We start from the raw sequence: 114056 nt of genomic DNA on the forward strand, positions 1-114056 counted from the left end.
TAACCGAGCGATCGGGACGTGATGAAATGAAAGTAATTTACGGCAAAGAGTCAACACGCTATGATCTGACTTCCCCGTCCATGGAACTGTCTTGGTCATCCTCACGTGGCCAGATTGCGCAAAACTTAGATATCTGGATCAAGGATGCCCCGCCCCTACAGTCGGCGGGTTTTTTGATGCTCTTTTCTGGCTTCGAGCTGAAAGAATCGCAGCAGTTTTTTCACGGCCCGATTGTGCGCTTTGATCGAGACAATAAAACGGGCGATCTGAATGCAACAGCCTACGAGCTGAGCTGGTACCTCCAAAAGAACTCGGCGCCACGAATAAAAGTGAACGGGGACGCAGGGACAGAGCTGCAGCGCCTGATCAAAGCAACTGGAATCAATTTTTCGTGTCCGGCGTTCGGGTTCACTGTCAAAGAGCGGATTTCGCCCCAGCCCTTTACATCCCTGTTCACATCATTCACGGAGCAGGCTTACGAGAAAACGGGCTTCCGGTACTATGTGCAACACCAGCGAGACAAGTTGTCGGTATTACCTGAAGGGGCAAACAGTGTAGTCCCTATGTTCAGGGCAAACATGCTGGAAAGCAGCTCTACGGGTGAGAGCATCGAAGAGGTTTACACGGTCGTAACCGTTGAGAAATACAAAGACGACAAGATCGCCAGCAGCGTGACAAAAGAGAACGCAAATCTGATCAAGCAGATCGGGCGCATGGAAACTATTATCGATGCTGGAGAAGAGAAAAGCCTTGATTTTTTGGCAACCAAGCAGCTGACGAATCTGTCAAAGATCCCGAAAACGCGCTCAATTACCGTCAAGCATGAGGATGGCAACGCTGCACGGCTGCGTGCGGGCTGGCTGCTCAAGATTTTAGAGAAAGACAACGTGACGGTTACCGATTGGATCGTCACGAGCTGCAATGCACGCTGGAAGGGCGGTCAGTACACGATGGATTTACAGCTGGAAGGGAGGCCATAACCATGCAGACAGCACTCAGTAAAATATTTAAAAATGCGCAGGCTGGTGTGACAGACACGCAGGGCGAGTTTGGGACGCTGCTTTCCTTGTCGCCCCTATCCGTTAAGCTCGACGAGGACCCAACCCCACTGGAACCCGAGGAACTCGTAAAATTAAACCCGACGAGCTGGCGACCAGAGGACGTCGGAAAAAAAGTAGCATTGTTGAGCTGCTCAAACGGTCAGTACCTTTTGCTTGGGGTGGTGGGGTAGATGTTCCCAGAACTGAGCGGTGATGAAACGCGGCTGGTACAGTCGGCAGACGCACCGATCCCATGGACGTATAGACTGGACTGGTCAAGCAAGCAATTCATACAAGGACCAGACGGCAGGTACGTGCGGACCCAGACATACAAAGAGTACCTGGAAGAAACGGCACGCAAGATTTTAAATACCAAGCGGTTCCGGTACGCGATCTACTCCGAAAACTACGGGGTCGATTTTCAATCAGACATAGGAAAGATGAGATCCCTCGTCTCTCTCCCGGTGATTAAAACACTGGCTGAGGAAGCCTTGGAAGCTCACAGCGAAGTCAACCGTGCAGAAGTGCTGGACATCCGGATTGTAGACAATCGGATCAGATTCTTTTTGCAAATGGAAGGAATACGGGGAACGGTAGAGATGGAGGTGGACGCATGGCAACGATCGTAAAACCTGAAATGCCGATCTTGAGGGAGTCACCGGACGCAATCTACCAACGGCTTGCGAATAAGTTGATTGCGATCGCAGAGGCTCGGGGAGAAGCGCCACCTGCAACCGAGGAGGGCGAAATCTTTTATGATTTGCTTTACCCAATCGCGGAAGAGATCAGCGAGCAGCAGCAACTGCTCGAGTACGCTTTTCTACAGGCGTTCCTTCCCTGGGCGGATGGTGTATTTTTGGATGCTCATGGTGCGTTTCTTGGATTGACCCGTAAAGATGGAGAACTGGATGATCCTTACCGTGATCGCTTAATCGAACGCGCTCAGACAGAGGAAGGGAATGGACGGGCGAATGACTACGCGATTTGGGCGAGGGCCGTAAACGGCGTTGGCGGTGCGACAGCTGTCGAGAAAGCGAGAAACGATCTATCGATCGATGTCTACATCACGGATATTAACGGGCAACCTGCTACACAGGCCTTTGCGGAACAAGTGAGGACAGCGCTGGAGAAAAAACGGATCGGCCTGCATGATCTGAAGGTGCTTCCTGCAACTGTGTTCGCTTTGAGCGTATCAGTAAAACTGACGCTGCAGGAAGGGGCAGTCCTGGCAGATATCACTACGCTGTTGACTACAAGGATAAAAGAATACCTGAAAGGGCGCTCGCAGCTGGTTTATCAGCAGATTGCGGCGCTCTTTTTCGTGGATGGCGTTGTGGACTTCACGAATTACACCCTGAATGGAGGCACGGCGAACCTCACGGTGCCAGGTAGCCAGGTGGTCTCTCTTAATCTGGTGGTGACGACATGATATTAGAGAAATACCGTCGCATGCTCCCGCCCTACTGGTACGAGAACCAGGTTGCCGATTACCATTTCGAAGCTGCGGAAAGTGAAATGGTCGAGCAAATCGCCAAGATCGAGCAGCTGCGAAATCAATTCTTTCCCATGACGGCGACGTACTCACTGGATGTCTGGGACTGGATCTATTTCGGGACCAAACAGTTCACGCCCGACGAGCAGCGGCGGCAAGCAATCATGGAGAAATACTGGGCCAGTGTTTCTTTTACGCCTCCTGTACTACGTACGCTTGGGCTGGACGCTTCCACGCTAAAGGTCGTCACGATGGAAGAGGTATTCGCCACAAAGCGTATCCGGTACACCTTCAAGCAAGAGGACACAGTCGATGTAACAAAGCTGGTGAAGTCATTCGAGAAGATTCGGCCAGTACACGCAGTAGGAATCGACCTCTCGTTTACGGGATCGGAGACGATACAGCTGGTTGACACCGTAACCATGGCTACGAAACGGTACAGGAAGGTCCGAGAAATGCGAGTCGGACTTCCGCCGATGATGAGGGGAAGTGAAATCGCGCTATGATCGCAGATGATTATCTCAAGCTGGTTGCTCAGGACATTCAAGCCAGGGCATCCACCGTTCTGATTAATAACACGACATCAGTTCCTGTTCTTTCTGTAACCGTGGCAGGCAAGGTCGTGACGGTTCGAACCGAAACGGTACAGAACGTGACGGCTATTACGAACCTAAAGCTGAAGACTACGGACGGCAAAGTCATCATCGATAAGGCTGTAAACCTGACGATGCCGGCCGCACAGCAGCAGGACTTTACCTTTACCATTGAAGTGAAAGGAGGAACAGCATGACCTACCAAGCAAAAACCAACTGGAAACCGGACGATCCTGTGATGGAGACGGACTATATTCGAATCGAGCAGGGGATTGCTGATGCTCACCAGCTGGTGAAGGACCTAGCTAATGAGTTAGGCGGCAGCTTTGTTTTTTCGGGACTGACATTTACGTATACAGGGCTCACGGCCAACTACGCAGCTGGTACGGCATACGTAAAGGGTCAGCGCTTCTCTGTATCTGCAGGTTCGATCCCGCTGAATGCGAACCAGGGGCAGTACATCTATCTGGATACAGACGGTGTGATCAAGAAAAGCACGTCCCAGGCTGTTGCTGACGGCGTATGCCCTTTGTGGTACTTCTCTACGAATGTGACGACAGTTCTTTCTTACACCGATCGTCGCAACCTGCTTAGCGATTCTATCACCGTGGATCAGACACAGGTGCCGTCCAGCAATACCGCGAAGTGGCCGAAGTTTTTTTCCTTCTTCGCCTACTTGTTTAAGGGTGTAACGGGTGAAGCGGATTGGAAGACCGCCCCTGTAAAAACGATCAAACAGCTGTGGACCGACCTATCGAACCACATTGCCGATATGGTTTCTCACATCACGGCTGCCGAGCGTACTGCATGGAATGCCAAAGAAACGCCAGACGGAGCACAAGCGAAGGTGAATTTGCACGCTAACGAAACGAATGTGCACGGTGCTACGCCATCAGCAACAGCGAATCGAATCGTTCAACGGGATGCGTCGGGTCGTGCAAAAGTATCCGATCCAGCAGCGGTAGATGACATCGCCAACAAGAAAGTTGTGGATGCCGTAGATAGCAAGTTGACCACTCATACCGGAGACAACGCGAAACACATTACTCAGGCAGAACGCGATGCGTGGAATGCCAAGGAAACTCCTTCTGGAGCTCAATCGAAAGTCGATACGCACGCAGCGGACAATGTTAAGCACATCACAGCGGCGGAACGATCATCATGGAATGCTAAAGAAACACCCGCAGGGGCGCAAGCAAAAGCCGACGCAGTGCAAGCAAATCTCAACACGCACTTGAGCGCTCCCGACCCTCATTCGCAATACCAGCTGAAAGGGACAGCGAACGCCGACGTAAACAAAACGAAGGCGGTACAACTGCAAACGGATACCCGTTCCCTGGTCCTTACCTACACAGGGAACCAACTGACGAAGGTCGAGGAAATGGACGGTGCGACAGCTATAAAAACCACGAACCTAACCTACAACGGGGACGGGACTCTGGCGACGACGCAGGAAATCGCAGGAGGGACGACTGTCACAAAGACCCTGACGTACACCAGCGGTAAACTGTCGGGCGTAACGAAGGCGGTGGTCTAATGGACGCGGTAGCGTTTGCCTTGGCGAAGTCCATTAAAGTAAGTGACGATGTCCTAATTAAGAAATCAAACATGCCGTTGGCTTTCAAGAATGGCGGCGCAGGTGGCGTAAATGGAAAGGCTTATGTATTCGCCGGGGAAACAGCCAGCGCAATCGTAGCCAATCATTACGAGTACGACCCCGCGACCGATACCTACGCAGTAAAAGACGGCTCGCCGGGTGGCCTCAAGAGTCGAGGGTCTTGTGCTTCCCTGACAAAAGTCTATTCCATCGGCGGCGCAATCGGCAGTATGAGTGGGGACGAACGTAATCTGATTTACGAATACGACCCAACAACAAACATCTGGACATCGAAAGCGCTCATGCCCATCGCTATGAGGGGGCCGGGGGTGGCCTATAATCCTGCCGACAGGATGATATATGTAGCGGGTGACAGTAAACTACCTATGTATCAATACGACCCATCCAAAAACGTATGGGCTACGAAAGCGCAAATGGCTAAGGCAAGGAGCGGTAATGGTCTAGCTGCTGTAGGCGGCAAGTTACTTGCTACTGGCGGTATCGGTGATAACGACTATACCGCCGAATTGTATAACCCAATCACCAACAGTTGGTCGCCAGCGGCAAACATGCCCCGAAATCGTAGATGGCACACGTCTATGGGTATTGGTGACAATGCTTACCTATTCGGGGGATACGACGATTTTTTCAACACAAACGATATTTTGAATGTGCATATTTACAATGTAGTGGAAAACAAGTGGACATTCGGAACGACTACAATTTCGGATCAGGCCATGGGTATGATGCCCGCGCTGATTGGAGACAAGATTTATACATTCGGGGGTTCGGGTTACAGCAGTTCAACAGTGCAATCTTTATGTTACGAATACACGCCACGAAAAATAGACGGACTGGACGCCTTGTTGGGCTGGCTGGCCGCAAACTAAAGGAGGAAAACGACATGCAATATAAAGGCGTAGAAGTTTCATGCACCCAGGAAACGCTGGACGACTTCCTAGCGAACCTCCCCGTATCCATCGAGGTACGGGACTTTACGGAGAAGTACAATGGCGTCCAGATCGAGAACCCGACGGGCGTCGAAAACGCGAAGTATTATGTCCTACGAGTAGGAGGGGCAGCGTTCCTGCAAAACCATGACCCGTTTGAACCTGGATTCGCACCGATCACGGACACAAACGCGGCAGCACTTATCCAGCGTCACAAGGATGACCTGGTCGACCAGATCATCTTTTCCCAGTTTGCTGTCAAGCCTGCGGACAAAATCAAAGAATTGGAGGACAGGCTGGCGCTAGAGCAGGAGAATAACCTGAACACGATGGAAGCTCTTGCCGATGTTTACGAACAACTCCTTGCTTTGCAGAATCCAAACGGAGGTACTGTCTAATGGCCGCGATTTACTACAACTTGATCAAGGCTGGACGAAGGACGATTGACTCTGTACCAACCAATCTACGCGAGGAAGTGCAGGCGATGCTCGATGCTGACAGCACTTCTGCTTAGACTTGGCACCTGGCTGATCTCCTTGAAAGGAGGTGATACCATGGTAGCGATTTACGTAGCTTTGATCGTCGCAGGCCGCCGTACATATGAAAGTGTACCGGCTAACCTGCAGCCAGCAGTAAAAGCAGATCTGGAGGCTCTAGGCTTGGGCACAGATGGAAAACATCTAGCAGCATAACGCTCTTTCCATATGGGAGAGGGCGTTTTTTCATGGGGAGCTACTGAAGTGGCTCCCTGTTTTCATCCAGACCATGAGCCGCCTCGTTTCTAGCGGGGCTATTTTATTGCCTTTAGGGTGGAAGGAAGATGAGCACATGAAGTTTCTACAGAGTTTAGAGAACGTAGCGACCCCGGCAAATGGATGGGCAGCGACTACAGGGGCATTACTTACTCCGATATTTCAATATTTTTACGGAAGTGACAGACTCGACATCCTTGTCGTGTTACTCTCCATGATCAGCTTGGATTGGGTGACGGGTGTGTATGCTTCCAAGAAGGATAATACCTACTCGTCTGAATATGGGTTAAGTCGTATTCCGCGAACGCTTTTTTTAGTGGCGCTACCCGCAATAGCTAATTTATTGGATCGGGTAATGGGAACCCCTGGTTTTCTTTTCTTTGGTGTAACGTTTGGCCTGATCTATCACACGTGGACAAGCCTGACCGCAAATGCTCATCGAGCAGGCTGGCCTATCCCCAAATCTATCGTTACGCTCGTTGGCTCCGAGATCAAGGCTAAAGCAGAGCGAGCTGCACGTAAGGAGACGAAGTAAACATGAAAATCATCGACATGTTGATCACCAATAAAACTGCACGCCCCGGGACACGGATCACTCCCCGGGGCCTTGTTATTCATTGGACGGCTAACGAAGGAAAGGGAGCAAATGCTGTAGCAAATCGAAACTACTTTAACAAACATACTACTGAAGCCAGTGCTCACTACTGCGTAGACGATAAGCAAACCGTGCGCTGCTTGCCAGAGAATGAAATGGGGTACCACGTCGGGGCGAAGTCGTACAAGCCGGACGCGCTCAAGCGCCTGAGCACTTACCCGAATAACTGTACGATCGGGATTGAAATGTGCGTGAACAAGGACGGAGACTTTCAGAATATGTACAAGAACACTCTGGAGCTGGCTGCAGACATCCTGAAACGTTATGGATGGGGCATCGACCACCTCTGGAGGCATTACGACATCACAGGGAAGAGCTGCCCAGCGTATTTCGTCACAGACAGCTTCGCCAAGCGTTTTACGGGATTGTCAGCTGAGCAAGCCTGGACGAAATTCATGGACGATGTGCAAAAGATACTCACAGGAAATCCACAGAAAATTCAAACTAATGTGGATAAGGTATCGATTGAGATCAACGGTGTGCACTTGCCATCTCAAGGATACTTAAAGGACGGAGTTTCCCATCTCCCTATTCGTGCTGTTGCAGAGGCTGTAGGCGGCAAGGTAGAGTGGTGCGCTGATACCAAACAAGTGAGAGTGAACGGCCACGACCTGACGGAGACAATCGAGTCGGGTATTTCATATGCCCCAGCACGTGAATTGGCTGCAGCATTGGACATGCAAGTGGAGTGGGATGGAGCGTGTAAAACAGTCAGATTCTCGAAAGGATGTGCATGCGAATGATGTTGGATCAGTTGGTTCTGTTCTTCCAGGAATGGTGGCCTTTGATGGCTCTAATTATTGCTGTTCTGCTGGTAATGGCAGCCGACCTCTTTCCTAAATTAGGGCAGTTCATGCGAGAAGTAAAGCAGCGATACCCAAACGCTGTTGACGTACTGTTCTCCAGACAACAGTACGTCATTGACTGCTATGAACGGTTACCACTTCGGATACGGGCGGGTTTTGCATTGATCGGTGGAAAGCAGGCATGGGCCTGGCTGGTGAAGGCTGGGTACTCCTATCTAAGGCGGAATTAAAAAGTGTGGATACTGCCTTCCCTTTAGAGGGGGGCTTACCTTTATTGCTCAGCTTGGATGTATTGAACATCGAGCATAAAGGATAGTAGCCCTTCCAGTTGCCTTCTTTCAACGTGGTTGCTTTCGGGTAACTCTAATAATTGGACATGGTTTGATCAGATCCGAAGCCAGAAAAAAATGACTTGATTCCGATTTTTTGTGCCTATAGAAGTTGAATATTTTCCTGTAAAGAGGAAAATGGACCTGTTAATATAAGGGGGGACTACTTTTCAATGTATTGTGATATGGGAAATCATTCCTAATTCTACCTGGAGATGAAGAAGTGAAACAGACCGCGACCATTTTAGCTTTGACTTCCTTTCTATTTTTTGCCCCACAATTAATTATGGAAAATCGGGCAGATGCAGCCGGTACCACTGCAACCCTCAAAAAAGACGGTACCTGGACTAATGATGGTATTTGGATGGATGAACCAGAGAATTACGTGGGTAAAGCTCCTGCCCCCATGGACTACTATCGTTCTGCGATCCAATTCGAGCTGCCTGACTTGCAAGGGAAAACCGTCACAAAAGCAACGTTGCGAATAAAAATTGCTAACATTCAGAGTTCCTATCCAAGCCTGACACCTTTTCTAACTGTATATGGTTCCTCTGTCGACACATGGGGCGTTGATTTTCCGTTGGCGGTTACTGATGAGGAAATCAAAACCATAGAGGTGGCAGGTACCGACGCAGGAAATTGGCTCGAGTTTGATGTCACTGATTTTGTAGTCAAGCAGACGGATGGGATTGCATCTTTCGCCTTACGTGCAAATGAGCAGTTTGGAGGAGCAGGAGATGAACTGGATATAATCTATTACGCTGATGATTCTCTATATTCCGCGTACCATCCACAACTAATCCTGGAAACCGGAACACCAACTCTCGCATCCAAACCACCGGTAGTGGCAAACGCAACCACTTCGGAAGACACTCCTGTATCAGGTTTGGTGATCAATAAGGACCCGCAAGATGAGACTGCCGTGACTCATTTCAAAATTTCCAACATTACAGGGGGGAGGCTCTATCAGCAAGATGGCATGACCGAAATCACAAACGGTACATTTATCTCTACCAATGAAGGGAGCAACGGTCTTAATTTCGTTCCATCGGCAAATGCCAATTTTCCTGCTGGAGATACGTTTTCATTCCAGGCGCAAGCTGCTCAAAGTGGATCAGGGAATGGATTAAGCACAGTTGCAGAGCCCCTTATCATGGTCACAGAAGTAAACGATCCTCCCGTTGCTGGCGACGATGCGTTAGGCGATATCAAGGAGGATGCATCGCCCCTTATCATTCCGATTGCTGATCTGCTTGCAAACGATTCGCCGGGACCAGCCAACGAAGCCGGACAAGCACTGAAACTGACAATGGAACCGAACAACTCGGTGACAGGCGGAGAACTTTCAATCGACGGAGCTAATCTGGTCTTTACCCCTAAGCCGAACTACTGGGGAAATGCTGGCTTTACCTATACAATAACAGATAACGGAACGACCAATGGCCTCCCTTCCCCTGAGACCGCTGAAGGAACCGTCGCTTTTTATATCCAGCCGGTGGCTGACATCCCGAACGTCACGGATGCAACGACAGCAGAAGACACCCAGACCTCAGATGGACTTCAGATTTCCAAAAACGAAGTGGATGGACCAGAAGTGACCTACTACAAAGTTAGTAACATTCGGGGCGGCACGCTCTTCAAAAATGACGGCGTTACCCCCATCCTCGACGGTGAATTCACTCCCGCAAGCGAAGGAGCAAAAGGACTCAAGTTTACACCAGGCCCGGATTCCAATACACAGGCTGGAGACATCTTTTCGTTTCAGGTCCAAGCAGCACTCGACCTAGGCGGTACTGGGCTAAGCGATTCAGCCACGGCGACGATAACCGTAAACGAAGTAAATGACCGGCCCGTAGCCGAACCCGATACGCTTGAACCTATTGCTGAAAATTCCGGTGAGCGGATGATCCCCATTTCCAAGTTGACCGAAAACGACAAAACAGGTCCAAGCAACGAATCCGATCAGATACCGACCGTTATCGCTGTAGAAGAGATCACGGGCGGAGCAGTACGATTGGATGTCGATACCCAACAGGTGATTTTTACCCCATCATTGAATTTTCGAGGTGAAGCCAGCTTCCGTTATACGGTGCAAGATGACTTTGGATTGACCAGCAGCGCAATCGTCACCTTCCAGATCATGGCTCGTACCGATCCTCCGAACGTGTCACCTGCAGAGACCCCGGAGGATACAATGACCGGGGACGGACTTGTCATCACGAAAACGGATGTCGGCGGGTCAACCACCACGCATTTTAAAATTAGCGGTATTACTGGCGGTAAGCTCTACCACTCTAACGGCAGCACCAAGATTGAAGACGGAGAGTTTATCACGGTTTCCGAAGGTGGTGCAGGATTGAGATTCAAACCTGCCGACGATCAGCATGGAGATAGCGGGTTTGGTTTTGTTGTACAAGCTGCTGCTGATGCCAACGGTTCGCTATTAAGTGATGCGGTAACAGCTACGATAAGGGTTACCGAAGTCAATGACACACCGGTTGGGCTCGATGATGAATTAGGTAATTTTGAAAAGGGATCGACTTTAATAAGCATTCCGTTATCCAAATTGATAGAAAACGACATTCCCGGACCGCCTGATGAACATTGGCAGACCCTAAACGTTATAGATGTCACCCCTATGGTCGGAGACACTGCAACACTTGATCAGGACCATATCACTTATCGCCTAAACCCGAGCCATTCTGAAACAGTGACATTCTCTTACACGGTTATCGATGACGGGATCACGAATAATATTTCCGATCCAAAAACTGTTACTGCTAAAGCAATTTTTCATTTGACAGATTCGACTCCGCCGATCATTACCCTGAATGGCGACCAGACGTTGTATGTATTACAAAATGAGTCATATGCAGAGCCGGGATATTCCGCCAACGATGAAATCGATGGGGATTTGACGGATGAGGTGGTAGCAGAAGGAGAGGTAGATACTCATGTGCTTGGTATCTATACCATCCGGTATAACGTGAAAGACGGAAGTGGCAACGATGCAGCGGAAGTAACGCGAACCGTTCACGTTGTTTCCAACAAGCTGGGGGATTTGTCTGTTTCCTCATACCAATTGACACCCTCGTTTGATCCTGACCAGAATTCTTACTCGCTTGAAAGCAATGATAAAACTGTAACGATTGAAGCGACGACTCTTGATACGACGGCAACACTCACGATTAATGGCTTTGTGAAGGGAAATGGCGGACAACAAGCGGTCAATTTGGAAAACGGAAAAAATGAGATCACGATTGTCGTCACTGCAAAGGGTGGGGCAACTCAACCCTATGAGTTGGAAATCACCTTCCTCCCCCCTGTGACTCCTGATCCAGGGCCAGAGCCAGATCCGCAGCCAAATCCTGATCCAGGGCCAGAGCCCGACCCGCAGCCGAATCCTGATCCAGGGCCAGAGCCAGACCCGCAGCCGAATCCTGATCCAGGGCCAGAGCCAGATCCGCAGCCAAATCCTGATCCAGGGCCAGAGCCAGACCCGCAGCCGAATCCTGATCCAGGACCAGAGCCAGACCCGCAGCCGAATCCTGATCCAGGACCAGAGCCAGATCCGCAGCCAAATCCTGATCCAGGGCCAGAGCCCGACCCGCAGCCGAATCCTGATCCAGGGCCAGAGCCAGACCCGCAGCCGAATCCTGATCCGAAGCCTACACCGACGCCTCGACCTGATCGGGATCGCAACAGAGATTCTAAGAGCGGGAATAATCAAGATACGAAAAAAGAAACCCGACAAGCCAGAGTCATCTCGGACGATCAACGTGACAAAGCTGCTGTCAAAGTGGACATTGAACGGAGCATCGAGAGAAATGGCAAGATTATCGACTCTGTCTCGTTGAGCGGAGCAAAAGTCGAGGAATTGTTATCCGGAAATAAAGCTAATTCTATGAAATTTGCACGAATCGAGGTCGATGAGATCAAGGATCAGCCTGCTGAAGAAGTGCTCATCAACGTATCGGGGTCGGCCCTGCACAAGCTGAACGAAGCTAGGCTTGACCTGATCATCGAGGTTAGCGGTGCAAAAATTACACTGTCCCAAGACACCTTGAACCAATTTAACGATAATCAAAATCTTTACTTCCGGGTTGTCCCGATTCACAAGAATGACGAATCACTGCAAGTGAAAGAAAAGGTGAACGGGGCCCAAGAAGTCCAAGCATTTGCAAATGGCAGGAACGTTCGTGCTGTTGGTCAGCCCATGACGATTGAAACCAACTACACGCATCACAAAACGAAGGTATCGTTCCCTCTTGAAGGGATTGACATCTCAGATGATCCACAGCAGCGACAATCGTTTCTCGATGGATTAGCCGTGTTCATAGAACACAGTGATAGAGATAAAGAAGTCAAAACGGGAAAAATAGAATACGATGAAAGTGGCCATCCCATTGGCATCGAAATTGAGGTACAGATGTTTAGTACATTCACGATCATCTCAACCGAATCTGACTTCAAGTCGTACAAACGATACATCTCTGGCTTTCCTGACGGTGCTTTCCACCCATCCGACAACATCACCCGTGCAGAATTGGCATCGCTCATTGCCCGTCACATGGGGCTTGTCCAAGATAAGGGAGCAAATCCTTATCCAGACTTGCATGCAACCCACTGGGCCGCCAATTCCGTACTGCAATTGTCAGCAGCAGGTATTCTCTCTGGTGATCTAACAGGCTATTTCCGTCCCGAACAAGGAGTAACCCGAGCGGAGATGGCATCTGTTGCTTATAAGGTAAAAGGACTAGAGCCTGCGAAGCTTGAAAACACATTCTCTGATACGCAGGGGCATTGGGCGTCGAATATTATCGAGGCTGTACAAAAGGCTGGTCTAATGCGCGGCTATGAGGATGGAACATTCCGGCCGAACCAGCGTTTGACACGAGCCGAGGCCATCACGATTTTGAATCGTCTGTTTGCCCGTCCGGCACTCTCCATCATGCAGGGGACCCACTGGTCGGATGTAGCACAATCTCATTGGGCAGCAGGCGATATTGAATCGGCCTCTCGTGACCTTCGTCTTTACCAAGATGGGCGAATCGAGTTTGCCGATCTTCACGAATAGGCAAGGCGTACCATGAATAAAACGAGCCCCCTCTTTTACAGGAGCTCGTTTTTTTTGTTTGTTGTCCAGAATCGCGCACACATATTTCCAGCTCACTCTATGCCGTATTAAGCGGGAGCCACTCAATCAGTCAGCTTGCTTCAAAAGACAAGCCCCTACCATCCGGAACTACGATGCAAAGAATTCTCCAGGCGCTCTGGAAGAAAGATAGAACTTGAAGCAGGAAGACTTTGTCCAATGTGATCTGAATTAGGAAAGAGACACCTCCGAATCTTGGAAAGTGCTCCTGTTGCCCCCCATTTGCCCCCATCAAATTGATAATCAGTGAAGGGAAATAAAATGGACCATTTTAAAAACCGCAAAAATCACGGATTCTTGAATAGAACGATACGGCGTGAAATCAAAAATTAATCAAGGTGGAACTGGATGATCACTGCTTTATCATGCAGAAGAAGTTCTGAGCTTTGACGACGGCGATCGCGTCCAAAAGCTCTACGGCCTACCAGAGCGATGGGTACCATATAGGTCCCAGAGAAGGAAACAAACCAATACTCAACTAAACGTGGGGTGTTTTTTATTGCATGTTCTCTTTCTGTTCGCATATACTACAAACGTGTGTTCCTGTTTTTGGCGGTGGTTCAATTGTTATCAGATATTGAAAGAAAAGACCTTCGGGTTATCGCCAACTACTCAGCTGGGCGACGTAGGACCCCAACGGTTGACGAATTGTGCATCAAGACTGGACGCAACAAGGGCGGTATCATGACTGTGCTTGAGGTTCTTGCGAAAGAGGAGTATATCGAGTGGCAAAGATCCAATACGGATCAGATCACAGTGTTAGAAGCCTGGGAACGAAAGGGGAACAACGGATGGCCAGCAAGGTAGAAAACGTCTTTGCAGCAAGTCGTTTCGTACTGCCTGAGCAACGCGAGCTGTACCTGCAGATAAAAGAAGATGAAAAGTATGTGGAGCGGCCGTCGATCGACGAAGATGAGTTCAGCGAAATGTGTTTCCGTATTTACGAAAGTACACAGTATGACTACGCAGTGACAGTCAAGTGGTTAGTACCGAGCAAGTGAAGCCTGGGAATAATCGAGGAGGCGTGGGGAGTCGTTCGGGAAATAGATGCGGCGCGCAAACGGTTCAAACTCGTGAGCGATTGGGATTCGCAATGGATTAACGTCAAGGATATCATGAGTGTGTCGAAATAGATAAAGAGATGGCTTAACCATCTCTTTATCTATATGTTATTTATCTTTTAATTTTATTGACATTCAGCCAGCTTCCTGTCCAATTCCAGGTTGGGTTATCTTGATTAAATTCATTGTATGGAAGAGCATCTTCACCTTCGGCTGGGTTGTTATATATTACATACTGTACATCCACGCCACCAATTTTTTTTGTGTAATAACCATTGATGATATAAGTGTGCCCAAAACCATCTTTCTTTTTTTCTTTAAAGGCAACAATAGGATATCCTTTATCGATTGATGCTTTTATTTGATTCCATGAAGCGGCAGAGTTTAGATTATCTCCATATATGCCCTTTTCATTAAGTTTACTTTTGAATTTGAATGCAGGAATGGTTACGTTATCTGTATGGCCATTTACAAACATAGCATACTCATCTTTAGTCATTTTGATTCCATAATAATCCAATAGCATGACGGAAACTGCATTCCAGCACCAGAGGGACTTACCTTGATATACCCAGTTAATTTTTATCTGTGGTGTTGGGTATTCCGGATCTGATCCGTAACTTGCGAATGCGGAACTTGGTACTAGTAAAAATACTACAGTCATAAGTAAAGCAATTAAACTCTTGAATCTTACCGAAATTGACATTATTAAAGCTCCTCTCATTTTGGTATATTTTTGCAACAAAGCAAATTATACTAAATTAGGTAAATTATTTCAAACATTTATATTAGAAAAATTTTCCTTAATCTATTTGTAAGTAAAATGTTTTCATGGATTTTTATATCGGTGTAAGACTGATACTCAATTCAATAAGGAGGGGCGGCATTGGCAAAGTCAAATATACCTAAACGGCCAACTCGGGATGAGTTTGAACTAGAGGAACTTGGCAATCAACTGGTGGAAGCAAAAGAAGATAAGGACGTTCGAGTTCTAACAGTTTGGGGAGAAGCTGAGAAGGTACGTGGGCGGATCACAGTACTTGATTCAAGGACAAGATTAGTCCATGTTGAAGATAATTGTTCTATAAGGAAAATCCCTTTCTTGGACATTATGAGGGTTAGTTATGCTTAGAAAGATATGAATCTTGTGGTGTGAGTATGATGAATTGTGGAAGGAACAACGTTGGTTGTGAGAGTCGAATTTCTTTCGGACGAGGTACAGGAAAACATAATTCGAATAGCCGAAGAAGCATGTTCATCTATTGAACCGGAGAATCTTTTTAGATATTACGATGAAGAAAACGATGTGGTTTACTGTGCCTCAGGAAGTGATGAGGGTTTCTGCGTTTCGGTAAGTGATTATCGACCTGAACTAAACGCTAGTGCCTTGGATATTCTAACGAATCGATTCGGTGAACCGCACTCGCTCAACGTGAAGGAGAGTTCGCTTGATCCAGGATTAAATATCTTTTATATGACATGGAATAGGCTAATTCAATAGGGACGTACATTTCACGCAGCTCATGAAGTCAGCTATGTAAAGATTAGAGTATGTAATTGTACTCCAAGTGAAACCATAAGGCGTAAATATTCTTGGAGGTAATGTGATGCAACAAATTGATGGGTTTGGGAGTTCATTTCTATCGAAATACATCGTAAAGTCAAAAGAAGAAATTGAAAGAGAGAAAGCCTTGGAAGAAGAGTTAATAACTGAAGCAGTTAAAGAGAAAACTGTACAGCAGCAGAAAGATACATATCTAACTGAGAATCGATAAAGTCGTTGAACTAGATGAGTATATTTGTAGTTGATTGTGAAGAATGATAGAGACGATGAGACAAAACTTCTCCCCCTCCCTCGCTTTTGCGAGGGACTTTTTTATAAAAAAAACCTGGTAGCCTGGACCAGGTGAATAATAAACGAACGTATTTACTATATCGGAAATAAGTACGACGATTTAAATAAAATTTCGCCTGACTAGAGATTTGAATTTCATAGCTTGTTTTGGTTTGGATCTTGTCTTCAAAGGGTATTAGGAAATTACCTAATGTTGTAAAGTGAATGATGAATATGAATAGTATAGGAGTTCATCATGGGAACAAATGAATGGATATTAGTATTAATAGTTGCACTAGGTTTTTTTGCATCAATATTTTGTGGAAAGAAGCAATACCGCAAAACTTCAAAGCAAAAAGGAAAAAAATACCCAAAAAATATGACCCATCGAACATCATTAAAGTGTCGTTCCGATGAAATTATCCTCACATGTAATCTAGATGACCTATCAGGGGCAGAATTCGAACGACTACTTGCATTGTATTTCCGTGATCAAGGGTACACGGTCAAAGAAGTAGGCGTAGGTGGGAATGATGGCGGTGTAGATCTTGTCATCATTGATAAAAGAGGGGAGAAAACAGCCGTACAGGCCAAATGTTACGCCGACGGGAATAATGTTGGGGTGCAGGTAGTTCGAGAATTAGTTGGTGCGAAGAGAAATCACGACTGTATTCTCTCTCTATTAGTGACGACGTCCGATCTTACACAGCAGGCAAAGAAAGAAGCGGAGCAGTTCAAAGTTGATTACTGGCATGGGGCAATTGTGGAGCAAAAACTAAAAACATGGGGAAAATGGAACCCAATAAAGAAACGAAATGCTAAATCGAAGCCTGCGGTTAGTGAAATTCAGCTATCTCGATTAGAAGTAGCTGCTACCGGATCTGTGCATTGCGTTTGTGGTGCTCCAATGATTAAAAGAAAAAACAATAAAACAGGTGAAGGGTTTTGGGGATGTAGCAAATATCCAAGTTGTAAGAAAACAAAACCCGTTTAGAAATAGTACCCCGTCTCCGCATTAAGCAGAGGCGGGTTAGTTGTAGTTTCGAAAAAAACTTGTGCAGGGAATAACTGCATATTGCCGAAAACTATATGGGAGGGAAGGAACTATAACTTAGGAGGAATGATTGTGTTTTTCGGCAAAAAGGAAACACCAGAAGATAAACGAGAAAAAGAAGTTCAAAAGTTCCTTAAAGAAAATTCGCTTGATGAAGTTTCAGAAAATGATTTGCAAATCCTACGGCGAATATCGTCAGATTTAGCTGGGCTTAATTTGTTAAAGGCTGGTTTGGCCCTGTCCTTCGCAAAGGCTGAAGAACAAGCGAAAGTTGCGTACCTGAGTGCATTAGTTGATCAGAATTGGATCATCATTAGAAAATTAGATGAAATTAGTAAAAAGCTGGACAACACTAATAACCCGCCTCAGCTTTAAACGAGACGGGTTATTATCATATTCTAATTTTTTTTACAGGGGAAATTGTTCTGTGTATTCTTGTGTGGAATCCCAGGGTGTTAGCTGCCATTGCGCAGCACACATTAGGCTAATTCTATAATTATGGCTGCGGTACAGTATTTGGTGCTATTCCGAAAATGCGATGGCTTTCGAAAAGGATGAGTGGATTGTCGAATATGGCTCCAGAAACAGATTTAATGAACGCTATTAGATCTTTTTGTCAGCAATTTGAAGATCATATAAAGATATTAAACTGCAACTGTAATTCAAAAAAATTTATGGACTTTGAAGCTGAAATAAAATGGTCAGAGAACGAATGGATTATACTCCGTTGTGAAGCAAAAGTAGCCTCACAAACGGATGGGGGTGAGTACAAGGAAAAATTTAATACCGTACATAAGATTTTTGGCGAAATACTAAAAGGACGTAACTTGAAACAGGATGGATACACGAATAAAGATAATATCGTGTATGGTTTTTTAATTCACAGCAGAGACGTTGGTTTTTATAAAAACCAGTATTGTCGAATGATTAATGATTGGAATATATTCGGAGAGGTTTTTAAGTCTAAATTTGTCATAGTATTTGACAGCACTGCAATGAAACTTGATTTTTACCAATGGAAAAACTTTTGGATAGATGGAGTTCTGGTCCGCAGTTTTTCAAATGCTAAATGATGAAGAGCTACTTTCTGAATAGGTCATAATTGAAAAGCCCTTCCTTAGAAAAAGGGCTTCTCTACATGTATTTGTCCATATAATCAGAGGTGTAAATAAAGTTCTGGCCGTATGCTACCATGTACCGCTTCATTTTTTCACGAAAGAATCTGTCTGCCAAAGCTAGCTCCACTATGAAAGCTTGTGCGCTTCCGAGTGACCTGTTTCGTTTTGCTTTACCGTAAAAAAGTTGGTTCCGAAAGTCCAGATTGTCGGCCACCTGAATCAAGTTTCCATACATAACCCTCGAATGTGTAGATGTCACTCGCGGTAGCTCTTCAAAGGTCTCTCCGAGATCCATATCTTCTACTCCCTTCCCATTCAATTTCTAATCGTCAGAAAACGCCCTCGGTTCAAAACATCATTCAGCACACTGCACACTAAGAGGCCCTGTCCAGAGAGGTGGGGGAGGTGCTGCGTAGCATAACACCATGCTTAGCGATAGATAACATCCCCGCGTTTGATCGATCCGTCCAGTGCAGCTTTGACTAGCTTCTGGTCATCAAAGCTCACTCGCTTCCCTGTTCCCACTTGCTCAGCATGCAGACGCCCATGGCTCACCGAATCAACTCTATATGCTTCGTTCGATGATACCGTAGTTGATGGAGTGTATAGAGAATGTGCAATAGAAAGCAAGACACCAAAGCTTAACACAGCCAGCAGACCCCATGACACTTTAGAGACCGTTTTTTCCAAGTCCTCAGTTTCTTCATCATCATCTTCCCAACCATCTTCATCTACATAACGAGGGCGCCTCCGATCTTCCCGATAGTACCTACGCTTCCGGGACATCCATAGCCGCCGCCCTTCTTACGGGTACTGGAACCCCGGTTCGTTTCTGATCAGGCCTTGCCTGGCGCTCAGCGATCCTGGCCATAGCCATAGGCTTTAGGTGCCCCTTTGCCCAGGCACTGAAATTGAGTGTTTTGGATATCTCCCACATTTCCCTCTCCAACGGGTCATTTACATTGAAGCAGACCGGCTTTCGTTCCGTTGCCACCGTCAACACCTCCTGAATTGAGTGGTGTAACCCTGTGTTGTGAAGAGCAGCGTGCTGTTGTGTTAATAAGTGATGCACAACGGATTGTCCAATATTCGGCTTTCTCCGAATAATTTTTCGATACCTTGTCCAGACTGCTGATGAGGTGATTAAATGTCAGGTTTAAACAAACCACGTACTCCCGCAGGGAAATTCCTTGATGAGCATGGAATTAGTCACTCCTACATCGCAGAAGAAACAGAACTGAGTATGGATACATTGACAAGGATATTTACCATTGGAAAGAAAACGCAAAATCCCACTCGGTCGACACGGAAGTTGATTCTTGAAGCGATAAAAAAGAAAATCCCGCAAGTCAAAATGTCTGACTTATGGGAAGATGAGTAAATGCGTATATTTAAAGTGGAAACAGGGAATAATGAATAATTTGTATATATCCTAAAGAGGTCAATCAGTACAACCGCCACAGCACCCTGATGTCTGCCTATCGGCACATCAAGGAGCCGAAATTCATGCACTGCGTCATTCGGGAAAAGGGCGAAGTCTACAAGGCACTCCGGGCGTTTTTTGGGAAGAAGGAAGCACTGACGTAGATTGGAACAACCGGGCGAGCAATCGTCCGGTTGTTTATTTTTATTGGTCGAAAAAGGGATGTTGTATAAAAATTGGTAAAATCATAAAATATAGGAAAACGATCTGAAGGAGGCTTACGATGTATCCGCAAAAACATCGCAGGCGAAATACACCGGCCTTTACTTTCCTCGCCTATTTCACCTTGGGTGCAGGGATCCTGTTATTTTCCATCGGTCTTTACAATGCATCGAACATGGAGCTGAATGAAAAGGGGTATTATATCGCATGCATGCTGCTTGTGGCGGTCGGGGCGATTTTGACACAAAAAGTGGTGAGGGACAATGATGAGGACAAGGCGATTATAGAAGAGCAGGAACGCGAATTTAATATGAAGGTGTCCAAAGCGGAAAAGGAAACGATAAATAAATAGACGTTCAAATGGCGGATGCTACATAAGAAACGTGCTGCACGATGAAGCTCCACACCTGGCATCCAGATCTTGGGCTTTTCTGATCAGGGCCGCGGGCAAAACGATGACCGAAATCATAACGGTGGAGAGGAAAACATACGAGGGAGACCCGTTGGGGTATCCCTCGTTTTATCTTGTCTGGACTCATTATTGGGTATCAGCAGGAAGCCAGCCTGACAGGAATGCGCCTCCGTCCGGGTGGTTGCTTGCCGTAAGCTCGCCTCCATGCTGCCGGATGATTCTCTGTGATATGGTCAGTCCCAATCCGGCACCTCCCGTATCACGATTTCTCGATTGCTCCCCCCTGTAGAGAGGTTCAAAGATATGCTTCAGCTCTTCTGGCGTAAAGCCCGGCCCCGAATCGTGGACAGTGAACGTCACTCGGGCTTCTTCCCGTCGACATTGAATGAGAATGTTGCCATGCATCGGTGTGTACCGCACGGCATTATCCAGCAAATTGCTCATCGCGCGCTCCAATAAGTGGGCATCACCTCGAGTCACACAGTCATCGGGCTCGAAAAGGACGACCATCGAGATGTGCTTCTGCTGCGCTTGCGGCTCCAGGCTGTCGATCGATGTTTGGATCATTCTTTTCAGGTCTACCCGATTCTCGACTCGCTCCGCCGCCAGGTATTCCATCTTCGTATAGGTGAAGAGATCCTCGACCAATCGGTCCAATTGCGCCGATTTTTCCTTGCAAACGGCAACATACTTTGCGACCTGATCCGGCGTTCTTGCAATTCCCTGCTCGAGTCCGTCCAAATAACCGCGTAAGGCAAATAACGGTGTCCGTAAGTCATGGGCTACGGCAGCGATGACGAATCGTCGTTGCTCCTCCAGCTCCGCTTGCTTTCGGTGGGAGCTTTGAAGTCCATTCACCATGACTTCAAACCCATCTCGAACCTCGGCGATCTCCTTGATGGTCGACTGGGGGAGCTGCACGTCCAAATCACCTGCAGCAATTTGCCGCGCTGACTGGCTCATCGTCTCAAGCGGCGTGAGCAGGAGCCTTCGCATTTGAACGCCTACGATAAAGAAAGCGAGCAGCAGTCCGACGAATGCCGCTGCCATGGGAACCAAGTAGGAATTGTGCCGGTCCGCTCCGATCTCGAGCGATTGGGTCGTGATGAAAAGGGCCGCCACAAAGAATATCCATGGCAGCTGCAAAAGGAGCACCAAGCTGAGCAAGCCATAAGTACGAATACGGAGCTTCTTCATGTTACCCCCTCGAAGCGGTAACCGACGCCCCATACGTTCGTCAAATATTGGGGCTGCTCCGGATTGCTCTCGATCTTGTCGCGGAGGCGGCTCAGATGGACGCGAATCGTATGCTTGTCCCCGACGCCGTCCCAGAACCTGGCGAGCAATTGAGCGTAGGTAAACACCTGTCTCGGATGCTCCGCAAACAATCGCAGCAATTCGTATTCTTTCGGCGTGAGCGAGACACTCGTTCCTTCGACGAATACTTCTCTCGTGGACAAGTCGAGCTTGATGCGGCCATAGTCCAACACTCTGCCCGGATTCTTTTGCTGCCGTCCGGTACGTCGTAAAACAGCCTTTACGCGGGCAACGATCTCGCCTGCCGAAGCGGTTTTGACGATATAATCATCGCCGCCGAGCGTCAGCCCGCGAATCTTGTCCACATCATCGCTGCGGGCACTCAAAAACAGGATGGGAACGCTGCACTCCGTCCGAACACGCCTGCAGAAATCAAACCCGTTTTGTCCCGGCATCATGATGTCGAGGATGATGCAGTGAACCGTGTTCTGTTTGAATGCCGACCATGCTTGCGTCGCGTCATTCGCCGTTACGACCTGAAAATGATCATTTTCCAAGAAGTCTCTCAATAGTTCAACGATGCTCTGGTCATCGTCCACGACCAAGATCGTAGGTCTTTCATTCACGTAGATCCCGCCTTCATTCAGAGGATTTACCCTTACCGACTACATCTTACCATCTCCTCTGCGAACCTTGCGTATTTCACGCATTCTGTGATGGTTTGTTTATCGTTTTGTAACCATTTTGGTGATTCGTTTGAGAGATTTCCTTGCTATCCTTCCTTTTAGTGAAGCGAATAAACGCATAGAAATGGGAGAGGGAAGCATGGATCGACGTCCATTCATCTACAAGCTGCTCGTGTGTGTCAGCTTGATTTACGTGCTCTATGTCTTGATCAACAATGTCGTCATTGATCCTGGCGCAGAGATGTTTCTCAGTCATAAGACGAGCCCAGGTCGTGAACTGAAGCCTCGAATCTGGTTAACGGTCATGTACATACACGTCGGGTTCGCCTGCATCGCGATGGCATCGGGGCTGATCAATTTTTCAACTCGCAGCTATGAGAAGCGCCGCAGTTTTCATCGTGTGAATGGCTACGTTTATGTAACGTCCGTGTTGTTTGCGGTGCTGACTTCTGGTTACATGGCACCCTACGCAACGGGAGGAAAAATGAGCAGCATAGGCTTTAACCTGCTCAATATCCTATGGCTAGTCATGACAGCCACAGCGCTAGTCCACATCCTGAAGAAACGGATTCCTTTGCATCGTCGGTGGATGATTCGGAGCTATGCCTTTTGTTTTACGAATATGCTGATTCATCTCCTCACCTTGGTGTTTCACCAGATGATCGGCCTCGATTACGTGACCAGCTACACGCTGGGACTTTACAGCTCGATCGCGCTTTTGATCATTGCTCCAGAGGTGCTATTTCGGATGGAGGCCAATTACCGTGAACATTGAAAGGCACCTTCCATGCATGCCTGTTCCCTCCATGGTGCAGACTAACGAAAAAGTGACCATCGGAGGCAGTCATGAAGAAAAAAATAGCCGATTCCCTGCTTACCCCCAAGCAACAGCCAGCCCCATTGAAAAGTGAAGAAAGTGAAAAAGAAGAGCTCATGAGTCAGGTATTGCAGACGGTTGCATTGACCGAAGAAACCGTCGAAAAACAGAAGGATCAATATCTGTTAGAGGGAAAATAGCAGGACGTGATACGAGCGGCGTTTGCGTCTTGGGCGTAATCGCCTGCATAAAACGGCTGAAAATGGGCCATACTGATTACTACACTGTTAACAACCTTTTTCAGCCCTCGCGATGTCGAGGTTTTTTTTTGCCCCATGATATTTTCATAGAAGCACTCCATCCGTCATTTTGGAAAATCCAATGACAGAGCGGGGTGCTTTTTTGATAGCAGAATAGGAGATTAGATTAGACGGAAGGATGAAACGATTGCTCGAGTCTCTTCATGAAAGCCTGTGCGGCCCTGCCCATATATTTATCGTTTCGATGGATGATCGCAAGCTCGCGAATCGGTGAGTTCGTGATCGGGATGGCTCGAATTCGCAGGGATTGGAAGCTGTCGATCAAGCGGCTGGGTTGAATGGTGGCACCGACTCCTTCTTTTACGAGCTGCAGCAAAGAAGTGGCGGACCCTGTCTCCATGATCGTTTGGATGGATATTTCTTGCTCCGTGCACCAGGAATCGAGTAACTGACGTCCATAAAAGCCTTTCGGGTACATGACGAATGGAATGCCGACCAAATCCTGCGCTTCCACATATTCCCGATCGGCTAGTGCATGTCCATCATCCACATACAGGCTGTAGGATTCCGTATAAAATGGGATTCGCTGCAGACGGCTGTCTGGTTTTAAGGACAAGCCTACTCCAAGGTCGACTTCATTGTCGAGGACCATTTCCGCAATTTCGATGGAGGAGATCACCTGGACTCTCGTATGGGGAAATTCTTTATGAAAATCGACGAGCAGCGGGGTTAGCCGATAATCCAGATCGGATCCTAATACGGCTACCCGCAGGTGACCAGCATGAAGTTCGGTTAGATCGCTGATGGCGCTCTTGGCATTTTCGAGCTTTTGGAAAATCTCCAGTGCGTAGCGTTCGAGAATCACTCCCGCCTCGGTCTTGACTGTCTTTTTTCCGATCCGATCAAACAAGGGCACGCCTACCGCGTCTTCCAAGACACGGATTTGTTGACTCAATGTGGGCTGGGAGATGCCCAGCTTATAAGCCGCTTCGGAAAAATGAAGCTCGTTACAGAGCGTGATGAAATACTGCAATTGTCGAAGCTCCATGGTATCATCCCCTTTAATGATAGCTGCAAACTATCATTTATATAGAAAAAATAGTATTGAGCTATATTTACAACCATCCTAAACTAAAAAAAGCGCAAATGAAAGGAGGTTGTACAAGTGCGTTTTTTATATCTCGTAGCCATTATTTTCTTTATGTCCCTTAACCTGCGACCGTCTATTACATCTGTAGGACCATTATTGGATGTGATCCAGACAGATTTGGGAATGAGCGGGGTTACAGCCAGTTTGCTTACGACTCTCCCCGTTTTTTGCATGGGGATTTTTTCTCTTCTCTCGATCCAATGGAGCAATCGCCTGGGCATCGAAAAGTCCTTATTCATCGCCATGCTTTTGATCTTCGCAGCCACATTCCTTCGAGGCTTCCTCTCCAGCAGCCTGCTCTTGCTGGCTACTTCTCTCTTTTCGGGAATAGGCATCGGGGTTGCGGGGCCGCTCCTCTCTGGATTCATCAAAAAGTATTTTCCAGACAAGCTGAGTGTCACGAGTGTGTACTCCGTCTCCATGGTCATCGGTGCTGCAGTCGCCACGAGCTTTTCCATCCCGTTGTACACCTGGATGAACGATTCCTGGCAGCAGGCCCTGAGCTTTTGGAGTGTATTGGCCGGTATCGCAGCCTTGCTGGTGCTGCCTCTTCTCGTAACAGGCAAGAGGGAGCCGGTTGCGATGACTGCGCCTATGATGCGGATCACCAATCCGCGTGTCTACGGATTTATGATGTTCTTTGGATGCATGGCCGCTATTTTTTACTCGGTAACGGCCTGGCTGGCGCCTATCGCCAAATCCATGGGGATGAGCGATTCACAATCTGGCATGATTCTCACCTTATTTACCGTGATTCAGATTCCCGTCAGCTTTCTCTTGCCCATTCTCGTCGGAAAAACCGGAAAACGAAAGAAGTGGTTGCTGCTCTGTGGGGTATCGGAGCTCGTAGGAGTGACTTTGCTATTGGGGCATGCTTCTCCTTGGATCGCGACGATTTTTCTAGGGATCGGCGCAGGAGGTCTGTTTCCACTCGCTCTATTGATTCCGTTGGGAGAGGCACGCAGCGCAGAGGAGGCGACTTCGTGGTCGGCACAAATGCAATTCGGCGGTTTTATCATAGGGGCCACTGGACCTCTGCTCGTCGGTCTCACGACAGATGTGTTTGACAGCAGCAGCTACACTCCCGCCCTGCTGGTTATCATGCTGACGATCGTGGCATTGCTTGCAGCTGTATGGAATATGGAAAAGAAACGCGAAGTCGACCGTGCGTGTTAATGTGCTGACCGGTAGCCGCCCGAAAATCCCTTAGGCCATGTCCTAGGGGATTTTTTGATGTCCCAAAGAACATGGCCTTATACGAGTGCTTGGTTAAAAGAGCCAGGAAACCCAGTAAGCCAGGATAACCAGCGTAAACAGAACGGTAATGGGGATGACGATCGTCGTGACTCTCAGGTATTCTCCCCACGTAATCTTCACTTTCCCCTTTTTTAAGATGTGCATCCAAAGAAGGGTTGCCAGTGTTCCCATCGGCAGAAGGAGGGAGCCGATGTCGCTGCCGATGACACTCGCCAGATAAGCGATTTTGAGCGTGAGTGGATCGAGTCCCATGTTCGTCAGAGTAAGCGTTCCCACCATCAGGGCGGGATGGTTGTTGAAGAGATTGGACAGGATGGAAACGAGGAGTCCCATCATGACACTGGCTTGTGTCAAACTTCCGGAAACGATGGGTTGGAAAAATTGAATCAGCCACTGCGTCAATCCGATATTGTGCAAGCCGTAAATGATCACGTACATGCTGAAGGCGAAAATGAGAATATGCCAAGGAGTTTTCTTTAGCATATCAGCCGGTGATATTTTCAGATAGACCCAGCGCCAGCCGAGGAGAAAGAAGGAACCGATCACTGCCATGGCTGGAACGGGAAAATGAATGTAGGAGGCGATGAAAAGGCTCGCACGAACAGCTAACACGAAAAATAACAGGTAGCCCATGAACTTTGTTCGCTTCTCTCTCGGGATGGGAGAAGAGTCACCTTTCAGAGGATGGCTGTACTTCGAAGAGAGGGTGAGTCGATTGGTAGGGAGTTGACGAGGCAGTACGCGGTAAAAGTAGGCGTACAGCAGCAGGGCAAGCAGAACCAGTCCAAGTGTAGCTGGAACAAACATCATGGCCGTGTGCATGTAGAGGTCCATGTTTACAATTTTCAACGCGATCAGATTCACGATATTGCTTACCCCGATCGGTGCGCTGGATGCGGTGGCGATCAAGGCTCCGCTGAGCAAATAAGGGATCTTCTCGTGATTTTTCAACCCTAATTTTTGGAGCAGGAGCAGCAGGATCGGTGTGGTAATGAGGATGCTGCCATCGTTATTCACGAACAGGGTCATCAAAAAGCAAAGCAGGTTGGTGTACCAGAAGAGGCGAATCCCGGATCCTTTTGATTTCGCTGCCAAGTTTTCAGCAGTCCAGTGAAAGAATCCAAAGCTCTCCAATACAATCGCCATGACAATGGTGGCGATGATGGTGATAGCTGCTCCACCGATGGTCTCGGTGATGGTTAACAGATCGCCAAAAGACACGCTGCCACTGATAAAGACAAAAAAGGCTCCCACTGAGGCAGGTATCGCTTCGTTTACGTGAGGCCGCCAAAAGATGAAGAGGATGGTGCACAGGAATGACATAATGGTCAGAGGGACCATGAGCTCAGACATCTTTGGCGTCACTCCTTTGTTTTCGTATAGTAAACATCGCTAATTTACAGTCCTTTCACTTGTCCCTGACGAATCCTACTGTATCAATACGTAATCCTTCATCGAATTGACCTAAACTTGTACCCTTTTTCTAAATCTTCCACGATTATCAGGAGTCGTTCGTCCAGTGGCAGCCTAGGCATCCATGGTTTATTCTCACAGTAATGCGAAAAATGGAGGGCATCGGGAAATGACGGTTGAAGAAGTGCTGAAGAAGCTCGCGGAGATGGGAACGGAGCAGACGAAGAAGACCTTTATGCGGCATGGAGCCAAGGAACCCATTTATGGCGTTCGAATTGGGGACATGAAAAAGCTAGTGAAAGAAGTGAAACGGGACCAGCAGCTGGCACGCGCGTTATATGAGACAGGCAATCACGATGCGATGTACTTAGCGGGGCTGACTGTGGATTCAAAGAGCATGACAAAAGAGGATCTGCAGGCCTGGGTGAAAAAAGCGTACTGGTACATGCTGGCGGAATACACGGTGGCCAGCGTCGCTGCTGAAAGTGATCATGCCCTGGAGCTCGCGCGAGAATGGATACAGTCTAAAGAAGACACGGTAGCTACATGCGGCTGGAACACATACTCCAACTACCTGTCTATTACTCCCGATGAGCGCTTGGATCTGCAAGAAATCAAAGAGCTGCTCACGCTGATCAAGGGTACGATCCACGAGGAAAGAAATCGGGTACGGTACACGATGAATCAATTTGTGATTTCGGTGGGGACTTACGTGCTTGCCCTTCATCAGGAGGCTCAGGATGTGGCAGCGAACATAGGGACGGTACGTGTGGACATGGGGGAGACAGCTTGCAAGGTCCCATCGGCTACGGAATATATCAAGAAAGTAGAAGAACGAGGCAAGGTCGGTCAAAAGAGAAAGACCTGTATTTGCTAGGGTCATCCCCTTGGAATTGATTGTAATGTTTAAATTTGCTAAACTTCCTCGACTCTTTTCAGAGGATGTGCTATCATGAGACCTTGTTAACGTATTACCACTTTACCATAGTAAACAATAGGTCTTAGGGGGATCATCATGAAAAGATTTGCAGCTATTTCTATCTTACTTACCGCCATGCTGTCACTCGTAGTCGGATGCTCCAATACCCATACCGGCGCCAGCAGCAACCAGTTGATCATCGGAATTGATGACAAATTTGCACCAATGGGCTTCCGCGATGAAAAAAATGAAATCGTCGGCTTCGATATTGACTATGCGCGAGCGGCTGGGGAAAAGATGGGGAAAGAAGTCGTTTTCCAAACCATCGACTGGAGCTCCAAGGAATCTGAATTGAACAGTGGCCGGATCGATTTGATCTGGAATGGATATACAATTACGGATGAGCGCAAGCAAAAGGTTTTGTTCACCAAGCCTTATTTGAAGAATGCACAAGTGATCGTGACTGCAGCGAATTCGCCTATTACGAAGCTGGATGATCTGTCCGGTAAAAATGTGGGTCTGCAAAAGCTTTCCTCTGCTGCAGACGCTTTGGACGCGAGTCCTATCAAAAACAATATCAAAACCATCACAGAGTTCCCTGACAATGTACTCGCATTGAGCGACTTGAAAATCGGACGCGTGGACGCAGTGGTCATCGACAAGATCGTAGCCGATTATTACATGGCGAAGGACAAAGGTACGTTCAAGCAGCTGGACGAGTCTCTCGCGCCAGAAGAATACGGGATTGGCGTGAAAAAAGGCAACGAAGCGCTGCGAAATGACCTGCAAAAAGCACTGGACACCATGAACCAGGATGGAACAGCTGCTAAGATCTCGGAAAAATGGTTTGGCGAGAATCGGGTATTGAAGTAAACGGGTAAGCAATCGTTTATCGAGGCTTCGCCGCACATCCGGCGGAGCCGCATTTTTATTTTCGGTTAGACTTTGGACTAGGAGCATACGAGTATGAGCGCAGATTATATCCTCACTATTACCAAGCCGATGCTGGAAGGCGCACAGATGACAGTATTGCTGTTTCTCGTGGCCATCGTGCTGTCCATTCCGCTGGGCTTTCTCATCACACTCATGGCGAAAAGCAGCATCAAAGCGGTGGCATGGATCGCGCACACGTACGTTTATGTCATGCGCGGAACACCGCTGCTTTTGCAATTGCTGTTTATTTGCTTCGGGCTTCCGCTGCTGCCTGTTGTGGGTGAATATCTGGTGTTTGATCGTTTTGTGGCGGCGTGCATCGGATTTGTCCTCAATTATGCCGCGTATTTTGCCGAGATTTTTCGGGGCGGCTTGCTGGCGATCGACAAAGGTCAGTACGAAGCTGCCCAAGTTTTGGGCTTTGGCAAGTGGCAGACCACGACCAAGATTATCTTGCCGCAAATGTTTCGCGTAGCATTGCCAGCGGTCTCCAACGAGTCCATTACGCTGGTAAAGGATACGGCATTGCTGTATGCGGTAGCGGTTCCAGAGCTGCTCCACTACGCACAGACAGCGGTGAACCGCGACTTTACGATCGTTCCGTTTTTCATCGCAGGCGTCATCTATCTGGTCATGACTCTTTTGTTGACGTTGTTCTTTAAGTGGTTGGAAAAACGATTTAAATATGAATAAAAGGATTGGCGCGCTATGGCAATCATTCAAGTAAACCAGATGAAAAAATCATTTGGCACGTTGGAAGTATTGAAAAATGTCAGCTTTGAAGTAAACAAGAACGATGTGGTAGCTGTCATCGGCCCCTCAGGCTCGGGAAAGAGCACGATGCTCAGAAGCCTTGTCTATTTGGAGCAAGTAAACGGAGGCAGCATCCGCGTGCAGGATCAAGATCTCGTGCGCGACGGCGTGTACGCGAGCCCACAGAAGATCAAGGAGATCACCTCCAAGATGGGCATGGTGTTTCAGCATTTCAACCTGTTTCCTCATTTGACCGTAAAAGAAAATTTGGAGCTGGCTCCTCGCGTCGTAAAAGGTGAGTCTGCAGAGGAAGTTCAGCGCAAAAGTGCGGAGCTGCTTGCGAAAGTAGGCTTGTCCGATAAAGCGGATCACTATCCTGCGAGGCTTTCTGGAGGGCAAAAACAGCGCGTGGCCATCGCCAGGGCTTTGATGATGGACCCTGATATTTTGTTGTTTGATGAACCGACATCGGCGCTCGATCCAGAGCTCACAGGGGAAGTCTTGCAGGTCATCAAGCAGCTCGCACAAGAACGGATGACGATGATGGTCGTGACGCATGAAATGGGATTTGCGCGGGAAGTAGCGAACAAGGTCATGTTCATGGATAACGGAGAGTTCATCGAGGCGGGGACGCCGGATCTGATGTTCACCAATCCGCGGTTTGAGCGGACGAAAGCATTTTTGCAGAAAGCGTTGAAATAGACTTCGGCTATGTGTGTAGCCGGAGTTTTTTTTCTAGGAGGCGACTCCTCGGGGGAGCAGGGGAGGAGCCGCGACTAGCCCTACATGACGGGATAGTTGAGGTATCTCATATGGATGAAAGAATAGAAGTGGTCACTGAACGAATCAGCGTTTAAAAAGGCATTGTAGGCATAGGGGGAGACACGGCAATAAACCGTTTCACGTCCGTCCAAAAATCGTATGTACAAGCGCTGGGATCTCAGATCGTATCGAGTGGAACGGATCAGACGAGAATCGAGTTTTTTGTAAGAGGGCTCCTGCTCGTCAGGAGCAGGCCGTGAAACTAGCTGGCGAATGAAAGATCTCACTTCATGCGGACTCCTTTTGCGTATTCTTGGAAGCAGAATTATTTCTTTGAGTTCTTTATTTTACTCAAAAATTTGTATTCAGAATACAAAAAGAACACACCGACAGAAAGATGAGCGAAAAGAACTGCGTTGAGTGCGACATTCGGAATAGTAGAGAACATGCAGAGCCTCCTGTAAAAAAAGACATCTAGGACGTGTTTCTTAGATTCGCTGTCGCTTTAGTTCTTAGGTCCTGGTTTCGTGGTGGAAGCGAGCACGAAATGGTTCGTAGTGCTTGACGACTAATGGGTGATTTTGTCGAAATAAGTCTATATTACCTATTATGATTTTGTCAATAAACCGATAGTGGTAATATTCCGAATTGAATTCGCTCCTTTTTAAACACCTCAACTTTGTAATTCTCACTTGACCTATAGGAATTTCGTTATTAAACTGATTGCATAACAAGCCGATCAGACAGCTGAAGGCTCCCTTACTTGCAGACGCAAACGTGAGGGAGCCTTTTTTGTACAGGTAAGGATGCCTGGATGTCCAATAACAGGAGGAATCATGCAATGGCTACTACCAGACAAGTAAAGCTCGGTGCCTTTATCCATGGAGTCGGCGGTCACATCGCGGGCTGGAGACATCCGCTGGCTCAGACGGATGCCAGTATTGACTTTGGCTTTTACACATCACAGGCGCAGAAGGCAGAAGGAGGCAAGTTTGATTTCGTATTTATCGCTGACGGGTTGTTCATCAATGAGAAATCCATTCCCCATTTCCTGAACCGGTTTGAGCCTCTGACCATCCTGTCGGCGCTCGCTGCGGTGACCTCGCGTGTCGGCCTCGTAGGGACGGTGTCCACCTCGTACAGCGAGCCGTTCACCGTCTCGCGTCAGCTCTCTTCTCTCGATCACATCAGTGGCGGCCGAGCAGGATGGAACGTCGTGACATCACCATTGGAGGGCTCCGCGCTGAATTATAGCAAGTCGATCGAGGAGCATCCGGATCATGCCAAGCGCTACCGCATTGCCACCGAGTATCTGGAGGTTGCAAAAGGGCTGTGGGACTCGTGGGAAGATGATGCCTTTGTGCGGGATAAAGAAACGGGGGTGTTCTTTGATCCCAATAAAATGCACACGCTGAATCACAAAGGCGAGTTTTTCTCAGTGCAAGGTCCCCTCAACATCGGACGCTCCAGGCAAGGACAGCCAGTGATCTTTCAGGCGGGGGCTTCGGAAGCTGGCAAGAGCTTTGCCGCTACGTGGGCGGACGCGATTTTCACCGGACATCTGACCTTGTCTGACGCCAAGCAGTTTTATGAGGACGTAAAAAACAGGGCGGCTGCTGCGGGACGCAATCCGGATGAGGTCATCATCATGCCGGGCATCGCACCGATAATCGGACGGACGGAGGAGGAGGCCGAGCAAAAGTATCAGGAGCTCGCGAATCTGGTATCCATCGACCAAGCCTTGGCTTACCTGGGCAGGTATTACGATCACCACGATTTTTCCGTGTACGAACTCGACGCGCCTTTTCCCGATCTGGGGGATGTGGGCAGGAACAGCTTTCAAAGCACCACAGATCGTATCAAGCGTGATGCCCAAAAGGACAATCTGACCCTTCGTCAGGTAGCGCTCCAGGAGACGACGCCTCGACCCTTGTTCATGGGAACGCCAGAGACGGTAGCGAATCTCGTACAGGAATGGTTCGTAGAGCGTGGTGCCGACGGCTTCATTGTCAGCTCAAGCATTCCCTATGCCTTGAATGACTTTATTGATCTGGTCGTTCCGATTTTGCAGGAGCGAGGTGTTTTCCGGACCGAGTATGAGGCGGATACGCTGCGCGGCAATCTGGGCCTCTCCATCCCGGCTAATCGGTATGCGGCGAAGACGAATCAGGCACTCGTATAGGATGTGCCGCCTGGCATATAGAAAAAGCTGTCCCGGCACGGAGCACGAGGGACAGCTTCTTTTTATGGGGGGCTTTTTACAGGACGGGCGATTCCGAGAACGCCTCGACGAGCAGCTCATACGAATGGACTCGTTTCTGAAAGTCTTTGACGGGCGTCGTGATGATGACTTCATCCACCTGATACGTGCGTTGGATATCGAGCAGCTTCGCGCGCACGGTTTCTTTGGAGCCAAAGATGATGTTGGCTTCCTTCACTTCGATGGTAAAGGCTTCGGCCGAGTGCTTCCCGTATTCTTCTGCCTTTTTCAGACTGTTCACCGTGATCGTCTTTCCGCTCGCCAAGTGAATCTTGACCAGTTCGTTTTCTGACGCCAGCCCTCTGGCATCCTCGTCGGTGTCGGACACGATCACGGAAAGGGCGAGAATCGCCTGGGGCTTCTGCAGCGAGCCGGGGGCGAATTTCTGGCGGTACGTGCTGATTGCCTCCAAGCTGACTGCTTCATCGCTGTTGATAAACTGGGCAAAGACGTAAGGAACGCCCCGTGCAGCGGCCAGCTCCGCACTCGATACACTCGTGCCCAGCAGGTAGAGGTCGGCAGGCTGCGGAGGAATCGGAATCGCCTTTAATCCATGAAGCGCATGCTCGGGCTCCAGGTTGTTGTGCAGGAATTTCTCCAGCTCCACGAGCTTTTCTTCGAGGGAAGGAGCCGATGTTGCGTCCCCCTGCTGCAAGGCCCGTGTAGAGAGGGGAAGCCCCCCTGGAGCCCTGCCGATGCCCAGATCGACCCTACCCGGGGCGAGCGAGGCGAGAACGTGGAAGTTTTCCGCTACTTTATAAGGACTGTAATGCTGGAGCATGACTCCTCCTGAGCCGATCCGGATGCGCTCGGTTTTTGCCAGCAGATGTGAGATGAGCACTTCCGGAGAGGAACCGACCACATGATCCAGGTCGTGGTGCTCGGATACCCAGAAGCGATGGTACCCGAGTCTCTCCGCGATTTTGACCAGCTCAATCGTATGCGAAAAGGCTCGTGCGGCCGACTCCCCGTTTTGTATGGGAGTCTGGTCCAAGATACTAAGTGTTAGCGCCACCGTATATTTCCCCCTAATCGTAAAAATGTACGCAAAAAGCCCCTTAGCAGCTTCTAAGAGGCTTCTGGTATGTCCAGTCAGCAAATTGGGCGATATTAAATTCTTTATTTCTTAGTTGTTTACTAGGATTTTATCGGTCGCACAGACGATTGTCAACGACATTTATCCGATCAAGTCCAAGAAAAAGAAGGTTGACGGATACAAAATCAAGAGATAAAATACCGAGTAATCAGATCAGAATTTAAATATATCGTCGACCAGACCACTGGAGACTTCTGCTTGCCTTCATTCTTTTCGGAATGGGGAAGTGGGGGTCTCTTTGTTTTTTGAAGGCGGGCGTACGGTAGGGAGATGGAGGAGAAGCATATGGCTGTGCAGCAAAAAGTCGTGTTGTGGGGAAGAAATGGGTGCTCGTTTTGTGAGAAGGCAAAAGCCGTCCTGGAGGCGCACAACCACCCGTATGAGTGGATCGATGTGGAGGGCAGAGACGTTCTGCGCGATGTGCTCGAGGTCAAGTATGGAACGCGCCTGATCCCGGTCGTGGAGATCGGTAGAGAAGGCAAGTACGAAGCGCTGCTCCACACAGAGCTGGATCGTCTGGCATCCTTTCTAACCAATAAATGAGAGCCGAGGAGGATACGCAGTGGGAACCCAATCGAGCGTGCTTGCACAGACAGAGAATTCCCTTCGGCAAGAGGACATGGAGCGTGTGCCAAAAGAGAGAATGATCGAGCTTTTGCACGTGGAAAAGACATTTGAGAGTGGCGGAAAGACGATCCATGCGCTCAAAGGCGTGACATTGACCGTAGAAAAAGGAGACATCTTTGGGGTCATCGGCTTCTCCGGAGCGGGAAAGAGCACACTTCTGCGCACAGTGAATCTCCTAGAGCGGCCAACCGCGGGGAAAGTCATCGTAGACGGCAGGGACCTCGCTGCCTTGTCTGTCCGCGAGCTGCGAAGCGTCAAGAAAAGCATCGGGATGATCTTTCAGCAGTTCAACCTGCTCGAGTCAAAGACCGTTTTTGAGAATGTCGCCATGCCGCTCGTGCTGAGCCAGACCCCGAAAAAGGTCGTACAGGAGCGTGTAGCCGAGCTGCTGTCATTCGTAGGTCTCTCTGATAAGGCAAAGAGCTTTCCCGATGAATTATCGGGGGGGCAAAAGCAACGGGTCGGTATCGCCCGCGCTCTGGCGACCAATCCCTCCATTCTGCTCTGCGATGAGGCCACTTCGGCGCTCGACCCGCAGACGACGGATTCGATCCTGCAGCTGCTGAGAAGAGTGAACAAGGAATACAACATCACGATTCTCATGATCACGCATGAAATGAATGTGATCAAGGAGATCTGCAATCGGGTCGCTGTCATGGAGCAGGGGACAGTGGTGGAGCAAGGCAATGTACTTGAGCTGTTCGCCCATCCCCAGACGGAGGTGGCACGCAATTTTGTCAAATCCGTCATCCGGGACGACATTCCACCCAGTGTGTATCAGGCTTTGGATGCCGTGAGAGGGAAATCGCGCCTCTTCCAGATCCATTTCGTGGGCGAAAACACCGGGCAGCAGATCATCTCTCAGCTGGCCAAACGGTTCCAGGCGGAGGTCCGCATTCTGTTTGGAAACATCACGGAGCTGCAGGGCGTGCCCTTTGGGAACTACATCGTGGAGCTGGGGGGCAATGAAGGCGATGTGGTCCGGGCGTACCAGTACCTTCGGCAGCAAAATGTGTCAGTGAAGGAGATTTTGTAGATGGAAGTCAGCTCTGATCAAATGCTGCAAGCTGTTTACCAGACTTTGTACATGGTGGGAGTCTCCCTGATCTTCGCCACGATCATTGGTTTGCCGCTGGGGATCTTGCTGGTCGTCACGCGCAAAGGCCATATCTTGGAGAACCAGGCCATCTTTTCCGTATTGAATCCCATCATCAATGTTTTTCGTTCCGTCCCATTCATCATTTTACTGGTGGCGATCATACCGTTAACGCGTCTGATCGTGGGGACATCCATCGGCACCACCGCTGCGATCGTGCCGCTCGTCATCTACACGGGTCCATACATCGCCCGTCTGGTAGAGAACTCGCTGCTGGAAGTGAATGCTGGCATCATCGAGGCCGCAGAGTCGATGGGGGCGACGCCCGTGCAGATCATCTTCCGCTTTTTGATTCCGGAAACGCTCGGCTCCCTCGTGCTCTCGATCACGACCGCCACGATCGGTCTGATCGGCGCGACTGCGATGGCTGGGGCAGTCGGCGGTGGCGGAATCGGGGACCTGGCGATCACGTACGGCTATCAACGCTTCAGTACGATTACCATCGTCGCGACGGTCATCGTACTGATCGTGTTCGTGCAGGGCATCCAGTCGCTGGGCAACAGGCTGGCGCGAAAAATCCGCAGAAAATAACGCTGAAATCCCCAAGGATAATAGACAGGAGAGACATCCATGAAGAAATTTGCCATTTTTCTATCACTGTTCCTCTTCGCGAGCCTGGCTGCTGGCTGCGCGAAAACAGAGGATTCCAAAGCGCTGAAAGTCGGCATCCGCGGCTCTGAAAGCAGGACGTGGGAATTCGTAAAGGAACAGGCGCAAAAGCAGGGGCTGAATATCGAGCTGGTTCAGTTTAATGCCAATGTGAATCCAAATACGGTGCTGCTCGAAGGCGACATTGATGCCAATGCGTTCCAGCACGTCGCTTTCCTCGATCAATTCAATCAGAAGAACAACTCGGACATCGTGCCGGTGGGCTCGACGATCATCGCACCGCTGGGGATTTACTCGGATAAGTTCAAGAAAATCGAAGAAATACCGGATCACGCCAAAATCGCGGTTCCCAATGACGATTCCAACTGGGGACGCTCCCTGGTGCTCCTGCAGGAAGCGGGTCTGATCAAGGTCGTCGACAATTTCGACGGCTTTGGCGGGGCGGATAAAATCAAGGAGAACCCGAAAAATCTCGAAATCGTTCCCGTGGATGGCGCGACCACACCGCGTGTGATGAAGGACGTGGCTGCTTCCATCATCAATAACGGAGTTGCAGTCGAAGCCGGATTCTTTTTGAAGGACTCCATTTTCCATGAAAGCCAGACAGCGAAGCCGTATATCAACGTCATCGCGACCACCAAGCAAAACGAGAACAAGGAAGACCTGAAGAAGCTGGTCCAAGTCTATCAATCGAAGGAAGTCTCAGACTTTATCACCAAGACCTATCAAGGCAATTACATTCCAACGCAAGTGACGGTAGAGGAGCTAAAGAACTTCAAGAGCGCGTATGCGAGCAAGTAACGATGGGGGGCAAACCCAAGGAGGAAATTTGATGGCGCAAAAGAGACAAATCCATTTTTCCGCCTATCTGGTGGGCACGGGAATCCACGTCGCATCCTGGCGTCTGCCCAGCGCGCAGCGAAATGCCAGCATCGACCTGGAGTTTTACAAAAAGATGGCGCAGACGGCCGAACGGGGAAAGTTTGACATTGCCTTCATCGCTGACAGTCTGGCCGTCAATGAAGACTCCCACCCGAATATTTTGAATCGCTTTGAGCCGACGACCTTGCTGGCTGCACTGGCAGGTGCGACCTCCAAGATCGGGCTCGTGGCGACAGCTTCCACGACCTATCATGAGCCTTACAATTTGGCAAGGCTCTTTGCTTCCGTCGACCACATCAGCAATGGCCGCGCCGGCTGGAATATGGTCACGACTGGCGACGCTACGGGCGAGACGGGTCGCAACTTCAGCCGTCAGTCCCACGTGGAGCACGACGAACGCTACAAGCAGGCCGAAGAGTTCATCGATGTCGTGCAGGGCTTGTGGGACTCCTGGGAGGATGATGCTTTCGTCCAGGATAAGGAATCCGGCGTGTATTTCGATCCGCAAAAACTGCATCGGCTGCATTACAAAGGCCAGTACTACTCGGTGCAAGGCCCTCTCAATATCGGCCGGTCGAGACAGGGTCAGCCCGTCATCGTCCAGGCGGGAGCATCCGAGCCGGGGCAGCGGCTGGCGGCGAGAACGGCAGAAGTCGTCTTCTCGCACGTCAAGGATTTCGAGAAAGCAAAGGCGTTCTACAAAAGCTTGAAAGGAAAGCTGGCAGACTTTGGGCGCACGCCAGACCAGCTGCATATTTTGCAAGGCATTTCCCCGATCGTGGCGGATTCAAAGGAAGAAGCGGAAGCGATCAATCGCCAGCTGCATGACCTGCTGCTGCCGGAGCAAGGCTTGCGGTTCCTGTCCGGCTATCTGGGCAAAGTCGATTTCAGCAAATATACGCTGGACACTCCTGCCGCGGAGGTGGAATTTCCTCCCGACAACGGCATCCAGAGCCACTTTGAACGGATGACGGAGCTGATTCAAAAAGAAAACCCGACCTTGCGCGAGCTGTACGCCCTGCTCGAGGGGGGCGTGAACCGGGAGCTCGTGGGTACGCCAGAGCAGATAGCGGATGTCCTGGAGAAATGGTTTACCGAAGGAGCTGCTGACGGATTTATGTTTGTCGCACCGATTCTTCCGCAAGGGCTGGAGGATTTTGTAGATAAGGTGGTTCCCATTTTGCAGGAGCGGGGCCTGTATCGCCTCGATTATGAAGGCGACACGCTGCGCGATCATCTGGGACTGCGCAAGCCGGTCAATCGCTTTGCTGCAAACAGCCAGGTATTGACCAATGTAGAAGCATGAATACGAGGGCGAAGGAAGGAGAGAGCGACGAATGGGCAACCCGGCATTAGAAGGACTCGCGGCGCAACTTACCCCGCAACTGATCCACATTCGCCGGCATCTGCATCAGTACCCGGAGATCGCCTACGAAGAGGTTCAGACCACTCGTGCCATTCGGGGGTGGCTGGAAGAAGCGGGGATTCGCATCCTCGGCGTTCCACTGCAAACAGGGGTAGTGGCCGAGGTGAGCGGCAGGGAAGATGGCCCCACCATCGCCTTGCGAGCGGATATTGACGCGCTGCCGATTCAGGAAGAGACGGGCCTGCCGTACGCGTCCCGAATTGCCGGAAAGATGCATGCCTGCGGCCATGACTTTCATACAGCGGCAGTTCTTGGTGCTGCTTACCTGCTGAAGTCCCAGGAGGAGCGGCTAAAAGGCACGGTGCGATTTATTTTCCAGCCAGCAGAGGAAAAGGGAACGGGTGCGAGGCAGATCGTGGAGAGCGGTGCGCTGCGAGACGTGCAGGCCATTTTCGGGCTGCACAATAAGCCCGATCTTCCGGTAGGAACGGTTGGCATCCGAGCTGGGGCGCTCATGGCTGCGGTAGATGGCTTTGATATCGAGGTCGAAGGAGTGGGCACACATGCGGCCATACCGGAAGCTGGGATCGATCCGATCGTGGCAGCGGCTCAGATTGTCACCTCCCTGCAGACAATCGTCAGCCGCAACATCAGCCCGCTGCACAATGCCGTCGTAAGCGTGACCAGCATTCACGGGGGAACGGCCTGGAACGTGCTTCCGGACAAAGTCGTACTGGGCGGCACGGTGCGCACCTTCCAGGAAGAGGTGCGAGCCAGCATACCGGGACACTTTCGGCGAATTATCGAAGGCGTCACCGCAGCGTATGGCGCCAAAATCAGCCTGCGGTGGTTCGAGGGTCCGCCACCTGTGAACAATGACGAAGCGTTGACGCAGCTCTCGATTGCCGCTGCAGGCAAGGCAGGCCTGCAGGTCGTCACACCGATGCCATCCCCTGCCGGAGAAGATTTCGCCTACTACCAAAAGAGCATTCCCGGATCATTTGTCTTTATCGGCACTTCCGGCATCAGGGAATGGCATCATCCCGGCTTTACCTTGGACGATTCCGCGTTGCGGCAGAGCGCGTTGTATTTGGCGGAAGCGGCGATCGCTGCATCGGAGAAGGGGTGAGCGGATGGTTGGCATTCACAAGCTGAACAAAACGTACAAGTCGGCAAAGGGCGTCATCACTGTTTTGCAGGACATCGATCTGCACATCGAAAAGGGAGACATTTTCGGCATTATCGGCTTTAGCGGGGCTGGGAAATCCACACTGATCCGCTGCCTCAACAGACTGGAGGAGCCGGACTCGGGCAGAATCGAGATCGGGGGAAAAGTGGTGACGAATCTGAGCGAGAAGGAGCTGCGGCAGGCCCGCCAAAAGATCGGGATGATTTTTCAGCAGTTCAACCTGCTCGACGCCAAGACGGTTTTTCAAAACGTGGCCTTTCCCTTGGAGGTGGCGGGGCTTCCCAAACGCTACATTCAGCAGCGGGTACGAGAGATACTCGATCTCGTCCAGCTGGGCGACAAGGCAAATGTCTATCCGTTTCAGCTGAGCGGCGGACAAAAACAGCGGGTGGGCATCGCCCGGGCATTGGTGAACGAGCCGGAACTTTTGCTCAGCGATGAGGCGACCTCCGCGCTTGATCCGCAGACGACGTACTCCATCCTGGAGCTTCTCAAGGATATCAACCGCCAGCTGAACCTGACGATCGTGCTGATCACCCATGAGCTGGACGTGCTGCAGCACATTTGCAACAACATGGCCGTTCTGGAAAAAGGGAGAATCGTCGAGACCGGTGCCGTGGAAAAGTTTTTCCTGCGGCCGGAGAGCGATACGGCGAGACGCTTTGTCAGCATTATCGATCATTACCGGGATAGGCGGAATGTGATGGAAGGAGTGGGGGCGGGCATATGAGAGACGATCTGCTCGAGCTGCTCTGGGAGGGACTGCTGGAGACGCTCTACATGGTGTTCTGGTCGTCGCTGTTTGCCCTGGCGATCGGAATCATTCTCGGGGTCACGCTCGTGGTCACGGAAAAGGGCGGCATCCTGGAGGCTCCCAGGCTGAACAAGGCGATCGGAACAGTCATCAATGGCGTCCGATCTCTACCGTTAATTATTTTGATCGTCCTGCTGCTGCCGCTGTCACGGCTGATCGTAGGGACTTCATTGGGACCGACTGCGGCCATTGTGTCCCTTTCGATTGGCGCAGCCCCCTTTCTCGGGCGCATCATCGAAAACTCGCTCAAGGAAGTGAGCGCGGGGAAAATCGAAGCGGCAAAAGCAGTAGGAGCGACTCCGGCTACCATCATTTTTCGCGTGCTGATTCCCGAAGCGTTGCCAGCGCTCGTCCGCGGGATCACGATCGGGATCATCGGCATCACGGAATTCACGGCAGTAGCAGGTGCGATCGGTGCGGGAGGTCTCGGCAGCCTGGCGATCCGCTTCGGCTACCAGCGCTTCCGGGAGGATGTCCTGATCGCGACCGTCATTTTGATCATCCTGCTCGTTCAGGTCATTCAATGGACGGGGGATTCCATCGCCAAATCAATCAACAAAAAACGGTACAAGTTTGAGTGAAAAGAGAGAACAAAGATAGAAAAAGAAGAGAAACCAATTGAGGGAGTGGCGTGCATGAGCAAGAAAGGCTTGGGTGTTTTATTCTCCGTACTCGTGGGGGTAAGTGTGCTGGTGGCTGGGTGCGGCTCTGGTAATCAGGCTGCGCAGACCAATCAAGCTGCGCAGACCAATCAAGCTGCGCAGACCAATCAAGCGTCAGCAGCAGAACCCAAAAAAGAGGTCACATTGAAAATCGGAGCGGCTCCCGTGCCGCATGCGGAAATCCTGGAGTTTATCAAACCGAAGCTCAAGGAACAGGGAATCAATCTGGAGGTCGTCATCCTCGACGACGAGGGGCAGCTCAATCCGGCGCTGAAGGATAATCAGATCGACGCGAACTTCTTCCAGCACGTCCCTTACCTCGATTCCGTCAAAACTGAAAAAGGCTTCGATTTTGCTGTCGCTGCCAAGGTTCACGTAGAGCCAATCGGTTTTTACTCGGACAAATGGAAGTCAAAAGATGAACTCAAGGAAGGTGCAAAAATCGGCATTCCCAACAATCCATCCAATGAATTCCGTGCGCTGACCCTTTTGCAGGAGCAAGGCTTGATCAAGCTGAGGGACGGGCTGACCACGTATGAGGCGACGCCAAAGGACATCGTGGAAAATCCCAAGAAGCTGGAGTTTGTCGAAGCTGAGGCAGCGACCCTGCCGAGAGCTTTGCCCGATCTGGATGGAGCGATCATCAACACGAATGTCGTGCTGGAAGCCAAAATCGACCCGAATAGCGCCTTGTTCCGCGAAGGAGGGAATTCTCCGTACGCCAACGTGATCACGGTTCGAAAAGGCGACGAGAATCGTGACGAAATCAAAAAGCTGGACGCTGCCCTGACCACACCGGAAGTGAAGAAATTCATTGAGGACAAATACGGTGTAGCTGTGGTGCCCGCCTTTTAAACGAGCCCAGCAGGGAGGGTCATCATGATGAGGGAAAGCGATCCGATTACGATTCGCGACGCGGTGGCAGGTGATCGCGAACGTCTGGAAAAGCATCTGATCGAAGCGTATCGGCAGTATGAGCAGAAGCTGTCCGCCAAGCGCTGGGAGCTGTACAAAGAAGAGATGAAAAGGTCTGTGGCGGGTGAGCGCACCTTTGCCTTTCTCGTGGCGGGACTAGGGGATGAGATCGTCGGCAGCGTGCAGCTATTTGCTTCATCAGAGGCGGCATATGGCAAGCCGGAGCTGGCAATCCACTCCCCGATCATCCGTTTTCTGGCCGTATCTCCAAACGCGAGAGGGAAGGGGATTGCTGTCCAGCTGATTCGGGAGAGCATCCGGCGTTCCCTGGCGATCGGCGCTTCGACCTTGCATCTGCATACCACGGATATGATGGAAGCGGCAGTAAAGCTATACGAACGGCTCGGTTTTGAGCGGGCAGTCGAGAAGGACTTTTTTAACGGAGAGACGACCGTTAAAAGCTACCGCCTGCCATTGACCGAAGAAAAGGGCTTGCTGTCGTCGCTGAAAGCCTGATAAATCGAGGTTCCCCAGAGCAAAAAACCGCCCTGATTGACGGGCGGTTTATTTGACTTCGCAGGTATTGGAACTGTAGGACGTTCGGTTCGTCGCAATTACTTGGTGATGAGCTGCGGCTCGGTCTGTCCGAGACGGATGGTTTGCTCGGTCGGAATCCACATGCCTGTATTTTCGTCGCGTCCTTGGAGGACGACAGACGGGTTGGTTTTGCCCAGCTGTTCGGCTGCTTTGGCCGCCTGCTGCCCGATTTTGCCGCCTTTGACGCGATTGACCACCAGAGCGAGCTTGACGCTTGCCAGTTCTGTCATCATTTCAAAGTCGCCGTTGCTGTCGCCCGCTATGAAGATGGGGCCATGACCGTATTTTTTCTCCAGCACGGACTGGATCACTTCTGTTTTTCCGTGCCCTACGGTGATCGGGTAATTGGCTTGGTATTTGTTTGTGATCACGCCGTTTAGGGTGGCCAGACGCATCCCGATCACATTTTCCGAAGGCAGGTTGTAGCCGTATTTCGGCAGAGTCGCAAACACCCGCACGACATCCTCCAGAGAAGCGCTCACGACATAGACGTCAAACCCATTGGAACGGAAGGTATTCATCAGGTTTGCCACTTCAGAGGTGAGCCGCAGTCCGGTTGTATGGGAGACGGTTACGACCCCTGCTTTTCCGGCCAGAACTTTCGGACTTGTCCATGTCTCTTTTTGGATCGCCATGCCGAGGGCGGCGTCGTTGGAGGCTTCAGCCAGCTTGTGGATCTCATCGACAGTCATGTTGGTAAAGAGATAGAGCACCCATGGATAGCCGATGCTGGTGCTGTGTGTCTCGTTGATCGCTTCGTACAGGAAAAACAGCTTGGTGCGGAAATCCTCAAACTGCTCAGTCGCCGTCACTTCTTCCAGTGATTTGCTTCCCGAAAGTCCCTGGTAGCTGTCATACAGGTATTGGTAGTCAGCGACCAGGTCAGAAGCGATGGCGTCCAATGTCACTTGCCCGCCGTCTGCGTTTTGGTAACCATCAGCAAAGGGACCCTCCGGAACATTGGTGCGAATGACCTTGCCGAATTCTTCAGGCGTGAGCTTGTAGGCAAGGTGGTTAATCTGGTAGGCGAAGAGTGCTTCTTCGGTGTCGTTCATAATGCTGGTATTATCCCAGTCAAAAACGACGTACGGCTTTTTATTCGGATTGTAAGAAGAGCTTTTTACTCCCTGCTTTTCTATCAGCTCGTTTATGGCCTGATAGGTGGCCGGTGCCCATTTCCCCTTGTCCAGCACCTGAACCGCGGGGGATGCGTCCTTGGCCATAGCTGGCAGTTGCACCGCGAGCAGGGCTGCCATGATGATAAGGGTCACCCACCATTGGCTTCGTTTTGTCAGAACCTGCGACATGTAAATCATCCTCTCTTCTCTCTCTTTTTGAATCCGCTTCCAGCTTGTAATGCCAGTCACCCCCCGGCAAAAAAAATAAGGCCCCTACCCGCGGGCTGGAAGAATCCGCAGGCAAAGACCTCATTGTCGGGTGTATTTACTTGGCTCTTTAAGAATACGGAATTATTAGATAAATGGCAATAAAAAAAGGGAAATCATTCCTTTAGACTAGAGTCCCTTGTACGACGATGTATGGTATGTGCTGCCAAGTTTGGCGGCAATTTGCTATAATCATTCTAAATAACCATTATTTACAGAAAATTGGTGGAGTGCTATGAATCCGACACAGACGGTACGATCAGAGGAGCGCGGGAAGCTGTTTATCGGCAGAAAAAAAGAAAGGGATCTGCTTGAGGAATGGCTGGATGATCCAGAAGCCCCTCTGCGCATTTTTTCTGTCACTGGAATGGGCGGGATCGGAAAAAGCAGCCTGATCGCCGAAATGCTGCACCAGGCAAGAGAAAAAAAGGTGCTCGGTCTTTGGCTGGACGGGCGCTCCTGCGTCCAGACACCAGTCGGATTTTTGGAATACATCCAAGCGGCAGTCTCTTTGGAAGGGGTGGGCAGGGGGCTGACGAATCCGCTAGAACCGCTCGCTAATGCGGGCCCTGAACGACGGGCAGTTCTTTGCATCGATAATGTTGAGAGCTTGTCCTTGCTGGAAGGCTGGCTCCTGGAGGCATTTCTGCCCAAGCTGTCCGATTCGGGTGTCCTCGTGATTCTGGCTTCACGCTCCGCTTTATCTCCAGCTTGGAAGACACATCCGGTATGGGGCAGGCATCTGAAGCAGCTCCCGCTCGTTCATTTTTCACATGAAGAAGCAATGGCGTACATCCGGTCGGCTGGTCCGTTCCCAAAAGAAATGGCAAAGGAGATGGCGATGTCTACGGATGGGCATCCACTCGCATTGGCCTTGATGGTAGAAGCAGCGCTCCGGCAAAATCGCCTTTCTGCAGAGGACAAGCAGATTGTTTCCCAGACGATCAGCGCCCATATCTTGAGAGAGCTCACGCTAGCGGAGCTGCAGCCGATGGTAGACGTCCTGGTCATCCTCCAGTTTGCCAATCAGGAGATGCTGTCTCTCGTTCTCAATCAGACGATCACGCTGCACCAATATCAGCTGCTGAAAGGCCTGTCTTTCATCCGCTCTACTCCAGATGGCCTCTCCTTGCACGATCTGGCCCGAATGCATCTGCTTCGCGACTTCCGGCAGCGGGAGCCGCAGCGGCTGCAAGCCCTGCGAGCCAAGGCGGGGGCGATTCTGCACCATCAACTGAAAGTGGCCAAGCCGGAGAAGAAACGAATGATTACGTCGCAGATGCTGCAGCTCGGCAAAGACTCCCTTCCCCTGCATCGGCTCTATGCCGATCTGTCCGTTGATTCGCATATTTCTCCGCTCGAGCCTATCCAACCGAGCGACATGCCTGTGCTGAGTGACTTGCTCGAGCAGTGGTGCGAATACAGCGTCGACCCGCGGCAGATTCCCATCTACCAGGAATTCCTGAGTGAGCTCGCCATCCGATTTCCGGAAAGCATCAGTGTGCTGCGCGGAGCTGATGGGCTGCCCGTGGGGATGTTTCTGCTCGTGCTCCTGCACAGGGAGACGAGTCTCTTCCTGAAGCGCTTCTTTCCAGCAGAACTGGCCGAATGCTGCGAACCTGAGGAGCTGATGTGCGAATACGATCAGGCGGATACGTATTATCCCGTCCTTGTCGCGGCCACCACCCAGCTCCCGGGCTTCACTCGAGAAGAATTGGTGGGGCTGCTCATGCTGGACCGCTTGTCGCTTTTGGGGGAAGGAATGCGCGCGGTGCTGGTGGCGACCAACGCGGATTTGAAAGTGTTTTTGCAGCAGCTCGGATTCTTGCTTCGACCGACCCGATCCAGAGATTGCGACACCTCCTACGCAAAGGCAGATGTCCTCGAGCTGGATTTGCGAAACGGGCAAGCAGGGGATTGGATCATGTCCTTTTTCCCGGAGATGCCTCGCTCGTCCATGACGCTTCCCACGCCCAAAGACCTCACGAAAAAGGCGGTTCGGAAGCTGCTCGCCTCCTTGCAGGCGCCGGCTGAGCTCCAAGCCTATGTTCCCTGCTTTCCGGAAATCGAGAACGGAGCACAGCTGCATCAGCACATCGTATCGCTTTTATTCGATGAGACGACACCTTTGTCTCACGCAGACCGCAGTCTCCTGCATGCCGCATACCTCCACCATCCGCAAAATGCCATTGCCGCAGCAAAGTCCGTCAATATGAGTCGAGCCACGTTTTACCGTCATGTGGGCAGTGCCGTATCCAACTTTGCGGAAGTCCTGCGAACGTGGGGAGCGTCAGAAAATAAGGAGTAGGATGATCCAGCCTGAGTAGCAAGAAAGGATGGCCTGCAATGGGCGTTTTCATTTCTACTTCGGAAGCTGCTCGTGATTGTTTCGCAGGTCGAATTTCAGACGTTGGGTAAACCCTTTGGAGACCCGGGAGAAATGGCGCTCCTCAGGCTGCACCCACCCTAGGTAGACGGGCTGTTGCTTGGGGATATCAATCTCCAGAGTGACTATGTCCTTGTCCAGCATGTTCGGCTCGTGGATGAAGGAATAGTCCAAGCCGATTGTGACGGCCAATTCTTCTCTGACCGCACTGCGGATCGCGTCCGTGTTGTTCGTCGTGAACAGGACATCAACCGGGCCGTAGGTAGCTGCAAAATCGCCCACGAACCATTTTACGTATTCGTCGTTGTACAGGACAAACGACTGCTGTCGAAGGACTTCAGGGGTTACCGTCTTTAGCAGGGCGAGCGGGGAGTTCCTGCTGACTCCCACCACCATTTTCCCTTCGATCAGCTTCTCGAATATGAGCCCCGGGTTCTTTTTCACGAGACTCTCGTAAACGATGATCAATCCGATATCGATTTTATCATTCCGAATATCCTCCAGAATTTCCTGAGAACCCTTCTCGGCGATTTCCGGCCGAACCTGGGGATAATCCTTTTTGAAACGAGCGACTGCGTTCACCAGCAAATTCATCGGACCGGGAATGGTCGCAAGCCGCAGTTCGCCGGTCATCGTATTGGTATAGCCCTGTGCCTCCTCCTGGATTTCCTGCAGCTTTCGCTGAATTTCAAATGCCTTCTGAATGATGCCGAGTCCTTCTGCGGTAGGAACGGCTCCCATTCGTGAACGGGTAAACAGGGTAATGCCGAGCTCAGCCTCCAGCGCAGAGAGGGACTGGCTGATGGCGGAGAGCGTGACGTGCCTGTTTTGAGAGGCTTTGGTCAGGGACCCGGTTTTGGCGATTTCGATGATCGATTCGAGCTGCTCGAGGTTCATGGTCTCGCGGTCACATCCTTAAGTTTTGCTTAACTATCGGTAAATATCTTTACATATTATTTAACAAAAAGGAAGTTTATAATGAGGGTGTGGAACCCAAAAGCTGCAGCGAACCCAATTTGAATGGAGGCGTTTTCATGGCTAGATTGGAAGGGAAAGTAGCGATTATCACGGGTGGAGGCACGGGAATCGGCAAGAACACCGCCCTTCGATTTGCAAAGGAAGGCGCAAAAGTCGTGGTAACCGATATTAATCTGGACAGTGCTAATGAGACAGCAGCCGAAATCAAGGATGCAGGGGGATCTGCTCTCGCTATCGCACACGATGTGAGCAAAGAGGAAGAGTGGCAGCGAGTGGTAGCGCAAACGGTAGAACACTACGAGAAAGTGGACATCCTGTTTAACAACGCAGGTATTTATATCATCAAACCTCTGGCAGAGATCGCGCTCTCCGACTGGAATCGCCTGATGTCGATCAATGTGACCGGCGTATTTCTGGGAATGAAGCACGTCATGCCAGTCATGGCCAAACAACAAGCGGGCTCGGTCATCAATGCGTCTTCCATCGCAGGTCTGATCGGGGCTCCCGGACACGTCTTGTACGGAGCGAGCAAAGGGGCCGTTCGCATCATGACGAAGGATGCGGCCATCGAATATGCCGCAACCGGCGTGCGTGTGAACTCGATTCACCCGGGATACATCGACACAGGGATGGTTACCTACGCTTCCGAAGCGACCAAGCATTCCAAGGAAGAGCTGGCGCAGGGCGTACCTACCGGACGTCTCGGTACCGTAGAGGACGTGACCAACATGGTTCTGTTCCTCGCTTCGGACGAGGCTGCGCATGTGACGGGCGCAGAATTCGTGATTGACGGCGGCGGTACGGCTCGTTAAGCGATCACAAGTGAGGGACACCAAACTCAAGGAGGGAATCGCGATGAGATTCACCAATAAAGTAGCGATCGTGACAGGGGGAGCGAGCGGAATCGGAGAAACCACAGTCCGCCTGTTTGCAAAAGAAGGAGCGAAAGTCGTTATTGCCGACTTTTCCCCACGCGGTCAGGAGCTTGCGGACAAGCTGAATGAGGAAGGATTTGATGCCTTTTTCGTGAAAACGGACGTGACCAGCGAGGAAGAAGTCCAGCATATGGTCAGAGCTACGGTAGACAAGTACGGCCGCATCGACATTCTTTTTGCCAATGCGGGAATCGCCAAGGACGCTCCTGCCCATCAGCTGAGCATGGATGACTGGCGCCGCACGATCGACATCAATTTGACAGGGGTATTCCTCTGCGACAAATACGTCATCGACCAAATGCTTGCGCAAGGAGGCGGCGGGGCGATCGTGAACTGCGGCTCCATCCACAGCCATGCGGGGAAAGCGGGCGTGACCGCCTATTCCTCTGCAAAAGGCGGTGTGAAGCTCTTGAGTCAAACCTTGGGCATCACCTATGCAAAAGAAGGCATCCGCGTCAATGCGGTGTGTCCTGGCTACATCGATACTCCGCTGATTGCCGGACGCAATGAAGCCATGAATGAGCATCTCATCAGCCTGCATCCAATGGGACGGCTGGGCAAACCGGAGGAAGTCGCCAAAGCAGTGCTTTTCCTCGCAAGCGACGATGCCTCCTTCATTACCGGAACGAGCCTCTTGGTAGATGGCGGCTATACCGCTCAATAATCGCGAATCACATACAAAGCCGGGCAGACGGATTGCCCGGCTTTTTCTTTTTCTGACGAGCAAGTGTTGGAAGTAGGAGGAGGCAAGCCCAAATGGCAAAAGGGCTTTTTTTTTCGTTGACAGACTGGAAAAAAAGAAGTATTTTACAATTGACTGATTTAGTCAATCAAAAACCTGCAACCACCTTTGCCGCTTTTGGATCACGTCTTTTTATGTCTATTGTTGATTGATTAAGTCAATCTAAACAAAGAACACAAATAAAGGAGCGATAACAATGACCAGAACGAAAAAAGCGGGCAAAGCGATTATTATAGGGGGGAGCATCGCCGGCTTGCTGTCGGCGAGAGTGCTGTCCGATTACTATGCAGAAGTGCTGATCATGGATAAAGACGAGCTCCCGACAGTGCTGCAGGACCGCTCAGGTACCCCGCAGGCTTTTCACCCCCATCGCTTTACCACACGTGGTAAGATGATAACAGAAGGCTTCTTTCCGGGTTTTGAGGATGAACTGGTGGCAAACGGTGCCCCATCTTCCTGGAACAAAACGGTTTTTAACAGCAATCAATATGGAAGTATCACGGGTCAATACCAGCGAAACGATATCAAGTTCAGCCGGGCAAATCTGGAGTCGGTCATCCGTCAGCGCGTGCTGAGCATTCCTCATGTCCATGTACTCGCCAAGCACGATGTGATTCGCCTGCTCGCTTCTCCTGATCACACGGCCGTTACGGGTGTTCTCGTACGGGATCGCAGTGCAGCGGGGACTGTGACAGAAGTCAAGGCCGATCTGGTTGTAGATGCGAGCGGCAGATTTTCCAAGCTGCCGGTGTGGCTGGAGGAGCTGGGCTATGAAGTGCCTAGGCCGGATGTGTTGAAAGTGAACATCGGATACAGTACGCAGCGCTATCAGGTTCCGCCCCATATGACCGATCTGATTGAAAAGTGGGATGTCATCAACATCGCAGGGCAGCCTGCGACAGGGACTTTCACCGGCGTGTTTTCCTTTATCGAAAATCAGGTGGCAGAGGTGGTGCTCTACCGACCGGGCGGACATTTCCCACCGACAGATGAGAAAGCCTACAGACAGGCGATCGCCGAGCTGCCCAGCTCCCTGATCAAAGAGACGATGGAAGGGCTCGAACCGATCACGGTCGTGCGTGGATACCGTGTGCCTGAGCTGTACCGGCACCGCTATGAGCAAATGAAGGACTGGCCTTCCGGATTGCTGGTGCTCGGCGATGCCTTTTGCATCTTTGATCCGATCTTCGGTCAAGGAATGACGGTAGCTGCCATCGAGGCAGAAAGGCTGGACGCATGCTTGCGCCAGCATCGGGAAAACCCCATTCCCGACTTTGAAAAGCATGTTCTGGGCCACATCCAGGCTGCCATCGAACCGGCATGGTGGCTGAACTGCGCAGCAGATATACAATGGAAAGGCGTCGAGTACGCAGGCCGTGATCCCTTGGAGGGAATTACGTTTGTAAGCAATGTCATGAATCTTCTGCTCAAAGAGGCAACGACGAAACAAAACTTCCCTTGGTACGGTTTGTATTGGGGAGTCAATACGCTGTCGCAGCCTCCGCGTGCCATCTTCAACGCGCACACCGTGGCAGAGATTCTGGGCGCAAGTGAAGAGGGAAAACCACTGCTGACTGAAATAATGAGCACACACGAGGGAAAGACATTGGAGGAAATCTTGGACGAAATCATCCCGTTTAAGGAGTGAAATAATCTTTGGCGCCATTAAACGAAGAACAATTGCATCAAATCCGCGATGAAAGAAGAGAACAGATCCTGGGGGCGGCTATCAAGGTGTTTGCCCGCCGCGGGATCATCGGGACCAAAATGAGCATGATTGCGGCAGAAGCGGGCATCAGCCATGGCCTCTTGTACCATTACTTCTCATCCAAGGAAGAGCTGTTTACCACGCTCATCGAGGATGCCATGGAGGGAGCAGAAGCAGCCACGCGCGGAGTGTATGAGCTGCCGGGAACGCCGATCGAAAAAATACGGGCGCTGTCCATGGAAATGCTCGACGAAAGCGGCACCCCCTATTTCATGCTGATCCATCATGCCCGGACATCCGACGGTGTGCCAGACAAGGTGAAGGAGCTGATTGACCGCCATGATATGAATGCGTTTATCGAGCGCCTGCTGCCTTTATTCCGAGAGGCGCAGCAAGCGGGAGAGATCGTGGAAGGAAGCCCGGAGGAACTGATTTCCTCCTACCTGTCCGTCCTCTCCGGCCTCATGGTGCTGAATGCCCAGGGCATCGAGGGGTATCGTTTGCCTGACGTCGACATGCTGCTGCGCTTGATTGCACGTCCATGAACAAAACAGATCGCCTTCTTGCCATCGTGCTGGAGCTGCAGCGCAAGGGTGTCGTACGAGCAGAGGATCTGGCCGCCCGCTTTGAAACAAGCGTCCGAACCATTTACAGGGATATGCAGGCGCTCAGTGAAGCGAGTGTTCCGATTGTAGGCGAACCGGGAATTGGCTATTCCTTGATGGAAGGATATTTTTTGCCTCCCGTGAGCTTTACGGTGGAGGAAGCCGTTTCCTTGCTGATGGGTGCGCATTTTGTGGAGCAGAAGTTTGATCCTCGCTATCAGGAAAGGGCGAGAAGCTCCAGGGGCAAAATTGAGGCGGTTCTCCCTGAACAGGTCCGCAGGGAAGCCGCCAACATCTTGTCGACTATGCGGCTTCTCTCTTTCGACAGTAATTCCCCTGGCACAAAAAAGGAGAAGGAACGGGTGGACACGGTGCGGCAGGCATTGCTCGATGCCAAAAAGCTTTCGTTTCACTATCGCAAAAGCATGGCGGACGAGGATGGAACCAGGGATAGTGTCCGCGTCGTCGCACCTTACGGACTGACTCTCGTAGGCGGATCGTGGATGATGATCGGCCATTGCGATCTGCGCGGCGACCTCCGACATTTCCGGCTGTCGCGGATGAGCAAGCTCGCGATAACGGAGGAAGGCTACCAGCGTCCACCCGATTTTCATCTGCATGCGTACAAACCGGTGGATGACCGTAACATGCATGTGCGCCTGCTTGCCCGAAGCGAAATTGCCGAGCAGATAAAAGAATCCCGCTATTTTTATCTCGAAGCGTGCGAGGATCGGCCGGATGGGTTGCTCGTTACGCTGCGCGTTCGTCAAACCGAGGAGGTCATGCATTGGGTGTTAGGCTGGGGAGCCCATATCGAAGTGCTGGAACCGGAATCGTTTCGCAACGAAATTCGTGAGGAAATTGAAAAGATGCGCAAACGCTACTGACATGATGCTGTCAGTAGCGTTTTTGTATGATCAGACTATCAAGGAAAAGGAGTGGAGATGGATGAATACGAAGGAATTGCTGCAACGTTTTGAGGAAAGCACGGCTCGCTACATAGAAGAGCTGAGCCGTTTTACCATGGAGGAGCTTCGCCGGCAGCCGAGCCCAAGCGAGTGGTCGATCGGTCAAATGTACGTTCATTTGTATCAATCAGCCCTGTACATGCAGCTGGCCAATATCGCGAAGTGTCAGAGCGGATCAGACGTGACGACTGGCGAAAAGTCGGAGATCGGCCGCGATGTTTTTGCCAAAGGGGAGCTGCCTCCCATCCGCGTGCAGGTGCCGCCTTCACCTGAGTACACGCCGGCTCAACCAGAGAGCAAGGAGCAGATTCTGGAAGGCTTGAATGCCGTAGTGGCTCGTGTGCAAGAGGTGGAGCCGCAGCTGCAAGCGATCTCTCCTGAGCATAAAATCGCGCATCCTGCCTTTGGGCTGTGCAATGCGCAGGAATGGTTCCAGTTGATCGAAATGCACTATCGTCATCATTTTCGCCAGTTGGATCGACTCAAAGGCGAGCTGGTGCAAAACTAGGCGTCACGATAGAAAAACCAAAAACCACCCGACGGCGAATGGGTGGTTTTTGGTTTTTGGATTAGATCAGCAAAGAAAGCTGACGTATGAGCGGGCGGAGCTGAGGGATCGTCTCCAAATACGTGATAAACACTTGGACGAGCGTGGGATTGGGGGCCTTTTGCTCGAGCTCTTTCTGCAATAGCGAGACGACTTCCAAGAGCTCGCGGCGAACAGGCTCGGGCGCAGTTAGCTCCTGGATCTTGGCAGCGAAGGATTGCAGAAAGTCGCGGACATTTTGCTGCTGGCTAAGCGGGTCGATCGGGTTGAGATCGTTAAAGTAAACATTGGTTTCCCGCAAGATCGGCTTCACAGAGGAGGCGAGCATATCGCCTACGATGGCATCGATTCGCTCGACGATGAACTGTGCGAGCTCCGACATCGGAAGAACGATCACCTTTTGGACGGCATAGGTCAAATACTCACGCAAAATGCCTCTATAAATGGCAACGACGTCCCACACATGCCCCTCGACGCGTTCACCATAGGCCTCCACCATGCAGTCCTTGTGCCAGGTCAAGAGTGTGGCCCGTTTTTTCTTCCAGGCCAGGATGAATTTTTCGTTCTCTTTGATGGGAAGCTCTTTGAATTCAAACATGAAAAAGTAATTTTCCAGCATGTACTGGAGCTGAAACTCTATTTTCCTGCGCAGTCGTTCCTTGGGCAGCAACGCTTCTGTACGAGCAGCCAAGTCCATCTCACGGGCTTGATCGAACATCGTTTGATGGCACGCTACGAAAACGGCGGTGAATAAATCCTCTTTGGAAGGAAAGTATTTGTAGATGCTGCCTTTGGCCATTCCGCAGGCCTCCGCGATTTCTTGCATGGAAGCAGCGGTATAGCCTTTTTCCTGAAAGACCTCCATCGCTGTCTGGAGAATCTGCTGTTTTTTTCCGTCATCCATTGCACTCACCCCTCCGTATTCTGCCATGGGACAAATGCAAGGTCAATATACGGAATTGACAGTGAAAACTCGCGAGTCATATAATGAACTCGTAAGTTTTGGGACGGTGAACAGGAGGGTAAGACGAATGAAAATTGCTGAAAGTATCGATGGAGTAGCGCTCGAGGAAATTTCGGCGTCGGTGAAGTAGCATGAGGGAAAATCGCTTGGTATCGTTTCTGATTACGCTCTTGATGGCTTTGGCGGGCGGCTTCGCTTTTCAAATGCTGCATGTGCCGATTCCGTGGCTGCTCGGTCCGATGATATTCGTCCTGATCGGCACGAAGCTTTGGAAATCATTCACGCCCTACTGGCCAGGAGTGGTTCGCAATTCAGGCATGATCATGATCGGCTATACGATCGGCCTGTCTTTTACCTTGGGGGCGATGAAGCAAATCGGACAGCAGCTTCCCATGATGATATTGTTGACAGCGATGCTCTTGCTCTGTTCTACTGGGATCGCCTTTTTGATATCCAAATTGTCCGGTATCTCTTACGCTACCGCACTGATGGGGAGCATACCCGGCGGGCTGACCCAGATGATTCCTCTCGCGGAGGAGATCAAGGGTGTGGATCTGACGGTCGTCACATTCCTTCAGGTATCGCGCTTGCTGATGATCATTTTCTTCGTGCCCATGCTCGTATTCAGCCCGTTTTTCGGCTTGGAAGGACTTGGGCAGCAAATGGTGGCCATGAAAGCATCGGCGAGCTGGGCAGGTCTGTATCCGCACATTTTTCTATTTGCGGCAGCTTGTACGCTGGGCGCCTTTTTGGGAAAGAAGATCCATCTCCCATCGGCCATCTTCCTTGGACCGATGATCGTGACGATTCTCATCAATTTGAACGGATATGAAGGGCCGGCCCTTCCTTCCACTCTTTTGAATGCATGCCAGCTGATGATCGGCGGGTACATCGGATTGCTGCTAAAGCCCGAACAGCTGAAGAACAAGCTGGGCATGGCGGTGCTGGCGATATCGAGCGGGGCTGTTTTGATAGCCTGTTCTCTGGGCCTGAGCTATCTGCTCACCGAGCTTCATCCGATGTCATTTGTTACCGCCTTTTTGGGGCTCTCCCCGGGAGGCATGGATCAGATGGGGATCATCGCCAAGGAGGTCAACGCGGACTTGTCTGTCGTGATCTGCTATCAGCTGTTTCGGACGTTGTTTATTTTTCTGGTCGTACCATCGCTCATCAAAGCCATTTTCCGCTCAAGGCTCAGGAGCCATGCGGTAGAGACTACCTCTTGATGAATCAACGAACAGCAGGTGCCTATTCGCCTGCTGTTTTTGTTTGCGAGAAAACAGCAGACGGCATTTGCTAGGATTGAGCCTCCACCCTGGGCGGGAATGGTCTATAATTGATCTCGTACACGTCGAATGATGCGTGAAATTGACAAACTAGTCTTGCAAAGGCATGAGGACGTGTTGGAGAGTGAGAAGCCACTTTACTCGTAACAAGAGAAGGGAAGATGCGCGATGACAGAAGCGGAAAAAACAAAGGAGAGCTTGCAGTTTACGCGGGTGAACAAAGAAACGCAAGCGATGCCAATCTCGTTCGAGGATTGGGAAGAAAAGGCACGGGAGCTGCTGCCCGGGGGCCCTTTTGACTATATTGCCGGAGGTTCAGGAGCGGAAGAAACGCTGGCAACCAACCGCTCGGCATTTGCAAAATGGGCGATTGTCCCACGGATGCTCCGGGATGTTTCCCAGCGCAGCTTGGGAATTGAGCTTTTTGGTCAGCAGTTGAAAACGCCCGTGATGCTGGCACCGGTAGGTATGCAGGCCATCGCCCATCCGGAAGGAGAATTGGCGACAGCAAAAGCGGCAGCGGCAGCGGGTGTGCCCATGGTGGTCAGCACGGTTTCCGCTCATACGCTCGAGCAGATTGCGGAAACGATGGGAGACGCGCACAGGTGGTTCCAGCTCTACTGGTCAAACGATCGGGAAGTGTGTGCTAGCATGGTAAAGAGAGCGGAGGCTGCAGGCTATTCCGCGATCGTCCTCACAGTAGACACAGTCATGCTCGGATGGAAACGTCGCGATTTCCGAAACGGCTATTCTCCACTGCGCGAAGGGAGGGGGCTTGCCAACTACATTTCCGATCCGGTTTTCTGCTCCAGACTGCCTGAAGTTTCTGTGGAGAACGCTGTGGAGGAAGTTCTGCGCAACATCTACCATCCGACACTCAGCTGGGCGGATATTGACTATTTGCGCCAGCATACGAGCTTGCCTATTCTCGTAAAGGGAATTCTGCATCCGGACGACGCCAGGATTGCTCTCGAGCGCGGCGTCGACGGCATCATCGTCTCCAATCACGGTGGACGTCAGTTGGATGGGGCTATCTCAACACTTGATGCGCTGCCGGCTATTGTGGAAGCAGTAGACGGACGCATCCCGGTTTTGCTCGACAGTGGCGTGAGAACCGGTTCGGACGTGGTAAAGGCGCTGGCATTGGGAGCAAACGCCGTATTAATCGGCCGACCCTTCATGTTTGGATTGGCAGTCGCGGGGGAACGGGGAGTTGCCAATGTCCTCGAAACGTTGATTCATGAGCTTGACGTTTCTGTAGCGCTATCGGGAAGCAATCGGGTATCCGATTTAAATAGGAGCATTCTCGTACGCTTGTAACCGCAAGCACGCTGGATGAAAAAGAGACCGGCCACCCGAGACAAGGGGCCGGTCTTCCTCATTATTTTGCAGCAGCCGTATGCGCGCAAATCGCCTCGATCATGGCATCCCAGTCCTGCTCATGAAGCTCGTGTCCCGTGCCTGTCAGTGTCAGGAGTGCAGCCCCCGGTACGGTGTTTGCGAGATGGACACCATGCACATAGGGGATGATCGGATCTTCTGTGCCATGAATCACCAATGTCGGCTGCGGAATCTCGTGTGTTCGCACCACGTAAGTCTCGGCGCCGGTGACAAAGGCGTGGTTGTTCATGCTGGCAATATTGCGGGCGCGCTTGAATTCTTCTCTCGTCAGCTTTTCGATCTTTTCACGGTCCCATGAATGCTTGCTTCCTCTCAGAACCTTCCATTTTTCGACTGACGAGGCGACGACTGCTTGCTCATCCGTCCAATCGATGCTTCCGGCATTTGAAAAGAATGCGGCCACCTTTTCCTCCATGGGGGGCAGATGCGGCGCAAAATTGGATGTCATCACAAGCGAAATCGACAGGACGCGGTCCGTGTGGCGAAGCGCAACGATTTGGGTGAGCAGTCCGCCCATCGACATCCCGACGATATGGGCTTGCTTGATTCCAAAGGAGTCGAGTACGCGTACAGCGTCATCCGCCATATCTTCAAACGTGTAGCCGGGAGAGCCCACCTCGTAAGTGGTTGATCGGCCAACGTCCCGATTGTCGTAGCGAATGACGAAGTATCCTTTGTCAGCCAGACGCTGGCAAAACTCCGTTTCCCACCAAATCATCGAGGCGGTCGCCCCCATCACTAGCAGGATGGCCGGATCGTCTTGGCGGCCAAAGCCCTCTACACATAGTTCAATTCCATCGATGGATCGTAATTGTTCGCTCATAAATGGTTTCCCCTCCAGAAAAAAATAAAAAACACAGGCGACATTGCCTGTGCGGACCGTAATCGGAAAGGGGAGAAGAACGAGAGTACACCCAAATAAGAGGTGTCGTCATCTCCTCGCTGAAAAAACAAATACGGGTTGCCGTATAGGCAGACCAATTTCCGATTACTAGGCACAAGGCATAGTTGTATTGCGCATATCGATCCTACGCAAAAAATCATCGGAAATTAATTTGCCACACGTAACCCTCCGTTCGATGTAAAGTGTGTTCAGAATACCATAACGGATTTGAAGGATCAACCAAAATTTCTAGGTACCCCCACGAGAGTGGAACACCCTGCCCTGCTAAGTAAGGTGGGATCGGGCGGGCCAAACGTTTGCAAAAATGTTGCAAAAGCGCTCATCTGGAGCCATTGAATTTTACCATTTCGTGGTACAATGGAGCCAATTTAGGAAAGAAAATCTTGCCTGAATGTAAAATGGATCCAACCCAACTGGGAAAGGGTCTTTTTTTACTGAATCAGAATGCAAAAACATCTGGGCCAATCTGCCTGATTCAGAGTATTTCTTATAAAGATAAAAATATGGGGGATCAGGGGATAGAGAGATGAGAAACGAAGCCGTAGTAGAACTATCACCGCAAGAATGGGAAGACTTGCTGCAGGAAAAAGACGAGAAATTGAAGCTGGCCCTGCTAGAATTGGCTGATGTCAGAAAAGCATTGGACAAATCCTCGATTGTAGCAATTACGGATCATCGGGGGGTGATCCTGAGCGCGAACGATCAGTTTTGCCGGATATCCAAATACACGCGCAGTGAGTTGATCGGGCAAGATCATCGACTGCTCAATTCCGGTTATCATTCCAAGGATTTCTTCAAAAAAATGTGGGCGACGATCGGATCGGGTCAAATCTGGCGAGGAGAGATTCGCAACAAAGCGAAGGACGGCTCTTTGTATTGGGTCGACACGACCATCGTCCCTTTCGTCAATCAGGCGGGGAAGATCTATCAGTACGTGTCTATTCGCAGCGACATCACGGCACGCAAACAGATGGAAGAAGACATGCTGAAAAGTGAAGCGAAATACAGAATCATTGCGGAAAACACATCGGACATCATTTCCATGATCAATGCGGACGGCGATTTTCTCTACCTGTCTCCTTCCCATAAAACGTTGTGGGAGCACGATATTCCGGACGAGCACATTCAAAACCTGCTGGAGTGGATCGCGGAAGAGGACAGAGAAATCATGGGCTATGCGATCGGCTACACGTTTTCTACGGGAAAAGGCTACATGACGGAGTGCCGAATCAATACCAAGCGGGAGACTCCGATCTGGACGGAGACTAAAATCAATCCGATCTTCGATGAGGATGGAAATGTGAGCAGCCTGATTCTCGTCACGCGCGATATTACAGACCGCAAGCAGTCGGAGGAAACAATCCATCATTTGGCGTACCACGATTCGCTGACGGATTTGCCCAACCGACGCATGTACGTCCAGCAGCTGACCAAGGAAATCATGCTGGGCAAACGATTCCAGTCGAATATGGCCGTCCTGTTTCTCGATATGGACAAGTTCAAGGATATCAACGACTCGTTCGGTCATGACGTAGGGGACATGCTGCTCATAGAAGCTGCGAGCCGCTTGCAGGCGTGCGTCCAGCCCGGGGATATCGTCGCACGTCTGGGCGGTGACGAATTCACCATCCTGCTCAGCCAGCTGACAGATACCAAGCAAGCGGAGGCTGTCGCCGAGCAGATCCTGAGCCAGCTGCAAAAGCCTTTCGAGCTGAACGGCCACCTGGTGACGGTCTCCTGCAGTATCGGGATCGCTCTCTTTCCGCAGGATGGAGAGACTGCGGAGGACCTGTTGAAGCGGGCAGATACTGCTTTGTATGCGGTGAAATCACAGGGGCGCAACGGCTATTCCTTGTTCGATCCGACGATGGAGGCCAAGTCGCTGGAGCGGATCTTGATGGAAAACGAGCTGCGCAAAGCAATCGATCAGGAGCAATTCCATGTCTACTACCAGCCCAAAATGGATATTGGCTCCCAGACCCTGACAGGGATGGAAGCGCTCGTGCGATGGGTACACCCGGAGCTGGGCCTCATTTCTCCCGGAAAGTTCATCCCGATCGCGGAGGAATCCGGGCTTATCGTCGAATTGGGAGAATGGATTCTGAAAGAGGCGTGCAAGCAAAACAAAAAATGGCACGAGGAAGGGCATGAGCTAAAGGTGTCCGTGAATTTGTCTGCTCGGCAGATTTTCCAGAAGGACCTCGTGGAGATGATCACGACCACATTGAAAGAGCTGGAGCTGTCGGCTGAGTGGCTGGAGCTGGAAATCACGGAGAGCATTTTTGTCAAAATGGAAGAAGCGACCGTCGTTTTGCAGCAGCTTCGTGCAGCGGGCATTCACATTTCCATTGACGATTTTGGGACGGGCTACAGCTCCTTCAGCTACATCAAGAGCCTGCCAGTGGATACGATCAAAATCGATGCCTCGTTTATTCGGGATATTCACCACAATCAGGAGAGTCAGGCCATTGTCAAAGCGATCGTCACCATCGCGGACAGCCTGCAAATGAATGTGATCGCAGAAGGGATTGAGCTGGATGACCAGGTAGAGGCGCTGCAGCAAAACGGCTGTGTGCACGGTCAAGGCTACCTGTTCAGCAAACCGCTCGCGACACATGAGTTCGATAGCTTTTTACGCAGGCAATAGCGGGAATCGCGGCAGCCAGAACAGGTCAGGATGTTCTGGCTGCCGCTTTTGTTAAGGCTACTTTTGAAATTGGCCACCGGGCATGCTCTGGACGCGGCAATTATGAAAGGCGGTAATCTTCCATTGACCGTCGACTTTCATGACAACATTCGTATTGATGGAGCCTCTGTCGTTTGGATCAGCAGCACCATTGGCCAATGCGGCTTCCCCGGTGGCAAGAATGATCGCGATATCGGGAGAGAGGAAGCGGGGATGCGGCTGTTCTGTCGCACTGGATTCCAAGCGAGAGCCTTTCAGTGGGCCGTTGAATAATTGCTGATGCACTCCGGCGATTTGAGATCGCCCCCGCAGATGGTGTCCCATGAAGGTCACATAGTCGGCATCCTCGGTGAAGCACTGGCCGAATGCGGGACCGTCCCCGTTGTTCCATGCCTCACACATGTCTGCAAATAGCCTGCGGATAGCTTCGATATCGCTTTTACGGTTTTTCATACATAACCCAATCCTTTCCATAGTGGGGATGGCCTTTCCGTGGTGATGATTTCTTGACTGTGCTATACTCAAGAGTGAAAACTTGATTGAATGTAATTCTTAGTGAAATATATATCTTAATCGATTAAGATATATTCATCTTACTCGGGAGGGTTCCTTATGTCAAGCGATAATCGCCAGCATCTTGATGGTGATTTGACGCCGCTGCAGCAAGAGCTATTGCTGGAGCTGCGCAAAAACAGTGCTCGAGCCGTGATGCTGCACCAAACCATATCTGAAAAGCTGGCTCTGAATGCGACGGATCATAAGTGCCTCGACTTCCTTATGAACAGCGGGCCGGTAACAGCAGGGCGATTGGCGGAATTGACTGGACTGACTACAGGAGCGGTCACAAATGTGATTGATCGGCTGGAGAATGCGGGTTACATCGTGCGTGAGAAGGATCCGAGCGATCGCAGGAAGGTCGTCGTCAAGCCGGTCGTCTCCCAAGTCAACTCGATGAATCCGCTGTTTGATTCGCTGATGCGAAGAACGCTGCAGATCATGTCCCAATACGATGAGCGGGAGACAGGCGTCATCCTGAATTTCCTCAGAGAGTGCAATGACATGACGCTCGAAGAAATGAACAAGCTGAAGGAAGATCGGGAGTAAAAGCAATCTGGACAGGGACACTTTGGCGGATCTTCCATCTTGTCTTTTCATGAAGCTTGGGTTTAGACTAGACGAGGCGTAGGCTTCACCAGCACCTGGTGAGGCCTGACTTGATTCGTAGTCCTACCAAAAGCGAATCGCATGAGAGAGAAAATGGGAGGGAGTCCCCTTATGGGAAAAGAGAGAAAAACCATACTCGCCATCATTAGCTTGGTTCTGATCTGGGGTGTCTCATGGTCCATTTACAAGGTCGCACTGCATTACACCCCGCCTCTGTTGTTCGCAGGGATGCGCTCGCTGTTTGGCGGATTGCTTTTGGCAGCCTTTTTGCTGCCTGCTTGGAAAAAAGTGAATTGGCGCCAAAATTGGCCGCGTTACTGTGTGTCGGCTCTGCTCAATGCCGCCCTTTTTTATGGCTTGCAGACCGTGGGACTGATGTATTTGCCGGGAGGGCTGTTCTCTGTCCTGGTGTATTTCCAGCCCGTTCTGGTCGGCCTGTTCGCATGGCTGTGGCTCGGTGAGAATATGTCGCTGCAAAAAATCGTCGGCTTGCTGATCGGCTTTTGCGGCATCCTGGCCGTCAGTGCAGACGGTTTCACGGGACAGGTCTCCATCGTGGGCGTCGTGCTCGCGATTTGCACGGCAATCAGCTGGGCGCTGGGCGTCATTTTCGTCAAAAGAGAGAGCGGCAAGGTCGATTCCTTGTGGATGGTGGCTCTCCAGTTCATCATTGGGGGGGCGCTGCTGACAGGAGCGGGTACGGTGTTTGAGAGCTGGTCAGACATCGTCTGGAATGGCGGCTATATGTTTGGCTTGGGATTTGGAGCGACCTTCGGGGTTCCGATTGCCTTTGTCATCTACTTCCACCTGATGAATGGCGGAGATGCCAGCAAGATTGCTTCCTTTACTTTCCTGGTTCCCCTGATCGCCGTGGCGACAGGTACGCTGTTCTTGCATGAGCCGTTTACGTACACGCTGGTGGCAGGCTTGGGGTTAATTGTCCTCAGTATTTGTCTCGTAAACTACCGCGGCAAGAAGCGGACCGTTCCAGCGACCTATGATGCTTGACAGAATACGGAGAAGACAAGGGCTCGGAGCGGCAAATGCTCCGGGCCCTGTTGACTTCCCGGGAAGTCAACACTACAATGGGTAGTGTGAGGTGACTGCAATGAAACTGCAACACTTTAAGATGAAGGAGAGTGGCTTGAACCGTTTCTTCGGCCCTCTTGAAGCGAAGATCATGGACATTTTGTGGGATGGAAAAGAACACGAGGCTGAGCTCAGCATCAAAGATGTGCAGCAGAAGCTCGAAGCGGACAAGCAGGTCAATTTCAACACGGTGATGACTGTCATGAACCGGCTTGTGGAAAAAGGCTTCCTGGAAAAAAGAGCGGCAGGACGGACATCCTTGTTTCAGCCTGTGCAGTCCAAGCACGATTTTCTAAACAATCAATCCAAAGAATTGACCCACGAGCTCATGGAGGAGTTTGGACCGCTCGCTGTCAGCCATATGCTCGATGAGTTGGAAGATGTGGATTCGGCTCTTTTGGAAAAGCTGGAAGAGAAAATCAATCTGTTGAAAAAAGGAAAATGATCCATGTGGGAAAATCGATCGCGAATCCTCTTTTTGTCGGGGCTTACGTTGGCCGCACTCGTCTATATTCAAATGGGCATGTACCTGTTTTACACCATGATGGGGTGGGATCTGCAATTTAACTTCCTGCAGCTGTGCAAAACGACGATCCACTCGCTTGGCTTTTCCTCTGCTGGTTATTTGCTTGACGCACTGGTCCTGTACACGTTTACCTGGGCCGTATGGATGACGATCAGACAAATTCGGCTCTGCCGTCGTTTTGAGACAACCCTCATGCAGTGTCTGGATGAACGTGAGACTGCACGTGTAAACCAAAGGTATCGAATCGGCAAGGACGATGTGATTGTGGTCAGCAGCCGCGAGCCGCTTGCCTTTACTGTCGGCCTGCTGCGCCGCCGAATCGTGTTGTCTACGGGGCTGCTCTCTTTGCTGGATGAAAAAGAGCTGGCTGCAGTGATTCATCATGAGGCCTACCATGAGGAGCATGCGGATCCGCTGAAGGTGTTCCTGCTTTCCTTGCTGTCGACCGTTTTTTGGTATCTCCCCGTATTGAAGCATATACACACGAATTATAAAGTGGTCAGAGAGGTTTTGGCTGACCGTCACGCGATGGAACAAACGGGAGGGATGGCAGATCTGGGACGTGCCTTGCTGAAGCTGGTCAAGCAAAGACAAACGATGCCTGTCATGCAAGCTGCTCATGTTTCCTTTGCCGATACTGCGATCAATTACCGAATCCAGCGGCTGCTTGACCCGAAGAAAGAGGTACCTTTTCAGCTGCCGACAATCTCAGTTTTTATTTCCGTTAGTGTCATCATCTTGTTAAGTCAGCTATTCTGGGTCTCTATGGCCTGATTTTTTTACGGGTTTACACTACATTGTGTAGTTTAAAACGAATAGACAAGCCCCTTTTGAGGAGGAAGGTAATATGAATACGAAAACGATGCAGGAAGTAGGAGCTTTGCTGGTTCGGGTCATCCTGGGAATTGTCTTTATCAATCACGGTTTGGACAAGTTTCAGGCGCTCGAAGGCACGGCTGGGTTTTTCTCGTCACTCGGCATTCCAGGCTGGATGGCCAATGTCGTGGCTTCCATTGAGCTGTTCGGAGGCATTCTCGTCCTCATCGGCCTCGGAACACGAATCGTTCCTCTGCTGTTCGCATGGATCATGATCGTCGTCATGTTCGTCATGCCGTCGGAAAGAGGCTTCTTCACAGGCAACGAATTGCACCTCTCTCTGCTCGCGATGTCCGTTTATCTGGTTCTGGCAGGCAGTCCGCTTCTGTCAGTCGATAAACTGCTGCCCATCGGACAGAAAAAGGCGGAGAAAGCGTATTAAGAATGTGAGACAAAGAAAAAAGCCGATTGAACAATCGGCAGGGAGCGAGAGAAACCCCGGGTTTTCGGGGTTTCTTTTTTATGCTTTGGGAGGCTAGGATCGGACTGCAATTTCATAAATAAAGAAAAATCAATTGTAACTGAACTGCATTGACATATCCGAGTAAAATGATAAGATAAAAATGAATTTTGTGGATGAAATTTAATTTTATAGAACATTCTTATCGAGAGCGGTGGAGGGACTGGCCCGATGAAACCCGGCAACCTTGGTCTGATTAACCATACGGTGCCAAATCCTGCGGAGTTATTCTGAGAGATGAGAAGGTGGGAATCGTGAAATCGCCCCTCTTCTTTTCGGAGAGGGGCTTTCTATATACCTAATTCATAGTATTCGCATCGTTTTAATTTGTATTGTGCAAAGGAGGAAACAACGTGTTTCATTATGCGGTCAAGCGTGGCTTTCTCATGCTGGTTACGCTGTGGATCATTGTCACGGTGACGTTTGCGATCATGCACCTGATTCCGGGAGACCCGTTCGCGTCTGACGCCAAAATGCTTCCGGAAGAAGTGGTGAAAAACATGCGGGCGGAGTACAACCTGGATCAGCCGATCACGGTACAGTACCTGCTTTATCTGAAAGGATTGCTGCAATTTGACCTGGGACCATCCATCCAGTCCAAGACGAGGGACGTGAACACGCTGATTGCAGAGGGCTTTCCCGCTTCGGCTGTTCTGGGAATCCAGTCGTTTGTTGTCGCGCTGGCTGGTGGAATCACACTCGGAATCATCGCGGCACTCTATCACAATCGGAGCTTGGATTTCCTGTCCATGTTCGCAGCGATCATCGGGATCTCCGTCCCAAGTTTTATTTTGGCGCCGCTATTGATCAAGTACATGGCGGTCAAATGGGAGCTTTTGCCCGTCGCCGCATGGGGGAGCTGGGAGCACTCGATCCTTCCCACGCTTGCGCTCGCCATCGGACCACTTGCCATTATCGCCCGCTTCGTACGAGCCAGCATGCTTGAGGTTTGGCAGCAGGATTACATAAGCACCGCAGAGGCGAAAGGGCTCGGCACCTTTTCCATCGTCGTCAGACACGGGATGCGCAACGCCATGCTGCCTGTGCTTACCTTTATCGGTCCGCTTTTTGCCAATCTGCTGACCGGTACCTTCGTGGTGGAAAAGATTTTCGCCATTCCCGGGCTCGGCAAATACTTCGTGGAAAGCATTTTTAACCGCGATTATCCTGTGATTTTGGGAATGACGGTGTTTTACAGCTTTGTGCTCATTTTTACCTTGTACATCATCGACCTGCTGTATCGGGTGATTGACCCGCGCATCAGATTGACGAGCGGAGGGAAGTAGCTTTATGGCCAATCAGGCAACACAACTGGATTCCCTGTTTCGACCACTCGACCGGAGCCGGATAACCGAAGAACATTCGGAACGTCCCAGTCTTGGGTATTGGCAGGAGGTTTTGCAGCGGGTATGCCGCAACAAGCTGGCGATGCTCGGGTTTATCCTGCTCGCGGCAGTGGTGGCCCTCTCGATCATCGGACCGATGCTCGTTCCCTACAGCCCGCATGACCAGTCGTTGACGCAGGGGAATCTGCAGGTGTCGGGCGAGCACTGGTTTGGAACGGATGACCTGGGCCGTGACATGTGGGCGCGTACCTGGATGGGCGGTCGGATCTCTTTGTTTATCGGTGTGGCTGCTGCTGCCATCGACCTGGTGATCGGAGTATGCATCGGCGGCATTTCCGGATACATGGCAGGAAGGAGCAAGCTGGGCGACCGTGTGGACAATATCCTGATGCGGATGGCTGAAGTTCTCTACAGCATCCCGTATCTGCTGGTGGTGATCCTGCTGATGGTGATTCTGGAGCCCGGACTCGCAACGATCATTATTGCCCTTTCGCTGACCGGCTGGGTGGGCATGGCCCGCTTGGTCAGAGGGCAAATCATGCAGATCAAACGGCAGGAGTTTGTGCTGGCCTCTGAAAAGCTGGGAACCTCGCATGCCAAGATCATCCTCCAGCATCTGCTGCCCAATACAATCGGCGTCATCATCGTCAACCTGACCTTTACGATTCCGCATGCGATCTTCGCCGAGTCGTTTCTCAGCTTCCTCGGGCTGGGCGTGCAAGCGCCGACGGCCAGTTGGGGAACGATGGCCAACGACGCGCTGGCGGTTGTGCTGAGCGGGCAGTGGTGGCGGCTGTTTTTTCCGGGATTCATGATCTCGCTTACCATGTTCGCGTGCAACGCACTCGGGGACGGTCTGCAGGATGCACTGGACCCGCGGATCAGGAAATGAGGGGGAGTACATCGTGAAGCCATTGTTGGAGGTAGACCAGCTGCGCGTCTCCTTTCGCACTTACGGCGGAGAGGTGCAGGCAGTAAGAGGGGTTTCCTTTTCCGTCAGGGAGGGAGAGACGCTGGCAATAGTAGGGGAAAGCGGCTGTGGAAAAAGTGTGACCGCCCGGGCTTTGATGGGGATGATACCCCGATCCGGTCAGGTGAAAAGCGGCAGCATCCGGTATCGCGGGAATGAGCTGACCAGACTGACGAAACAGGAATGGCGGCAGGTTCGCGGCTCGCAGATCGGCATGATCTTTCAGGACCCGATGACCTCGCTGAACCCGACGATGAAAATCGGTCAGCAGATTGCCGAAGGTCTGATCAAGCATCGAAAGCAGGCGAAGGCGCAAGCAAGGGAAGAAGCGCAAAAGCTGCTGGAGAAGGTGGGAATTTCAGAGGCGGCGAGACGGTATGAACAGTATCCGCACGAGCTGAGCGGAGGCATGAGGCAGCGTGTCGGAATCGCGATGGCACTTGCCTGCCATCCGCAGCTGATTATTGCTGACGAACCGACGACGGCGCTCGACGTGACCATTCAGGCGCAGATTCTTCGGCTGATGAAGGAGTTGCAGGAGCAGTTGAACACCTCGATCATACTCATCACCCACGATCTGGGCGTGGTCGCAGAGTTGGCCGACCATGTGGCGGTGATGTACGCAGGCGTAGTGGTGGAGAGCGGCCGTGTGGAAGAGATCTTTGACAACCCGCGACATCCATACACACAAGGGCTGCTGCAGTCTGTGCCGCGACTTCTTGCAGGCAAACAAGAGCGGTTGATCCCCATCGAAGGGACTCCGCCGGATCTGTTTCGTCCGCCTGCCGGTTGCCCGTTCGCTGCTCGCTGCCAGTTTGCCATGGAAATTTGCCTGGAGCATATGCCCCTAGCCGAATCGTTTTCCGAGCGGCATGAGGCGAGCTGCTGGCTGAACGATCCGCGTGCCCAGAGGGCGGGAGCGTGGATTGCAGCAGGGAGGGAGACACATGTTTGACAATATCGTGGAGGTGGAGAAGCTCGCCAAATCGTTTGAGATTGGCGGCGGCCAACGGGTCAGGGCTGTTGAACGCGTTTCTTTTGAAATCAGGCGAGGGGAGACGCTCGGAATCGTAGGAGAAAGCGGCTGCGGCAAATCGACGCTGGGCAGGACGATCGTGGGCCTGTACCCGGCGACTGAGGGGCGCATCCGGTTTCAAGGCAAAGACATCGCCAGGATGGATAGACGCGAGCGGCGGGAAGCAAACCGCCACATGCAGCTGATCTTCCAGGATCCGCAAGCCTCGCTCAATCCGCGGCTCCGAGTGGGCGACATCATCGCCGAAGGAATCGACGCCTATGGATTGGCAAAAGGAAAAGAGCGGGAAGAACGCATCTATCGGCTGCTGGAGCTGGTGGGACTGCACCCAAGCCACGCAAAGCGCTTTCCGCATGAGTTCAGCGGCGGACAGCGGCAGCGCATCGGGATCGCCCGCGCGCTTGCGGTGGAGCCCAGCTTTATCGTGGCTGACGAGTCTATCTCCGCACTGGATGTATCCATCCAGGCGCAAATCGTCAATCTGCTGGCCGATCTGCAGGCCGAGCGGCACATCACCTTTCTGTTTATCGCCCATGATCTGGCGATGGTGAAGCACATCAGCGATAGGATCGGCGTGATGTACCTGGGGCAGATGATGGAGTTGGCACCGAGCGAGGAGTTGTTTGCGAGGCCGCTGCATCCTTACACGCAGGCCTGGATTTCCGCCATTCCGGTTTCCCATCCTGCAAAGCGGAGCGAGCGTGAGCAGATTGTACTGACCGGAGAACCGCCCAGCCCGATTCATCCGCCAAGCGGGTGCCCGTTTCACACCAGATGTCCGGTGGCCCAAGGCGTCTGCGCCAAAACTGCGCCGGACTGGAAGGAGGTGAGGCACGGACACTGGATCGCTTGCCATCTTGCACAGTAGATAGAGGAGAACAAGGAGGAAATCATCGATGAAAAAAGGATTGCTCGCTTTTGCCGCACTGCTGGCGCTCGCCGTGCCCGCACTTTCCGCGTGCGGCAGCGATAAACCGGCTGCGTCTTCCGATCAACAAGCGGGAACAGCCGTCAAACAAGTCATTACCGCCAATCTGCGGGGCGAACCATACACATTGGACCCGGCTTTCGCTTCTGACACCACCTCGTACTGGGTGATCGACCATCTGTACGAAGGATTGTACCGATACGGCCAAAACGGGGACATCAGCGAAGGCTCAGCCGAAAAGGTGGAAGTCTCTACGGACGGCAAAACCTACACGTTTACCCTGCGCCCTGAGATGAAATGGTCGAACGGCGATCCGGTGACGGCGCATGACTACGAATACTCCTGGAAGCGCGTGCTGAATCCGAAGACTGCCGCCTATGAACCATCCGCTCTCTATTACATACAAGGCGCGGAGGCGTACAACACGGGCAAAGGCAGCCTGGATGACGTTCAGATCAAGGCAAAGGATGACCGCACGCTCGTCGTCGGACTGAAAGACCCCATCACCTATTTCCCGAAAATCATGATGAGTAGGGCTTATCTGCCGGTGAACAAGAAAGTCGTGGAAGCCGACAAAAACTGGGCGGCGGAAGCGAAAGGCATCGTGACGAACGGACCGTATACGGTGGAGAGCTGGGAGCACAACAGTCAGCTGACAATCGCCAAAAGCCAGAGCTACTGGGAAAAAGACAAAGTGACGATGGACACGGTCCACTTCAAGATGGTGAACGAAGCGACCACCTACTACCAGATGTTCAAAACGGGGGAGCTTGACCTGATTGACTCCCTGCCGATCGACGTGATTGAGCAGGAAAGAGGAAAAGAAGAGTACAAATCGTTCCCGGACTACAGCATATATACGTACACGTTCAACGTAGAGCAAAAACCATTCACCAACGCGAAAATCCGTCAGGCGTTCTCCTATGCGATCGACCGGGACATCCTGACGAAAAACGTGACCAAGGGAGGCCAGCTCCCGGCGTACGGCTATACGCCATTCGGGGTGAAAACTCCTGCGGGCAAGGACTTCCGGGAAGAAGTGGCGCCGTACTATCAGTTTGATCCAGCCAAGGCGAAGCAGCTCCTGGCGGAAGGCTTGAAAGAAGAAGGCTGGACAGAGCTTCCACCGATCACGCTGAAATACAGCACGGCGGAAAACCACAAAAAGATCGCCGAAGCGCTGCAGGAAATGTTCAAGCAAAACCTGGGCGTGCAGGTGAAGCTGGAAAATCAGGAGTGGAAAACCTACATCGATACGTTCAAGCAGAAAAACTTCCAGATCGCCCGCATGGGTTGGGGAGGCGATTACCTGGATCCTCTCGCGATGCTGGAGCTGTACACGGGGAAAAGCTCCCGCAACTTCACCAACTGGGCCAATCCGAAGTTTGACGAGCTGATTGAAAAAGCGAAGGTCGAACAAAATGAGGAAGCGCGAATGAAGCTTCTGCACGACGCCGAAACCGTTTTGATGAAGGACATGCCGGTCATCCCGGTCTATTTCAACAACGAAAACTACCTCAACAGCAAAAAAATTGAAGGCATCCGCTTCAGTGTAACCGGGACACCGGACCTGCGCTGGGCGAAAAGAGTGGCAGAGTAACCTCCTGTAATAAATTCCCTCCGCAACAGTCATAGTAAGAAGGGTGTTTACCGCAGAACAGGAGGGGCACATGCATGTCCAGACCGAACAACAGAAAGCCGAATGATCAGCAACGGGAATCGCAGGACTTTTTGGCAAAGCAGGGGGATCGAGTGGAGGCTGAAAGCGAGCTGGTGAAGGAAATGTACACGGAAAACGTGGAGCCGGTCGCTTCCGTCCAACGCAACGAGATCGAATAAACGGACCAACGTAGATTCGAATCGAGGTAAAGGGAACAGGGCACCAGAATGCAAAAAACCGGAGCGATTGAGTGCTCCGGTTTTTCCCCGTTTACTGTTCCCGTCAGGCTATCGCCAAATTCGCTACACGACCGCGTCCACATAGATCCCATGCTCATAGATGTATTGCAAGCAGGCATCCGGCAACAGAAAGCTGGGATCGCCCCCTTTGCGAATTTCATCCCGAATATACGTCGAGCTGATGCCCATGTTGATACCTTTGCTCATGATCAAAAAGTTCTCGTCGTTGTTGCGCAGCAAGGGGTCCTCCGCGATCAAGTCAGCGGATGGGTACCCTTCCCTGGACATGACGATGAACTGAAACTCCGTCACGAGCTTTTCTGCATTGCCCCAGTTGGACATGCCCATCAGGAGATCCGAGCCCATAATAAAAAACAGCTCATCGCTTGGATACTTTTTTCGTAAATGAGTCATGGTGTCGTACGTATAGGTCTCTCCTGGCAAGGCGTCCATTTCGACCGTAGAGATTTCAAACAGCGGCTCGCCGAATTGATTTTTTTTGTGCTTGCTCGTCTCGAGTGCCATCTGCAGCATTCGCAAGCGGTGCTTGTCATCTGTCTGCATCTTTTTGTCGTGCCGCAGGGAAGAACAGGGGACAAAAATGACCTTGTCCAGCCGTTTGCGGCGTGCGACTGTCGCGGCAGTAAACAGGTGGCTGTATGTGATGGGGTCAAAGCTGCTGCCGTAAATTCCGATGCGCATCCGGATCGCTCCTTATCATGGAGACTGGCCGCTTGTGGGCGGGGGGCTCCTTGTTGATCGTGATCGAGGCTGGCTGGCCTACTTGAACGTCAGTGCTCTGGATGTCGTGACGGTGATCCCGTATTTCTCCTGCAGCTGAGCGAAGGCATCCTCGGTGCTCTGTTCAAAGCCTGGGATGGGACTCATGCAATCCGAGAGCACCGTGATGCGAGAGGTCATGTCGGCATCGGACTCGTAAAAATCCAGGATCTGCCGCAGTGACTCCAGCACACAGTGAGATTTCGCTTCGCCGACGACGAGTACACGGTCGTAGTTTTTCAGCTCTCGCAATAGCGCCAGATTGCCTGCATCGCCATCGCGGGAAACCTCTGGCTTGATGATGCCGTACATTTCGCTAAGCGGCTCTTTGCCTTTGACAATACGCAAGGGAGTCGATTTTCGGGCCATCGAGTGGAAGAAGACCATATTGCCAAATTGGCTTTCCAAGGCTGCGCCGTACGTCCCTTCGAGGCAATGGTACGGCCAGATGCACAGCTCTTTTTTGCTCTGCTCGCCCAGCTTTGTCACGTATGCGAGGCTCTCCTCTGGATGATAGACGGCACGCCACTTCCCGCTCTGAACATCCTCGACGGTGATGACGGTAAAGGGAGCAGGATGATTCCCTTCCTGATCGACCCACCAGATCGGATGAAAGATTTGCTGGGGCTGATGGGTGTCGAGCGAGACGGCGATCCCGGTGATCTTGTCCAGATGGTTGTACAAAAAGTGAGCGGCATTCCGTGCGTCTTGATGCGAGCCGGGCACGGCGAGCTCCCCTTTTTCCATGAAGTCATTTTGCATATCGATGGCGAGGAAGAGAATTTTCTCGGAATCGTCAGATGCGAAAGGAAGCCCTTCCTGAGCAGCTTTGGCACTCAGCTCGTTCATGCCGATGACAGACGGCAGACCGATACGGTGCTCGTCAAAAATATCGTGAAACGGCGTTTTCATCGCGGAGTTCCCCTTTCCCGAAAGCTTTCGTTTCCTCCATTAAAGCCAAAAAATGCAAATCGCACAACCTGTTGGCGAAGGAAAAAGTCAAAAAGCTGACGCGCGATGGTGAGCGGCGTCAGCTTGGAATGCGAAGGGTCTCTGAGGTTTACTGGAGCAAGGAGGTGATCGGCTTCATCCGGGGCACAGCCAGCTCGAGCTCTCTTTTTTGATTTTGCGAAAAGGCCTCTTCCCAAAAGAAGAGCTGGCTGTTCAGCGGAAGCTCGCACCTGGGTAATACGCGTTCGTATGACCCATCCGGCATGAGCTGATGAGCCTTGGCGTCATCCTGCAGCATGGTCGCAAGCAGCTGCGTGATGCGTCTGCGCAAATCCATCTGGACGACAGGGAACAAAATCTCGACGCGCGCCATCATGTTGCGCGTCATCCAGTCTGCGCTGGAGAGATAGATTTCCGAGTCGCCGCCATTGCAGAAATGGAAAATGCGGCTGTGCTCCAGATTCCGCCCGACGATGCTGATGACGCGGATATTTTCGCTGACCTCTGGAATCCCAGGACGCAGGCAGCAGATTCCGCGGACGATCAGATCGATCCTGACTCCTGCGCAGGAAGCTTGATAGAGTGCCTCGATGATTTCTTTATCCGTCAACGAATTCATCTTGGCGACGATAAAAGCAGGCTTGCCTGCCAGACTGTTTTCCCTCTCTCGCTGGATCAGCGACAAAAACCTCTCCCGCAGACCGGTAGGCGCGGTAGAGATGACCTTCCAAGCAGGAGGATGGGAGTAGCCTGAAAGGTGATTGAAAAAGTGCGTCGCGTCATCCCCAAAGTCCTCCCGCGCCGTGAACATGCCGATGTCCGTGTAGGTGGCGGCTGTCTTGTCGTTGTAATTGCCTGTACTCAGATGCACGTATCTGCGCAGACGATCCCCCTCGGCACGGACGACGAGCGTAATCTTGCTGTGAGTCTTCAGACCGGCCAGCCCGTAAATGACATGGCAGCCTGCATTCTCCAGCTTTTTCGCCCAGACGATGTTGTTTTCTTCATCGAACCGCGCCTTGAGCTCCAAGAGGACGGTCACTTGCTTGCCGTTATCGGCTGCCTTGAGCAGGGCGTTGACGATAGGGGAATCTCCGCTTACGCGATAAAGCGTCTGCTTGACGGCCAGCACCTTGGGATCCTCTGCAGCCTCCTGTACGAAGCGGATGACGGGTTCGAACGACTCGTATGGATGGTGCAGCAGCAGATCCTTTTTATCGATCGCGGAAAACATGTCCCCGTCGCCAAACCAGTCCAGGGGCTGCTGGGGATACAGAGGCTCAAAGCGCAAATGATCATAGCCCTCGAGTGCGTGGAAGCGAAATAAGAAGGTAGGATCGAGCGGGCCGTCAAACCGGTAGATCTCCGCTTCCGCAAGCTCCAGCCAGTCGAGCAGCGTCGCTTGCAAAAAGTCGCTCATGGACGCGTCAACGGCCAGGCGGGAGGGCTCCCCCATCCTTCGCTTTTTCAGCTCCTGCTCGATGGCTTCCAGCAGGTCTTCTGTCTCGTCCTCATCAATGGTCAGGTCAGCATTGCGTGTGATGCGGAAGGGACAAGTCTCCAAAATGTTGTAGCCCTGAAACAGGCTGTCCATATGCTCGGCGATGACGTCTTCGAGCAGGATGAAATGGGCTTCGCCGCCCGGTGACGGCAGCTCCAGAAATCGGGGAACGACCGAAGGAACCTGCACCACTGCAAACAGAGGACCTTCGCTGTCCGCGTCATCATCCTCCAGCAGCACGGCGAGATTCAGACTTTTGTTGAGCAGCATGGGAAATGGATGGCTGGCATCGACTGCCATGGGAGTCAGCACCGGGTACAGATGGTGATGAAAAAACGAATGGACGAACTCATCCTGCTCCCGGCTAAGCTCGTTTGCCTTGAGAAAGCGAATGCCTGCTTTTCGGAGCTCGGGCGTAATTTGCTCCCGCAGGATGGCAAACATGGCTTGCATGGCTTCATGGGTGCGCTCCCATACAGCTCGCAGCTGTTCGAGGGGCGTCATCCCTGATTTGTTATCCGGCTTGGTGAGCCCTGCCTTTACCTGATCCTTGAGGCCGGCTACCCGCACCATGAAAAATTCATCGAAATTGCTGCTGGCGATCGCAATGAACTTCAGGCGTTCAAAGAGGGGATTGCTTTCATTGGCTGCCTCTGCAAGCACGCGTTCATTAAAAGCGATCCAGCTTAATTCACGATTGATGTAATAGTCTGGAATGCTAAAGTCCTTCATCCTGGCCCAACCTTTTTTAAAAAAATGGATAGCATGACCACTGGCAAGGACAAGTATACCAGTCTTGTATTAAGGGATTGTTAAGTTTTGTCAGTGTCAGTGACGGGGCGAAATGTTATCGGCAGCTTCCACGCTTTGGACAGCTTCGCGAGAGGTTCGTCCAGCATAGAATACTCCAAAAGTCCGTCGAGTACCCCCTGACACTCGATTACCCATTGCCCGGCTTCCTCAACCAGCCGGGTAGTGTGAATGGCCTGTGACAGCGAGCGATCGAGCATTCGCGCCACAATCAGCAGGTGGCCAAGCTTTTCCACCACATTCTTGCCCGCCTTCGGTACGATGTCAGCGTGCTGTGTCAGCTGGCATTGCAGGAGCTTGTTGCTCTTGAACGACGCAATCATCGCGATCAGGAGCCGCTCCCGGTGGGTATAGCCAGCCAGCAGCACGTGGGATAGCAAATAAAACGTATGCTCGGCAGATTCGTGAACGTTAATCATGCGTCCGACATCGTGCAAGAGTGACGCCGCTTCCAAAATCCCGCGTTCAGGGGGGCCGTATTTGTGGAGCCCATGGGCCAGCAGCTGATCAAAGAGCGACAGGGCGTGATTTTTTACCTGATAAGAATGAGGCTTGTCGACCTGATAGCGATTCATGAATTGCTGGATGCTTCGCTCGCGGACCTCTCGGATGTCAGCAGGGGCATCGGCTCCCCAGACATGCTCATAGAGAATCCCGTCACGCAGGCCTTTGCTGCTGATAAACAGCTCTTCACTGCCTGCATGCTTCAGCAGGCTGTCAAACACGGCAATTCCTGCGACGATTACATCGGCCCGGTCCTTGGAGATACCCGGAACCTGACGCCGCTCCTCAAGAGGGAGCTGGCTTACGTGATCCAGGATAGACGCTACTTGCCCTGCACTCATCGGATAATGGTGAAAGCTGTCCATGCTGTATTGCACGGAACGCTGGTGAATTTTGGCCAGATTGCGTGCCGTGCCGCCGATTGCAATCACGGGACATTGTTTATTTATCAACCATGGACAACTGGAAAAAGAACGGCTCAAGAAATGGCGAAGCGCGGATTGCCCCGTCTCATCCGGTATCTCGCTGTGAAAAAACATCCGGGTCAGCGTCACGATGCCAAAGGGGAAGCTGACGCTCTTTTGCAGCTGTCGATTTTGAAAATAAGTGATCTCTGTGCTGCCGCCGCCAATGTCGATCGTGATGCCGTCCCCGACATTCATGCTGCTGAGGACGGCCAGATTGCCGTAGCGCGCTTCGTCATCACCACTCAGGATGCGGACCGTGATGCCAGTCTCTTGCTGGATGCGCCGGATCAGCTCATCTCCGTTCTCCGCCTGCCGGACCGCCGCAGTGGCGACAGCGATGACGTCGCTGATGCTCCTCGCATCCAGCAGCTCTTTATACTGACGCATGGCATGGAGGGTTTTGCGAACCCCTTCGTCATCCATCCGGCCATCCCGCAAATGGTTGCTGAGGCGCAGCCCGCGCTTGACGTTGTCTACTTCCGTCACCAGACCTTGTGCGTCCACCTCGTATACGACCAATCGGGCCGTATTGGAGCCGAGATCAATGACACCGAATTTTCGATTCATGCGATTCCCCACTTTACGTTCAACTGTTCGGTTACCTCCCATTATGCCACAGGTAGGAAAGAGATGTCTTATTGCCCGGCTACCACGGATAAGCTTGTCAGAACAGTCGTATCCGAATTTTGTTTGTTGATCAATTAATTTTCTGCGATATACTCCTCCTGTCTTTTTTCTCGCACCGCTGCTGTATTCGCTCGCCGTTCCATAAACTTCTCGGTTGACAACGGCCAAAAACCTTTCTATAATCTGAGACATTCAAGAAAACGAGTCTTGCAAAGAGCATTACCCATACGGATGATTGGCCGTGAAAAGGAAAGTAAAAAAGGGATTTGACGTCCAGAGAGTCGCCTGATTGCTGGGAGGGCGGCCGCGAACTCTTTTTGAAAGCCACCTTGGAGCTCTGCTTTTGAACACGAGTAGAAAGCAGCGAGTAGCCTACGTTACCAGGCGCATGTCAGCTTTGTCTGACGGCACAAGTTTTCCTTTTGTGAAAAAGGAAAAGAAGCTGAGTGGTACCGCGATGCCTTCGCCTCAGCAATCTAGTTCATGGAAACATGGATGAGATTGCTGGGGCTTTTTGCTTTTCAACATACATTCGAGAGAGAAATGGAGTGGTGGGTCATGGATTCGAAAAAGCAGCGGGAACTGTTGCACTTGCTAGAAGAGGATAGCCGGATGTCAGCCGAGCAGATCGGAAAAATGCTGGCGGAGCCGACAGAGGTGATCGAGCGAGCCATCGCCACTTTGGAAGCCGAAAAAGTCATTGTGAAATATCCTGCGCTGATCAACTGGGAACGTGTGGAGGATCATCCGTATGTGAACGCGATGATCGATGTGAAAGTGACCCCGAAGCGTGACGTCGGGTTCGACGAGGTAGCAGAGCGCATCTGTCGTTTTCCGGAAGTAAAAGCGGTATATCTGATGTCTGGTGCCAGCTACGATTTGTCTGTCGTGCTGGAAGGAAAGACGATGCGCGAGGTCGCGACATTCGTATCGCAAAAGTTGGCCACGCTCGATTCCGTCGTCTCGACGGCCACCCACTTTATTTTAAAGCGCTACAAGCACGATGGAATTGAATTGGAAGATCGCGATGAAGATCGCAGAATGGTGGTAACTCCATGAGTATGCAATTGTCCGTGAAAAGCCGTTTGTCCTCTACAGTCGCTTCCCTGAAGCCATCGGGAATTCGCCGCTTTTTCGATTTGGCGGCTTCGATGGAGGGGGTCATTTCTCTCGGGGTCGGTGAGCCTGACTTTGTCACACCATGGCGTATGCGGGAAGCGTCCATTTCGTCCCTGGAGCGCGGCCACACTGCGTATACGTCCAACGCAGGCATGCCACAGCTGCGGGTAGAGATCCAGAAGTATCTGGAGGAGCGTTTCTCCGTCAGCTATCATCCGGAAAACGAGATCCTGGTGACGGTAGGCGCCAGCGAAGCGATCGATATTGCGCTGCGGGCGATTTTGGATCCGGGGGATGAAGTGCTGGTCGTCGAACCATGCTACGTTTCCTACGAGCCGGTCATTCGATTGGCTGGCGGTGTGCCTGTGTTCCTGAAGACCACGATGGAAAACCAATTCAAACTGACGCCTGAAGAGCTGGAGACGCACATCACGCCGCGTACCAAAGCGATCATCTTCTGTTACCCGAACAATCCGACCGGCGGCACGATGACAGCCGATGAGTGGAAGACGCTCTTGCCGATCATTGAAAAGCACGATCTCTTGGTCATCTCCGACGAGATTTACGCGGAGCTCACCTACGGACGCATGCATGACAGCATCGCTGCGCTGCCAGGCATGAAAGACCGGACGATTCTCATCTCCGGATTTTCCAAAGCATTTGCCATGACCGGCTGGCGCCTCGGCTACGTCTGTGCGACTCCCGACCTGTTGGCAGGGATGCTGAAAATCCATCAGTACACGATGCTGTGCGCACCGACGATGGCACAGATGGCCGCTCTGGAAGCGCTGCGTCACGGGCGCTCGGACATGGAGCGAATGATCGAGAGCTACCGTCAGCGCCGCAACTTTGTGGTAGATGGCTTCCGTCAAATCGGCCTTTCCTGCCATGAACCGGATGGCGCATTCTACGCTTTCCCTTCCATCGCATCGACAGGACTCAGCTCTTCTGAATTCGCAGAAAAGCTGTTGATGGAGGAGAAAGTCGCGGTCGTCCCCGGCGATGTGTTCGGTGAGAGCGGAAACGGCCATATCCGCTGCTCCTACGCAACCTCCATGGAACAGCTGAAAAAGGCGCTCGATCGGATGGAGAGCCTGATGGGGAAATTGTCGTAGGTTGTCTCCTATATATAGAAGAAGAGTTCTCGAAAGAAAGGTGGCTTTCTTTTGAGGACTCTTTTTGTTTACTTCCCTTCCATGAACATTCATAATCATTTGTAGAGTAGGTGCTATTCTAACATGTACTTCCTAAAGGAGAGTGTAACGGATGCGCGAAACCTGTGTCCCGACTGGTGTGGAGCTGAAAGATACAGGATTTGGATATACCTTGTCCTTAATCGGCGGCAAATTTAAAATGATCATTTTGTACTGGCTCGCTGAAAAAAAGGTGATGCGCCATAATGAGCTGAAGCGAAGTATCGGCACCATTTCCTTTAAGACCTTGAGCACCATGCTAAAGGAGATGGAGGCTGATGGACTTGTCATGCGCAAGGAATATCCTCAAGTGCCTCCAAAAGTGGAATATTCCTTGACGGAGCGCGGTCTGTCTCTCATTCCGCTGTTACATATGATGTGCGAGTGGGGAGAGAAGAACAGTTTGCCAGATCAATAGGCACCTCATCACATATGATCGATAAAATCCAGATAATCTTTCGCGCTTTTCTCCAATTCGTTTGCAGACGTGACGTAATCGGTTCCTGGCTCATTTTCGGTGCCATGAAACGCAAAGAACGAGCGATAATCTGCCCGGCAGTACAGGAAGGTGATTTCAAAAGGGGATAATAGGTGCTCCAGCGTATAGCGATATTTTCCCCCCGCCGAATAATCTTCCTTTTTTATTCCGGCAGTTACGGCTAAAGCCGCTTTCCGATCCTTTAATTTATCGCCGCCATTTGAGCCATAGGCCCAACCGTAGGCAAAAACATCGTCCAGCCATTTCTTGAGAAGGGGTGGACAATTGAACCAATAGATAGGGAATTGTAAAACAAGATGATGATGCGCTTCAATCAGCTTCTGTTCTTTTTCCACATCGATGTTTCCGTCAGGGTATACCTCATGCAGCTCGTGTACTGTATATTTTTCCGGATATTTGCTGAGTTCTTCCACCCAGCGCTTATTGATGACAGATGTCTCTATGCTTGGATGTGTAACGACGACTAGAGTCTTCACGGACGCAGCCTCCCAAGATTTTATTTACTTCTTGAGTATAGGGGCCGCTCCATGAGGAAGTAAGTACGCACTTTTCCTTCAGGTACTAACAAAAAGGTTAGTGTCATCTAGCAGTCGTCCCATAAAGCCTCATCCCAAATACTGATCGTCCTCTGACTCCCGCTTTATTTGCTCCATATATTCCAAATGCCGAAACCCCCACCCGCACATATCTCCCAAAACTGAGCTCAGCGTCTTTCCATGCTCGGACAGAAAATACTCCACCTTGGGAGGGATCTCTTGATAGGCGCGACGCACGATGAGACCGTCCTGCTCGAGCTCGCGGAGCTGATTCGTCAGCATGCCCTGTGTGATGTTCGGAAGCATGCGGCGGAGCTCTCCAAAGCGCTTGGTGCCATCGTGGAGGAGGATGAACAAAATGAGGGGCTTCCACTTACCACCGATCGCCTGAAGCGTGGCGAGAATTCCCTGTGTCCGTTTGGGATCGCGAAGATCTTCTTGCATGTGCTCCCCTCCTGTGAATGAGTAGTACCTGCTTTCATTGTTACTTTAGCAGAGTATCCCGATTTTCGACAGTACGCTGATTTTTCGTACCTAGTACGTTTTTTCATACTGCCCTCCGCGGCAATTGATGCCATCCATGGTACGTTTTTCATGACGTAGTCTGAAAAAAGAGCGTACTTTTCAAGAGTCCCTCCTTTCCGAATAATGGGGCTGAAGTGATGAAATGAAGAAAGGGTGTTCCTCTTGAAAATCATGGTGATTGCTGCGCATCCCAAGTTGACTGAATCCCGTGCCAATCGGGCGCTGCTGGACGAATTGAAAAAGCATGACGAGGTTGTCATCCGCGATCTGTACCAGGAGTATCCCGGCTACGACATCGATGTCCAAAGGGAGCAAGAGCTGCTTCTGGAATACGACAGGGTGGTCTTTCAGTTCCCGTTTTATTGGTACAGCTGCCCCCCTCTCTTGAAAAAGTGGTTTGATGATGTGCTGACCCACGGCTGGGCTTTTGGGCCAGGGGGAGATCATTTGCTGGGCAAAGAGTTCATGATCGCCACGACAGCAGGGGGCACGGAAAGAGCGTATCGCTCAGGCGGAGACGACTTGTACACAATAAGCGAGCTGCTCCGACCCATTGAACGAACCCTGACGAAATGCAACGGAACATTCCTGCCTGCATTCGTCGTGTACAATGCCGATCGGGCATCAAATGAAGTACTCGCGCTCGAAGCAAAGCGTTATGCGGAGCACGTACGAACATCCCTGCGTGTGCTCGCCCATTAAGCGGAAATGAAGACTGGAGCGGATGTCCTCCGAGTAGATCCAACTGCTCAGGAGGGCATCTTTTTCATTCGGAAAAAATAAGTGGATCAGATCTTTACAAGCGGGTTCCTTCGGGAGTAATATTTGTTTCGTAATTAACGAATGTGATCCTAACTGCTAAACAAAAATCGCTGAATCCATCATCTGGGAGCGGGGAAACCAACCGTGGCTGCTTTGCGCAAACGCCACATGGGGTGAATCTCGAATCGTTCGAGTAGGGTGACTCTTTCATCCGAATCCGTCAGCTAACTCCGTAAGTGTCATAAGAGAGACAGCAATTACCTTGCGTATGATCGACATAGTTTATTTCGCTATGCCCAGAAGCCAAGTGAGTTTCTTCTCGTTCGGCTTCTTTTTTGATTCCATTTTCCGGGGAAGGGAGTGATGGCAAGAAAAATCTGCATGAGGGTTGTCAGTTTTGAGAGGGGAAACTAACGGAAAATGTATGCGAGGAGAATCAACATGATATCGGGATTAAAACGATTTTTAATCGGCAGACCGATGAAGTCAAAAGAGCTAGGGGAAGAAAAATTATCGAAGGTAAAAGCGCTAGCAGTGTTGTCATCAGATGCTTTATCTTCCGTAGCTTATGGAACGGAGCAAATTCTTCTCGTTTTAGTAACGCTGGGTGCAGTAGCACTCTGGTACTCGATTCCCATTTCCATTGCGGTTATCGGTCTTTTGACCATTCTCATCTTGTCTTACCGTCAGACGATCTTTGCCTACACGACGGGCGGCGGGGCGTACATTGTAGCCAAGGACAATTTCGGAACCTCAACCGGTTTGGTCGCAGGGGGATCGCTGCTGGTTGATTACATCTTGACAGTAGCGGTGAGTACTTCGGCTTCCACCGATGCCATTACGTCAGCCTTTCCGGTCCTCCACGAGCATCGGGTGCTGATAGCGCTGGTCATGATCGTGACGGTGACCATCCTGAATCTGAGGGGGATCACGGAGTCGGCAACCATTTTAATGTATCCCGTATACCTGTTTGTCATTGCTATTTTTCTTTTGATCATTGGCGGGGGATATCAATGGCTGGTCGGTAACGTGCATGGGCAAGCGCCAGTCTATGGAGCAGCGGTGCCGGGAATCACGTTATTTTTGCTTTTACGCGCATTCAGTTCGGGCTGTTCGGCGTTGACAGGAGTAGAGGCCGTCTCGAATGCCATCCCCAACTTCAAGAATCCTGCCCCGAAAAATGCCGCCGTCACTTTGATCATGATGGGGCTCATCCTAGGTGCGATGTTTATGGGGATCAGCTTGTTGGCCTATGTTTACGGCATTGGCCCAACTCCCAAAGAAACAGTCGTTTCCCAAATTGCTTCAGCGGTGTTTGGAAGGGGGATCCTTTACTACTTTATCCAAGCGGTTACAGCGTTAATCCTTTTCCTGGCTGCCAATACGGCGTTTGCTGCTTTTCCGTTGCTGGCTTTTATGCTGGCGAAGGATCGCTTCATGCCCAACATGTTCATGGTGCGTGGAGATCGCCTGGGCTTCTCCAACGGAATCATCTTTCTCGGCATTCTTTCTGCGATCCTTGTCATTTCCTTTGGCGGGGAAACGGAAAACTTGATTCCGCTGTATGCCCTTGGCGTCTTTATCCCGTTTACTTTGTCGCAGGCTGGGATGATGAAGCGTTGGATGACAAAAAAGCCGTCCGGATGGGTAACGCCTTTTCTCATCAATACGGTGGGGATGCTCACCACCCTGACCATTTGCCTGATTTTCCTGATCACCAAGTTTTCACAGGTGTGGACGATATTTGTGTTCCTGCCAATCGTCATCTTTATCTTCCGCAAGATCAACGGACATTATAAAGACTTGGCAGATGAGCTGCGCCTGGATATTGCCGTAGAGAAACCGCAGCCAAAGGGCAGTGTCATTGTCATTCCGGTGGCAGGCATTTCGCAGGTCGTGAAAAACACCATCAGCTATGCACAATCGCTGTCAGATGACATCGTGGCGGTCTATGTGGGATTCAATGATGAGGATATGAAAAAGATGGAGGAAAAATGGGATCAGTGGAACCCTGGCGTTCGCTTGATCATCCTCCGCTCGCATTACCGCAGCATAATCAAGCCCCTGTTTAAATTTATCGATACGGTGGAATGGAAAAAGGCTGACACAGACCATGTGACGGTCATGATCCCGCAGTTCATCACGAAGCGCTGGTGGCACAATCTGCTGCATAACCAAACGAGCCTGTTTCTGCGGGCGTACCTCTTTGCAAGGCAGGATGTCAAAATCGCAACCGTGCCGTACCGCCTAAAAAAATAGATGGAAACGAAAAACAGGCATCGCTGGATGCCTGTTTTCTTGCTTATGGCGGTCGATTCTCAGTGAAGAAGTCTTATAAAAAGACGCCAATGATAGTGGCGGACAAGACGGATGCGAGGGTGGAGCCCAGCAGCAATTTCAAGCCGAATTTGGCTACCACATCTCCCTGTCTCTCATGAAGCGCCTTGACGGAACCGGTAATGATGCCGATAGAGCCGAAATTGGCGAAGCTGACGAGAAATACGGATACAATCCCGATCGTTTTCGGGGATAAGCCCCCTGCGATCTCTTTGAAGTTGAGCATGGCAACGAATTCGTTGGTGACGATTTTCGTGGCCATGATGCTGCCAGCCTGGACAATATCCGATTGCGGAACGCCCATCAAAAAGGCCACGGGAGCAAAGATATAGCCGAGTATGGATTGGAAGGAAAGGTGAGTGGCCCATAAAAAAAGCTCGTTCACCAGATTCATCAACGCAATGAAACCGATCAGCATCGCAGCGACAATGATGGCAACTTTTAACCCATCGAGAATGCTTTCGCTGATCATCTGGAAGAAGGAGGGTTTGCCTGCTTCTTCTTCGACGAGGGGCAGATCCTCTTCATCATCCAGGTCGTACGGATTCATGATGTTGGCAACAATCAAGGCAGACAGGATGTTAACGACGATGGCAACCACGACGTATCTCGGCTCCAGCATGGTCATGTAGGCACCGACAATCGCAATGCTTACGGCGCTCATCGCCGAGGTGCACAACGTGTAGAGGCGCTTCCTGGAGATTTGCCCCAATTGCTTTTTGGTAGTCAGGAACACTTCCGATTGCCCGAGAAAGGCAGAAGAAACCGCTATGTAGTTCTCCAGCTTCCCCATTCCGTTCAACTTGCTTAGGATAAGACCTGCATATCGGATGATGAGGGGAAGAATGCGGAAATGATTGAGAATCCCGATTAAAACAGAGATAAAGATGATAGGAAGCAGCACGTCGAGAAAAAAATTGGAAACCCCGTTGTTTTCGAGTCCCCCGAATACGAAATCGACCCCGCTAATCCCCAGCTTCATCAAAACGTCAAAACCTTTTGAGATAAATCGGATCAGATCAATGCCGATGCTCGTGTTCAATAGGAGGAACGCCAATACAAGCTGGGCCGCAATCATTTTAAGGATGGGGGTAAGCCTGATGTCTTTGCGATTGTTGCTGGCCGCGTAGCCTACGCCGGATACGAACAGCAATCCTGTTACAAAAAAAACGATATTCATTTCTTCACTCTGCCTCCTGGTGCGCTGACTTGATGCATGCATGTCGAGCTGGCTGGTATCCCTTACAAGTATTTTGACCGTTCGGGTACGTGTCATTACCGAAAAAAGCTCTAGGGCCGATTCAAGACAATTTCGAATAGTAAGTTACTACCGTAAGAGTAACCTTATATAGGTTACATGGCTCGCTGTGGATTGTCAATTTCAGTTAGGATGGTTGGATTTGTTTCGTATTATCCCTTATGATGAGTAAAAGAACACCAGTGATGCCGATTAGGAGGATACATGTTACAAAAATTCGGTTTTTCGCAGTATGAAAGCAAAGTGTATGAAGCTCTGGTGTCTAGCGAGGAACCGTTGGACGCTACGAAAATAGTCAAATACTCCGGCGTCCCCAAAGCCAAAATCTATGAAGTGATCGCGCGTTTGATCGATAAAGGCATGGTTATGGACTCGGTATCGGAAAAGAAAAAGCTGTACAACGCGCTGCCCCTGCCGCTTGCCATTGAAAAACTCACGGCAGAATTTCAGGACAACGTGAAGCAATTGAAAATACAGGCGAGCAAAAAATCACATTCCGAGGATTTGGTATGGAGTCTGAAGGCGGATACATCGATTCGGGCACAGAGCAAACAGCTGATTCAAGAGGCGAAAAGCTCGATTCGGATCTCGGCGTGGAAAGATGACCTGATTGAATATTTGCCTTTGCTGGAACAGAAAGAGGATGACGGTGTGGACGTGGAGGTGCTCGTGGTCGGGGCACTGAAGCCCAATATTGCAAAAGTGCACTCCCTGATCCCGGCACAGGAGCATCACACTTTGGAACGATTCCGTTTGCTGATCATCGATGAGCGGGAAGTTATTTTTGCTTGTGAGGAAAATCGTTCCTGGCAAGCCATCAAAACGATGTCCAAGCCGTTCGTAAAAGTCTTTACCGAATTCTTTTACCACGATCTCGCGTTAGCGAAAATCAGCAGGAAGCATTACGATTTGATGATGAATGATGAAGAAATCCGAAGTATCCTGATGCAGCTGCGCTATTAGTCCAGCCGCCTGACCCCATGAAAAAAAACGCAGGAGATATTCCTGCGTTTTTCTCATTTTACGACAATCGCCTCCAACGCCATGAGAATCATGTCGTTAAACGTGGTTTGCCGCTCTTCTGCGGTCGTTTCCTCCCCAGTGAAAATATGATCGCTCACGGTCAGGATGGACAACGCATGCACGCCGAATTTGGCGGCTAGCGTGTAGAGCGCAGTGGTTTCCATCTCAACCGCCAGCACCCCGTATTCCCCCAATTTTTTCACCGGGTCCATGCTTTCGCGATAGAAGATATCCGCAGTCAGCACGTTCCCGACCCGCACAGGCAGGCCTTTCGCCATACCGCTGTCATGCGCTTTTTTCAGCAAATCAAAGCTGGCGCAAGGAGCAAAATCAAATCCGGGAAAGGCAAGGCGGTTCATGTTGGAGTCTGTGCATGCCGTCATCGCGATAATCACATCTCGCACATTTACGTCCTTCTGGATTCCACCGCATGTCCCGACGCGTATCAGGTTTTGAACGCCATACTCGCGGATCAGCTCGTTCACATAAATGGAAATGGAAGGCACACCCATGCCCGTACCTTGCACGGATACGCGTTCTCCGCGATACGTCCCAGTGAAGCCCAGCATCCCTCGGACCTGGTTATAGCAGGTCACGTCCTCCAAAAACGTTTCCGCGATATATTTGGCGCGCAGCGGATCGCCAGGCAGCAGGATATTTTCAGCGATTTCGCCTTTTTTTGCTTGAATGTGAGTGCTCATGGTTTCGCCGTTACAAAAGGAAAAAAGTAACGGCGTACACCTCCTTATACGGTTATAGTCGGTTGGGGTTGGACCGCAGATGGTCTGGAAATGGAAAAAACAGCACACATAAATGAGATCAGGACAAAAATTCCGCCCACCCAAGGCGTGGACAGGACAGAAGCATGGGTAATGACCATTCCGCCGACTGCAGAACCCAAGGCAATCCCAAGGTGCAGAGCTGACGTATTCAGGCCTTGCTGTATCTCATAGGATTCCGGAGCGGACTCAATCAGGTAATTTTGCTGTGCAGGCGTAATGGCCCAGCTCAACATGCTCCATAGAACCATCACGATGAGAAACAGATAGAGGGAGGACGTGACAGCCGGGATGAGGAACATGACTGCGGCAAATGCAGCAATGATGGACAAAATGCTTCGAGTCGATCCCCATTTGTCCGCAACCCATCCACCGATGCCTCCGCCGCATACGGCAGAGAGGCCGAATACGAAATAGATGAAGCTGACCCAGACAGATGACACGTTCAGAGCTGTTTTTAAAAACGGAGTGAAATAGGCGTACAGCGTCAAATGTCCTGTCAGCATGAAAACCGATGTGAATTGAGCGCTGATGATTTTCGGTTTTTTCAAGGTGGCCAGCTGCTGTCTTAGCGGAATCGTTGGCCTTGGCGGTATCTTAGGCAAAAAGGCGTAAATGGCGACCATGGAAGCGAGCGTCAAGACAGAGATGAAAATGAAGGGGGCTCGCCATCCGAAGGCGTTGCCGATGACAAGCCCAATGGGAACACCCAAGACGAGAGACCCGCTGACTCCCATGAAAATCGTGCCGATGGCTCTGGCACGGAACTCTTCCTGCGCGATGGAAGAAGCGATCGTGATGGAAAGAACGATGATCAAAGAACCGCTTGAAGCAGATAACATCCGTCCCAGCATCAAGATCCAATAACTCGGACTGAGCGATGATATGGCGTTGCCGACGAAGAAAACAGCCAGTGTCCAGAGCAACAGCTCTTTTCGCTCCACATTTGCTGTCATTGCCTGAAGAACCGGTGCTGATAGGGCAAAAACAACCGAGAACAGCGTGATCAGCCAGCCGGCCGTACTGATCGAAACGTGCAAATCCTCTGCGACGATGTCTAAAATTCCTCCGATGATTAGCTCCACCGTTCCTACGACAAAAGCTGCGATGGCAAGGATGTAAATTTTCATGTTCACGTAGGCTGAATACCTCCTTTTCATAAAGTGGCGCCATTTAGGTTACTACCGATATAGTAACCTATGTGATAGTAAGTAACAACCCTCAACAAGGTTTTCTTTTGCTAAGCAGCTTTTTCCATCGGGATCGAACAGAAGGAAAATGCAAAAAAACCAGTTTCCCGCGCCATTTTCATAGTCGTGGTGGACTGGTTTTTCTTCTTCCCTATTCTTTTCCTATTGCATGACGATAGAAGCGACCAACTGAGTCACCAATGCGGCGAGGATCATCGAGATACTCGAGACCGTCCCTGCCAAGGAACCGATCTCAAAAGCCTTGGAGGTGCCTGCGCCATGTGCGCTCGTGCCAAGCAGGACGCCGCGGGCGATGTCATCCTGAATCTTGAGATACGAGATCACATACGGACCGATAAAAGAGCCGAGCAGCCCGGTGATGAGCACGAGCACGGCGGTAATCGAAGGGACACCGCCGATCATTTCCGAAACATTCATCGCAATCGGCGTTGTGACGGACCGCGGGATCAGGCTGTACATGACTTGCTTATCCACATGCATGAGAAGCGCCAACAAGGCGGAGGATACGACGGCTACAGCCGACCCCGACATGACGCTGACCAAAATTTGGACCGCGTGTTTCTTCAATAAAGGATAGTTCTTGTACAGAGGGACAGCAAAGGCGATCGTTGCAGGCTGGAGCATGTAGGCCAGCCATTTACCGCCTGCATTGTATGATTCGTAAGCCGTATGTGTCAGGATAAGGAGAAGGACGAGCACGACAGGCGTAAACAACAGCGGTGAAAACAGAAGAATCGGTTTGTAGCGATAAAGCCTTTTGGCCACCAGGTAAACCACGATGGTGAACAGGAAGCCCATGATGCCGCTGATCATGATCGCATCTCCTTTCGTTTGGCGATGCGCTGGGCGACCAAGCCGCTGCTGGCCATGACGATGGCTGTACCAATCGCGATGACGAAAAAGATTTGAACGCCTTCATGCAGCATAAGATTTTGATACGAGATTATTCCCACGGATGGGGGAATGAAGAACAAGAGCAGCTCCGCTAAAAGAAAGCTTGCACCGGCTTCCACCCATTCCAGCCGAAGCCATTTTTTCTGCAGCAAAAAAAATACGACAAACATCCCGATGATGCTGCCGGGAATCGTGAGCCCCAGCCAGTCGACGAGCGCATTCATCAGCATGGAAACAATCACGAAAAAAGCAGCTTGCGCGATGATTTTGATCCATTTTTTCAAGATGTTCCTCTCCCTCTAGAAAAAGTGTACATCGTCTGTTTCCATAGGTAAAATGCATATATAGAATCATTCGCATTCACGATATCTATCGTTAACCGGAGGGATGCTTGATGGATATCCGACATTTGCAATACTTTCTGGAAGTGGCTCGTCACAACAGCTTCACCAAGGCAGCGCAGTCGCTGTATATCACTCAGCCTACCATCAGCAAAATGGTGCGGAACCTGGAGGAAGAGATCGGAGTCGAGCTGTTTGAACGGGTGGGCAAGCGCGTCTCGCTCACGGATGCCGGATGGGTATTGTTTTCGCAGGCGGAAGTGATGGTCAAATCGTTCGAGAACATGACTGTCCATATCAATGAATTGATGGAGCTGAAAAGAGGAAGGCTGCGCATCGGACTGCCGCCGATGGTAGGAGCCAGCTTCTTTCCGCGTGTCATCGGCCGATTTTGCGAGCAGTATCCCGGGATCCGGCTGGAGCTGTTCGAGGCGGGCTCCAACAAAGTGGAGGCGGATGTAGGATCCGGTGTGCTGGACTGCGGTGTCATTCTGCTGCCGGCAAAAGAAGACATCTTCGACCATTATTCGTTCGTCAATGAAAACATCATGCTGGTCGTGCATCCATCCCACCCGCTGGCGGAACGCTCCGAAGTGGCCTTCAGCGAACTGGAAGGAGAGCGTTTCCTGCTCTTCCATGAAGACTTTGCGCTGCATAACCGGATCGTAGACGAATGCGTCCGCGCCGGCTTTCATCCTCATGTCGTGTACAAGAGCTCCCAATGGGATTTTCTCAGCGAGATGGTCGCTGCGAATATAGGGATCACGCTCCTGCCCGAAACCATTTGTGCGGAATTGGACGCAGAGCGCTTTCGCATCGTTCCGCTGGTAAGTCCGACACTCAAGTGGCATCTGGGGATGATCTGGAGGAAAAATGCGTACCGGTCGTTCGCGATGCGGGAATGGGTCCGCTTTTCCGAAGAGTGCTTGCCCACACGCCATCCATCCAAATAAGAAAATACGCGGGAAATACACCCGCTTCCTTTTTTCACTAGGTTAGGCTGTAGTGGAGGAGAGGAAAAAGGGGAAAACGCTCCAGCTTCATAGGAACACCTGCTGGGGGTCATCCCTGTCCGACTCCATGTAAAAAACGAAACCGCGTCCAAAGCAGCCGTCTCGGGAAGCTTATCAGAGGTGGACGCTTAAAACCGTGTTTCGTTTTTTCCATTGCGCCTTGGTTAGTGTTCCAAAGATCTTCCGCTTATTTCCCCTTTTTCCTCGGCCAGCTTTGGGTCATCGACGTGTCTTTTCTTGAAAGCCTTCTACGTAGTTACTTTGGGAAAACCCTTCGTGGGAAAAGCTCCCGTGATAAGTCGAAAAGACATACTTGATGCTAGTTCTTCCCTTGATTCATCCAGGTCCTTCGAAGTTGAAGCGATAGACGAAGTAGGCACATTGCTCACCCGAACCTCTGCATACCAAGTAACTAGAAACCACAACTGCTTCTCCCCACCTCCGTTCTGTTGATAAGCTATCTGTACAAAAAAGCTCCTGGTTTGGCCAGGAGCTTGAGAATTAATGCGTATTTTCATCCATGCTGAAGTCTACCTTGTCGAGGGGAACCAGCTTGGTTTTCTTGGAGAATTTATAGCCCAGCCAGACCACGATGAACAGTGGCAGACCGATGTAGGATACCATTGCGCCGTTCCAGTCGATGGCATCACCTGTGAAAGCCGTGTAGTTTTGACCGACGATCACGACGCAGCAGATGATGAAAGCCAGAATCGGACCAAACGGGAACCATTTTGCTCGGTAAGGCAGCTCCGACAATTCGCGCCCTTGGGCAAGCAGGGCACGGCGGAAGCGGTAATGGCTGACCGCAATTCCCAGCCATGCGATGAACCCGGACATACCGGAGGCATTCAACAGCCAAACGTATACAGTGCCATCCCCAAACAGGGAGGACAAGAAAGCGAGGGCACCGACGAGGGCTGTCACGATCAAGGAGTTGATCGGAACACCATTGCGAGTGACTTTGGCAAACCATTTTGGCGCTTTGCCTTCTTTTGCGAGCACCCAGAGCATCCGGGTCGAAGCGTACATGCCGGAGTTACCTGCAGACAGGACCGATGTGAGAATCACCGCATTCATGACAGAAGCCGCGAATGCAAAGCCTGCCTTTTCAAATACGATCGTAAATGGACTGATGGCAATATCCGTGATATCCCCGCTGATTAGATTCGGGTTGTCGTACGGAACCAACAGACCGATCACCAGGATCGCCAGGATGTAGAACAGCAGGATGCGCCAAAAGATTTGGCGGATGGCTTTTGGGATGTTGCGAGCAGGATTTTCACTTTCTCCAGCCGCTACCCCGACCAACTCTGTTCCCTGGAAGGAGAATCCGGCGATCATGAAGACTCCGAGAATCGCCATGAAGCCGCCGTTGAATGGCGCCTCGCCTTTGGTGAAGTTCGTGAAACCGACTGCCTCACCACCCATGATGCCGAAAATCATCAACACACCAATGATGATAAACACGATAACAGTGACAACTTTAATGAGGGCAAACCAATATTCAGACTCACCGAATGATTTCACGGACAAGGCATTCAAAAGAAACATGATTACGAGGAACAGCGCGCTCCAGACGATCGAAGGGACATCCGGCAGCCAATATTTCATAATCAGGGCAGCTGCTGCTAGCTCGACTGCAATGGTGATCGCCCAGTTGTACCAGTAGTTCCAGCCGAGCGCAAAGCCCAGGGATGGATCGACGAAGCGTGTCGCATACGTACTAAAAGAACCGGAGACGGGCATGAAGGCTGCCATTTCTCCCAGGCTTGTCATGAGGAAGTAAACCATGATACTGATAGCGATGTAGGCCGCCAAAGCACCGCCGGGTCCGGCAGAATGAATGGAGCCGCCGCTTGCGAGAAAAAGTCCCGTACCGATGGAGCCGCCGATGGCAATCATCGTGAGGTGGCGGGCTTTGAGTCCTCGCTGCAATTGATTTTCTGACATACGTTTATTGCACGACCTTTCTCAGATGTTTTTTGTTCGGAAGGAAGGTCGGAAACGAAAAACCGCCCGGGGCCAAAGAATGGCACAGGGCGGTATCATCCAATCCCCACCAAGCCTTCACTGAAGATAGCACACCACGTTTGCTCGGCAAGCAAACGTGACAGTTCTGCCCCTTATCGAGAACAGCCCCAACCCATGCGTACAGCGATACACGATGGACTTCGGCGGATTTTCCCTCTCCTGTAGTCTTAGATTTCGTCTGAATCTCGTACAGAATACTATAAAAGCCGCGACCTCTATCCTCACCGTGAAAGATGAGGATAATTGTATGAAGTTAATTTATTTATCAAATATATATGATTGTGGATGATTTCGCAATTAGAAAAAAACCCCTTCGCAATGGGAAGGGGGGTGACTGCTATTTCAATTCTTTTTTCCAGCTTCCATCTGATAAATTTCGTGCAGCTTCAGGTCCTGCATGGTATTGATCGTTGCTGCGTCGCGTTTTTCGAGAATCTGGTCAGGAAACGCAAACAGCGTGCTGAGATTCTCCGGGAGCGTCTGCGTGGGGACGGATACTGGCTGTGGTGCTGCAGGGATCGGATCACGCCCAGCGAGATGAAACCCCCAATCTCCAAAGGATGGAACCAAGCAGTGATAAGCTTTCGTGTGCAAACCAGCACTCCCGATCGTCAGACCGATGCTCCAGTACACCAGTGGCGCATCCTCAGGCGAGAAAGATTGACAGACCAAGACGCCGTTATCCCCCAAGCAGTTGGACAGCTGCTGAAAGAACTCTTTCGTGTAGATCGTGCTGATGATTTCATCTGCTGGGTCAGGGAAGTCGACGATGATGATGTGATAGGGGGTAGTCACGTTGTCGATAAACATGTTTGCGTCCACCGGGTGTACCGTTACACGGGGATCGTGCATCGAAGATTCATTCAGCGATACCACTTTCGGGACAGTTTTGGCTACTTCCAAGACCATGGAATCCAGATCGACGAGGTCTACATGCTTCACGTTTTTGTACTTCAGCACTTCGCGGAGAGCAAGCCCATCCCCACCGCCAACAATCAGGACACGCTCATGCGAAGCTGCATGAGCAAAGGCCGGATGAACGAGCGCTTCATGATAAATACGTTCATCCAGGGAGCTGAATTGCAGCTGCCCATCCAAGTACATGCGCATCTCGCTGGCTTCCACAAGCTCAATATGCTGATAGGAGCTTGTTCCCTGGAATAGCATGTTATGATCCCCAGCGAGCACTTGGCGACGTTCGATTTGATCGTACAGATCCCCGCGATCTGATGTAAGGTCGATTGGCTTCATTTTTGTTTCGCTAGCGGATGATTCAGGAGATTGCGCTGTGGATTGTTCCTCCCCAGTGCTGTATTCCCAAAACACAGGTGCTGTTGTGGAACCATTGGTGCGTTCAATTCCATAAATACGCGCACTTTTTGCAGAAAGGCCACGTAACAGAGTATCGATTTGGGTAGAGGGATCGCTGTCTCCGCATGTAAATAAATCCAAGGCAGCATACGAATACTCCGGCCACGTATGAATGGAAAGGTGAGAGGTCGACAGGAGGAAAAGCCCCGTTATGCCGTGTGGCTCAAATCGATGGAAGTTGAAGGCGAGCTTTTCCATCCCGAGGGATGTGACGATATTGGTAAGGATCTGCTCCAGATGGGAGAGATCGTCGAGCAAAGCTGAATCACAATCAAAGGCATCAATGATCAAATGGCGTCCTTTTACTTGATTCACTGTTCATACTCAACCCGCTTATTCAAGTGAACCACTCCTTTACGCTTATGATAAAGGATATGGTACTAGCTCGAATAAGGTTTGTACGATTGTGCAAGCAATGCAAGAAATGGACGCTGAATCATGATTAAGTAAAGTGACGCTTGGCGGGCCATGACCCTTGCAGCTTGCGAATTTGAACGATCTGCCCGGTGTGACAGGCATCATGCAGCATGATGCTCATGACACTCTGAGCGATCGACGTGGTAGGCAGGCCCTGGTCGAATGCTTCCTCACTTAGGGACGCCAGCTTTTCCTGAATTTGTCGATGGACACTTTCCATGCGTTGCTGTGCTTGCTTCCATGCGTCCTCATCGTCTGGTCCGCCGGATGGGACAAACGTGTCGTCGTTGGATTCAGCGGAAAGAGGAAATTCGGTACCCAACAGACGATGGAGCAGCCGTTCCTTGTAGTACAGCAGATGGCTGACATTCTCCCAGATGGTATTCGCGGCCTCGCCGACAGGACGCCAGCTCGCCTGGGCAGCGGTTACACCAGATAATGCGTCACGCAGGGGCGGATACCAGTCTTCCTGTTCGTAGGTAAACTCCCAATTCTTCAAAAGCAATTCTTTACGGCTCATGTCCATCCTCCTCGTCTAGGAAACAGGTTGGCGAAACGGTATAATGATTCCAATAACATTTGTTTGTAACTATCTTTATATAATATGGTGGTTACAAAAAGAAGATATCATAGTCGGATACTGGAAACAAGGGAAAAAATGGATTGCAGTGAAAAAAGATGGGGGTAGCAACGTTGGAGTGGCTGTGCATTGATTTTTTAAATAGCGATTGGCGGGACTGGCGAGGCTCAGGGCGCAGAGAGAATCGGCTGGAGAAGGAAGAGTGGCTGGAGCAATTCCTGAAGTACTGGGGATTGCAAGCCCCGTTACCGATCGATGGGAAAATGGGGAAGGAGCTTCTGAACCTGCGGGAATGCATGAGAAGGATGACGGAATCGTTTGTCCGGGGAGAGACAGCTGCGCCTGAGGATTTGGCAGCTCTGAATCAGGCTTTGGCACTGGCTCCAGCTTACCCTCGCCTCGTGAGCGATGGAGGAAATCAGTTTCAGATCGAGCAAGTAAGCCCAGTCCAAGGCTGGGAAAATGTCATGGCCCAGATCGCAGGCTCCTTTGCCCATTTGCTGGCACACGAGGAAGCCAGAAGGATCAAAATCTGTGACAATCACGATTGCAGGTGGGTCTTCTTTGATGAAAGCCGCAACCGCGTGCGCCGCTGGTGTGACGACAAGATGTGCGGCAACCTGATGAAGGTGCGCCGTTTTCGCGAGAGGCAAAAAGAAAAAGGGTGAAGCGCCGAAGCGTTTCGCCCTTTTCGTCCATTTAGGCCGAAACCGGTGTAAGGGGGAGCAATTTGGCGTGAACAGAAGGACCAGCTGCAACTATGCCGTATCCATCCCAGCGAAACGCTGCTCCGTCGGCATCGGATAGACATCCTCCCGCTTCCATCACCAGTAGCGCACCAGCGAGCCAATCGTAGATGCCGGATCCATATTCCCAATATCCATCCAGGCGCCCGCTCGCTACATAAGCGAGATGGAGCGCTACCGAGCCTTGCATCCGGATAGCAAACGCTTCAGGCATGACGCGCATGAGGGACTCGGCCGTATGCTTCCCTGCTGCAAGATCCATGGGAGAGGAAAAAGCAAAGAGGGTTCCGAGAATGGACTCGGATAACGCTGTTTTCCCCGATACGTGAATCGGCTCGCCATTGCACGCCGCTCCCTGTCCTGCTACGGCATGAAACAGCTCGTCACGGCACGGATCGTAGACAAAGGCAACGACGGGTGCGCCTGAATGAACCAGGCAAAGGGACATGGCCCACATCGGCATTTGCTGCAGGAAGTGCACGGCGCCGTCGATGGCATCGCACACCCAATATGGCGTGTCGTACTCTGGGTGGCTTTGCAGCTCCATATCGAATTCGGCATCGGACCAGCGGTATGCTGGAAAGCGTTCAGCCAATGCCTCTTTCAATCGGTTCTCGGCTACAGGGTTCACCGCCTGGAATCGCTTTACCATTTCCTCTTGACTGGAAGCTGGCTGGCTTTTTGCAAATTCCGTCAGCAGGTCCTGCCCCACATTTCTCACCAGCTCCTCGCAAAAGCGAAGATCCTCCGCATTCATTACCATAACCTCCACCCCTTGTCATTTTGATAAAGATCCCGAAGAACCTCGTAGTGCTCTCCGTATTTCTCGGCCAGCAGATGGCCAAAGTCAGACTCCACATGCTGCATCAGCAAATCGTGATAAAACGCGTTCTTCAGCGTTTCAATGACAGCGGGATGATCCGTCTCGAGAGCTGTCGGTTTGACTTCCCCGCCAAAACTGCCCATGACGGCATCGCGGTAGTCGCAAAGAATGGAAAACTTTCTCGCCTCGGCAAACGGCAGATCATTCGGACGCTTATGGATAAATACATGGCCAAGCTTTGTCGAATACTCGCCAAGGCAGATCAGGATGACGGTGACGCCTTGTTTCTCCGCGTGAAGCAATGCGTCTTCAATCAAGGGAACATCTTCGGCAAACATGTCGACAACAATCATGCTGTCGGCATTCGCGATGACCCTGTGCAGAGCATTGTCCAACTGATCGGTCCCTCGCCAGCTGTAAAAAGAAGGGGTGATGCGGGGGGGCGTGCTTAAACCTCGTACTAGGGTCTCGGCAGTTCGTTCAAAATGGCTTTGCAAATGGCGAACAAGCTCCTTGACTGGTACGGCATCGTAGGTGGCAGGGTCCCCCTCTCTTTGGCGGATGACGCCTTTGTCCTGAAGGGAACGCAAAGCCGCATAGACATTGGTCCGGGAGACAGAAACCCGTTTGGCGACCTCATAACCGGAGAGGTTCGCTTCTTCATGCAAGGCCAGATAGCAGCGTGCTTCCAAATCAGACAGGCCGATTTGCTGTAAATGTTCGATCATGGAGGGATCTCCTTTTAGTAGTATGTTTAAATACTACTAATGTTTTTGCGTCCTGTCAATGCCTGCCATTTCATGAATCCGGGAATAAGGGCACATGATCAGGAACTTTGAGACATAATAAAAAGCAAACGGTACGGGAACAGAAAGAGGTGACAGTGTGGGGCGGTATCGGAAGAGATGGTTGCAGGGGCTGGTATTGGTATTGCTGATTACTGCCTGTGCGGCAATCTGGTATCTGCGACCCTATTCGCCTGATCAGGCAGCGAGGGCGGCAATGCAGGGCGGTGAAGGGATCACGGTCATCGACACGGGAGATTGGCTCGCTTTCGAAGGCGGAGAGACGCGGGAGCCAAGCGTCATCTTGTATCCGGGCGCTTTAATCACGGCAGAAAGCTATGCGCCGCTTGCACGGGAATTGGCTGGCGCGGGCTATCGCGTTTTTATTGCAAGAATGCCGCTGAACCTGGCGGTAAGTGATGTGGAACGGGCCAATCAGGTATTAAAAGCATACCCTCATCAGCAATTTGTCATCGGCGGGCATTCCCTCGGCGGTGCCATGGCTGCCCGCTACGCAGTGAATCATCTGGATCGAATCACCGGCGTCTTTTTTCTGGGAGCGTATCCGGATAAAAAAGGCAATCTGAAGGAGTCGGGCCTGCCCGTTCTTTCGTTGTTGGGCTCGCGAGATGGTGTGGTGAATCAGGAGAAGTATGTAGAGAGTAAGAAGTATTTGCCCGACGACACCATTTACATGAGCATCGCCGGGGGAAATCACGCTCAATTTGGCAGCTACGGTCCCCAGGAAAAGGATCAGCCGGCAGCCATTACCCCTCAGGAGCAATGGCAGCAGACGGTTGCGGCCCTCAAGCAGTGGCTGCAGACACGAGTCAATCCGGATTCTGGGGAATCATACCAGAGATAACGCCGACGATCCGGATGTTTTCAGATGGCAGGATGAGCGGCGGGTCTTCTTCGCGTGTCGTCGTAAAGCAGCACTCCACGGGATTTACGTCCGCTGCGATTCGCACGAGGAACTGTCCTTCCTGCCGGATGAGAACGGGTCTGCCGGTTATCGGCTCCATCGAATAGTCCGAGACCAGGAGCACATGGCCTGGAAAGATCCCGACGCCTTCTAATCCATGATCTCTCATAATGAGGGTAAAACGCGCCACATGGTAACTGGCAATGGGGAGAGTTGGCAATAGGGACAGCTCTTCGTCACTCTCCAGAGGCAGATCAAAAAAGCGCGTGCTGTAAGCATCTCCGGCGATAAAAACGTGTTTCAAGCGCGTCACCTCCTCTTTTGGACAGACTAATAAACAGGAAACCCTTTGGCATGCAAACGGGCAAGAATGCGGTCAAAGCGAATGCGGGCGAGAGACAGAGGGACCTGAAAACGCTGAGCCAGATAGGCTGGTGCATGGTACCGATCGCATTCCGCCAGCAGGGGACTTACCATAAACAGAGGGAGCAGTAAATGCTCGGCGAAATGATTGGCTTGGGACTCCTGCCAATCGATCATCCATTCGTTGCTGTGGGGTTGGATTCCTACATGCAGCAGCAAATGCCCCAGCTCATGCGCGATTTTTACGCGTCTTTCCACTGGTTCGAGCCGTTCATCTACGGCTATGATGTAGCGCTCGGGGGCCTTAGGATGGGCATGCGTCCTGCTGCGGCCGGCAATCTCCAGGATATCGATATCAAATTGTGTACAGAGGCGATGCAGGTCGATCTGCTCCGGCTGATTCATTCCGAGATGGCGCAGCAATTGGTAGACCCGGCTCTCCAGCCACGTCTTCGGTTCGGCTATTTCTTGGAGAATGGCAGAAAGCATCTGATACCTCCTTATTTACCGGAACGCACGTTCGGTTTTTGCCGGAAAAGAAAACCCCTGGTCAGGGGTTGTTTTTTTTCAGGTTTTCCGTGATTTCAAATAACGAAGGGGGCCGTGATTCTTTGACCTGACGCCCTCGCCATTGCTTTTTCAAATCGTACCAGTAACGCCGAATCTCCTTTTTTTCCTCTTCGGAAGCATCCAAATATCCATCCAGAAAGTAATAGTCGTCCGGATCGTCGATTTTTTCTTGCAGGAGCTCGTCCAATGAACGATTGTCTCGGGTGTCGTCTCTTCGCGTCAGAGGCGTGGCTGCTTCATCGGTGCGTCCCAGCAGCCAATCGGTCGTGACATTCAAGATATCGGCCAGATGCCGCAGCATGTCGTTTGGAGGAGTGCTGTGATTATTCTCGTAATTGCTGATGGTGCCTTTGGTGGTGCAGACGTGTTCTGCCAATTCTTCCTGGGTGAGACCGTTTGCCTTACGGGCTGTGCGTAAGCGCTGGGATAACATGGGTCGCGCCAGTCCTTTCCGTAGAGATACAAGAATATTGTACTCATATCCTTGAAAAAAGGAAAGAAAGGAATCCCGGTCAGAGGCTGGGAAAGGTGTGAATTTCCTCATTTTCAAGTTGCCGCAATTATATTATCATTGTGTATAATTCCACGAATTCTACACTTACACGCAAAGGGGAAAATATTACGCGATGTTTAATGAGCGGAAAGCGTTGCAGATGACTTTGCAGGCGTTGCTGGAACAACGTATGGTTCTGCGCCGGCAGTATGTGGATCAAGATAAGCAGCTTGGAGCCGACATCAAGCAGATTCTGACACGAATCCGAGAGATGGACGGCCAGGAAGGAATAGTAGACACCGATTTTGCCGAGGAGGCAGCCACTGCAGCGGAAGATATCCCTATTGAGCTCATGAAGCGGATGAAAATCAGAAAGGCCCATATTCGCCACGACTACGTCGAAGTAGCCAAGCATATCGAGAATTTGCTTCGGGAATACCAGACGCCGATGTCGCTGGTGGAGCTTTGCGAAGAGTTGAGGAATCGACATCACGTGGAATTTGCAAGCCCGTATATCGGGGTGCAAAAGTCATTGAAGTATTTACCCCATGTAAAGATTGAGAAGGATGGTCGAAAGCTGATCTTCTCTCTTTAGAGAACATAAAAACAAGGGCGACGTGCCAATTGGCACGCGCCCTTTTTCTATTGATGAATGCACTGGGGCATTCGGCTTTCTGCAGCAGCGGGTGTGAGAATCAGCGTTACTGCAGGAAAGCTTTAAGCATCCAGACGTGTTTTTCCAGACCGCTTTGGATGGAGAGCAGCATGTCCGCGGTGGCTTCGTCATCTGCTTGATCGGCAACGTTTCGTGCAACTTTCAGCTCGCCTACCAGGAGAGTAAAGTCATCGACCACACTGCTCACCATTTGCTCGGCGGATTCATTTCCGGTTGCTTCCTTGATGCTGGCTTCTTGCAAAGATGCAGCAAGCGTAGCGATCGGTTTGCCTCCAATGCTCAGGACGCGTTCTGCCAGCGAATCGATATGTCCGCTCGCTTCGGTGTACAATTCTTCAAATTTTTGATGAAGAGTGAAGAATTGAGGGCCATTTACATTCCAGTGGAAGTTATGCAGCTTTGTGTACAGGACAGTCCAGTTTGCTACTTGTTTATTCAAAAGTGTGGAGACGTTCATTTCAACGGCGGTTTTCATATTAGAATCTCTCCTTTTTTATAATTATTATTGATTAATACTTATTATAAACTAATACGAGCATTTGTCAACCGCTCATCTGGAATAAGCTAGGCCAAGGCCTATTTGAAGAAATCAGGCGATTGAGAGCGGACAAACATACAGACCAAAGGAACGGTTTTTTCGTATGAATAGTATTGATTACAGGGTAGAGGAGGAAGTTGTGAGTATGGTAAATATCGATGAACTCGAAGAAGAGTACGACGAAAACGACGAAGAAGAGTACGAAGAAGGCGAAGAAGAAGAAGAGGTAGGCGCTGAAGAAGAAGGCGACGAAGAAGAATACGAAGAAGAAGACGAAGAAGATGATGAAGAAGAAGAGGTAGGCGCTGAAGAAGAAGACGGCGACGATGAAGAAGAAGAAGAAGAAGAAGAGGTAGACGCTGCAGTCGAAGACGGCGACGAAGAAGACGAAGAAGACGAAGAAGAAGAAGAAGACGAAGAAGATGAAGAAGACGAAGAGGATGAAGAAGAAGACGAAGAGGTAGACGCTGCAGACGAAGATGGCGACGAAGAAGAAGAAGAAGATGAAGAAGAAGATGAAGAAGAAGACGAAGAGGTAGACGCTGCAGACGAAGACGGCGACGAAGAAGACGAAGAAGATGAAGAAGAAGACGAAGAGGTAGACGCTGCTGGCGAAGACGGCGACGAAGAAGACGAAGAAGACGAAGAAGAATACGAAGAAGACGAAGAAGATGAAGAAGAAGACGAAGAGGTAGACGCTACAGACGAAGACGGCGACGACGACGAAGCAGACGATGAAGAAGACGAAGACGACGACGAAGCAGACGACGAAGAAGACGAAGACTAACTTTCAAGTCTGGGAATTTTCCCAGGCTTTTGTCTATGTAAGGAATCGCGCTTGACAAAGAAACGAAAGTTAGAAAAAGTGGATGGTAGATGGACAGGAGCACGGAAAACAGGAGGGCCAATGAACAAACAGACGATGAGGGCGGTCATTCTGGCTGGGGGAAACAGCAGCAGGATGGGCACGCCAAAGGAATTGCTGAAATGGAGAAAAGGAACCTTCTTGAGTGAGCTGGTCCGTGAAGTTACGAAGCTTGAGCTGTCATGCCTGGTCGTTTCCAATAGACCTGAACGGCTCGCCGCTGAGCTGATCGGTGAGGCGAATGTTCGAGTGACTGCCGATCTGGTACCCTCTGCGGGGCCGGTGAGCGGCATGGTTACTGCGTTTCGTGCCACTGAGGAAGAGGTACTGCTCGTCTTATCCTGTGATCTTCCGTTTATGGATCACAAGGAAATCCAGAAGCTCTGTGAGTATGCCAATGGCTGGACTGACTGGGATGTCGTCGCGGCCAGGGCACAAGGTAGACTGCATCCTTTATGTGCCTTGTACCATCGGCGGACACAGCCTGTGTGGGAGCGGGCACTGCACGATGGGCAATACCGGCTCATGCACACATTGGCACAGTTGGATGTCCGAGTTACGCCGGAAGGTCTGCTGGATGAGTGGGCAGTCTTCAATGCCAATACGCCGGAAGACTACCAGACGGCGCTCACCCGGGAGAGTAACAGAAATGAACGCCCGCACTAATGGCTTGGAAACACGATAGGCAGCACACAATCTCCACTTCCTCTACCCGCTGAAGCCAGAAAGGTATCCATCACGGAACGAGAATGCGATGTGCGTGCGTGTAAACGTTCATCTTGTCGTTTCGGATAAAGCCGACGGCCGTGATGTTCAGCTCTTCCGCCAGCTGCAGGGCGAGATCAGTCGGAGCTGATTTCGAGAGGATGACGGCTGCACCGATTTTGGCAGCTTTGAGCAAGACCTCCGATGAGATGCGTCCGCTGAAGACGAGCACTTTATCCTGCGTGGAGATCTGATCTTGCAGACATTTTCCGTAAATTTTATCGAGAGCGTTGTGCCTCCCGATGTCCGAATATGTGAGCAGCACTTCATCGGCAGAGCAGAGTGCAGCGTTATGGACGCCGCCCGTCTGACGGTGAATATCAGAGGAAGCCTGCAGCTCGCGCATGAGATGCATGCATTGTGCGGGCGAGATGGTGATTTCGCCTTCTGCCGGCTTTGCCGTGCGGGCGTCACTGAAAAAGTAAAAGGACTGCCTGCTCTTTCCGCAGCAGGAAGTGATCCGTCGCTTGGAGTAAAAGCTCTGCGAGAGGATGGTTTCCTTGTGCAAATCCACGTAGGCAAATCCTTGTGCCTCGTCGATGGAGAGCTGTTTGACTTCCTCGTAGCTCTTGATCGCCCCTTCGGCCGCCAGAAAACCGATGACCATCTCTTCCAGGTCAGCCGGCGTGCAGACGATGGTGGCAAATTCCTCGTCGTTTAAAAAAATCGTCAACGGGTATTCCGTCACGATCTCGTCCTCTTCCCATTCTTGCTGATCAGCTGCAATTTTCAATACCGGCCTGCTGATCGTTTTTGAGAGATTCGTCATGAGTGCCTCCTTTTCAGACAGAAAGCATGCTGTCAGTCATTTATTTTGAAGGAAAATATTGTAGAGTGAGCGCTTACATGGTAGTATACTATTTGAGATTTGCGTTGTCACAAAATTTTCACGATTGCAATGAGTGCCCATACGCTGAATCATGATCGACGCGGGATAGCGCTCCTGTCACCGGTCCATTCTGATTCTCATTTATTTTTGAATAGTGAACACTTGATTGTTGATGCTGATGTAGCGTTCCTGCTGATGATTAACTGCTGTGTTCCCCGATTCTTGCGTTTTTTTGCGTGCAGCGAAAAGCGAGAATTGGTGAGCGCAGCAGTTTTTCTTTTTTAGATCCGGCGAGGATAGCCGGGCCATTATCCATTATCGTAAAGGAGATGTGTCACATGGAGCAACATGTAAAAAACCGCTGGCTGATTGCATTGGCTGCAGTGGGAATTCACCTCTCGATCGGTTCCGTCTACGCATGGAGCGTGTTTACGAAGCCGATCACCAAGCAATTCGGCTGGGGACTTACAGACGTCCAGTTCACCTTCAGTATCGCGATCCTGTTTTTGGGACTGTCGGCTGCATTTCTCGGACATTACGTGGAAAAGCATGGACCGCGCAAGGCAGGGACACTGGCATCCATCTTTTTCGGAGTGGGAATCCTCGGCTCCGGTCTGGCGATTCAGCTAAGCAGCTTGCCGCTTCTTTACATATGCTACGGGGTGCTTGGCGGGATCGGGCTGGGGGTCGGGTATATCACACCGGTATCCACGCTCGTTAAATGGTTTCCGGATCGCCGCGGTCTCGCGACGGGTCTCGCCATCATGGGCTTTGGCTTCGCTTCCATGATCGCAAGTCCGATCATGAACAGCCTGATTGAAAGCGTAGGGATTGCAAATACGTTCTATATTTTGGGAATCATCTACTTTGTCGTCATGTTTGCTTCTGCGCAATACCTTTCTCCACCTCCGCAAGGCTGGGTGCCACAAGGCTTCTCCGCTGATGCGGCGGAAGGCAAAAAGCAGATCAAGAAAGATTTGTGCCAGCTGACCGCAAACGAGGCCATCAAGACGCGCCGTTTTTACTGGCTGTGGCTCATGCTGTTCATCAATGTGACGTGTGGAATCGCTGTTATTTCTGTCGCTTCACCGATGGCGCAGGAAATGGTGGGCATGTCTGTCGGGACAGCTGCCTTGATGGTTGGGCTCAATGGTCTGTTTAACGGTGCGGGTCGCATCGGGTGGGCGTCGTTTTCGGATTACATCGGACGTCCCAATACGTACACCGCGTTTTTTGCCATCCAGATGGTCTTGTTCTTCCTGCTGCCGAATCTGACCAATCCCGTGCTGTTCATGATCGCGATGTTCGTCATCATGACTTGCTACGGCGGAGGATTCGCTTCGATTCCGGCGTACATCGGCGACCTGTTCGGCACCAAGCAGCTCGGTGCGATTCACGGCTACATCCTGACAGCGTGGGCAGCGGCTGGCCTGGCAGGACCGATCTTTGCGGCTTGGGTGCGCAATACCACGCAGAGCTACACTGGCACCCTGAGCATTTTCGCGGGAATGTTCGTGGTTGCCCTGGTAATTTCGCTCATTATCCGCCTCGATATCAAAAAATTGCAAGAAGAGGCAAAACGGAGAGAAAACTCTGTTGAATTGGCTAGCTGATCAATGGTAAAGTCTATAGTAGAGAATGGAATGAAATAAAGGTGAGTTTCCTAGATGAATAAGTTCGAAGCAGAATTCAGCAATTTGGTCAGAGCTTTCCGCAAACGCCACATGGGTAAGGGACCGAGCAAGATCAACACCACGTTTTGCAAGAACTGGGCGATCTGTGAGATGGAAGGAAACCTTTCACCGGTGGAAAAGTTCATCGCCACTTCCGAAGACGGAAAGCAGACATTGCGAGCTGCACGGACCGAAATGGTCAAGGAGATGTACCGCAAAAACACACCGGTTGAGATGGAAGCCTTCTTGGGAGCCAAGCTCATCGATTTATTTGTCGATATCGACATTGAACGTGATTTCGGGATGTCCATCTTTGTTTTTGACCAAGACATCGAGAAAAAATGGAAAAACGAACCGTAAGTCTAAACGAAGCAGCGGCCCTGTTCACTGATTTAGACGAAACGGGTTTCGCGATCACACACGCAGTTGAGACTAGGTAGCGAACCTGCCTTAGACAACCACCGTGAACACGCTCTTTTCCTCAGGACAAGGGACGGTTTATGGTGGTTTTTTCATTCAAAGACAGGCGATGAAAAGAGAGGAGCGAAAGGAATGGGCAAGACCAAACACACTGGACCCATCAAGCTGGATACATCATGGGAGCCGTCTCTGTGGGCATCTCTGATGCCGATGGGGCTTGGAAAAATAAAACCGCATCACATCCGCGATACCATGAAGGTCATGTACGACAACCGCGATAATCTGGGCTATGCGTACCGGATCTTGACGCAAGGGGTATGCGACGGCTGCGCGCTCGGGGTATCGGGTCTGTACGACCAGACGCTGACCGGTCCGCACCTGTGCACGACTCGCTTGAATGTGCTGCGCCTCAATACGATGCCTGCCATGGATACAAAATGGCTGGAAGACGTGGGCGCCATGCAAAAGCTGTCCAGCGTGGAGCTGCGCAAGCTGGGGAGAATTCCGTTCCCGTTGTCCCGCAAGCCGGGCGAGAACAAATTTACGCGCATTACGTGGAACGAAGCTCTGAACCGCATTGCGAAAAAGATCAAAGGAATCAGCCCCAAGCAGCTTGCCTTTTTCCTGACAGCCCGCGGCATCACGAACGAGGTGTACTACACCGCCGCGAAAATGGCGCGCTTCCTCGGGACCAACAATATCGACAATGCGTCGCGTATCTGCCACTCGCCGAGCAAGACAGCTCTCAAGCGTACGATCGGAATCGGTGCGTCCAGCTGCAACTATCAGGACTGGATCGGCACGGACGTCCTCGTATTCTGGGGCTCTGTCCCAGCCAACAACCAGCCGGTCTCGACGAAATACATGTATGCGGCGAAAAAGGCAGGCACGAAAATCATATTGATCAATCCGTACAAAGAGCCTGCGATGGAAAAGTACTGGATCCCGTCGGTTCCCGACAGCGCGCTGTTTGGCACCAAGATCGTCGACGATTTCTATCAGGTGAACATCGGCGGAGATATCGCCTTCATGAACGGTGTGATGAAGCACTGGTTTGAGATGGAGAAGGAAAAGCCCGGCTCTGCCATCAATCACGAATTTGTAAGCGCACACGCCAACGGCATCGAGCAGCTCAGAGAACACGTGAATAAGCTGTCGTGGGAGGAGATCGAGAAATCGTCCGGTCTGACCAGCGATCGGCTGAAGGAATTCGCGGTGCTTTTGGCCAATTCCAAATCGGGCGTCTTCGTCTGGAGCATGGGCTTGACCCAGCATCGCTTTGGGACGGACAACATTTCACAAGTGGCCAACCTGGCTGTATTGCGCGGATTTATGGGACGCAAGCACTGCGGCGTGATGCCGATTCGCGGCCACTCCGGCGTGCAAGGCTCCGGAGAGATGGGCGCAGACCCGTTCAGCTTGCCTGGCGGCGATTTTGAGGAAAAGAGCTGGACGCGAATCGAAAAGCTGTGGGGCTTCCCCATCCCGAAATGGCAGGGAGATATCGTGGGCGTGTCGCTGGAGAATGCCCTGCTGCCTGACGGACACGAGAGAAAAACGCGCCTGTTCTACACCAGCGGCGGAAACTTCCTCGAGACGATGCCTGATCCCGACTTCATGCGCAAATGTCTGGAGAGCGTGGAGCTGCGCGTGCACCAGGACATCATATTCAATACGTCGACACTCGTGGATGCCAAGGAAGAAGTCATTGTTCTACCGGCGATGACCCGCTACGAGCAGCCAGGCGGAGGTACATCCACCAGCACGGAGCGGATGGTGTACTTCAGTGCCGAAATCGAGGGGCCGCGGATTGCGGAAGCGCGCTCCGAGTGGGAGATTTACGTAGATCTGGCTGCACGCGTCCATCCGGAGAAAAAGCATCTGATGCATTTCGGGAGCGCGGCAGAGATTCGGGCGGAGATCGCGAAGGCGAATCCGAACTACGACGGCATCCAGCATTTGAGCAAGAGGGGCGACGTCTTCCAGTGGGGAGGCGCATGGCTTTGCGAGGATGGTCAATTCCCGACCGCGGATGGGCGTGCCAATCTGATTCCGATCGAAATTCCGAATCTGAATAAGCCGCAGGGCCACTTCTACGTGACGACCCGCCGCGGCAAACAGTTCAACTCCATGATTTACAGCAACAAGGATCCGTTTAACAACGCGGACCGCTACGATGTCCTGATCCATGCTGAAGATGCTCGTGAGCTGAGAATTGCAGAAGGCGAGAGCATCGTGTTGTATAATAAATACGGCACCTTCCAGGGACGCGCCAAGTTCGAAGCGACGAAACGAGGCAACGTTCAGGTGCATTGGCCGGAAGGAAACGTCCTGATCCCTAAAGGGGTATATGAAACCTACGCGGGGATTCCGGAGTACAATACAGCGGTCAAGATTGAAAAGGCAGATACATTCAACGCGAACAAAGACCTGAAATATAAAGAAAAGCCGATTGAAGACCTGGAAGTAAACGTCGGGTAACCACGGGCGACAGCAGGAATGGCAGCAGAGGCTGGAGGAGGAGAAGGCGATGCGCTTTTCACGACAGATGATAACGGTGGAAGAAGCCTTGCACAGATTGATGGGACGCCTGAGAGTGCAGGAAAAGGAAGAGGTGCACATCACAGAGGCATATGGCCGAACGATGGCAGAGGATGTTTATGCCACTGACGATTTGCCGCACTTTGACCGCTCGCCGTTGGACGGATATGCCGTGAGAGCCATCGATACCGCTCTGGCCACACCGGAGTTGCCAGTCCGTTTGAAAGTGGTGGAGACGATCGCAGCGGGAGATGTCCCCGCCGTCGCGCTGACAGAGGGATGTGCGAGCCGGATCATGACGGGAGCGATGCTGCCAGCAGGCGCTGACGCCGTCATCATGTTTGAGCAGACCGAGCAGCCTGCTGCCCTTGTAGCGGAAGTCGGCATCAAGAGGGCGCTTCGGCAAGGGGAGAACGTATCCCGTCGGGGGGGAGAAATCGCGCAGGGAGCGGTCATCGTGCGCGCCGGCGAAAAGGTGAATGCGGGTACACTCGCTATTCTGGCGACCTATGGCTACGCTCGTGTTCCGGTCGTCCGCAAGCCGCGGATCGGGCTGCTCTCGACAGGCGTCGAGCTGCTGGATATTGATCAACCGCTGCAGCCGGGGAAAATCCGCAACAGCAATACCTTGATGCTGTCCGCTTTGATTGCCGAAGCGGGCGGCATTCCTCTTTTGTTTCCCAATATGCCGGATGATCTGGGAGTGGCAAAGGGAGCGCTGGCCGAGCATTTGAAAAAGGTGGATGTGCTCGTCACAAGCGGGGGGGTGTCTGTCGGAGACTACGATGTGATGGCTGCACTCACGGATGAGCCGGACGCCGAGCTGTTGTTCAACCGCATCGCGATGCGCCCAGGCAGTCCGACCACGGCTCTGGTGCTCCATGGAAAACCGATCATCGCCTTGTCAGGGAACCCGGGGGCGTGCTTTCTGGGGTTTGAATTGTTTGTACGCCCGGCTGTGCAAAAGCTGTCAGGTGTACAGGATGTTTGGTCGCGCAAGGTCAAGGCCCGACTTGCCGTCACGTATGCCAAGCCTTGTCCGTACCCGAGATATTTGCGCGGGTGGCTCACAGAGAAGGATGGCTTCCTGTACGCTCAGCCTGATTTCAATGAGAAGGCAGGAAATCTCGGGACCTTGAAAAACAGCGAGTGCTTTATCGTGATTCCTGCTGGAGGCAGCGGCAAGCGGGAAGGCGAGCTAGTCGAAGTGCTGACACATACCACGCCTAGCTGGAAGCGGGAGGGATTGTCGTGAAAAATCCGTATGTCCTGCAAGTGGTTGGCTATTCCGATAGCGGCAAGACGACGCTCCTCGCCAAGCTGATCGCCCGCTTTGAGCAGTCAGGTGTTCGGGTAGGGGTGATCAAGCACGACGGCGGCCACGATTTTGAATGGGACCAGCCGGGGAAAGATACGAGGCGCTATCGGGAGGCAGGAGCATCCCTGTTGGCCATCTCCTCACAGACCAAGACCGTCATTCACCAGCAAAGACCGATACCGCTCCCCGAGCTGGTGGAGCGGCTGACACAAGCAGGGGCAGAGCTGGTTTTGGTCGAAGGCTTCAAGCGGGAAGGCTATCCCAAGCTCGTCCTGATTCGCAAAGCTGAAGATCAGGAGCTGCTGAAGACCGTGACGGACATCCGAGGCATTGTCACCTGGGAGAGGCTCGCGACGGATTTATGGCCCCAGCTTTCGATTCACGATGATGAGGCTGTTTTCGAGTTTGTGAAAAGCCAGCTTGAAACGAAAGACTAGATTCACGTAAAGGCAGAGCTCCTGGCCGTAAATGGCGACGCGGGGCTCTGTCTTTTTTCACAAATCGTTTTGTTTTCCTGTGATTGAAATCACTGAGAGGGGCGAGTACACCCTTTAGAATCAAAGTATACCTGATTCGAAGGGAAGGATTTCGATGCTTAACCAAAAGACGATTCAAGTCATCAAATCAACGGTCCCTGTGCTTGAAGTGCACGGGGTTGCCATAACAAAACGATTTTATGAAAGATTGTTTGCGCAGCATCCTGAGCTGTTGAATATTTTTAATCACGCGAATCAAAAACAGGGAAGACAGCAGACTGCCTTGGCAAACGCGGTTTACGCTGCAGCCATGTATATCGATAATTTGGCAGCGATCTTGCCGGCAGTCCAGCAGATCGCCCATAAGCACCGCAGTCTCGGCATCAAGCCTGAGCATTATCCGATCGTCGGGGAAAACTTGCTGGCGGCGATCAAAGAAGTGCTGGGAGATGCGGCGACAGAGGAAATCCTCGGGGCGTGGGCTGAGGCGTACGGCGTGATTGCCGACGCGTTTATCGGGGTAGAAGCCGAAATGTATGAACAATCCCGTGAGCAGGCAGGGGGCTGGGCAGATTTTCGTGGATTCGTGGTAGAGAAAAAGGTACGGGAGAGCGATGTCATTACGTCCTTTTATCTGGTTCCGCAGGATCGTCAAGCGCTCGCTTCCTTTAAACCGGGACAATACGTGAGTGTGAAGCTGGATATCCCAGGAGAGCGATTTACGCATATTCGCCAGTACAGTCTGTCAGATGCACCAGGCAAACCGTACTACCGCATCTCCGTAAAACGGGAAGACGCGAATCAAGAGAAGCCGGCGGGCAAAATATCGGTCTATTTACACGAGCAGGTAAAAGAAGGAGATGTCCTGCAGCTGTCGGCCCCAGCTGGAGATTTCACGCTGGATCAAGGGGAGCGTCCGGTTGTGCTTATCAGCGGCGGGGTGGGCCTCACACCGATGGTCAGCATGCTCAAAACTATGGCGGAAAACTCCGCTCGTCAGGTGACATTTATCCATGCGGCACAAAATGGAAGCTTGCATGCTTTGCGCGGAGAGGTCGAAGCTATCGCAAACGAGCATCCAAACATTTCCGCTTACTGGTGCTACTCGCAGCCGACCGCGCAGGATCGGGAGTCTGGAGCGTTTCACAAGGAAGGATTCATCGACCGTGAGTGGCTTGCGAGCATCGTGCCGGTAAAAGGATCCAGCTACTATTTCTGCGGCCCCGTACCATTCATGAGCGCCGTCAAGCGAGCGCTCACAGAGTGGGGCATTCCGGAAGAAGATCAGCACTTCGAGTTCTTCGGACCGGCAGGCAGTCTGTAATTCAATAGAGTCATCATCGATCGAGCTCGCCTATTCGCGAGCTCGATTTGCTTGTGCACGCAGCAGCCGGTTGACTGTTTCGCGGCGCAGTCCGATCAACTGGCCAATCTCGTCCTGGGTCAGCACGTCGGACAGCGAAGAGACGGAGACGAATGTCTGAAACCAGTGCTGGAGCTTGCGCAGTCTCTCTGCTGGCGAGACTTCAGACAGTTGGTCGATTCGCTGCTGCATCATGCGCAGCTTGGATTGCAGCAGCAGGGCAATCTCGCGGCACTTTTTGTGATCGTCCTCCAGATCCCGATACCAGGCAGCAGGATCGAGAACCTCGATCTCGCAGGTGACCAGAGCAACGGCTGTTCCGTAATATTGGTTCGGGCTGATCAGGGAGTGGTGAGGGATGATTTCGTCTGGCACGATGATGTTGACCAAGGTGATGGTTCCGTCCGCGTGCAGCCGATTGATTTTCAGCATTCCGCTTTTGATATGGTAGAGAGGGCCAGATTCGCCTTGGCGAAAGAGCACTTCTCCTTTATGCAAGATCATGGGGGCACACCTCGTTACATAGGATAGACTGGCTTGTGCTTTTTTAAGACTATACAATGAAAATACCATTCTATATCGAATCGGAGAACCCCTATGGCCAAAAGCTTGTTTGCTATTTTCCCCAGTTTCCGGGATATCTCGGATGAAGAGTGGGAGTCCGCCAAGCCGCAAATTCGAGAGTTTCAGGCAAAGGCAACGTTGTTTCGCCGGGATGATGCGGCTTCCTACTGCATGTTCCTCCTGTCAGGAACCGTATTGATCTCGAGTTTGGATGCAGGTGGGCGAGAAGCGGTGTCGAACCGGCTGCGCCCTGGTGATGTTTGCGCGATGATGGTGCTCTGCGGCTTGAGTGAACGTGAATATCCTGGAACGATCACCGCTGAGACCGAAGGAGAGGCCCTGTTCGTTGAAAAACGGTCGTTCTTGCGCTGGATCCATGAGTATCCGTCTATCCGGCAAGTGGTGTTCGGCAATATCTTGGATGGGTTGATTCAGCTGGGCAGTCAGCTCTCCGATAAACTGTCGCAGCCATTGGATAGTCGGCTTGCCGGTGCCCTTTTGAAGCGGACATCGGAGCAGCTGCCATCTGTCCGCACCACGCATCAGCAGCTGGCCGTCGAGCTTGGCTCCGCGAGAGAAGTTGTCAGCCGCATATTGGGGCGAATGAAACAAAGGGGCTGGATCGCGACAGAGCGGGGGATCATCACCGTTCTGCAGCGAAAAGCGCTGGCAGAACTCGTTGGTGACTAGGTCACAGAAAATGACCTGAACCTCCTGGTAAAGTAACCTCAGTTGGACCGAATTGAGCTTACAACTATAGGGAACCAGGAGGAATAAGAGAATGAAAAGTCGGTTAGTTTCAGGGGCAGCAGCCCCGGATTTTACGTATGTTGGCAGCGACGGGAATGATCAGCGCTTGTCCGATCTTCGCGGTCGCAAGGTGCTGCTCGCGTTTTTCCGCAATGCCGCCTGCGCACTGTGCAATTTGCGCGTGAGGCAATTCATCCTGCGCTATCATCGATGGCAGCAGCAAGGGCTCGAGGTGCTTGCGGTGTTCGAGTCACCGGATTTGGCGCTCTCGCAGCATGTAGGCAAACAGGAAGCTCCCTTCCCGGTATTCGCTGATCCACACGCAGAGATTTACGACCGGTATGGTGTCGAAGTGTCCGAGGATAAATTCCAAGCAACCATCGAGGATGCCGATACGCCGTCTTACATAGCAGAGGCAGCTGCCGCAGGCTTTGTCTTGCAGCACCAAGAGGGAGCCAATATGCACCGGGTTCCGGCCGAATTTCTAATCGATGAGTCCGGTACGATTCAGATCGCGCACTACGGGCGTCTGATGACGGATCATTTGTCACTTGAGGTCATCGATCGTTTTGCGAGGGGGACAGAAAATGACCAGCTGTAGGAGTGCTCAACTACGTGTCAGACACGGATAATGGCTAGCCAGCTGCAGAGGACACACCCCGGTCGACAGTTTGCGGACGCTTGTCGCTTGCACTCCCCTGAGTACCCTTTGCTATAATGATGGCATCAAACTGGACTTGATAAAGGAGCTCTTGATGCTGATCACAATCATCACCTGGATAGGTATCCTCATTGTCCTCATGTTTTTGCTCCTCTTTGGTTACTTCGCCTATCGGTACTGGCAGCACATGGGCCAGCTGCCCAAGCCGCCTTACCGTCAGCTGGAGCACAAGCCGACCCCTGCAGAGTGGTCCGATGATGAGGTGACAATAACCTGGGTAGGTCACTCCACTTTGCTTCTGAATGTTTTTGGAACCAGAATTCTCACCGATCCTGTGCTGGGCGAAAAGCTCGGAATTCGGGTGGCGGGCGTTCATTTTGGGCCCGCACGCTTCACACCCCCGGCTCTGACCTTCGAGGAGATCGGAGAGGTAGACCTGATTCTGTTGTCGCATGCCCATATGGATCACGTGGATTTGCCGACTCTTCGCAAGCTTGCGAAACGCTCGATCCATGTGATTACGGCTTTCAACACGAGCAGGCTGATACGCAACCTGCCGTTCGGATCGTTTGAGGAAATCCGGCTGCATCAGAGAATCGAGACTGTCAGCGGCGTGAAAATTACGGCGATTCCCGTGCGGCACTGGGGCAATCGCTTTCCGTGGAATCGCGATTACGGCTACAACGGCTACGTCATCGAGAAAAACGGCGTGCGGATCCTCTATCCGGGAGACACTGCCTACATGTCGATGGAGAATCTGAAGGAGGAGTTTGGCCCGATCGACCTGGTCTTCATGCCGATCGGAGCTTACAAGCCTGATTCGTACCAGAGAGCGCACTGCACACCGGAGCAGGCGTGGGAGATGTTCAAGCAAACCGGAGGCAAGTGGCTTGTGCCGATTCATTGGGATACGTTTGTACTGTCCCAGGAGCCTGTCGAGGAGCCGATGCAACGCTTGCTGGCTGCTGCAGGTGCCGAAAAGAATCGGATCGTCATCGAAAAGCAAGGCGAGACATATCGCTTGCCGCTGTAGGTAACAGCCCCTGATTTCTAACAATAGAAGTCAGGGGTTTTCTATCGGCAGGAGGACTTCTCAGAATTCTTATAGAATTTAATTGATCGATAGAGTTTTAATTGAGTTAGACTAGCAAACAGTAAGCAGGAATACACGATAAGGTACATAGTACTGGGAGGGATTCTGTATGGAAAAAACATTGCCGCAGAGTTGGGACCTGGAAGTGCTGTTTCCGGGCGGTAGCGAATCCGAACAATTTCGTTCGTTCCTCAGCGAACTGGAGAGCGATATCGCTGCGTTACAGGCAAAAGTAGGGCAAGCCGACCTTGGACTGCAGGAGAAAAAGACATTCGTGGAGGTTGTCGACAGCGTACAGGCTATCTCCGTGCGCACGAGACAAGCCGGGGCTTTTATTTCCTGCCTCACCGCTCAAAACATGAAGGACGAAGCAGCCAAAATGCTGGGGGGACGGGTGAAAACGATCTCCGCTTCATTTGGTTCGGCATTGACCCGCTGGGAAGAGCAGCTGCTCAAAATCGATAAGGACAAGTGGGACGACTTGCTTGCAAGCGACGAGCTGGCTCCGATCGCCTTTCCCCTGAACGAACGCCGTCGCCGTGCACAGGAAAAGCTGTCGCCTGAACAGGAAGTGCTCGCGAACGATTTGGCTGTCGACGGATACCATGCGTGGCAGGATCTGTACAAT

Annotated in this window: 122 protein-coding genes, 1 pseudogene, 3 riboswitches and 1 other annotated feature (2 of these 127 only partly in view); of the genes and pseudogenes, 87 read left to right on the top strand and 36 right to left on the bottom strand. The window is 51.4% G+C overall.

Features of this window, described 5'->3' with window-relative positions; translation table 11 throughout:
• From JNE38_RS05485 to JNE38_RS31055, 17 genes are all read left to right on the top strand, one after another.
• A protein-coding gene (locus JNE38_RS05485) for a hypothetical protein (RefSeq protein WP_203355604.1) crosses the window boundary here: on the top strand, window positions 1-22 show its 3' portion. Its footprint begins 575 nt before the window's first position; 22 of the gene's 597 nt are visible here — the last part of the coding sequence; its start codon lies off the left edge, out of view; the stop codon is at window positions 20-22.
• 4 nt (window positions 23-26) lie between these two features.
• Complete coding sequence (locus JNE38_RS05490) at window positions 27-980, top strand: XkdQ/YqbQ family protein (RefSeq protein WP_203355605.1); 954 nt, start codon at window positions 27-29, stop codon at window positions 978-980.
• 2 nt (window positions 981-982) lie between these two features.
• Window positions 983-1231, top strand: a complete 249-nt coding sequence (locus JNE38_RS05495; RefSeq protein ID WP_203355606.1) for a hypothetical protein — start codon at window positions 983-985, stop codon at window positions 1229-1231.
• A complete protein-coding gene (locus JNE38_RS05500) occupies window positions 1232-1669 on the top strand; it encodes a DUF2634 domain-containing protein (RefSeq protein WP_203355607.1) in 438 nt (145 codons plus the stop codon).
• Complete coding sequence (locus JNE38_RS05505; RefSeq protein WP_203355608.1) at window positions 1654-2469, top strand: baseplate J/gp47 family protein; 816 nt, start codon at window positions 1654-1656, stop codon at window positions 2467-2469. The genes JNE38_RS05500 and JNE38_RS05505 overlap by 16 nt, the downstream gene beginning before the upstream one ends.
• On the top strand, window positions 2466-3038 hold the full coding sequence (locus JNE38_RS05510) for a hypothetical protein (protein ID WP_203355609.1): 573 nt from the start codon (window positions 2466-2468) through the stop codon (window positions 3036-3038). The genes JNE38_RS05505 and JNE38_RS05510 overlap by 4 nt, the downstream gene beginning before the upstream one ends.
• Window positions 3035-3322, top strand: a complete 288-nt coding sequence (locus tag JNE38_RS05515) for a hypothetical protein (RefSeq protein WP_203355610.1) — start codon at window positions 3035-3037, stop codon at window positions 3320-3322. The genes JNE38_RS05510 and JNE38_RS05515 overlap by 4 nt, the downstream gene beginning before the upstream one ends.
• Window positions 3319-4662, top strand: coding sequence for a hypothetical protein (locus JNE38_RS05520; RefSeq protein ID WP_203357824.1), 1344 nt, complete (start codon window positions 3319-3321; stop codon window positions 4660-4662). The genes JNE38_RS05515 and JNE38_RS05520 overlap by 4 nt, the downstream gene beginning before the upstream one ends.
• Window positions 4662-5612 (top strand): Kelch repeat-containing protein, encoded by a 951-nt coding sequence (locus tag JNE38_RS05525; protein WP_203355611.1) that lies wholly within the window; start codon window positions 4662-4664, stop codon window positions 5610-5612. Before JNE38_RS05520 ends, JNE38_RS05525 begins: the two co-directional genes overlap by 1 nt.
• Before the next feature lie 14 nt (window positions 5613-5626).
• The gene (locus JNE38_RS05530; protein ID WP_203355612.1) at window positions 5627-6070 is read left to right on the top strand and encodes a hypothetical protein; all 444 of its coding nucleotides are present in this window, start codon (window positions 5627-5629) and stop codon (window positions 6068-6070) included.
• Window positions 6070-6186, top strand: a complete 117-nt coding sequence (locus tag JNE38_RS30920; protein ID WP_275296683.1) for a CD1375 family protein — start codon at window positions 6070-6072, stop codon at window positions 6184-6186. The genes JNE38_RS05530 and JNE38_RS30920 overlap by 1 nt, the downstream gene beginning before the upstream one ends.
• Window positions 6187-6226: 40 nt before the next feature.
• On the top strand, window positions 6227-6364 hold the full coding sequence (locus JNE38_RS05535) for a CD1375 family protein (RefSeq protein WP_203355613.1): 138 nt from the start codon (window positions 6227-6229) through the stop codon (window positions 6362-6364).
• Window positions 6365-6500: 136 nt separating this feature from the next.
• Window positions 6501-6959, top strand: a complete 459-nt coding sequence (locus tag JNE38_RS05540; protein ID WP_203355614.1) for a phage holin family protein — start codon at window positions 6501-6503, stop codon at window positions 6957-6959.
• A 2-nt stretch (window positions 6960-6961) separates the two neighbouring features.
• Window positions 6962-7822 (top strand): N-acetylmuramoyl-L-alanine amidase, encoded by an 861-nt coding sequence (locus JNE38_RS05545; protein ID WP_203355615.1) that lies wholly within the window; start codon window positions 6962-6964, stop codon window positions 7820-7822.
• Window positions 7819-8115, top strand: a complete 297-nt coding sequence (locus JNE38_RS05550; RefSeq protein WP_203355616.1) for a hypothetical protein — start codon at window positions 7819-7821, stop codon at window positions 8113-8115. The genes JNE38_RS05545 and JNE38_RS05550 overlap by 4 nt, the downstream gene beginning before the upstream one ends.
• A 322-nt stretch (window positions 8116-8437) precedes the next feature.
• A complete protein-coding gene (locus JNE38_RS05555) occupies window positions 8438-13291 on the top strand; it encodes an S-layer homology domain-containing protein (protein WP_203355617.1) in 4854 nt (1617 codons plus the stop codon).
• A gap of 803 nt (window positions 13292-14094) precedes the next feature.
• Window positions 14095-14370 (top strand): YolD-like family protein, encoded by a 276-nt coding sequence (locus JNE38_RS31055; RefSeq protein WP_343071531.1) that lies wholly within the window; start codon window positions 14095-14097, stop codon window positions 14368-14370.
• A gap of 172 nt (window positions 14371-14542) precedes the next feature.
• Here JNE38_RS31055 and JNE38_RS05565 read toward each other — a convergent pair whose 3' ends face one another.
• The gene (locus JNE38_RS05565; RefSeq protein ID WP_203355618.1) at window positions 14543-15136 is read right to left on the bottom strand and encodes a C39 family peptidase; all 594 of its coding nucleotides are present in this window, start codon (window positions 15134-15136) and stop codon (window positions 14543-14545) included.
• Window positions 15137-15316: 180 nt separating this feature from the next.
• On the opposite strand from JNE38_RS05565, the gene JNE38_RS05570 reads away from it, so the two are divergent.
• The 5 genes from JNE38_RS05570 to JNE38_RS05590 all read left to right on the top strand — a co-directional run bounded on the left by JNE38_RS05570 (window position 15317) and on the right by JNE38_RS05590 (window position 18391).
• On the top strand, window positions 15317-15562 hold the full coding sequence (locus JNE38_RS05570; RefSeq protein WP_203355619.1) for a YolD-like family protein: 246 nt from the start codon (window positions 15317-15319) through the stop codon (window positions 15560-15562).
• A 475-nt stretch (window positions 15563-16037) separates the two neighbouring features.
• Window positions 16038-16205: a hypothetical protein gene (locus JNE38_RS05575; protein ID WP_203355620.1), complete on the top strand. Its 168-nt coding sequence runs from the start codon at window positions 16038-16040 to the stop codon at window positions 16203-16205.
• Between the two features lie 315 nt (window positions 16206-16520).
• The gene (locus JNE38_RS05580; RefSeq protein ID WP_203355621.1) at window positions 16521-17258 is read left to right on the top strand and encodes a restriction endonuclease; all 738 of its coding nucleotides are present in this window, start codon (window positions 16521-16523) and stop codon (window positions 17256-17258) included.
• 132 nt (window positions 17259-17390) lie between these two features.
• Window positions 17391-17693: a hypothetical protein gene (locus JNE38_RS05585; protein WP_203355622.1), complete on the top strand. Its 303-nt coding sequence runs from the start codon at window positions 17391-17393 to the stop codon at window positions 17691-17693.
• A gap of 197 nt (window positions 17694-17890) precedes the next feature.
• Window positions 17891-18391, top strand: coding sequence for a hypothetical protein (locus JNE38_RS05590; RefSeq protein ID WP_203355623.1), 501 nt, complete (start codon window positions 17891-17893; stop codon window positions 18389-18391).
• Window positions 18392-18865: 474 nt separating this feature from the next.
• Here the strand turns inward: JNE38_RS05590 and JNE38_RS30925 are convergent, their stop codons facing one another.
• Both JNE38_RS30925 and JNE38_RS05595 read right to left on the bottom strand, forming a co-directional pair.
• On the bottom strand, window positions 18866-18991 hold the full coding sequence (locus tag JNE38_RS30925) for a hypothetical protein (protein WP_275296684.1): 126 nt from the start codon (window positions 18989-18991) through the stop codon (window positions 18866-18868).
• A 214-nt stretch (window positions 18992-19205) separates the two neighbouring features.
• Window positions 19206-19430: a hypothetical protein gene (locus JNE38_RS05595; RefSeq protein WP_203355624.1), complete on the bottom strand. Its 225-nt coding sequence runs from the start codon at window positions 19428-19430 to the stop codon at window positions 19206-19208.
• Window positions 19431-19583: 153 nt separating this feature from the next.
• On the opposite strand from JNE38_RS05595, the gene JNE38_RS05600 reads away from it, so the two are divergent.
• From JNE38_RS05600 to JNE38_RS05605, 3 genes and pseudogenes are all read left to right on the top strand, one after another.
• The gene (locus JNE38_RS05600) at window positions 19584-19817 is read left to right on the top strand and encodes a transcriptional regulator (RefSeq protein WP_203355625.1); all 234 of its coding nucleotides are present in this window, start codon (window positions 19584-19586) and stop codon (window positions 19815-19817) included.
• Window positions 19818-19873: 56 nt separating this feature from the next.
• A pseudogene (locus JNE38_RS30535) lies at window positions 19874-20023 on the top strand (sporulation protein YhbH); the annotation flags it as partial.
• A gap of 119 nt (window positions 20024-20142) precedes the next feature.
• Entirely contained in the window at window positions 20143-20433 is a 291-nt protein-coding gene (locus tag JNE38_RS05605; protein ID WP_203355626.1) for a YiaA/YiaB family inner membrane protein, read from the top strand.
• 186 nt (window positions 20434-20619) lie between these two features.
• Here JNE38_RS05605 and JNE38_RS05610 read toward each other — a convergent pair whose 3' ends face one another.
• The gene (locus JNE38_RS05610; RefSeq protein WP_203355627.1) at window positions 20620-21690 is read right to left on the bottom strand and encodes a sensor histidine kinase; all 1071 of its coding nucleotides are present in this window, start codon (window positions 21688-21690) and stop codon (window positions 20620-20622) included.
• Entirely contained in the window at window positions 21687-22376 is a 690-nt protein-coding gene (locus tag JNE38_RS05615) for a response regulator transcription factor (RefSeq protein WP_203355628.1), read from the bottom strand. The genes JNE38_RS05610 and JNE38_RS05615 overlap by 4 nt, the downstream gene beginning before the upstream one ends.
• 199 nt (window positions 22377-22575) lie before the next feature.
• Between JNE38_RS05615 and JNE38_RS05620 the strand changes: the two genes are divergently transcribed.
• The gene (locus tag JNE38_RS05620; RefSeq protein WP_203355629.1) at window positions 22576-23211 is read left to right on the top strand and encodes a DUF2306 domain-containing protein; all 636 of its coding nucleotides are present in this window, start codon (window positions 22576-22578) and stop codon (window positions 23209-23211) included.
• A gap of 71 nt (window positions 23212-23282) precedes the next feature.
• Window positions 23283-23453 (top strand): hypothetical protein, encoded by a 171-nt coding sequence (locus JNE38_RS05625; protein ID WP_203355630.1) that lies wholly within the window; start codon window positions 23283-23285, stop codon window positions 23451-23453.
• 226 nt (window positions 23454-23679) lie between these two features.
• Here JNE38_RS05625 and JNE38_RS05630 read toward each other — a convergent pair whose 3' ends face one another.
• Window positions 23680-24561 (bottom strand): LysR family transcriptional regulator, encoded by an 882-nt coding sequence (locus JNE38_RS05630; protein ID WP_203355631.1) that lies wholly within the window; start codon window positions 24559-24561, stop codon window positions 23680-23682.
• A 117-nt stretch (window positions 24562-24678) separates the two neighbouring features.
• Here JNE38_RS05630 and JNE38_RS05635 point away from each other — a divergent pair, with 117 nt between their 5' ends.
• Entirely contained in the window at window positions 24679-25839 is a 1161-nt protein-coding gene (locus tag JNE38_RS05635; RefSeq protein ID WP_203355632.1) for an MFS transporter, read from the top strand.
• A gap of 93 nt (window positions 25840-25932) precedes the next feature.
• On the opposite strand, the gene JNE38_RS05640 is transcribed toward JNE38_RS05635, so the two are convergent.
• On the bottom strand, window positions 25933-27273 hold the full coding sequence (locus JNE38_RS05640; RefSeq protein ID WP_203355633.1) for an ArsB/NhaD family transporter: 1341 nt from the start codon (window positions 27271-27273) through the stop codon (window positions 25933-25935).
• 229 nt (window positions 27274-27502) lie between these two features.
• Here JNE38_RS05640 and JNE38_RS05645 point away from each other — a divergent pair, with 229 nt between their 5' ends.
• The 4 genes from JNE38_RS05645 (at window position 27503) to JNE38_RS05660 (ending at window position 30640) form a co-directional block, all read left to right on the top strand.
• Entirely contained in the window at window positions 27503-28210 is a 708-nt protein-coding gene (locus JNE38_RS05645; RefSeq protein ID WP_203355634.1) for a DNA alkylation repair protein, read from the top strand.
• Window positions 28211-28348: 138 nt separating this feature from the next.
• The gene (locus tag JNE38_RS05650) at window positions 28349-29125 is read left to right on the top strand and encodes an amino acid ABC transporter substrate-binding protein (RefSeq protein WP_203355635.1); all 777 of its coding nucleotides are present in this window, start codon (window positions 28349-28351) and stop codon (window positions 29123-29125) included.
• 93 nt (window positions 29126-29218) lie between these two features.
• Window positions 29219-29878, top strand: coding sequence for an amino acid ABC transporter permease (locus tag JNE38_RS05655; RefSeq protein ID WP_203355636.1), 660 nt, complete (start codon window positions 29219-29221; stop codon window positions 29876-29878).
• Window positions 29879-29893: 15 nt separating this feature from the next.
• Window positions 29894-30640, top strand: a complete 747-nt coding sequence (locus tag JNE38_RS05660) for an amino acid ABC transporter ATP-binding protein (RefSeq protein WP_275296685.1) — start codon at window positions 29894-29896, stop codon at window positions 30638-30640.
• Between the two features lie 80 nt (window positions 30641-30720).
• Here the strand turns inward: JNE38_RS05660 and JNE38_RS05665 are convergent, their stop codons facing one another.
• Window positions 30721-30987, bottom strand: coding sequence for a KTSC domain-containing protein (locus JNE38_RS05665; protein ID WP_203355637.1), 267 nt, complete (start codon window positions 30985-30987; stop codon window positions 30721-30723).
• Window positions 30988-31541: 554 nt separating this feature from the next.
• Here JNE38_RS05665 and JNE38_RS05670 point away from each other — a divergent pair.
• On the top strand, window positions 31542-32882 hold the full coding sequence (locus JNE38_RS05670; protein WP_203355638.1) for an LLM class flavin-dependent oxidoreductase: 1341 nt from the start codon (window positions 31542-31544) through the stop codon (window positions 32880-32882).
• 76 nt (window positions 32883-32958) lie between these two features.
• Here the strand turns inward: JNE38_RS05670 and JNE38_RS05675 are convergent, their stop codons facing one another.
• Entirely contained in the window at window positions 32959-33975 is a 1017-nt protein-coding gene (locus JNE38_RS05675; protein WP_203355639.1) for an LLM class flavin-dependent oxidoreductase, read from the bottom strand.
• Window positions 33976-34341: 366 nt separating this feature from the next.
• Here JNE38_RS05675 and JNE38_RS05680 point away from each other — a divergent pair, with 366 nt between their 5' ends.
• The 10 genes from JNE38_RS05680 to JNE38_RS05725 all read left to right on the top strand — a co-directional run bounded on the left by JNE38_RS05680 (window position 34342) and on the right by JNE38_RS05725 (window position 42792).
• The gene (locus JNE38_RS05680; RefSeq protein WP_203355640.1) at window positions 34342-34599 is read left to right on the top strand and encodes a glutaredoxin family protein; all 258 of its coding nucleotides are present in this window, start codon (window positions 34342-34344) and stop codon (window positions 34597-34599) included.
• 100 nt (window positions 34600-34699) lie between these two features.
• Window positions 34700-35719: a methionine ABC transporter ATP-binding protein gene (locus JNE38_RS05685; protein ID WP_203357428.1), complete on the top strand. Its 1020-nt coding sequence runs from the start codon at window positions 34700-34702 to the stop codon at window positions 35717-35719.
• Window positions 35720-36370, top strand: a complete 651-nt coding sequence (locus JNE38_RS05690; protein WP_203355641.1) for a methionine ABC transporter permease — start codon at window positions 35720-35722, stop codon at window positions 36368-36370.
• Between the two features lie 39 nt (window positions 36371-36409).
• The gene (locus JNE38_RS05695) at window positions 36410-37249 is read left to right on the top strand and encodes a MetQ/NlpA family ABC transporter substrate-binding protein (protein WP_203355642.1); all 840 of its coding nucleotides are present in this window, start codon (window positions 36410-36412) and stop codon (window positions 37247-37249) included.
• 31 nt (window positions 37250-37280) lie between these two features.
• Window positions 37281-38636 (top strand): LLM class flavin-dependent oxidoreductase, encoded by a 1356-nt coding sequence (locus tag JNE38_RS05700; protein WP_203355643.1) that lies wholly within the window; start codon window positions 37281-37283, stop codon window positions 38634-38636.
• A gap of 31 nt (window positions 38637-38667) precedes the next feature.
• Complete coding sequence (locus JNE38_RS05705; protein ID WP_203355644.1) at window positions 38668-39825, top strand: amidohydrolase; 1158 nt, start codon at window positions 38668-38670, stop codon at window positions 39823-39825.
• Window positions 39826-39829: 4 nt separating this feature from the next.
• Window positions 39830-40615, top strand: a complete 786-nt coding sequence (locus JNE38_RS05710; RefSeq protein WP_203355645.1) for a methionine ABC transporter ATP-binding protein — start codon at window positions 39830-39832, stop codon at window positions 40613-40615.
• Window positions 40612-41280: a methionine ABC transporter permease gene (locus JNE38_RS05715; protein ID WP_203355646.1), complete on the top strand. Its 669-nt coding sequence runs from the start codon at window positions 40612-40614 to the stop codon at window positions 41278-41280. The genes JNE38_RS05710 and JNE38_RS05715 overlap by 4 nt, the downstream gene beginning before the upstream one ends.
• A 54-nt stretch (window positions 41281-41334) precedes the next feature.
• Window positions 41335-42216: a MetQ/NlpA family ABC transporter substrate-binding protein gene (locus tag JNE38_RS05720; protein ID WP_203355647.1), complete on the top strand. Its 882-nt coding sequence runs from the start codon at window positions 41335-41337 to the stop codon at window positions 42214-42216.
• Window positions 42217-42243: 27 nt separating this feature from the next.
• On the top strand, window positions 42244-42792 hold the full coding sequence (locus JNE38_RS05725; protein WP_203357429.1) for a GNAT family N-acetyltransferase: 549 nt from the start codon (window positions 42244-42246) through the stop codon (window positions 42790-42792).
• A gap of 98 nt (window positions 42793-42890) precedes the next feature.
• On the opposite strand, the gene JNE38_RS05730 is transcribed toward JNE38_RS05725, so the two are convergent.
• Window positions 42891-44180: a haloacid dehalogenase-like hydrolase gene (locus tag JNE38_RS05730; protein WP_203355648.1), complete on the bottom strand. Its 1290-nt coding sequence runs from the start codon at window positions 44178-44180 to the stop codon at window positions 42891-42893.
• Between the two features lie 313 nt (window positions 44181-44493).
• Between JNE38_RS05730 and JNE38_RS05735 the strand changes: the two genes are divergently transcribed.
• Entirely contained in the window at window positions 44494-46566 is a 2073-nt protein-coding gene (locus JNE38_RS05735; RefSeq protein WP_203355649.1) for an ATP-binding protein, read from the top strand.
• Window positions 46567-46620: 54 nt separating this feature from the next.
• Here the strand turns inward: JNE38_RS05735 and JNE38_RS05740 are convergent, their stop codons facing one another.
• On the bottom strand, window positions 46621-47541 hold the full coding sequence (locus tag JNE38_RS05740; protein WP_203355650.1) for a LysR family transcriptional regulator: 921 nt from the start codon (window positions 47539-47541) through the stop codon (window positions 46621-46623).
• 137 nt (window positions 47542-47678) lie between these two features.
• Here JNE38_RS05740 and JNE38_RS05745 point away from each other — a divergent pair, with 137 nt between their 5' ends.
• The 7 genes from JNE38_RS05745 (at window position 47679) to JNE38_RS05775 (ending at window position 53088) form a co-directional block, all read left to right on the top strand.
• Window positions 47679-48434, top strand: a complete 756-nt coding sequence (locus tag JNE38_RS05745) for an SDR family NAD(P)-dependent oxidoreductase (RefSeq protein ID WP_203355651.1) — start codon at window positions 47679-47681, stop codon at window positions 48432-48434.
• 43 nt (window positions 48435-48477) lie between these two features.
• Entirely contained in the window at window positions 48478-49221 is a 744-nt protein-coding gene (locus tag JNE38_RS05750; RefSeq protein WP_203355652.1) for an SDR family NAD(P)-dependent oxidoreductase, read from the top strand.
• A 92-nt stretch (window positions 49222-49313) separates the two neighbouring features.
• Window positions 49314-49451 (top strand): hypothetical protein, encoded by a 138-nt coding sequence (locus tag JNE38_RS05755; protein ID WP_203355653.1) that lies wholly within the window; start codon window positions 49314-49316, stop codon window positions 49449-49451.
• Window positions 49452-49495: 44 nt separating this feature from the next.
• Window positions 49496-50947 (top strand): FAD-dependent oxidoreductase, encoded by a 1452-nt coding sequence (locus JNE38_RS05760; protein WP_203355654.1) that lies wholly within the window; start codon window positions 49496-49498, stop codon window positions 50945-50947.
• An 8-nt stretch (window positions 50948-50955) separates the two neighbouring features.
• Window positions 50956-51552 (top strand): TetR/AcrR family transcriptional regulator, encoded by a 597-nt coding sequence (locus tag JNE38_RS05765; protein ID WP_203355655.1) that lies wholly within the window; start codon window positions 50956-50958, stop codon window positions 51550-51552.
• The gene (locus JNE38_RS05770) at window positions 51549-52499 is read left to right on the top strand and encodes a helix-turn-helix transcriptional regulator (protein ID WP_203355656.1); all 951 of its coding nucleotides are present in this window, start codon (window positions 51549-51551) and stop codon (window positions 52497-52499) included. The genes JNE38_RS05765 and JNE38_RS05770 overlap by 4 nt, the downstream gene beginning before the upstream one ends.
• Window positions 52500-52560: 61 nt before the next feature.
• On the top strand, window positions 52561-53088 hold the full coding sequence (locus tag JNE38_RS05775) for a DinB family protein (protein WP_203355657.1): 528 nt from the start codon (window positions 52561-52563) through the stop codon (window positions 53086-53088).
• A gap of 61 nt (window positions 53089-53149) precedes the next feature.
• On the opposite strand, the gene JNE38_RS05780 is transcribed toward JNE38_RS05775, so the two are convergent.
• Window positions 53150-54031, bottom strand: a complete 882-nt coding sequence (locus JNE38_RS05780; RefSeq protein ID WP_203355658.1) for a TetR/AcrR family transcriptional regulator — start codon at window positions 54029-54031, stop codon at window positions 53150-53152.
• A 191-nt stretch (window positions 54032-54222) separates the two neighbouring features.
• On the opposite strand from JNE38_RS05780, the gene JNE38_RS05785 reads away from it, so the two are divergent.
• Together JNE38_RS05785 and JNE38_RS05790 are read left to right on the top strand one after the other, a co-directional pair.
• Window positions 54223-55317, top strand: a complete 1095-nt coding sequence (locus tag JNE38_RS05785; protein WP_203355659.1) for an AbrB family transcriptional regulator — start codon at window positions 54223-54225, stop codon at window positions 55315-55317.
• Between the two features lie 228 nt (window positions 55318-55545).
• Window positions 55546-56697, top strand: a complete 1152-nt coding sequence (locus tag JNE38_RS05790) for an alpha-hydroxy-acid oxidizing protein (RefSeq protein ID WP_203355660.1) — start codon at window positions 55546-55548, stop codon at window positions 56695-56697.
• Between the two features lie 61 nt (window positions 56698-56758).
• Here the strand turns inward: JNE38_RS05790 and JNE38_RS05795 are convergent, their stop codons facing one another.
• Window positions 56759-57601, bottom strand: coding sequence for an alpha/beta fold macrolide esterase (locus JNE38_RS05795; protein ID WP_203355661.1), 843 nt, complete (start codon window positions 57599-57601; stop codon window positions 56759-56761).
• 607 nt (window positions 57602-58208) lie between these two features.
• On the opposite strand from JNE38_RS05795, the gene JNE38_RS05800 reads away from it, so the two are divergent.
• Window positions 58209-60329, top strand: coding sequence for a sensor domain-containing protein (locus JNE38_RS05800; RefSeq protein ID WP_203355662.1), 2121 nt, complete (start codon window positions 58209-58211; stop codon window positions 60327-60329).
• A 57-nt stretch (window positions 60330-60386) separates the two neighbouring features.
• On the opposite strand, the gene JNE38_RS05805 is transcribed toward JNE38_RS05800, so the two are convergent.
• Window positions 60387-60821 (bottom strand): SgcJ/EcaC family oxidoreductase, encoded by a 435-nt coding sequence (locus JNE38_RS05805; RefSeq protein WP_203355663.1) that lies wholly within the window; start codon window positions 60819-60821, stop codon window positions 60387-60389.
• A gap of 159 nt (window positions 60822-60980) precedes the next feature.
• Here JNE38_RS05805 and JNE38_RS05810 point away from each other — a divergent pair, with 159 nt between their 5' ends.
• The 11 genes from JNE38_RS05810 to JNE38_RS05860 all read left to right on the top strand — a co-directional run bounded on the left by JNE38_RS05810 (window position 60981) and on the right by JNE38_RS05860 (window position 70602).
• Complete coding sequence (locus tag JNE38_RS05810; protein WP_203355664.1) at window positions 60981-61472, top strand: MarR family transcriptional regulator; 492 nt, start codon at window positions 60981-60983, stop codon at window positions 61470-61472.
• A gap of 171 nt (window positions 61473-61643) precedes the next feature.
• Entirely contained in the window at window positions 61644-62540 is an 897-nt protein-coding gene (locus JNE38_RS05815) for a DMT family transporter (RefSeq protein ID WP_203355665.1), read from the top strand.
• 100 nt (window positions 62541-62640) lie between these two features.
• Complete coding sequence (locus JNE38_RS05820; protein ID WP_203355666.1) at window positions 62641-63066, top strand: BlaI/MecI/CopY family transcriptional regulator; 426 nt, start codon at window positions 62641-62643, stop codon at window positions 63064-63066.
• Between the two features lie 3 nt (window positions 63067-63069).
• Window positions 63070-63921: a M56 family metallopeptidase gene (locus JNE38_RS05825; RefSeq protein ID WP_203355667.1), complete on the top strand. Its 852-nt coding sequence runs from the start codon at window positions 63070-63072 to the stop codon at window positions 63919-63921.
• A 73-nt stretch (window positions 63922-63994) separates the two neighbouring features.
• Window positions 63995-64405, top strand: coding sequence for a DoxX family protein (locus JNE38_RS05830; RefSeq protein ID WP_203355668.1), 411 nt, complete (start codon window positions 63995-63997; stop codon window positions 64403-64405).
• A 217-nt stretch (window positions 64406-64622) separates the two neighbouring features.
• Window positions 64623-64727, top strand: a riboswitch (SAM riboswitch).
• A gap of 109 nt (window positions 64728-64836) precedes the next feature.
• Entirely contained in the window at window positions 64837-65769 is a 933-nt protein-coding gene (locus JNE38_RS05835) for an ABC transporter permease (RefSeq protein WP_203355669.1), read from the top strand.
• Window positions 65770-65773: 4 nt separating this feature from the next.
• Window positions 65774-66721 carry an ABC transporter permease gene (locus tag JNE38_RS05840; protein ID WP_203355670.1) on the top strand — a complete coding sequence of 316 codons (948 nt, stop codon included), beginning with the start codon at window positions 65774-65776 and terminating at the stop codon, window positions 66719-66721.
• Window positions 66722-66734: 13 nt separating this feature from the next.
• Entirely contained in the window at window positions 66735-67754 is a 1020-nt protein-coding gene (locus tag JNE38_RS05845; protein WP_203355671.1) for an ABC transporter ATP-binding protein, read from the top strand.
• A complete protein-coding gene (locus JNE38_RS05850) occupies window positions 67747-68703 on the top strand; it encodes an ABC transporter ATP-binding protein (protein ID WP_203355672.1) in 957 nt (318 codons plus the stop codon). Before JNE38_RS05845 ends, JNE38_RS05850 begins: the two co-directional genes overlap by 8 nt.
• Window positions 68704-68731: 28 nt before the next feature.
• Window positions 68732-70363 carry a peptide ABC transporter substrate-binding protein gene (locus tag JNE38_RS05855; RefSeq protein WP_203355673.1) on the top strand — a complete coding sequence of 544 codons (1632 nt, stop codon included), beginning with the start codon at window positions 68732-68734 and terminating at the stop codon, window positions 70361-70363.
• A 74-nt stretch (window positions 70364-70437) separates the two neighbouring features.
• Window positions 70438-70602, top strand: coding sequence for a hypothetical protein (locus JNE38_RS05860; protein ID WP_203355674.1), 165 nt, complete (start codon window positions 70438-70440; stop codon window positions 70600-70602).
• Window positions 70603-70725: 123 nt separating this feature from the next.
• Here the strand turns inward: JNE38_RS05860 and nadD are convergent, their stop codons facing one another.
• The 4 genes from nadD to JNE38_RS05880 form a co-directional block, all read right to left on the bottom strand.
• The gene (gene nadD, locus JNE38_RS05865) at window positions 70726-71364 is read right to left on the bottom strand and encodes a nicotinate-nucleotide adenylyltransferase (protein WP_203355675.1); all 639 of its coding nucleotides are present in this window, start codon (window positions 71362-71364) and stop codon (window positions 70726-70728) included.
• Window positions 71365-71442: 78 nt separating this feature from the next.
• Window positions 71443-72354: a cysteine hydrolase family protein gene (locus JNE38_RS05870; RefSeq protein WP_203355676.1), complete on the bottom strand. Its 912-nt coding sequence runs from the start codon at window positions 72352-72354 to the stop codon at window positions 71443-71445.
• A gap of 148 nt (window positions 72355-72502) precedes the next feature.
• Entirely contained in the window at window positions 72503-74626 is a 2124-nt protein-coding gene (locus JNE38_RS05875; protein ID WP_203355677.1) for an RNA degradosome polyphosphate kinase, read from the bottom strand.
• Between the two features lie 80 nt (window positions 74627-74706).
• Complete coding sequence (locus tag JNE38_RS05880; protein ID WP_203355678.1) at window positions 74707-76242, bottom strand: Ppx/GppA phosphatase family protein; 1536 nt, start codon at window positions 76240-76242, stop codon at window positions 74707-74709.
• Between the two features lie 292 nt (window positions 76243-76534).
• Window positions 76535-76776, top strand: a binding site (T-box leader).
• A gap of 84 nt (window positions 76777-76860) precedes the next feature.
• On the opposite strand from JNE38_RS05880, the gene JNE38_RS05885 reads away from it, so the two are divergent.
• The 3 genes from JNE38_RS05885 to JNE38_RS05895 all read left to right on the top strand — a co-directional run bounded on the left by JNE38_RS05885 (window position 76861) and on the right by JNE38_RS05895 (window position 79032).
• Window positions 76861-77361: an Lrp/AsnC family transcriptional regulator gene (locus JNE38_RS05885; protein ID WP_055747346.1), complete on the top strand. Its 501-nt coding sequence runs from the start codon at window positions 76861-76863 to the stop codon at window positions 77359-77361.
• A complete protein-coding gene (locus JNE38_RS05890; protein WP_203355679.1) occupies window positions 77358-78536 on the top strand; it encodes an aminotransferase in 1179 nt (392 codons plus the stop codon). The genes JNE38_RS05885 and JNE38_RS05890 overlap by 4 nt, the downstream gene beginning before the upstream one ends.
• Before the next feature lie 151 nt (window positions 78537-78687).
• Window positions 78688-79032, top strand: coding sequence for a winged helix-turn-helix transcriptional regulator (locus JNE38_RS05895; protein WP_203355680.1), 345 nt, complete (start codon window positions 78688-78690; stop codon window positions 79030-79032).
• Between the two features lie 8 nt (window positions 79033-79040).
• Here JNE38_RS05895 and JNE38_RS05900 read toward each other — a convergent pair whose 3' ends face one another.
• Together JNE38_RS05900 and JNE38_RS05905 are read right to left on the bottom strand one after the other, a co-directional pair.
• Window positions 79041-79589 carry an NAD(P)H-dependent oxidoreductase gene (locus JNE38_RS05900; protein WP_203355681.1) on the bottom strand — a complete coding sequence of 183 codons (549 nt, stop codon included), beginning with the start codon at window positions 79587-79589 and terminating at the stop codon, window positions 79041-79043.
• 129 nt (window positions 79590-79718) lie between these two features.
• Window positions 79719-80093 (bottom strand): winged helix-turn-helix transcriptional regulator, encoded by a 375-nt coding sequence (locus JNE38_RS05905; RefSeq protein ID WP_203355682.1) that lies wholly within the window; start codon window positions 80091-80093, stop codon window positions 79719-79721.
• Window positions 80094-80336: 243 nt separating this feature from the next.
• On the opposite strand from JNE38_RS05905, the gene JNE38_RS05910 reads away from it, so the two are divergent.
• Window positions 80337-80876, top strand: a complete 540-nt coding sequence (locus tag JNE38_RS05910) for an NAD(P)H-dependent oxidoreductase (protein WP_203355683.1) — start codon at window positions 80337-80339, stop codon at window positions 80874-80876.
• Between the two features lie 158 nt (window positions 80877-81034).
• Window positions 81035-81191: riboswitch (cyclic di-AMP (ydaO/yuaA leader) on the top strand.
• Between the two features lie 186 nt (window positions 81192-81377).
• A complete protein-coding gene (locus JNE38_RS05915) occupies window positions 81378-83195 on the top strand; it encodes an APC family permease (RefSeq protein ID WP_203355684.1) in 1818 nt (605 codons plus the stop codon).
• Between the two features lie 73 nt (window positions 83196-83268).
• Here JNE38_RS05915 and JNE38_RS05920 read toward each other — a convergent pair whose 3' ends face one another.
• Window positions 83269-84453 (bottom strand): NupC/NupG family nucleoside CNT transporter, encoded by a 1185-nt coding sequence (locus tag JNE38_RS05920; RefSeq protein ID WP_203355685.1) that lies wholly within the window; start codon window positions 84451-84453, stop codon window positions 83269-83271.
• A gap of 282 nt (window positions 84454-84735) precedes the next feature.
• Between JNE38_RS05920 and JNE38_RS05925 the strand changes: the two genes are divergently transcribed.
• Entirely contained in the window at window positions 84736-85494 is a 759-nt protein-coding gene (locus tag JNE38_RS05925; protein ID WP_203355686.1) for a TrmB family transcriptional regulator, read from the top strand.
• Window positions 85495-85547: 53 nt separating this feature from the next.
• Here JNE38_RS05925 and deoD read toward each other — a convergent pair whose 3' ends face one another.
• The 4 genes from deoD to JNE38_RS05945 all read right to left on the bottom strand — a co-directional run bounded on the left by deoD (window position 85548) and on the right by JNE38_RS05945 (window position 88722).
• Window positions 85548-86255 (bottom strand): purine-nucleoside phosphorylase, encoded by a 708-nt coding sequence (gene deoD / locus JNE38_RS05930; protein WP_203355687.1) that lies wholly within the window; start codon window positions 86253-86255, stop codon window positions 85548-85550.
• Window positions 86256-86299: 44 nt separating this feature from the next.
• Entirely contained in the window at window positions 86300-87469 is a 1170-nt protein-coding gene (locus JNE38_RS05935) for an MFS transporter (protein ID WP_203355688.1), read from the bottom strand.
• 216 nt (window positions 87470-87685) lie between these two features.
• Window positions 87686-88357 (bottom strand): LrgB family protein, encoded by a 672-nt coding sequence (locus JNE38_RS05940; protein ID WP_203355689.1) that lies wholly within the window; start codon window positions 88355-88357, stop codon window positions 87686-87688.
• A complete protein-coding gene (locus tag JNE38_RS05945) occupies window positions 88354-88722 on the bottom strand; it encodes a CidA/LrgA family protein (RefSeq protein WP_203355690.1) in 369 nt (122 codons plus the stop codon). The genes JNE38_RS05940 and JNE38_RS05945 overlap by 4 nt, the downstream gene beginning before the upstream one ends.
• A gap of 110 nt (window positions 88723-88832) precedes the next feature.
• On the opposite strand from JNE38_RS05945, the gene cidR reads away from it, so the two are divergent.
• Window positions 88833-89732, top strand: a complete 900-nt coding sequence (gene cidR, locus JNE38_RS05950; protein ID WP_203355691.1) for a cidABC operon transcriptional activator CidR — start codon at window positions 88833-88835, stop codon at window positions 89730-89732.
• Between the two features lie 561 nt (window positions 89733-90293).
• Here the strand turns inward: cidR and JNE38_RS05955 are convergent.
• The 3 genes from JNE38_RS05955 to JNE38_RS05965 form a co-directional block, all read right to left on the bottom strand.
• On the bottom strand, window positions 90294-91742 hold the full coding sequence (locus tag JNE38_RS05955) for an amino acid permease (protein WP_203355692.1): 1449 nt from the start codon (window positions 91740-91742) through the stop codon (window positions 90294-90296).
• Between the two features lie 119 nt (window positions 91743-91861).
• Window positions 91862-92049, bottom strand: a riboswitch (Lysine riboswitch).
• 116 nt (window positions 92050-92165) lie between these two features.
• Complete coding sequence (speD, locus tag JNE38_RS05960) at window positions 92166-93509, bottom strand: adenosylmethionine decarboxylase (RefSeq protein ID WP_203355693.1); 1344 nt, start codon at window positions 93507-93509, stop codon at window positions 92166-92168.
• Window positions 93510-93636: 127 nt separating this feature from the next.
• Window positions 93637-94131, bottom strand: a complete 495-nt coding sequence (locus JNE38_RS05965) for a DinB family protein (RefSeq protein WP_203355694.1) — start codon at window positions 94129-94131, stop codon at window positions 93637-93639.
• Between the two features lie 158 nt (window positions 94132-94289).
• Between JNE38_RS05965 and JNE38_RS05970 the strand changes: the two genes are divergently transcribed.
• Window positions 94290-94859 carry a CGNR zinc finger domain-containing protein gene (locus JNE38_RS05970; protein WP_238933568.1) on the top strand — a complete coding sequence of 190 codons (570 nt, stop codon included), beginning with the start codon at window positions 94290-94292 and terminating at the stop codon, window positions 94857-94859.
• A 31-nt stretch (window positions 94860-94890) separates the two neighbouring features.
• Here the strand turns inward: JNE38_RS05970 and JNE38_RS05975 are convergent, their stop codons facing one another.
• Together JNE38_RS05975 and JNE38_RS05980 are read right to left on the bottom strand one after the other, a co-directional pair.
• The gene (locus JNE38_RS05975; protein ID WP_203355695.1) at window positions 94891-95694 is read right to left on the bottom strand and encodes an inositol monophosphatase family protein; all 804 of its coding nucleotides are present in this window, start codon (window positions 95692-95694) and stop codon (window positions 94891-94893) included.
• The gene (locus JNE38_RS05980; protein ID WP_203355696.1) at window positions 95694-96488 is read right to left on the bottom strand and encodes a TrmB family transcriptional regulator; all 795 of its coding nucleotides are present in this window, start codon (window positions 96486-96488) and stop codon (window positions 95694-95696) included. The genes JNE38_RS05975 and JNE38_RS05980 overlap by 1 nt, the downstream gene beginning before the upstream one ends.
• Before the next feature lie 157 nt (window positions 96489-96645).
• On the opposite strand from JNE38_RS05980, the gene JNE38_RS05985 reads away from it, so the two are divergent.
• The gene (locus JNE38_RS05985) at window positions 96646-97410 is read left to right on the top strand and encodes an alpha/beta fold hydrolase (protein ID WP_203355697.1); all 765 of its coding nucleotides are present in this window, start codon (window positions 96646-96648) and stop codon (window positions 97408-97410) included.
• Here JNE38_RS05985 and JNE38_RS05990 read toward each other — a convergent pair.
• The 3 genes from JNE38_RS05990 to JNE38_RS06000 form a co-directional block, all read right to left on the bottom strand.
• A complete protein-coding gene (locus JNE38_RS05990; protein ID WP_203355698.1) occupies window positions 97376-97774 on the bottom strand; it encodes a hypothetical protein in 399 nt (132 codons plus the stop codon). The two genes, JNE38_RS05985 and JNE38_RS05990, sit on opposite strands and share 35 nt — an antisense overlap.
• Window positions 97775-97800: 26 nt before the next feature.
• Window positions 97801-98322, bottom strand: coding sequence for an ImmA/IrrE family metallo-endopeptidase (locus tag JNE38_RS05995; protein ID WP_203355699.1), 522 nt, complete (start codon window positions 98320-98322; stop codon window positions 97801-97803).
• Between the two features lie 61 nt (window positions 98323-98383).
• Window positions 98384-98836, bottom strand: a complete 453-nt coding sequence (locus JNE38_RS06000) for a helix-turn-helix domain-containing protein (RefSeq protein ID WP_203355700.1) — start codon at window positions 98834-98836, stop codon at window positions 98384-98386.
• A gap of 193 nt (window positions 98837-99029) precedes the next feature.
• On the opposite strand from JNE38_RS06000, the gene JNE38_RS06005 reads away from it, so the two are divergent.
• Window positions 99030-99491: a hypothetical protein gene (locus JNE38_RS06005; RefSeq protein WP_203355701.1), complete on the top strand. Its 462-nt coding sequence runs from the start codon at window positions 99030-99032 to the stop codon at window positions 99489-99491.
• Between the two features lie 106 nt (window positions 99492-99597).
• Here JNE38_RS06005 and JNE38_RS06010 read toward each other — a convergent pair whose 3' ends face one another.
• Entirely contained in the window at window positions 99598-100047 is a 450-nt protein-coding gene (locus tag JNE38_RS06010; RefSeq protein ID WP_238933569.1) for a Dps family protein, read from the bottom strand.
• A gap of 166 nt (window positions 100048-100213) precedes the next feature.
• Here JNE38_RS06010 and JNE38_RS06015 point away from each other — a divergent pair, with 166 nt between their 5' ends.
• Window positions 100214-100897 (top strand): hypothetical protein, encoded by a 684-nt coding sequence (locus tag JNE38_RS06015; protein WP_203355702.1) that lies wholly within the window; start codon window positions 100214-100216, stop codon window positions 100895-100897.
• A 120-nt stretch (window positions 100898-101017) separates the two neighbouring features.
• On the top strand, window positions 101018-101641 hold the full coding sequence (gene mobA, locus JNE38_RS06020) for a molybdenum cofactor guanylyltransferase (protein WP_203355703.1): 624 nt from the start codon (window positions 101018-101020) through the stop codon (window positions 101639-101641).
• Between the two features lie 70 nt (window positions 101642-101711).
• Here the strand turns inward: mobA and fdhD are convergent, their stop codons facing one another.
• Entirely contained in the window at window positions 101712-102509 is a 798-nt protein-coding gene (fdhD, locus tag JNE38_RS06025; protein WP_203355704.1) for a formate dehydrogenase accessory sulfurtransferase FdhD, read from the bottom strand.
• 398 nt (window positions 102510-102907) lie between these two features.
• Here fdhD and JNE38_RS06030 point away from each other — a divergent pair, with 398 nt between their 5' ends.
• The 6 genes from JNE38_RS06030 to hmpA all read left to right on the top strand — a co-directional run bounded on the left by JNE38_RS06030 (window position 102908) and on the right by hmpA (window position 110321).
• Window positions 102908-104182, top strand: a complete 1275-nt coding sequence (locus tag JNE38_RS06030; RefSeq protein ID WP_203355705.1) for an L-lactate MFS transporter — start codon at window positions 102908-102910, stop codon at window positions 104180-104182.
• A 54-nt stretch (window positions 104183-104236) separates the two neighbouring features.
• Window positions 104237-104602: a Na-translocating system protein MpsC family protein gene (locus JNE38_RS06035; RefSeq protein ID WP_203355706.1), complete on the top strand. Its 366-nt coding sequence runs from the start codon at window positions 104237-104239 to the stop codon at window positions 104600-104602.
• Between the two features lie 192 nt (window positions 104603-104794).
• Window positions 104795-107143 carry an FdhF/YdeP family oxidoreductase gene (locus JNE38_RS06040; protein ID WP_203355707.1) on the top strand — a complete coding sequence of 783 codons (2349 nt, stop codon included), beginning with the start codon at window positions 104795-104797 and terminating at the stop codon, window positions 107141-107143.
• A 49-nt stretch (window positions 107144-107192) separates the two neighbouring features.
• Window positions 107193-108458, top strand: coding sequence for a molybdopterin molybdotransferase MoeA (locus JNE38_RS06045; RefSeq protein ID WP_203355708.1), 1266 nt, complete (start codon window positions 107193-107195; stop codon window positions 108456-108458).
• Window positions 108449-108958 carry a molybdopterin-guanine dinucleotide biosynthesis protein B gene (mobB, locus tag JNE38_RS06050; protein WP_203357432.1) on the top strand — a complete coding sequence of 170 codons (510 nt, stop codon included), beginning with the start codon at window positions 108449-108451 and terminating at the stop codon, window positions 108956-108958. Before JNE38_RS06045 ends, mobB begins: the two co-directional genes overlap by 10 nt.
• 154 nt (window positions 108959-109112) lie before the next feature.
• The gene (hmpA, locus tag JNE38_RS06055; protein WP_203355709.1) at window positions 109113-110321 is read left to right on the top strand and encodes an NO-inducible flavohemoprotein; all 1209 of its coding nucleotides are present in this window, start codon (window positions 109113-109115) and stop codon (window positions 110319-110321) included.
• 30 nt (window positions 110322-110351) lie between these two features.
• Here hmpA and JNE38_RS06060 read toward each other — a convergent pair whose 3' ends face one another.
• The gene (locus tag JNE38_RS06060) at window positions 110352-110864 is read right to left on the bottom strand and encodes a Crp/Fnr family transcriptional regulator (RefSeq protein WP_203355710.1); all 513 of its coding nucleotides are present in this window, start codon (window positions 110862-110864) and stop codon (window positions 110352-110354) included.
• Window positions 110865-110957: 93 nt separating this feature from the next.
• Between JNE38_RS06060 and JNE38_RS06065 the strand changes: the two genes are divergently transcribed.
• The 4 genes from JNE38_RS06065 to JNE38_RS06080 all read left to right on the top strand — a co-directional run.
• Complete coding sequence (locus tag JNE38_RS06065; protein WP_203355711.1) at window positions 110958-111614, top strand: Crp/Fnr family transcriptional regulator; 657 nt, start codon at window positions 110958-110960, stop codon at window positions 111612-111614.
• A 91-nt stretch (window positions 111615-111705) separates the two neighbouring features.
• Complete coding sequence (locus JNE38_RS06070; RefSeq protein ID WP_203355712.1) at window positions 111706-112275, top strand: peroxiredoxin family protein; 570 nt, start codon at window positions 111706-111708, stop codon at window positions 112273-112275.
• A gap of 154 nt (window positions 112276-112429) precedes the next feature.
• Window positions 112430-113368, top strand: coding sequence for an MBL fold metallo-hydrolase (locus JNE38_RS06075; protein ID WP_203355713.1), 939 nt, complete (start codon window positions 112430-112432; stop codon window positions 113366-113368).
• 169 nt (window positions 113369-113537) lie between these two features.
• Window positions 113538-114056, top strand: partial view of a M3 family oligoendopeptidase gene (locus tag JNE38_RS06080; protein WP_203355714.1) — the 5' end (the start) only. The gene runs 1272 nt beyond the window's last position; only the first 519 of its 1791 coding nucleotides appear in the window; it begins with the start codon at window positions 113538-113540; its stop codon lies beyond the right edge, outside the window.

Source organism: Brevibacillus choshinensis (assembly GCF_016811915.1).
Classification (GTDB): domain Bacteria; phylum Bacillota; class Bacilli; order Brevibacillales; family Brevibacillaceae; genus Brevibacillus; species Brevibacillus choshinensis_A.

Coding starts and splice junctions, on each gene's coding strand:
- JNE38_RS05490 (WP_203355605.1), top strand. CDS start 27: ATGAAAGTAATTTACGGCAAAGAGTCAACACGCTATGATCTGACTTCC.
- JNE38_RS05495 (WP_203355606.1), top strand. CDS start 983: ATGCAGACAGCACTCAGTAAAATATTTAAAAATGCGCAGGCTGGTGTG.
- JNE38_RS05500 (WP_203355607.1), top strand. CDS start 1,232: ATGTTCCCAGAACTGAGCGGTGATGAAACGCGGCTGGTACAGTCGGCA.
- JNE38_RS05505 (WP_203355608.1), top strand. CDS start 1,654: ATGGCAACGATCGTAAAACCTGAAATGCCGATCTTGAGGGAGTCACCG.
- JNE38_RS05510 (WP_203355609.1), top strand. CDS start 2,466: ATGATATTAGAGAAATACCGTCGCATGCTCCCGCCCTACTGGTACGAG.
- JNE38_RS05515 (WP_203355610.1), top strand. CDS start 3,035: ATGATCGCAGATGATTATCTCAAGCTGGTTGCTCAGGACATTCAAGCC.
- JNE38_RS05520 (WP_203357824.1), top strand. CDS start 3,319: ATGACCTACCAAGCAAAAACCAACTGGAAACCGGACGATCCTGTGATG.
- JNE38_RS05525 (WP_203355611.1), top strand. CDS start 4,662: ATGGACGCGGTAGCGTTTGCCTTGGCGAAGTCCATTAAAGTAAGTGAC.
- JNE38_RS05530 (WP_203355612.1), top strand. CDS start 5,627: ATGCAATATAAAGGCGTAGAAGTTTCATGCACCCAGGAAACGCTGGAC.
- JNE38_RS30920 (WP_275296683.1), top strand. CDS start 6,070: ATGGCCGCGATTTACTACAACTTGATCAAGGCTGGACGAAGGACGATT.
- JNE38_RS05535 (WP_203355613.1), top strand. CDS start 6,227: ATGGTAGCGATTTACGTAGCTTTGATCGTCGCAGGCCGCCGTACATAT.
- JNE38_RS05540 (WP_203355614.1), top strand. CDS start 6,501: ATGAAGTTTCTACAGAGTTTAGAGAACGTAGCGACCCCGGCAAATGGA.
- JNE38_RS05545 (WP_203355615.1), top strand. CDS start 6,962: ATGAAAATCATCGACATGTTGATCACCAATAAAACTGCACGCCCCGGG.
- JNE38_RS05550 (WP_203355616.1), top strand. CDS start 7,819: ATGATGTTGGATCAGTTGGTTCTGTTCTTCCAGGAATGGTGGCCTTTG.
- JNE38_RS05565 (WP_203355618.1), bottom strand. CDS start 15,136: ATGTCAATTTCGGTAAGATTCAAGAGTTTAATTGCTTTACTTATGACT.
- JNE38_RS05575 (WP_203355620.1), top strand. CDS start 16,038: ATGCAACAAATTGATGGGTTTGGGAGTTCATTTCTATCGAAATACATC.
- JNE38_RS05580 (WP_203355621.1), top strand. CDS start 16,521: ATGGGAACAAATGAATGGATATTAGTATTAATAGTTGCACTAGGTTTT.
- JNE38_RS05590 (WP_203355623.1), top strand. CDS start 17,891: ATGGCTCCAGAAACAGATTTAATGAACGCTATTAGATCTTTTTGTCAG.
- JNE38_RS05600 (WP_203355625.1), top strand. CDS start 19,584: ATGTCAGGTTTAAACAAACCACGTACTCCCGCAGGGAAATTCCTTGAT.
- JNE38_RS05605 (WP_203355626.1), top strand. CDS start 20,143: ATGTATCCGCAAAAACATCGCAGGCGAAATACACCGGCCTTTACTTTC.
- JNE38_RS05610 (WP_203355627.1), bottom strand. CDS start 21,690: ATGAAGAAGCTCCGTATTCGTACTTATGGCTTGCTCAGCTTGGTGCTC.
- JNE38_RS05620 (WP_203355629.1), top strand. CDS start 22,576: ATGGATCGACGTCCATTCATCTACAAGCTGCTCGTGTGTGTCAGCTTG.
- JNE38_RS05625 (WP_203355630.1), top strand. CDS start 23,283: ATGAAGAAAAAAATAGCCGATTCCCTGCTTACCCCCAAGCAACAGCCA.
- JNE38_RS05630 (WP_203355631.1), bottom strand. CDS start 24,561: ATGGAGCTTCGACAATTGCAGTATTTCATCACGCTCTGTAACGAGCTT.
- JNE38_RS05640 (WP_203355633.1), bottom strand. CDS start 27,273: ATGTCTGAGCTCATGGTCCCTCTGACCATTATGTCATTCCTGTGCACC.
- JNE38_RS05645 (WP_203355634.1), top strand. CDS start 27,503: ATGACGGTTGAAGAAGTGCTGAAGAAGCTCGCGGAGATGGGAACGGAG.
- JNE38_RS05650 (WP_203355635.1), top strand. CDS start 28,349: ATGAAAAGATTTGCAGCTATTTCTATCTTACTTACCGCCATGCTGTCA.
- JNE38_RS05655 (WP_203355636.1), top strand. CDS start 29,219: ATGAGCGCAGATTATATCCTCACTATTACCAAGCCGATGCTGGAAGGC.
- JNE38_RS05660 (WP_275296685.1), top strand. CDS start 29,894: ATGGCAATCATTCAAGTAAACCAGATGAAAAAATCATTTGGCACGTTG.
- JNE38_RS05670 (WP_203355638.1), top strand. CDS start 31,542: ATGGCTACTACCAGACAAGTAAAGCTCGGTGCCTTTATCCATGGAGTC.
- JNE38_RS05680 (WP_203355640.1), top strand. CDS start 34,342: ATGGCTGTGCAGCAAAAAGTCGTGTTGTGGGGAAGAAATGGGTGCTCG.
- JNE38_RS05685 (WP_203357428.1), top strand. CDS start 34,700: ATGATCGAGCTTTTGCACGTGGAAAAGACATTTGAGAGTGGCGGAAAG.
- JNE38_RS05690 (WP_203355641.1), top strand. CDS start 35,720: ATGGAAGTCAGCTCTGATCAAATGCTGCAAGCTGTTTACCAGACTTTG.
- JNE38_RS05695 (WP_203355642.1), top strand. CDS start 36,410: ATGAAGAAATTTGCCATTTTTCTATCACTGTTCCTCTTCGCGAGCCTG.
- JNE38_RS05700 (WP_203355643.1), top strand. CDS start 37,281: ATGGCGCAAAAGAGACAAATCCATTTTTCCGCCTATCTGGTGGGCACG.
- JNE38_RS05705 (WP_203355644.1), top strand. CDS start 38,668: ATGGGCAACCCGGCATTAGAAGGACTCGCGGCGCAACTTACCCCGCAA.
- JNE38_RS05710 (WP_203355645.1), top strand. CDS start 39,830: ATGGTTGGCATTCACAAGCTGAACAAAACGTACAAGTCGGCAAAGGGC.
- JNE38_RS05715 (WP_203355646.1), top strand. CDS start 40,612: ATGAGAGACGATCTGCTCGAGCTGCTCTGGGAGGGACTGCTGGAGACG.
- JNE38_RS05720 (WP_203355647.1), top strand. CDS start 41,335: ATGAGCAAGAAAGGCTTGGGTGTTTTATTCTCCGTACTCGTGGGGGTA.
- JNE38_RS05725 (WP_203357429.1), top strand. CDS start 42,244: ATGAGGGAAAGCGATCCGATTACGATTCGCGACGCGGTGGCAGGTGAT.
- JNE38_RS05730 (WP_203355648.1), bottom strand. CDS start 44,180: ATGTCGCAGGTTCTGACAAAACGAAGCCAATGGTGGGTGACCCTTATC.
- JNE38_RS05735 (WP_203355649.1), top strand. CDS start 44,494: ATGAATCCGACACAGACGGTACGATCAGAGGAGCGCGGGAAGCTGTTT.
- JNE38_RS05740 (WP_203355650.1), bottom strand. CDS start 47,541: ATGAACCTCGAGCAGCTCGAATCGATCATCGAAATCGCCAAAACCGGG.
- JNE38_RS05745 (WP_203355651.1), top strand. CDS start 47,679: ATGGCTAGATTGGAAGGGAAAGTAGCGATTATCACGGGTGGAGGCACG.
- JNE38_RS05750 (WP_203355652.1), top strand. CDS start 48,478: ATGAGATTCACCAATAAAGTAGCGATCGTGACAGGGGGAGCGAGCGGA.
- JNE38_RS05755 (WP_203355653.1), top strand. CDS start 49,314: ATGGCAAAAGGGCTTTTTTTTTCGTTGACAGACTGGAAAAAAAGAAGT.
- JNE38_RS05760 (WP_203355654.1), top strand. CDS start 49,496: ATGACCAGAACGAAAAAAGCGGGCAAAGCGATTATTATAGGGGGGAGC.
- JNE38_RS05770 (WP_203355656.1), top strand. CDS start 51,549: ATGAACAAAACAGATCGCCTTCTTGCCATCGTGCTGGAGCTGCAGCGC.
- JNE38_RS05775 (WP_203355657.1), top strand. CDS start 52,561: ATGAATACGAAGGAATTGCTGCAACGTTTTGAGGAAAGCACGGCTCGC.
- JNE38_RS05780 (WP_203355658.1), bottom strand. CDS start 54,031: ATGGATGACGGAAAAAAACAGCAGATTCTCCAGACAGCGATGGAGGTC.
- JNE38_RS05785 (WP_203355659.1), top strand. CDS start 54,223: ATGAGGGAAAATCGCTTGGTATCGTTTCTGATTACGCTCTTGATGGCT.
- JNE38_RS05790 (WP_203355660.1), top strand. CDS start 55,546: ATGACAGAAGCGGAAAAAACAAAGGAGAGCTTGCAGTTTACGCGGGTG.
- JNE38_RS05795 (WP_203355661.1), bottom strand. CDS start 57,601: ATGAGCGAACAATTACGATCCATCGATGGAATTGAACTATGTGTAGAG.
- JNE38_RS05800 (WP_203355662.1), top strand. CDS start 58,209: ATGAGAAACGAAGCCGTAGTAGAACTATCACCGCAAGAATGGGAAGAC.
- JNE38_RS05805 (WP_203355663.1), bottom strand. CDS start 60,821: ATGAAAAACCGTAAAAGCGATATCGAAGCTATCCGCAGGCTATTTGCA.
- JNE38_RS05810 (WP_203355664.1), top strand. CDS start 60,981: ATGTCAAGCGATAATCGCCAGCATCTTGATGGTGATTTGACGCCGCTG.
- JNE38_RS05815 (WP_203355665.1), top strand. CDS start 61,644: ATGGGAAAAGAGAGAAAAACCATACTCGCCATCATTAGCTTGGTTCTG.
- JNE38_RS05820 (WP_203355666.1), top strand. CDS start 62,641: ATGAAACTGCAACACTTTAAGATGAAGGAGAGTGGCTTGAACCGTTTC.
- JNE38_RS05825 (WP_203355667.1), top strand. CDS start 63,070: ATGTGGGAAAATCGATCGCGAATCCTCTTTTTGTCGGGGCTTACGTTG.
- JNE38_RS05830 (WP_203355668.1), top strand. CDS start 63,995: ATGAATACGAAAACGATGCAGGAAGTAGGAGCTTTGCTGGTTCGGGTC.
- JNE38_RS05840 (WP_203355670.1), top strand. CDS start 65,774: ATGGCCAATCAGGCAACACAACTGGATTCCCTGTTTCGACCACTCGAC.
- JNE38_RS05850 (WP_203355672.1), top strand. CDS start 67,747: ATGTTTGACAATATCGTGGAGGTGGAGAAGCTCGCCAAATCGTTTGAG.
- JNE38_RS05855 (WP_203355673.1), top strand. CDS start 68,732: ATGAAAAAAGGATTGCTCGCTTTTGCCGCACTGCTGGCGCTCGCCGTG.
- JNE38_RS05860 (WP_203355674.1), top strand. CDS start 70,438: ATGTCCAGACCGAACAACAGAAAGCCGAATGATCAGCAACGGGAATCG.
- nadD (WP_203355675.1), bottom strand. CDS start 71,364: ATGCGCATCGGAATTTACGGCAGCAGCTTTGACCCCATCACATACAGC.
- JNE38_RS05870 (WP_203355676.1), bottom strand. CDS start 72,354: ATGAAAACGCCGTTTCACGATATTTTTGACGAGCACCGTATCGGTCTG.
- JNE38_RS05875 (WP_203355677.1), bottom strand. CDS start 74,626: ATGAAGGACTTTAGCATTCCAGACTATTACATCAATCGTGAATTAAGC.
- JNE38_RS05880 (WP_203355678.1), bottom strand. CDS start 76,242: ATGAATCGAAAATTCGGTGTCATTGATCTCGGCTCCAATACGGCCCGA.
- JNE38_RS05885 (WP_055747346.1), top strand. CDS start 76,861: ATGGATTCGAAAAAGCAGCGGGAACTGTTGCACTTGCTAGAAGAGGAT.
- JNE38_RS05890 (WP_203355679.1), top strand. CDS start 77,358: ATGAGTATGCAATTGTCCGTGAAAAGCCGTTTGTCCTCTACAGTCGCT.
- JNE38_RS05895 (WP_203355680.1), top strand. CDS start 78,688: ATGCGCGAAACCTGTGTCCCGACTGGTGTGGAGCTGAAAGATACAGGA.
- JNE38_RS05905 (WP_203355682.1), bottom strand. CDS start 80,093: ATGCAAGAAGATCTTCGCGATCCCAAACGGACACAGGGAATTCTCGCC.
- JNE38_RS05915 (WP_203355684.1), top strand. CDS start 81,378: ATGATATCGGGATTAAAACGATTTTTAATCGGCAGACCGATGAAGTCA.
- JNE38_RS05920 (WP_203355685.1), bottom strand. CDS start 84,453: ATGAATATCGTTTTTTTTGTAACAGGATTGCTGTTCGTATCCGGCGTA.
- JNE38_RS05925 (WP_203355686.1), top strand. CDS start 84,736: ATGTTACAAAAATTCGGTTTTTCGCAGTATGAAAGCAAAGTGTATGAA.
- deoD (WP_203355687.1), bottom strand. CDS start 86,255: ATGAGCACTCACATTCAAGCAAAAAAAGGCGAAATCGCTGAAAATATC.
- JNE38_RS05940 (WP_203355689.1), bottom strand. CDS start 88,357: ATGATCAGCGGCATCATGGGCTTCCTGTTCACCATCGTGGTTTACCTG.
- cidR (WP_203355691.1), top strand. CDS start 88,833: ATGGATATCCGACATTTGCAATACTTTCTGGAAGTGGCTCGTCACAAC.
- JNE38_RS05955 (WP_203355692.1), bottom strand. CDS start 91,742: ATGTCAGAAAATCAATTGCAGCGAGGACTCAAAGCCCGCCACCTCACG.
- JNE38_RS05965 (WP_203355694.1), bottom strand. CDS start 94,131: ATGAGCCGTAAAGAATTGCTTTTGAAGAATTGGGAGTTTACCTACGAA.
- JNE38_RS05970 (WP_238933568.1), top strand. CDS start 94,290: ATGGGGGTAGCAACGTTGGAGTGGCTGTGCATTGATTTTTTAAATAGC.
- JNE38_RS05975 (WP_203355695.1), bottom strand. CDS start 95,694: ATGAATGCGGAGGATCTTCGCTTTTGCGAGGAGCTGGTGAGAAATGTG.
- JNE38_RS05980 (WP_203355696.1), bottom strand. CDS start 96,488: ATGATCGAACATTTACAGCAAATCGGCCTGTCTGATTTGGAAGCACGC.
- JNE38_RS05995 (WP_203355699.1), bottom strand. CDS start 98,322: ATGCTTTCTGCCATTCTCCAAGAAATAGCCGAACCGAAGACGTGGCTG.
- JNE38_RS06000 (WP_203355700.1), bottom strand. CDS start 98,836: ATGTTATCCCAGCGCTTACGCACAGCCCGTAAGGCAAACGGTCTCACC.
- JNE38_RS06005 (WP_203355701.1), top strand. CDS start 99,030: ATGTTTAATGAGCGGAAAGCGTTGCAGATGACTTTGCAGGCGTTGCTG.
- JNE38_RS06010 (WP_238933569.1), bottom strand. CDS start 100,047: ATGAAAACCGCCGTTGAAATGAACGTCTCCACACTTTTGAATAAACAA.
- JNE38_RS06015 (WP_203355702.1), top strand. CDS start 100,214: ATGAATAGTATTGATTACAGGGTAGAGGAGGAAGTTGTGAGTATGGTA.
- mobA (WP_203355703.1), top strand. CDS start 101,018: ATGAACAAACAGACGATGAGGGCGGTCATTCTGGCTGGGGGAAACAGC.
- fdhD (WP_203355704.1), bottom strand. CDS start 102,509: ATGACGAATCTCTCAAAAACGATCAGCAGGCCGGTATTGAAAATTGCA.
- JNE38_RS06030 (WP_203355705.1), top strand. CDS start 102,908: ATGGAGCAACATGTAAAAAACCGCTGGCTGATTGCATTGGCTGCAGTG.
- JNE38_RS06035 (WP_203355706.1), top strand. CDS start 104,237: ATGAATAAGTTCGAAGCAGAATTCAGCAATTTGGTCAGAGCTTTCCGC.
- JNE38_RS06040 (WP_203355707.1), top strand. CDS start 104,795: ATGGGCAAGACCAAACACACTGGACCCATCAAGCTGGATACATCATGG.
- JNE38_RS06045 (WP_203355708.1), top strand. CDS start 107,193: ATGCGCTTTTCACGACAGATGATAACGGTGGAAGAAGCCTTGCACAGA.
- hmpA (WP_203355709.1), top strand. CDS start 109,113: ATGCTTAACCAAAAGACGATTCAAGTCATCAAATCAACGGTCCCTGTG.
- JNE38_RS06060 (WP_203355710.1), bottom strand. CDS start 110,864: ATGATCTTGCATAAAGGAGAAGTGCTCTTTCGCCAAGGCGAATCTGGC.
- JNE38_RS06065 (WP_203355711.1), top strand. CDS start 110,958: ATGGCCAAAAGCTTGTTTGCTATTTTCCCCAGTTTCCGGGATATCTCG.
- JNE38_RS06070 (WP_203355712.1), top strand. CDS start 111,706: ATGAAAAGTCGGTTAGTTTCAGGGGCAGCAGCCCCGGATTTTACGTAT.
- JNE38_RS06075 (WP_203355713.1), top strand. CDS start 112,430: ATGCTGATCACAATCATCACCTGGATAGGTATCCTCATTGTCCTCATG.